Origin of the sequence: Winogradskyella psychrotolerans (assembly GCF_018860545.1) — a bacterium.
Classification (GTDB): Bacteria; Bacteroidota; Bacteroidia; order Flavobacteriales; family Flavobacteriaceae; genus Winogradskyella; species Winogradskyella psychrotolerans_A.
Genome location: NZ_JAHKPN010000052.1, coordinates 115,343 through 230,685 on the forward strand (window position 1 = coordinate 115,343; position 115,343 = coordinate 230,685).

Annotated in this window: 70 protein-coding genes and 5 tRNA genes (2 of these 75 running past the window's edge); 18 read left to right on the top strand and 57 right to left on the bottom strand. The window is 35.1% G+C overall.

Features of this window, described 5'->3' with window-relative positions; translation table 11 throughout:
• Positions 1-736: the 3' portion of a THUMP-like domain-containing protein gene (locus tag KO515_RS16550; RefSeq protein ID WP_215937447.1), read on the top strand. The gene continues 446 nt to the left of window position 1, outside the view; 736 of the gene's 1,182 nt are visible here — the last part of the coding sequence; the start codon falls outside the window, past its left edge; its stop codon occupies positions 734-736.
• 40 nt (positions 737-776) lie between these two features.
• On the opposite strand, the gene KO515_RS16555 is transcribed toward KO515_RS16550, so the two are convergent.
• Entirely contained in the window at positions 777-1,370 is a 594-nt protein-coding gene (locus tag KO515_RS16555) for a hypothetical protein (RefSeq protein ID WP_215937448.1), read from the bottom strand.
• A gap of 223 nt (positions 1,371-1,593) precedes the next feature.
• On the opposite strand from KO515_RS16555, the gene KO515_RS16560 reads away from it, so the two are divergent.
• From KO515_RS16560 to KO515_RS16580, 5 genes are all read left to right on the top strand, one after another.
• Positions 1,594-1,682 (top strand) — tRNA-Ser (locus KO515_RS16560).
• A gap of 53 nt (positions 1,683-1,735) precedes the next feature.
• Positions 1,736-1,810: transfer RNA gene (locus KO515_RS16565), tRNA-Pro, on the top strand.
• Positions 1,811-1,843: 33 nt separating this feature from the next.
• Positions 1,844-1,917, top strand: a tRNA-Arg gene (locus KO515_RS16570).
• A gap of 187 nt (positions 1,918-2,104) precedes the next feature.
• Positions 2,105-2,177, top strand: a tRNA-Gly gene (locus tag KO515_RS16575).
• A gap of 57 nt (positions 2,178-2,234) precedes the next feature.
• Positions 2,235-2,316: transfer RNA gene (locus tag KO515_RS16580), tRNA-Tyr, on the top strand.
• A gap of 364 nt (positions 2,317-2,680) precedes the next feature.
• Here KO515_RS16580 and KO515_RS16585 read toward each other — a convergent pair.
• The 50 genes from KO515_RS16585 to KO515_RS16830 all read right to left on the bottom strand — a co-directional run bounded on the left by KO515_RS16585 (position 2,681) and on the right by KO515_RS16830 (position 88,916).
• A complete protein-coding gene (locus KO515_RS16585; protein WP_215937449.1) occupies positions 2,681-3,982 on the bottom strand; it encodes a DUF6786 family protein in 1,302 nt (433 codons plus the stop codon).
• Between the two features lie 40 nt (positions 3,983-4,022).
• Positions 4,023-6,344 carry an alpha/beta hydrolase fold domain-containing protein gene (locus KO515_RS16590; RefSeq protein WP_215937450.1) on the bottom strand — a complete coding sequence of 774 codons (2,322 nt, stop codon included), beginning with the start codon at positions 6,342-6,344 and terminating at the stop codon, positions 4,023-4,025.
• 132 nt (positions 6,345-6,476) lie between these two features.
• Positions 6,477-8,036, bottom strand: a complete 1,560-nt coding sequence (locus KO515_RS16595) for a sulfatase family protein (RefSeq protein WP_215937451.1) — start codon at positions 8,034-8,036, stop codon at positions 6,477-6,479.
• A gap of 164 nt (positions 8,037-8,200) precedes the next feature.
• On the bottom strand, positions 8,201-9,799 hold the full coding sequence (locus KO515_RS16600; RefSeq protein WP_215937452.1) for a sulfatase: 1,599 nt from the start codon (positions 9,797-9,799) through the stop codon (positions 8,201-8,203).
• 4 nt (positions 9,800-9,803) lie between these two features.
• On the bottom strand, positions 9,804-11,699 hold the full coding sequence (locus KO515_RS16605; protein WP_215937453.1) for a glycoside hydrolase family 97 protein: 1,896 nt from the start codon (positions 11,697-11,699) through the stop codon (positions 9,804-9,806).
• Between the two features lie 217 nt (positions 11,700-11,916).
• Positions 11,917-13,350: a sulfatase family protein gene (locus KO515_RS16610; RefSeq protein WP_215937454.1), complete on the bottom strand. Its 1,434-nt coding sequence runs from the start codon at positions 13,348-13,350 to the stop codon at positions 11,917-11,919.
• Between the two features lie 14 nt (positions 13,351-13,364).
• Positions 13,365-14,486, bottom strand: coding sequence for a formylglycine-generating enzyme family protein (locus KO515_RS16615; protein WP_215937455.1), 1,122 nt, complete (start codon positions 14,484-14,486; stop codon positions 13,365-13,367).
• Between the two features lie 242 nt (positions 14,487-14,728).
• Positions 14,729-16,906, bottom strand: coding sequence for a right-handed parallel beta-helix repeat-containing protein (locus KO515_RS16620; RefSeq protein ID WP_215937456.1), 2,178 nt, complete (start codon positions 16,904-16,906; stop codon positions 14,729-14,731).
• 74 nt (positions 16,907-16,980) lie between these two features.
• Positions 16,981-18,375 carry a carbohydrate-binding protein gene (locus tag KO515_RS16625; protein ID WP_215937457.1) on the bottom strand — a complete coding sequence of 465 codons (1,395 nt, stop codon included), beginning with the start codon at positions 18,373-18,375 and terminating at the stop codon, positions 16,981-16,983.
• A 33-nt stretch (positions 18,376-18,408) separates the two neighbouring features.
• Complete coding sequence (locus KO515_RS16630) at positions 18,409-20,034, bottom strand: glycoside hydrolase family 172 protein (RefSeq protein ID WP_215937458.1); 1,626 nt, start codon at positions 20,032-20,034, stop codon at positions 18,409-18,411.
• Between the two features lie 12 nt (positions 20,035-20,046).
• The gene (locus KO515_RS16635) at positions 20,047-21,663 is read right to left on the bottom strand and encodes a sulfatase family protein (protein ID WP_215937459.1); all 1,617 of its coding nucleotides are present in this window, start codon (positions 21,661-21,663) and stop codon (positions 20,047-20,049) included.
• Positions 21,664-21,896: 233 nt separating this feature from the next.
• Entirely contained in the window at positions 21,897-23,315 is a 1,419-nt protein-coding gene (locus KO515_RS16640; protein ID WP_215937460.1) for a BspA family leucine-rich repeat surface protein, read from the bottom strand.
• A 44-nt stretch (positions 23,316-23,359) separates the two neighbouring features.
• Entirely contained in the window at positions 23,360-26,503 is a 3,144-nt protein-coding gene (locus tag KO515_RS16645; RefSeq protein ID WP_215937461.1) for a TonB-dependent receptor, read from the bottom strand.
• Between the two features lie 24 nt (positions 26,504-26,527).
• A complete protein-coding gene (locus tag KO515_RS16650) occupies positions 26,528-28,072 on the bottom strand; it encodes a sulfatase family protein (protein ID WP_215937462.1) in 1,545 nt (514 codons plus the stop codon).
• Entirely contained in the window at positions 28,056-28,925 is an 870-nt protein-coding gene (locus KO515_RS16655; RefSeq protein ID WP_215937463.1) for an SGNH/GDSL hydrolase family protein, read from the bottom strand. Before KO515_RS16655 ends, KO515_RS16650 begins: the two co-directional genes overlap by 17 nt.
• 4 nt (positions 28,926-28,929) lie before the next feature.
• Positions 28,930-30,411: an alpha-L-fucosidase gene (locus KO515_RS16660; protein WP_215937464.1), complete on the bottom strand. Its 1,482-nt coding sequence runs from the start codon at positions 30,409-30,411 to the stop codon at positions 28,930-28,932.
• Between the two features lie 56 nt (positions 30,412-30,467).
• The gene (locus tag KO515_RS16665) at positions 30,468-31,919 is read right to left on the bottom strand and encodes a sulfatase family protein (RefSeq protein WP_215937465.1); all 1,452 of its coding nucleotides are present in this window, start codon (positions 31,917-31,919) and stop codon (positions 30,468-30,470) included.
• On the bottom strand, positions 31,916-34,363 hold the full coding sequence (locus tag KO515_RS16670; protein ID WP_215937466.1) for a T9SS type A sorting domain-containing protein: 2,448 nt from the start codon (positions 34,361-34,363) through the stop codon (positions 31,916-31,918). Before KO515_RS16670 ends, KO515_RS16665 begins: the two co-directional genes overlap by 4 nt.
• Before the next feature lie 26 nt (positions 34,364-34,389).
• Entirely contained in the window at positions 34,390-36,804 is a 2,415-nt protein-coding gene (locus tag KO515_RS16675) for a T9SS type A sorting domain-containing protein (protein WP_215937467.1), read from the bottom strand.
• A gap of 43 nt (positions 36,805-36,847) precedes the next feature.
• Positions 36,848-37,783 carry a T9SS type A sorting domain-containing protein gene (locus KO515_RS16680; protein ID WP_215937468.1) on the bottom strand — a complete coding sequence of 312 codons (936 nt, stop codon included), beginning with the start codon at positions 37,781-37,783 and terminating at the stop codon, positions 36,848-36,850.
• Positions 37,784-37,819: 36 nt separating this feature from the next.
• Positions 37,820-38,950, bottom strand: a complete 1,131-nt coding sequence (locus KO515_RS16685) for an alpha/beta hydrolase fold domain-containing protein (protein ID WP_215937469.1) — start codon at positions 38,948-38,950, stop codon at positions 37,820-37,822.
• Positions 38,951-38,995: 45 nt separating this feature from the next.
• Positions 38,996-39,346 carry a hypothetical protein gene (locus KO515_RS16690; RefSeq protein WP_215937470.1) on the bottom strand — a complete coding sequence of 117 codons (351 nt, stop codon included), beginning with the start codon at positions 39,344-39,346 and terminating at the stop codon, positions 38,996-38,998.
• Between the two features lie 10 nt (positions 39,347-39,356).
• Complete coding sequence (locus tag KO515_RS16695; protein ID WP_215937471.1) at positions 39,357-41,174, bottom strand: arylsulfatase; 1,818 nt, start codon at positions 41,172-41,174, stop codon at positions 39,357-39,359.
• A gap of 39 nt (positions 41,175-41,213) precedes the next feature.
• Positions 41,214-43,007, bottom strand: a complete 1,794-nt coding sequence (locus tag KO515_RS16700; RefSeq protein ID WP_215937472.1) for an alpha-L-fucosidase — start codon at positions 43,005-43,007, stop codon at positions 41,214-41,216.
• 449 nt (positions 43,008-43,456) lie between these two features.
• Positions 43,457-45,616, bottom strand: coding sequence for a right-handed parallel beta-helix repeat-containing protein (locus KO515_RS16705; RefSeq protein ID WP_215937473.1), 2,160 nt, complete (start codon positions 45,614-45,616; stop codon positions 43,457-43,459).
• A gap of 171 nt (positions 45,617-45,787) precedes the next feature.
• Positions 45,788-46,963: a putative glycoside hydrolase gene (locus KO515_RS16710; protein WP_215937474.1), complete on the bottom strand. Its 1,176-nt coding sequence runs from the start codon at positions 46,961-46,963 to the stop codon at positions 45,788-45,790.
• Between the two features lie 4 nt (positions 46,964-46,967).
• Positions 46,968-48,611, bottom strand: a complete 1,644-nt coding sequence (locus KO515_RS16715) for a family 43 glycosylhydrolase (RefSeq protein ID WP_215937475.1) — start codon at positions 48,609-48,611, stop codon at positions 46,968-46,970.
• Between the two features lie 32 nt (positions 48,612-48,643).
• Complete coding sequence (locus KO515_RS16720; RefSeq protein ID WP_215937476.1) at positions 48,644-49,498, bottom strand: hypothetical protein; 855 nt, start codon at positions 49,496-49,498, stop codon at positions 48,644-48,646.
• On the bottom strand, positions 49,495-51,816 hold the full coding sequence (locus KO515_RS16725; protein WP_215937477.1) for a PDZ domain-containing protein: 2,322 nt from the start codon (positions 51,814-51,816) through the stop codon (positions 49,495-49,497). The genes KO515_RS16720 and KO515_RS16725 overlap by 4 nt, the downstream gene beginning before the upstream one ends.
• Before the next feature lie 65 nt (positions 51,817-51,881).
• Positions 51,882-53,372, bottom strand: a complete 1,491-nt coding sequence (locus KO515_RS16730) for a sulfatase-like hydrolase/transferase (protein ID WP_215937478.1) — start codon at positions 53,370-53,372, stop codon at positions 51,882-51,884.
• Positions 53,373-53,404: 32 nt separating this feature from the next.
• Positions 53,405-55,243 carry an alpha-L-fucosidase gene (locus KO515_RS16735; RefSeq protein WP_215937479.1) on the bottom strand — a complete coding sequence of 613 codons (1,839 nt, stop codon included), beginning with the start codon at positions 55,241-55,243 and terminating at the stop codon, positions 53,405-53,407.
• 10 nt (positions 55,244-55,253) lie between these two features.
• Positions 55,254-56,513: an alpha/beta hydrolase family protein gene (locus tag KO515_RS16740; RefSeq protein WP_215937480.1), complete on the bottom strand. Its 1,260-nt coding sequence runs from the start codon at positions 56,511-56,513 to the stop codon at positions 55,254-55,256.
• 115 nt (positions 56,514-56,628) lie between these two features.
• Positions 56,629-58,386: an arylsulfatase gene (locus KO515_RS16745; protein WP_354668285.1), complete on the bottom strand. Its 1,758-nt coding sequence runs from the start codon at positions 58,384-58,386 to the stop codon at positions 56,629-56,631.
• A 172-nt stretch (positions 58,387-58,558) separates the two neighbouring features.
• The gene (locus KO515_RS16750; RefSeq protein WP_215937482.1) at positions 58,559-60,043 is read right to left on the bottom strand and encodes an arylsulfatase; all 1,485 of its coding nucleotides are present in this window, start codon (positions 60,041-60,043) and stop codon (positions 58,559-58,561) included.
• A 19-nt stretch (positions 60,044-60,062) separates the two neighbouring features.
• Positions 60,063-62,327, bottom strand: coding sequence for a right-handed parallel beta-helix repeat-containing protein (locus KO515_RS16755; RefSeq protein ID WP_215937483.1), 2,265 nt, complete (start codon positions 62,325-62,327; stop codon positions 60,063-60,065).
• 14 nt (positions 62,328-62,341) lie between these two features.
• Complete coding sequence (locus KO515_RS16760) at positions 62,342-63,457, bottom strand: alpha-L-fucosidase (RefSeq protein ID WP_215937484.1); 1,116 nt, start codon at positions 63,455-63,457, stop codon at positions 62,342-62,344.
• A gap of 14 nt (positions 63,458-63,471) precedes the next feature.
• On the bottom strand, positions 63,472-66,114 hold the full coding sequence (locus KO515_RS16765; protein WP_215937485.1) for a glycoside hydrolase family 95 protein: 2,643 nt from the start codon (positions 66,112-66,114) through the stop codon (positions 63,472-63,474).
• 65 nt (positions 66,115-66,179) lie between these two features.
• Positions 66,180-67,742: an alpha-L-fucosidase gene (locus tag KO515_RS16770; RefSeq protein WP_215937486.1), complete on the bottom strand. Its 1,563-nt coding sequence runs from the start codon at positions 67,740-67,742 to the stop codon at positions 66,180-66,182.
• 39 nt (positions 67,743-67,781) lie between these two features.
• The gene (locus tag KO515_RS16775) at positions 67,782-68,813 is read right to left on the bottom strand and encodes a glycoside hydrolase family protein (RefSeq protein WP_215937487.1); all 1,032 of its coding nucleotides are present in this window, start codon (positions 68,811-68,813) and stop codon (positions 67,782-67,784) included.
• A 410-nt stretch (positions 68,814-69,223) separates the two neighbouring features.
• Positions 69,224-71,083, bottom strand: coding sequence for an alpha-L-fucosidase (locus KO515_RS16780; RefSeq protein ID WP_215937488.1), 1,860 nt, complete (start codon positions 71,081-71,083; stop codon positions 69,224-69,226).
• Positions 71,080-72,876 carry an arylsulfatase gene (locus KO515_RS16785; RefSeq protein ID WP_215937489.1) on the bottom strand — a complete coding sequence of 599 codons (1,797 nt, stop codon included), beginning with the start codon at positions 72,874-72,876 and terminating at the stop codon, positions 71,080-71,082. Before KO515_RS16785 ends, KO515_RS16780 begins: the two co-directional genes overlap by 4 nt.
• A 201-nt stretch (positions 72,877-73,077) precedes the next feature.
• Positions 73,078-74,637 carry a RagB/SusD family nutrient uptake outer membrane protein gene (locus tag KO515_RS16790; RefSeq protein ID WP_215937490.1) on the bottom strand — a complete coding sequence of 520 codons (1,560 nt, stop codon included), beginning with the start codon at positions 74,635-74,637 and terminating at the stop codon, positions 73,078-73,080.
• A 29-nt stretch (positions 74,638-74,666) separates the two neighbouring features.
• Positions 74,667-77,639, bottom strand: a complete 2,973-nt coding sequence (locus KO515_RS16795) for a SusC/RagA family TonB-linked outer membrane protein (RefSeq protein WP_215937491.1) — start codon at positions 77,637-77,639, stop codon at positions 74,667-74,669.
• Positions 77,640-77,893: 254 nt separating this feature from the next.
• A complete protein-coding gene (locus KO515_RS16800; protein ID WP_215937492.1) occupies positions 77,894-82,024 on the bottom strand; it encodes a hybrid sensor histidine kinase/response regulator transcription factor in 4,131 nt (1,376 codons plus the stop codon).
• 134 nt (positions 82,025-82,158) lie between these two features.
• Positions 82,159-82,746: a LutC/YkgG family protein gene (locus KO515_RS16805; RefSeq protein ID WP_215937493.1), complete on the bottom strand. Its 588-nt coding sequence runs from the start codon at positions 82,744-82,746 to the stop codon at positions 82,159-82,161.
• Positions 82,739-84,106, bottom strand: coding sequence for a lactate utilization protein B (locus KO515_RS16810; protein WP_215937494.1), 1,368 nt, complete (start codon positions 84,104-84,106; stop codon positions 82,739-82,741). Before KO515_RS16810 ends, KO515_RS16805 begins: the two co-directional genes overlap by 8 nt.
• A 15-nt stretch (positions 84,107-84,121) precedes the next feature.
• Positions 84,122-84,859 carry a (Fe-S)-binding protein gene (locus KO515_RS16815; protein WP_215937495.1) on the bottom strand — a complete coding sequence of 246 codons (738 nt, stop codon included), beginning with the start codon at positions 84,857-84,859 and terminating at the stop codon, positions 84,122-84,124.
• A gap of 75 nt (positions 84,860-84,934) precedes the next feature.
• Positions 84,935-86,236 (bottom strand): L-fucose:H+ symporter permease, encoded by a 1,302-nt coding sequence (gene fucP / locus KO515_RS16820; protein ID WP_215937496.1) that lies wholly within the window; start codon positions 86,234-86,236, stop codon positions 84,935-84,937.
• Between the two features lie 117 nt (positions 86,237-86,353).
• Positions 86,354-87,793, bottom strand: coding sequence for an aldehyde dehydrogenase (aldA, locus tag KO515_RS16825; protein WP_215937497.1), 1,440 nt, complete (start codon positions 87,791-87,793; stop codon positions 86,354-86,356).
• 217 nt (positions 87,794-88,010) lie between these two features.
• Entirely contained in the window at positions 88,011-88,916 is a 906-nt protein-coding gene (locus KO515_RS16830; RefSeq protein WP_215937498.1) for a helix-turn-helix domain-containing protein, read from the bottom strand.
• 158 nt (positions 88,917-89,074) lie between these two features.
• On the opposite strand from KO515_RS16830, the gene rhaD reads away from it, so the two are divergent.
• The 5 genes from rhaD (at position 89,075) to KO515_RS16855 (ending at position 95,136) form a co-directional block, all read left to right on the top strand.
• Positions 89,075-89,869 (top strand): rhamnulose-1-phosphate aldolase, encoded by a 795-nt coding sequence (gene rhaD, locus KO515_RS16835; RefSeq protein ID WP_215937499.1) that lies wholly within the window; start codon positions 89,075-89,077, stop codon positions 89,867-89,869.
• Between the two features lie 18 nt (positions 89,870-89,887).
• The gene (locus tag KO515_RS16840; protein ID WP_215937500.1) at positions 89,888-91,675 is read left to right on the top strand and encodes an L-fucose isomerase; all 1,788 of its coding nucleotides are present in this window, start codon (positions 89,888-89,890) and stop codon (positions 91,673-91,675) included.
• A 214-nt stretch (positions 91,676-91,889) separates the two neighbouring features.
• Positions 91,890-93,209 (top strand): FGGY family carbohydrate kinase, encoded by a 1,320-nt coding sequence (locus KO515_RS16845; protein ID WP_215937501.1) that lies wholly within the window; start codon positions 91,890-91,892, stop codon positions 93,207-93,209.
• Between the two features lie 16 nt (positions 93,210-93,225).
• A complete protein-coding gene (gene fbp, locus KO515_RS16850; RefSeq protein ID WP_215937502.1) occupies positions 93,226-94,221 on the top strand; it encodes a class 1 fructose-bisphosphatase in 996 nt (331 codons plus the stop codon).
• A 291-nt stretch (positions 94,222-94,512) separates the two neighbouring features.
• Positions 94,513-95,136 (top strand): lysine transporter LysE, encoded by a 624-nt coding sequence (locus KO515_RS16855; protein ID WP_215937503.1) that lies wholly within the window; start codon positions 94,513-94,515, stop codon positions 95,134-95,136.
• A 118-nt stretch (positions 95,137-95,254) separates the two neighbouring features.
• Here the strand turns inward: KO515_RS16855 and KO515_RS16860 are convergent, their stop codons facing one another.
• Positions 95,255-97,306: an HD family phosphohydrolase gene (locus KO515_RS16860; protein WP_215937504.1), complete on the bottom strand. Its 2,052-nt coding sequence runs from the start codon at positions 97,304-97,306 to the stop codon at positions 95,255-95,257.
• Positions 97,307-97,511: 205 nt separating this feature from the next.
• Between KO515_RS16860 and KO515_RS16865 the strand changes: the two genes are divergently transcribed.
• Positions 97,512-98,690, top strand: a complete 1,179-nt coding sequence (locus KO515_RS16865; RefSeq protein WP_215937505.1) for an acetyl-CoA C-acyltransferase — start codon at positions 97,512-97,514, stop codon at positions 98,688-98,690.
• A gap of 9 nt (positions 98,691-98,699) precedes the next feature.
• On the top strand, positions 98,700-99,449 hold the full coding sequence (locus KO515_RS16870) for a C40 family peptidase (RefSeq protein WP_215937506.1): 750 nt from the start codon (positions 98,700-98,702) through the stop codon (positions 99,447-99,449).
• A 49-nt stretch (positions 99,450-99,498) separates the two neighbouring features.
• Here the strand turns inward: KO515_RS16870 and KO515_RS16875 are convergent, their stop codons facing one another.
• Positions 99,499-100,785 (bottom strand): tetratricopeptide repeat protein, encoded by a 1,287-nt coding sequence (locus KO515_RS16875; protein ID WP_215937507.1) that lies wholly within the window; start codon positions 100,783-100,785, stop codon positions 99,499-99,501.
• Positions 100,786-100,811: 26 nt separating this feature from the next.
• Positions 100,812-103,355 (bottom strand): DNA gyrase subunit A, encoded by a 2,544-nt coding sequence (gene gyrA, locus KO515_RS16880; protein ID WP_215937508.1) that lies wholly within the window; start codon positions 103,353-103,355, stop codon positions 100,812-100,814.
• 262 nt (positions 103,356-103,617) lie between these two features.
• Here gyrA and KO515_RS16885 point away from each other — a divergent pair, with 262 nt between their 5' ends.
• The gene (locus KO515_RS16885; RefSeq protein ID WP_215937509.1) at positions 103,618-106,167 is read left to right on the top strand and encodes an ATP-dependent Clp protease ATP-binding subunit; all 2,550 of its coding nucleotides are present in this window, start codon (positions 103,618-103,620) and stop codon (positions 106,165-106,167) included.
• A gap of 79 nt (positions 106,168-106,246) precedes the next feature.
• Positions 106,247-106,618: a hypothetical protein gene (locus KO515_RS16890; RefSeq protein WP_215937510.1), complete on the top strand. Its 372-nt coding sequence runs from the start codon at positions 106,247-106,249 to the stop codon at positions 106,616-106,618.
• Between the two features lie 64 nt (positions 106,619-106,682).
• On the opposite strand, the gene KO515_RS16895 is transcribed toward KO515_RS16890, so the two are convergent.
• A complete protein-coding gene (locus tag KO515_RS16895) occupies positions 106,683-107,171 on the bottom strand; it encodes a hypothetical protein (RefSeq protein ID WP_215937511.1) in 489 nt (162 codons plus the stop codon).
• 46 nt (positions 107,172-107,217) lie between these two features.
• Positions 107,218-108,747: a histidine ammonia-lyase gene (gene hutH / locus KO515_RS16900; protein ID WP_215937512.1), complete on the bottom strand. Its 1,530-nt coding sequence runs from the start codon at positions 108,745-108,747 to the stop codon at positions 107,218-107,220.
• 243 nt (positions 108,748-108,990) lie between these two features.
• Here hutH and KO515_RS16905 point away from each other — a divergent pair, with 243 nt between their 5' ends.
• Positions 108,991-110,028: a TlpA family protein disulfide reductase gene (locus tag KO515_RS16905; protein ID WP_215937513.1), complete on the top strand. Its 1,038-nt coding sequence runs from the start codon at positions 108,991-108,993 to the stop codon at positions 110,026-110,028.
• Positions 110,029-110,097: 69 nt separating this feature from the next.
• Here KO515_RS16905 and KO515_RS16910 read toward each other — a convergent pair whose 3' ends face one another.
• Positions 110,098-111,648 carry an NAD(P)H-hydrate dehydratase gene (locus KO515_RS16910; RefSeq protein WP_215937514.1) on the bottom strand — a complete coding sequence of 517 codons (1,551 nt, stop codon included), beginning with the start codon at positions 111,646-111,648 and terminating at the stop codon, positions 110,098-110,100.
• A 385-nt stretch (positions 111,649-112,033) separates the two neighbouring features.
• Between KO515_RS16910 and thrA the strand changes: the two genes are divergently transcribed.
• Both thrA and KO515_RS16920 read left to right on the top strand, forming a co-directional pair.
• The gene (thrA, locus tag KO515_RS16915; RefSeq protein WP_215937515.1) at positions 112,034-114,508 is read left to right on the top strand and encodes a bifunctional aspartate kinase/homoserine dehydrogenase I; all 2,475 of its coding nucleotides are present in this window, start codon (positions 112,034-112,036) and stop codon (positions 114,506-114,508) included.
• 2 nt (positions 114,509-114,510) lie between these two features.
• Positions 114,511-115,343 carry the 5' portion of a homoserine kinase gene (locus KO515_RS16920; RefSeq protein ID WP_215937516.1) on the top strand. It continues 91 nt past the right edge of the window, so only the first 833 of its 924 coding nucleotides appear in the window; its start codon is at positions 114,511-114,513; its stop codon lies off the right edge, out of view.

The following is a 115,343-nucleotide window of genomic DNA, read 5'->3' on the forward strand; positions in this document are numbered from 1 at the left end:
AAAACGCATTGATGAACCCTTCGATTGGATTTATGTGGATCCTTCGCGTCGTGATGACTCAAAGCAAAAGGTGTTTTTACTTTCTGATTGTGAACCCAACATAAAAACGCATCACGATTTATTTCTAAAATATGCCGAAAATGTGATGATTAAAACCTCTCCGTTATTAGATATAACGGCGACACTATTAGACATAGCAAATGTTAAAGAAATTTATGTGGTTGCTGTAAATAATGAAGTGAAGGAATTACTTTGGATTTTGGAACGGAATTTTGAAGGAGACGTGAACATTAAAACAGTAAACCTACAAAAATCGAACACGCAACGTTTTAATTTTAAGTTCAATGACGAACCAGAAGCTAGTGTAACATTTAGTGAACCACTCACCTATTTATACGAGCCTAATGCAGCAGTTTTAAAATCAGGAAGTTTTAACTCGGTGAGTTCGCTTTTAAAGATCTCTAAATTACATAAACATTCGCATTTATATACCTCAGAGAACCTAATCGATTTTCCAGGAAGGAGATTCAAAATTGAAAAGATTATCTCTTTCAATAAAAAGGCCTTTTCAAAAGAACGAATTGTAAAAGCCAACGTAACGACACGGAATTTTCCATTATCCGTTAATGCTATTCGTAAAAAATTGAAAGTTAAGGATGGTGGAAACAATTATTTATTCTTCACTACAAGCCATAATGATTCTAAAATTATCATCATTTGCTCAAAAGTAGTCTAGGTCTATTTTTATGCTTCGATAATTTATACTTGTATACAAATTACAGAAATCCTTTCTGAACAACAACCATATCGTTTCCCCAAAGTTTTACTAAGTATGAAATATCGATAGGAAAGAATGACGAAGAACCATCAGTGTTGTACTTTACAGGACATTCAATTTTGCTATCGTCAATAATTTCACATGTATTTTTACCATTATCAGAAATGTAAATATTACCCGAATCGATTTTATCATAGACTTTTTTTAAATCTATAATCGCATATTTTAAAAATTTAGAGGTTTTACTAATATCCTTTTTCGAGCAATCTAAAATGCCGTAAGTAAAATAGTGTGCCTTCATTTTAAAATATTCAGATTCTTGTCGGTCTTCATGTTTATTCTCATCACGTCTATAACGAATTGTAAAATCTGTAAAAGCTTTGTATTTTTCTTCTCTAAACCGTTCTTGTACGGTATTTACGGCATCCTTATTTCTAAAAACGTAATCGATACCCACAGTCATATCAATATATTTTGCAAAACTTTTTTTCAGCCTCACCTCTTCCCAACTGATTTGTCTATAAATATTAGGTACAGCGATATGTTTATGTACATAATCTGTAAACGCTCTATCATTTTTATATTTAGACATTTTACAATTTGGAATTTACTGTTCCACTTCTCATTTAAAAAAACATAAAATTCATCAAAGAATTAACGTGGCAATTTTTATATCCCTCTGATAAATATACACTTAAATATATGATAAAATTATTCCTATAAATTTTATAAAAAAACTTAAATAAATTGTTGCGTTCTTTAAAATGTTGCGTTACATTTGCATCCGCAATTAAGAGAATGTTCTTTTATATATTGGAGAGGTGCCTGAGTGGCCGAAAGGAGCGGTTTGCTAAATCGTCGTCGGTGGAAACACTGACCCAGGGTTCGAATCCCTGTCTCTCCGCAATTTTTACTGCAGCTTATGCGATTCTGTAAGTAATATAAGATAATCATTTTCGGGGTGTAGCGTAGCCCGGTTATCGCGCCACGTTTGGGACGTGGAGGCCGCAGGTTCGAATCCTGCCACCCCGACTTTTATTGAATTTTTAGAGTTTTACTCTAAATGGTCGCATAGCTCAGCTGGATAGAGCACCTGCCTTCTAAGCAGGCGGTCCTAGGTTCGAATCCTAGTGCGATCACAAAAAGCCTTAACATTTATGTTGAGGCTTTTTTGTGTTTAATTATATATTATACAACACCTATTATAACTTTAAATCTATAGATAATTTCTACGTTCAATCTACGGTAAATTTTATAGCCTAAAAAAAAGAAAAATTAAGGCATTTTTAAAAAATATTTATATATTCGCGACCGCTTACCAAAAATGCGAGAGTAGCTCAGTTGGTAGAGCGTCAGCCTTCCAAGCTGAATGTCGCCGGTTCGAACCCGGTCTCTCGCTCTAAAGACATCCTCTGTTGAGTGGTCTTTTTAGTTTGAAATATTGAATTAAAGCATTGGGGAGATACTCAAGCGGCCAACGAGGGCAGACTGTAAATCTGCTGACTACGTCTTCGCAGGTTCGAATCCTGCTCTCCCCACAAATGATTTTTAAATGCAGCTTTACAAAAACTCACTTTTGTAAAATCATTGGGATTGAGTCATCACCAATCTAGAATACTCAGCGATACGAAGTAATCTAAAATAAACCTAACTGATTCTAAATATTGAAATACCATTATTAAAGCAATTTAATTACAAAATGTACGAGTCGCTCAGTTGGTAAAGCGTCAGCCTTCCAATTAGGCGGTCCTAGGTTCGAATCCTAGTGCGATCACAAAAAGCCTTACTAGAAATAGTGAGGCTATTTTGTGTTTTAGAACTATGTGTTTTCTATTACATTTTATATTCTCAATCGAAAAATATATTTTATATCAATATCCAAATTACAGTGGTTTTCTCTACTTAGTAAAAAGCCGTTTTTATAGCTTCTACAGACACGCCAAACAAAGCTTCAATAACAGGATTTAAACTATCCTCATCGCCTTCCATATGACAGGTTAATTGTATATGCGTTGCGCTTTCTCCTGAATTTAGAGCTAAAGCTGGTGACGATGTTTCCAATTCATAAAAAGGGCCTAATGGTTTTGCTCCTGATTCAGGTTCTCCATCGTTATAAGCATTTATGACATCCCCTTCAAATGGTTTATCTTGAATTTCCCACATGGAATTGACGTAATCCATTGCATTTTCAGGCTTGTTATATTTTACTATAGTTAAGATGCCATTTTCAGAATCATAAGAACCTGCAATATTTTTAGCACGCATAGGCGACAATCCTATTTTACTACGATACTGACCATCTCCACTAAAATAAATTACCTGATCTTTAACCACTAATCGGTCTGATGGCACTTTACCAAAATAAGCATCATTTACCACCTCACCTAAGTCAGCTACTTCACCTTGTACATAAGGAATTATAATCGTCGTATATGGCGAATGATTGTACATCCCTAACATCCACATAGAAAGTAAACCGGTTTCTTTTTTCCAATCGGTTTCTCCTAAATTGGTCATGATATTGGTCGTTTTATAAGCAACGGATTTAATCGTTTCTGCTAAGGTGTCTAAGCCCAGTTCTTTTTGAAGGTTTTGTTTTGAAAGAATAGCTACTTCACGTTGAATGCCCATATTAAATGTGAAACCCGAATAATTGGTTAATGCCGCTTCCTTTGTAAATACAACTTTATTTGAAGTCTTACTTTTTACATCAAATGGTTCTAAGTCTATCAACTTTGGTGTGTACCAATCGTCTAAAGTAAATTCGGTTCCTTTTTTGAAGAAAATAGAATATTGTCCACCTTCTGGCCCTAACCAAAAACGTTCTTCACCTCCAAAAACGTTGATATGTTCTAAGGTGTCTTTAGATTTGAATAATTCTTTATTTATCCAACCGTAACTTCTGCCTTTGGCACCAAAAGCACTACTAGTCATCACGCGACCTTGCAATGCTGCTGCAATAGCTACTTTTGAGTTGTTAGTTTCGTCCTTAAGTTCTATGACGTCTATATAATCTTTCATAAACATAACGTCGTCTGCATAAGTGGATATGTTCTTATTTATAGCAGTCGTATCAAGTGAATCGGTAGTGTTATTGTCTTTTTCCATTTCAGATTTCTTTTTTGAATTACAGGATATAGTTAATAAAATAAAGCATACAATTATTGTAACGCTTCCTAATAAATGTGGTTGTTTTAGTTTCATGTTCTGCTCTTTTTCATCTTAATTGTCTTTATTACTTAAATCAATCTTCAGAATCCGTTCTATAGGGATAAGCTGGTAAATCTGTACCATTTACTAAATTCACTTTTGGTTTTCCTGAAAAGGCGTAACGTATGTATAGCGGTTTTTTTATTTCATTAGAATGTAAAACTACAGTCTGTCCTTTAATTTTTGCTTTGGCAGGTTTCCATTGCATAGTGTCGTCTGCAATCCAAAATCCTGTAGGTGATTTACCGTCTGTAGTTTTTAATCCTTCCGCATGATCATAACTTACTATCAATTTTCGATTACGTACTTCAACATTTTTCATTACCGGACCTTCTGCAACGATAGCTTCTCCTAAGGTTTCTTTAGCGGCTTCAAGTGCTAAACGTTTTCCAATAGGACGTTTGTCTTTTGGGTGAATATTTTTTAAATCCCCCAAATCAATGGTATTGATGACATTTGTATGTGGAAGTTGCAATACTTTGAGTTGTGATTCTCGTATCCAAGCCCAAGATTCTTCTGTTGGGTCTTGTGCATCTATAATAGGCTTTTTTTCAGTTCCTTTTCCATAACCAGGCAGCATAACGACCATAAAATGCATATCACCTTTATACCATTCTTTACGATAGCGTTTTATCCAAGCACTCATAATATCGCCATACTCTTTCATACCAGCTACTCTATGAAACCAATTGGCTTCTGTAACTTCAGGCACACCAGACATATATCTGGCATTACGCTCACCCTGATACCAAACCAATCCTCTGACGGCAAAAGGTGCCAAAGGTTTCATCATGGCGTTGTACAAAATATTAGGTTGTCTTCTTATAAAAACATCTTCTGCCTTTGTCCGCTTATCATGTTTTTCTACTATCGATTTAATACGGTTTTGAGTCACTGTATCTTTATCAAAATCACGCATTATGGTTTTAAAATAATCGAATTCTTCAGTCATATCTCGTGGCATCCATGCCTCAATGGAAGAACTTCCCCAAGACGAATGAATAATACCGATAGGCACATTAATCATATCTTCCAAATAGTAGGCAAAGGCAAAAGCAACAGCGCTTACAGGTGTTTCTTTTGACCACGTCCCTTCAACCTCATCCTTTTCTGTTAATGAAACCGTCCTAGTGACTTCAAAACGTCGTATGTTTTTTGCTTTATCTACTAAAGCCTGAATATCTGGAACCGCCTTAACATTCATTTGCATATTCGACTGGCCTGAACAAATCCAAACTTCGCCCACTAAAACATCAGAAATAACAAGGTCTTTTTTCCCACTTACAATTAAATCGCTGCCTGTTTTTGCAGTTTTTAAGGTATCTAATTGAATTTTCCATTTACCGAATACATCTGCGGTTGTCGTCTTTTGTTGTCCAGCAAATGAAACTGAAACTTCCTGACCAGCATCAGCCGTTCCCCAAATGGGCACTTGCATATCACGTTGTAACACCATGTGATTACCAAAAACAGGTGATAATTTTACTTCTGAATTCATAAACCTAGCTTTTAAAAACGCATAGCTTTTCTCCATTAATTCGGTATAGACGATTTTATCAGCTTTTTCACCACGGAAAAATGAGCCATTAAAAAAGCCATGCCCTTTTCCTTCATAAGATTCTAACTGGCAAACATTTACTGCTTCATTCATTAATACATGGAAACGTTCGGCATTTTCATAAGGCACTGTTTTATCCGCTTTTCCGTGAAAAATCAACGTAGGAACAACACCTTTATTAATATGATGATTGGGTGAAATATCCGTTTTATGGTCCTCACCTACTTTCTCCATTCCATAGCCTTTTTCAGTTGTATCGAGAACTGGATTATACAGTATCATTGCATTCGGTTTAGAACTGACGGACAAATCCTCTCCTGCTTCTTCATAACCTTCAATAACACCTGTACACAACGCAATATGTCCGCCTGCAGAACCACCTGAAGCCACTATTTGATTAGGGTTAATTCCTAATTCTTTAGCATGTTGACGTACCCATCTAATTGCCGATTTTGCATCAGTCACTGCATCAAAAGGTGTTGTGCCATGCTTTTTATTAACTCTATATTCTGCTGAAATGGCAACAATTCCCTTTTGAGCAAAAAAACGAGATTGCTCATAAAACTGTTTAGCTGTGCCACTTGACCAACCACCACCAAAGAAAAATACGATAACTGGAACTTTATCTGTGACTTGATATTCTTTTGGATTGAAAATATGAAGCGACAATGCTGTATTATCCACAGTTTTGTACACTAAAGAAGTATCTGGTGTTATTGTATTTTTAACTACAACGGATTCTGCATGAGTTATCATAGTTGAAACCAATAGAACTAATGTAGTAAGTAATAATTTCATGTTTTTTAATTATATGTTTATCTTAAGTAAGTTGTGTTTAATTCTCTAAATAAGGAATTTTAATATTTTTAAGTTTTTGTAATTAATTACAATACCAATTATACACATCGAACTTGACAATTATGACGCTTACTAATTTAGTATCGCTTCAATTTGCGTCCAACCTTCCATGCCTTCATTTTGCTGAATGGCTCCAGGCGTACTTCTACCATCCAAAATTATTTTTTTAAGAGCTGCTTTTAGTTCCGCAGCTATCTCTGGATGTTCATCGATTAGGTTTTTAGTTTCGCCTATATCGTCTTTCAAATTGTATAATTGCATGGCTGGCAACTCTAATTTTTCTGCTCGTATACTCCTTAATGATGGATAACTCCAACCACCAGAACCTTCACATAAATTTAATTTCCATTCGCCTTTTCTTATTGCAAAAGCGCCATCAATAGAATGATGAACCGTATATTCCCTAATATCCGAACCGTTTTCATTATTAAAGAGTGGAAACATACTATAACTATCCTCGGCTTCGGTATCCTTAATTTTATATCCTGCTATTTCGGCACAGGTAGCAAAAAAATCTGTTGTACAAATTGTTTTATCTGAACTTAAATTTTTCAACGCCTTTCTTGGCCATTCTACCACAAATGGCACACGATGACCACCTTCATAGATATCAGCTTTCGCACCACGAAACACATAACTAGGATTATGTTTTACATTAGCAAGCTCGTCAAAATTAGCTCTTGGTGAACACCCATTATCACTTGTAAAAACCAAAAGTGTATTTTCTGAAATACCTTGTTTTTTAAGAACTTCTCTAATTTGACCCACGACATCATCAACCTGCATCACAAAATCCCCATACATATTGGTATTACTTCTGCCCATAAATTCCGTAGTTGGTAAAATTGGCGTGTGTGGTGCTGGCAAAGGGAAGTATAAAAAGAAAGGGGTTTCTTTTTTGGAATTTTCAGTAATATAATCAACAGCTTTATCTGTTAAGTCTTGCAATACAGTTGCATGAACAAAATCATCAGAGGTCAATCCTTCTCTCCAAAAGCCTTTTCTATCGCGTGAAATTGTAGTTTTGGTAGGCACCATTGTCGGCATATCATTTTCAACATACACATAAGGTGGCATATCCAACGAGCCACAAAAACCATAAGAATAATCAAATCCGTGGGTTGATGGTCCGTTTTTAATTGGTGCACTAAAGTCTATTTCGGCTTTTGCTTTGTAACTATCAAGGTTCATTTCTTCGTTCTCATTTGTAATTTTCCAATCCCAACCCAAATGCCATTTTCCAACATAAGCCGTGTTATATCCTTGACTCTTTAACATATCTGCAATGGTTGTACGATCTTGTTTTATTAGCGACGTTGACGTACCACTTAAAACACCATTTTTTAATGAGGTTCGCCAATTGTACCTTCCTGTTAAAATACCATAGCGTGTAGGTGTACAAACCGCTGATGATGTATGCGCATCGGTAAATTTAATCCCGTTAGACGCCATTTCATCAATATTTGGTGTTGGAATTTTTCCTTCCGGATTAAAAGCCTGTACATCTCCATAGCCTAAATCATCAGCTAAGATGTATATAATGTTTGGGTTTTGATTTGCTCTATCTTTTTTTGATTGGCCTGTCATTAAAAAAGGTAACAGTAGAAATGCCACTAATATTTTTTTCTTCATCGGTTTTGTTTTTTAATATTTATAATTTAGAACATCGTGAAATTTGAATCGAATATTTAAAAATCAACAATGATTATGATTTAAAATCCAATTGTTTCAGACCTGTCAGGTTTTGAAAACCTTACAGGTCTTAATCTCATGATATTTTTATTTTCATTTCAGCTTCAATCATCTTTAATTTCGCTTCCCCACCAATCTTTATTGGGTTGATAATCTGGGCTTAACATTTGTTTTCTTTTAGCTTCCAATTTAGGCATCAGCTTCGTTGTATTGTTTTTTAAACGCTGATTCCATGCGGATTCATCCCAATCAGGATCTAATTCTGCGTATTCGGTATTCATAGACTCTAGCCAACTCATAAGTTCCTCTTTTAGGTCTTGGGTCTTTTCAGCGTTTTTATCTGCTAGATTATTGGTTTCGCCTAAATCAGCATTCAAATCATATAATTCTTGATGACTGTCCTCCCAGTAATGAATAAGTTTCCAGTTCTCTTTTCTTATTATGGAAACAGGTTCACCACCTTGATTTCCGTAGTGTGGATAATGCCAAAACAAAGGGCGTTCATCAATTTTATCGCCGTTTAAAAGTGGTTTCAAACTCACTCCATCTGTATGTTCTTGAGGTCTTAGCGGGATTTCGGCTAAATCTAAAAGCGTTGGAAATAAATCGGCACCAGATACTAGTACCTCAATCTCAGCACCATTTTGTTGTATCTCTGGCACATAAATAAAATAAGGAACACGTAAACCGCCTTCCCATTGATAGCCTTTTCCACCTCGAAGCGACAATTGATTGGTAGAATAATTATCGCCAGAAGTTACGCCTCCATTATCTGAGGTAAACACTACAATGGTATTTTTGTCTAGTCCAGTATCTTTAAGGGTTTGCATCACACTTCCTATGGCTTCGTCAACCTGCTCAACTAAACCTGCATACACTGGATTATCTTGGTGTTTTCTTGCTGGTAATACACGTTCCATCTCAAAACCATTTTCAGCAATACCCATTTGTTCTGCTTTATCCCTATATTTTTTCCATTTGTCTTTTAAAGTTTGAATTGGTGCATGCACCGCATAAAAAGACAAGTATGCTAAAAAGGTGGTATCTTTGTTTTCTTCAATAAAATTAGATGTTTCTTTAGCCAACTTCATGGACAGTGATATCCCTTTTTCGGCTTCATGATCTTCCATCATCGGATTGTTAAATGGCGAAAAATAACCTCCTTTACCAGGTCCACCTTTTTCATAGCCACCCATGTTGATATCAAAACCATGATTGGTTGGTAACGAATGTTCTTTTTCACCACCTAAATGCCATTTTCCTGCAAAAAAAGTTCTGTATCCATTCTCTTTAAAAACCTCTGGTAAGGTTACATCACTGGTATCTAAATGATGTTTATACTCTGGTGGCAATAATTTGGTATGTCTATTTTTCTTTTTCCAAGCTTGTCCAGATGGTGCGCCATCAAACTGCGTGATGCCATGCCTTGCCGTAAATTGTCCATTTAATAAACTTGCTCTCGATGGACTACATACCGCACATGTGGCATAACCGTTTGTAAAAATAGTTCCTGAAGTGGCCAATGCATCAATGTTAGGTGTTTCATAATATTTACTTCCCATCACACTTAAGTCTGCATAACCCAAATCGTCCACAACGACAAAAAGGATGTTTGGTTTTGTTGTCTGTGTTATATTGGTTGCGGAGTCGTTGGTTTTACAAGCCCCTAAAACGATTAAAAATATGAGGATACTTTTTTTCATTATTTTACATTTTATCAGGTCTTATCCACATACAATGGCCACCACCTTCAACCATTTTAGCGTATACTACATCACCTTTTGTTGCCGTTGCTGTTCGTACTTTGTAAGCTTCAGGATTTGTTTTACTATTTGTGCTTTCAGCATCTTCGTAATAGGTGATTTTGTAGGTTTTATTATCTTTTAAAAAGTCTAAAGCGATATCTAAAGTCCCTCCTTCAGCATGAACGGAACCAATAAACCACGCTTCCCCATATCTTCTCGCTGTAGAAACATATGCATCCATTTTGGCATGCAATACTTTACTCTCATCCCATTTTCCAGCAGGCATTTGTTTTATAAATTCAAATATATCTGATTTTGCTGCATAAGCTTCAGGTGCATCTGGAAGACAGACCAAGCCACTAAATACAATTAATGTTCTTGCCGCTTCTGCTGTTACTGTTGTAAGTAATGAATTTAATTTTTTAGGCCCTTTTGCGCGTTTACCTGCATTGACACCTGATATATCAAAAATACCATTATTCATATCTAGAGGTCCTTGGATACCATTTATTAGTGCCATTCTTATAAAAGTTTTTGGCGTAAATGCACGTTTGGAATCTTGCTGGGCATGGCAAAATTCTTTAGTAATTGCGTTTGGAAACGTTCTAGAGATTCCTGTAAAAGGCACAGGACGATCATGAAAATCAATGAGTAAATGACTCTTAGCACTTAAGCGAATGGCATGTCTTGTAAATTCTACATTGTCGCGCATAAAACCATATTTTACACCCTTCGCATGTAAAGACTTAAAATAAGGGAACAAAGCTTCATCTCCATAATCTCCTTTTTTTCTATCATAATACAAGAGTAGTGATACTCCTTTTTCGTTGGCGTACGTCGAAATTTTGTCGAAATCTAATTGTTTTGAGATTTCAAGATGACCTTGTTCAACGTCTGTATACCAACCAGCATCAATCATAACATATTCTATATCATTTTCTGAAGCAAAATCTATAAAACGCAAATAGCTATCCGTATTTATACCATAGTTAAACCCATCTTCTGCTTTGAATCCATGTACTCTCCAGTCCCAAAGTGTTTTCCCTGGTTTTATCCAAGACGGATTTTCAATTTGATTAGGAGCTGCAACATTTAAAGGCACTGTATTGGTTAATAAATCTCCAATTTTATCTTCTATAAGAATTAATCTCCACGGTGTAATTAAGCTATTATCATTTGAATGAAATTCATTATCAGAAATTAGTGTATTCCTTTTCTTATCGAATTTAAAATCAATCACATTAAATCCCGGAGCACTTACCAAATCGGATTCTAGAAGTGATAAAAATTTATGCTGGTCACTTTCTACAATTATTGGCATATTGAATTCCTGTATTAAGGAATCCTTCATTTTTAAATCTTCTATAACTATAGGCCCAACAGGTTCGCGCTCACCAGCTGGAGAATATAAACTACTTGTATCTTCCAGATCATATTCTATAAAAAAGGAAGGTTGAGTACCTTCTGAAATTTCACTAGCTTTAAATCGAAAAGCAACGCCTTTATTGTAAATTCTTACTAAAAGTGTTACTGGAATACCTTCGTAGTTTAGAGATACATCCAATTCATTATAATGGTTTTCAATTTCACTGAACTGTCCCCAAACCGGATTCCAAATTGCATTGACTTGGTTTATTTTAGTATTTAGAATCTCAACTTTTGATCCTTGTAGAACTGAAATTTCAGAATTTGAAACTAATATAATTTCATTATCATAAAGATTGTACGTTAATTGATTTTGTGCATCGTTTAAAACAATTTTAACTTCACCATCAGGAGATGTGATTTCTAATTGATGTGATTTTGTACAATTACAAAAAGTTAGAATAAAAATTACTAAAACGACTATATTTTTCATTCTGAAAAGAGATTAAAAGTTTCAAAAACTGCTGATAAATTTTTCTCGTACTAATCAACAATGAAGCTAATTTAGATAACCTCTCTTATTTAAACTTCTAATTTTTAACCCATTTAATGTACAATTCAATCAATTGATTGTGCTTTTTCTCTTTTAACATAATTACTTAAGTCTCAAAACCGGTACTTATTAGCTTATGAGTTAATAGCCGTACCTATTATTTAGTTTGCCTTTCTTTTGAAAACAGCTTTTCATTAGGACTTTTAGGCAATTCAATTTGCCATTGCTGTATTTCTTTTAGTAATCGTTTTGCTACACCTGAATTGGCCTCTTTTAGATCATTTTTTTCACTTATATCTAGTGTAATATCATACAATTCATAATAACTCAAATCGTTGTTTGCAACCAATTTCCAATTTTGGTCAACAACCGCATAAGACACCCAATGGTTTGGTGTATTTGTCTTTGCAGGCCAACGCGATTCATATTTCCAAAAAAGCGGTTTTGTTCGTAAGGGATACGTTTTTCCTTGAAGGGTTGACACTTGGCTAATTCCATCTGGATTAAAAGCTTTAGGTAAATTCACATTCGCTATTTCACAAAACGTTGGTAATAGATCTACTGCCGACATTAAAGAGGTATCATCAATAACTCCTGCTTTAATTTTACCTGGCCAACGAGCAATAAATGGCACTCCTATTCCACCTTCAAATAGTGATGCTTTATACCCTTTTCTTCCTCCTGTTATGCCTTTTGATGCACTTGTATCATAACCAGCTCCAGTGGCAGAATCATATTTAAGTTTTAATTCCTTCACTTCAACGGCAGCTCTTGCAGGTCCATTATCTGAACTAAATATTACAAGTGTGTTATCGGTTATTTCTAAGCGATCAAGAGCATCTAATAACTCACCAATGCGATCATCTGCATGAGATATTATAGCTGCATAAATATTATCATCTTCTGCTAATTCTGGAAAACGCTGTTGGTATTTTGGAATGACATGATGCGGTGTATGCGGTTCATGTATCCATAAATTAATAAAAAATGGTTTGTTTGCTTTATTAGATTTTTCGATAAAAGCAATTGTATTGTTAACGTCTTCATGAACTGGCATTTGTGTTCCCGAACAGTTAAATGCTCCATATTCATCGTAACCATATTCACCAGGTGAAGGAGAATCTGCAATCATATTATTTGAAAGATGCCATTTTCCAAAATGTGCGGTAGCATAACCACTTTCTTGTAATAATCTTGGTAATACTATGGCATCTTGGTCTAACCAATCTGGCATGTTACGTCGCGCATTATCTTCTACCCATGCAAAGTGACCATCAATGTTATGTCTCGCCGGAAATTGCCCTGTCATCACTGCTACTCTACTTGGAGAACACACACCACTAGCTACAGTAAATCGTTGAAAATCGGTACCTTCATGTACCAAACGATCTATATTTGGTGTTTTAATATAAGGATGACCATGTGCACTTAAATCTCCCCAACCCCAATCATCGGCAAAAATAAATACAATATTAGGTCTGGTTTCTTCTACTGTTTTCTGGTCATTAGAATTTACATTTGTGCCATTTTTACACCCATAAATACATACAAGAACAATAAAGCTTAGAGTTATTAATTTTAAAATTCGCATTGTACTATTTTTTATTATTTCTCTAACATCTTAGGAGTGGCAACAGTTCTAAATCCTAAATGTTCTAAAGACGAATCTCTACTGGTTCCCATTCTAGCCGAAATTCTATAACTCGCACAATAAGAATCGCTGCACAAAAAAGACCCTCCTTTAGTTATTTTCTCTTGCACATATGGGTTATTGGGATTATAGGCTTTGGCCGCTCCTTTTGGATTCACAGCAGGCTGTTTTGAAGATGCTAATTCACTGTAATAATTAATATTATACCAATCAGCAGTCCATTCCCAAACATTGCCTGCCATATCGAACAATCCATAACCATTTGCTGGATATGATTTTACAGGTGCTCGCAATTCGTAACCATCCTCTTTGGAGTTATTAAGTGGAAACTCCCCCTCCCAACTATTCGCCATTTTAGAAAGTTGAGACCGATCATCTCCCCAAAAATAAATGGTATTTTCTTTACCACCTTTTGCAGCATATTCCCATTCAGCTTCAGTTGGTAGTCGTCTATTTGCCCATTCGCAATAGGCCACGGCATCTTCATGAGATACCTGAACTACTGGATAATTTTCCTTTCCTTCAATACTACTCCCTTTTCCGTTAGGCTGTTTCCAAGTCGCACCAATTGACCAATGCCACCATTGTGAAAAATCATATAAATTTGGAACGGAAGATTTCGTTTTCTTAAACGTCATGGAACCTGCTTGCAAAATAGAATCGTGAGGTTTTGGCGTGCCTTCAGGCACTTGTTTTTTCATCTCTTCCCAATCCACATCTTTTTCAGCGGTTGTTACATACCCTGTAGCCTTTACAAATTCAGCAAACTGCGCATTAGTAACTTCTGTGATATCCATGAAAAACCCATCGACTTTCACGTTATGACTCGGCTTTTCATGTTGCATAGCCATGTTATCTTGAGCAACAGCACCTTGTGTAAATGTGCCGCCTGGTATCCAAACCATACCTTTGGGAATTGAGTCTGGAACTTTTTCAGCGACCTGAGTCTCTTCACTTTCAACAATTTTTACAGGTGTGCCTGTAAGTTCTGTACTTTCCACTTTAGTTTCGTTCTTACATGAAACGCTAATTAAAAAGGCTACTATGACTTGAAAAAAAATGACTTTTGAATTCATTAAAATGAAATTATATGATGTAAAAAAATTATAAAAAGGAGTGTAATTTACTAAAAGATTTATTCAATTTAACTTTAAAGATTTAATCTTCTAAAATAATTTGATTTGCTTTTCAAACAAAAAAACTACACCGAAAAACCAATTCAACTAAATAGCTTTGGCTTGAATTAAACCCTATAAAACCAGAACTATCGCTAATCAAATTGAAGTATTATTACTAAAATATAGAATTATTTTTATGGCTACTCTTCGCGTAATCCCACTTTAGATAAATCGAGAGGTACAATCCCCATGTCTAATGCTGGTGAACCTGGTTTTAATCTAAAATCACCATTTTCAGGATCTACAAACATTGGATCTACAGCTTTACTATGTAAATCCACACCATCTGTTTGATTCTTTTTAAGGAGTTCTACCCCTTTATTAGGATCTGGTTTACAGAAATAAATATTGTAATCCGTATCTGCATCCATAGCTCGTGCCAATGCCCGTCCTCTCCGATCTTCAGAACTACCTGCTTTACCAGGAGGCAACTCATCAATAAACGTATCTGATGCTGATAAGGAATAAAAAATGTTTTTCTTAATTGAGCCACCTGTCAGTGGTCCTTCTCTTACCGATAAATAATAACCTCTTGGTGGTGCAATAATATTATATACCACATTATTTTCCACTTTATTATCTAATTTAGTGAGGATGCCTTGTGAGGTCGCATTATAAATCAGGTTTTCTGAAATCAGTGTCCCTGTTTGTCCACCATCTGTTCTAATTGCGGCTTGCATTATCATATCGGCAACCATATCATGTATATAGTTACGTCGAATGATATTGCCTTTTCCAGCACCACGAATATAAATAGCATTACCATCTCCAAGTCGTTGCATACCGTGATGTATTTCGTTTAGCTCTACGATATTATCATGCGTATGCAAGTAAGGCAAAACGTCTTCCAATGTCACATCTTTAGAAAATTCTGGTAGTTCATTACTACGTAGCGTTCTCATCAGTTCGCGTCCATTGCCTTTCTTGGCAAAGAAATGGGTCATAAAACCCGAAAGAATAATAGCTGTATAATCTAAATGGTGTATAAGATTATTGGCGATATGATTTTCACCACTCTGCCAAACTAAAATTCCAGGTGAATGCCAATAAATTTCACCTACATGATGAATATTATTATTGTAAACTGTATTCTTTTTGTTCACATCTTTGGTTCCTGGTCCATAACCTGCAAGCAAAATGCCTCCACCTCCCATGTGTTCAATATGGTTACTTGAAATGGTATTATTCATGCCATGTAAATCCACACGAATCGCACCACTTCCACTATGTAAAAAATGATTTTGTTCGATAACGCAATTTTCGGTTCCTCTAAATCTCACCAAGGCATTACCTTTATCAAACATATCCCAATCGTGTTGGAAACCTGCGTCATCTGGAGTTAGGGTATAACGTTCACCGTGTTTAAAAGTTAGACCTTTAAAATGAAGATTACGAACAGGAATATCCTTTGCCTTCTTTTCATTTATTTTTCCTTCTACACGGATAAATTCTATAAGTTGTGGGGCATATACTGTAGACTCATTACGTGGCCACAGATATACCTTACCTTCTTTGGTGTTTAAAACCCATTCGCCAGGTTCATCTAATGCCTCAATCACATTTTCTACCCAAGCATTCTCTGTGTCCTTTAAAAAATGAAGCACATTCATAGCATAGGTCGCATCGATTGTGGTGTTTACTGTTTGCTTTTTGGCATTATACGATTCAACAGGCAGCATATTGGTGATCCAAGCATGGTGCGGTCTTACTTTTATTTCAGCATCATCCATATTTTTGTAATCATGAAATACACCATCAGGAAAATGAAGTCTATTTCTCCCATTAGTTTTTTCTTCAGTAATAAAACCTTTTGATTGAGCTCTTGGTAGCATGCCTTCTTCATCGTAAAGTGTCAAAAATTTATCTGAAACATCAGCGACCATAATATTGCCTTTCGCTGCATCAGGTAATCCAGGAATTTCAGTGGTTACTTTTTCCCAACCATTAATTTGTTTCCCAGAACTAAATACTGGTTTTTCCCCAGGATACCCAGCATATGTAATAGTATTTGTTCCTTCACCTGAATCTTCTAAACCAAATACAATCGTTTTGTTGAGTTGATATACTCCATCACGAATAAGCACGACAATATCTTTTGATTTGCCTTTTTTCAAATCACGAACGGCATTTTTGGCTTGTTCCAAAGTTGCAAAAGGCCCATCGGTACCTTCCGCATTTGGACTATCTAAAGTCCCAGACCATTTATCAGAGCCTTTTACGGACACATAAAAATCTGCATTAGTCTCCGTTGGGTTTTGAGCCATACAACTAGCATATCCAATAATCAATGACAGTGCTATTATTAATTGTTTTTTCATTTTTCAATATTTTTTTTTAATCAATTAGTTTTTTGAATAATTCTAAAAGAATATATTCATGTATAAAAATTATATTACCTCTTCTTTCTTGTTGTTGGTATCCATTCAAACCAATTGAGATTAAATAGATTTTTAGCTTCGCCTTCGTAACATAGATAAAGTTTATGTTTTCCTCGGATGCCATTTATTGTTGTTGAAATAGTTTTATAGTTATCCCATCCACCTGTCGCAGCTATAGGTATTGTACCAACAATTGTGCCTTTAGGATCATTTAAGCGCAGAACAATACGACCTCCATCTTTTGGAGTTGCTACGCTTACCCGAAAAGGAAATGAATCAGCGCTATTACCAAAATCGATATCAGAATAGCTTGTCCAATCTCCATTAGAAATCTCTCCAAGTCCTTGACTCTTTTTACCATCTTTCTGGTCTTCTATTTTAATTCCTGACTGTTCTGTAAAGTCTTGAGCGTTATGCCGAATACTTCCATCTTCATTAGGCAGTATGTCTTTTGCAACTGTCTTTTTTCTTTTACGAGGAGGATAATTGGGTTTATTTATTTCCACACTTTCATCAAGGGTGTAAACAATGGGTTCTATGGTGCCATCTTCACGAAAATTCATTTTATCGAAACAAACCGAACGTTTATAACGACTACCATGGTTAACATCTCCACGATGGTAAAATAAATACCATTGGTCATTAAACTCGATTGCTGATGTGTGGTTTGGAGATTCAGGGGAATTCGGTGCTAAGTCACCTTTGAAATCAGCATACTCTGGTAATGGCGAATCTGCCATCCAATATTTAGTGACACCTCCAACTCGTGCACTGAAATAATAAAGCCCTTCACGCTTAAAAACATGGACTGCTTCATTGACCTTTTCTTCGCTTAAACGAATCCAAGGACCGTCTAATTCCACCATATTATCTTTTAGTTTGGCTCCCATAATATGCGAACCTTGCTCTCCCAAATCTACCCAATGATCATTGCCATAAATATAAGCTTGCCCATCGTCATCGACGAAGACAGTTGGGTCAAAAATTGTCGTAAACTCATTGGTTACCGCAGATTCCCATGGTCCTGTAGGAGTACGACTTTTTGCTACGCCAACATAAGTAATATCACTTGGAAAGTACCAATAATACGAGCCATCTTTATAAGCCGCATCTGGCGCATTCATATTAGATTGCGCGTATTCAAATCCCTTGTCTAATTGAGGATCAAGCGAAACCCCATGATTAATCCAGGTTTTCATATCGGACGACTCAAGAATTACGTAATCTTTCATCGATTCATAATCAACGGCATCGGGTTGATCATGGGAACAATAGACATAAACCTTACCATTGAAAACCTCAGCTGCAGGATCGCATACATAAAGAAAATTAGCATCAGATTCTCTAAGTACAGGGTTTTGTGAAAAACCCAAATTCCAGATCATTAAAAAAAGCAAGAATGGTTTCATGTTTTTATTTTTAACCTTTTAATTCACAAACGCTTAATGCGTAACTAATACGCCTTTTGGATCAGGAGTGCGATTTGATATCGTTTTACCATCACCATACCAATAAACGCCTACACCATAAGCCATTTCACAATCATTCCAACTCCAAACTTCCATATCGAGTTGAAGCGAACTTCCAAATGGCATAACATCTAAGGCACGCGTACGAGTTTCTGTACTATATCCTTTGGTATTTCGTTCACCTATATTTGTTTTTCTATTTAATTTATTATACTTATGACTATATGGTTGTGCATGAAAAGGATGTTCGTAAAAATCAGTACTCATGCCTCCCCAAGAATAGCCATAATAATCTTCTGTACCTGTACCAAAAATAGAAGGAAAGTCTTCACCGTCTACCCATATTTTTTCATCTCCTTCTCCCCACCATTTTTCTACGGGATTCATAATAGTTAAAGCGTCTCCTACATAGACACCTCGTCCCTTTAGAGTTACATAATTCCAATCCGAAAAAGGACGAGTTGGAACAGGGTTTTGACCTCGCCACGCCGCATTAAAATACAAACTATTCTTATCCCACTTCCAATATCCAATAACGGTGTTTAGCTCAACATCAATAGATTGATGACTTAAGTTAAGTACCGATACTTTAGCAGATTTTTCATAAGGCATTACCCAACGACTAGACATGGTGCCATCCTCGGAAACCGTTCTATACCATCCTTGAAATGGATTTAAACCAATTCCTGAACCAAAAAAATATCCTATAGGGCACCAAACAGTTTCTTTCCCATCAAACTCAATTTTAAGAATCACAGAACGTGTTATTAATGAATCTTTGTAGCTTCCTAGTTTCAAAGAAAGTGCCCGAAGTGCTGCATTGCCTTTAAGCAATACAATAGATTTTTCTTCTTTAGGCTTCAATGTTTGCGTTAAGTTAACTTTTTCACCCTCTGTTGGTATTTTTGGTTTTTTTAAAGCTTGGCAGACTTGTTTTATTTGGTTTTCGGCTTTATGGAAATCTTCCATTGTAAACGTTTTTACTTTTGTTCCTTTTGAATATTCTCTATATGTAAATTGATAAAAAAATGGACGTTCAGTCACTGTAATTTTACAACTTTTTGCATACGGAATTGGAAAGAATGAAACCGCTGATCGCAAAGATTTATGAGCCAATGGAAAAGGTATTAAACCTGTTCCATTAAATAAATTTAGCATATTCCCTTCTAGTGTTGGTTCTTTAGCTCCATCTAAATAAATCTTAATAATACTATTCGTTTCAATTCTTTTAGTAGACCTAATAGGCATCCAAGTGCGCACAATTGCACCAGCTGATTGGTGATCCATTAGAACCCATTCTTTTTGGCCATTATTTTCTTCAATTCTAATAAAATTATGGTCTATATCATTATTGTTTAAATCCTTATTAGTAAACCAGCCAATAGAATCATTAGGACTTACTGATGCCCGATTATAACTACTTTCTTGTTTTAAACGAAAATCTTTTTGAGGAAAACTTGCTATAACATCTCTATCAATCATTTCATTTAAGAGTGATGTCATGGTAATTTCCTTTTCTTTGGTATTATATGATGATAGTATAACCATCAGTAATATTACGTTTGAAAAGAAAACTATTTTTAGCAAATATTTTTTCATGATTTGTAATATTTAATTTTGAGTATTATTAGCAAAAGCAGCTTGCACCCAAGGAATATCGATTTTATCATTCTTTTGTAATTCACCAGGAGTACTTCTTCCATCATTAATTTGTTTAATTAATAATTGTTTTAATTCCTCAACTTTCTCTGGATATTTTTCTGCTAAATTCACATGTTCTCCAACATCTGTTTTTAAATTATATAATATATTTTCTGGCAGGCCTTTTAACTTTTTTAAAGGTTTTCCCATAGCATTTAAGCCTGAACTTGGAGATACTATTAATTTCCAATCTCCTTTTCTTATGGCAAAAACACCTTCCTTACTGTGATGAATGGTTGCCTCTCTATTATAGCCTTCTTCTTGAAGTAATAAAGGCAACATCGTATAACTATCTTCAGCTTCATTATCTTTTAAATCATAATCAACAATATCTGCACAAGTAGCCATAAAATCTGTGGTACATATCGTTGCGTCTGAAATACTATTGGGCTGAATTTTTTCTGGCCATTTAATAATAAAAGGCACACGATGACCACCTTCTAAGTAACTTCCTTTGTTTCCACTATATATATAACTTGGATTGTGTCCTTTGGCTTTTAATACTCCATAATTTGCATTAGCAGCACAGCCATTATCACTTGTAAAAATTATAATTGTATTGTCTTCTTCCCCACTTTCTTTAACCGCTTTAAATATCTTTCCCATTAAATCGTCAATCATTAAAACAAAATCTGCATACGGATTTATGTTACTTTTTCCTTTCCATGGAGCAATAGGTAAAATAGGATTGTGTGGAGCCGGTAATGGTAAGTAAATAAAGTAAGGCTTGTCGTCTTTTGCGTTCTCTTGGATGTAAGAAACTGTTTTATCTACAAAGACAGGTAATACTTGGTCGTGTTTAAAATCATCAGAAATAGGTCCTTTTATCCAATAAGCGTATTTATTCTCATTTCTTTTTTGTTCAGATATACCAATTGGCCCCATGACCACTTTATCATTCTCTACATAAACAAAAGGAGGCATATTTAACGATGCTGATAATAAATAAGAATAATCAAAACCTAAGTCCAAAGCTCCCTTTTTCAGCGGCTTAGAATAATCTAATTGTTCAATAGGGTATTTGTCTTTAATACCGGAGTAGTATTCTAATTCTTGACTACTATCTTTTAGCGCCCAATTTAACCCTAAATGCCATTTCCCAATATTTGCAGTTTTATATCCATTTTGCTGTAATAAATCTGCTACGGTAAGTCGGTCGTCTTTTATAAGCATAGGTGATGTTCCCCATGTCACAAATTGTTTTAATGGTGTTCTCCAATTATATCGACCAGTTAAAATCCCGTATCTAGTTGGCGTACAAACAGATGACGAAGTGTGTGCATCTGTAAACCGCATGCCTTGCGCAGCTAACTGGTCTAAATGTGGAGTGTTAATTTTACCATTTTCGTTATAAACACTTAAATCTCCTATTCCTAAATCATCGGCTAGTATGTAGATGATATTAGGCTGCTTGTTTTCAGTAGACTTAGATTGAGCCAATCCATCAAACATGAAAATACTTATCAATAAAAAAGTGGCTATGTTTCTTAATTGACCACTCCTATTTTGTACTGAATATCTAAACATATTTACAATGGATTAATAATTTGTATTTGAAGTCACTAGTTTAAAACCAATCACTGTTTTTCCTAGTAAGGATTTTTGGTAGCGTAATAATAAGGGCATCATTATTATGTGTCCAATTTATTTTTTTGTTTTTAATTACATACGTATTAAAAAGTTTTATAACTATAATAAAGTAACATTCTCAGTGTAAATAACGCTGAGGATGTTACTTTTTAGATTATAAATAGGAACCATTAAAAACCGAAACACCCTAATACAGGTAATTGATCTTCAGTTAATGCTGAATTTAGATCAAAATCAGAACAATCACTAACAAGACTCGTATCCCAACCTGATAAATCTTGACTGAAATTTGTAGCACCACTGAACATAGATGCCATACTTGAAGCAGAAGAAACGGTCCAACTCGAAATATCTTGATTAAATGTTGTTGCCTGAAAGAAACATTGGGCAAAACCAGTAACATTAGACACATCCCAACCGCTTATATCTCCATCAAAAACAGTTGCTTGTCTAAACATTTGCCCCATACTAGTAACACTAGAAACATCCCAACTACTTATATCACCATTAAAAGCCTCTGCTCTTCTAAACATTTGTCCCATATTCTCAACATTAGAAACATCCCAATTATTAAGATCTTGATTAAAAACTTGGGTATTAAAAAACATCCTATACAGCGTAGTCACTGAAGAAACATCCCATGTACTAATATCACCATTAAAAGCAAAACAATTTCTAAACGTTGAATGCATCGAGGTCACTTGAGAAACATTCCAACCACTTAAGTCGCCATTAAAAGATTGTGCGTTATAAAACATTAAGTCCATATTGGTTGTACTTCCAATTAAAGGATTATCTGTTGCGGTAAACTCTACTAAATTATTACAACCTAAAAATACTCCTTGTTGACTTCCAAAGTACATATAACCCCATTTTTGCACATCCACAAATTTAGTGGCACTAGCTGAATTTTGGTCAAAATTAAACCCTTTAATCAAGCCTTTGATAGTAACGGTTTTTAAACCAGCATCTGCATACGTATGAATTGCATCTGGATCATCAAATGATGTTACTGCAACATCATCTGCTGGATCTCCCGTATTCTCCCAATTTACTGTAAAATTATAGTCTGTATCATCACCAGCATATAATGGTAATTCAATGGTATCTCCTGCTTCAACTTGCCATGAAGTTATAAATTCAGAATCAGAGGTATCGATAATAATATCTACAAAAAAAGTACCTTCTTTAGCGATATCTTCAAGATATGCTATATAATTTACAGTAATTCGGTCGTAGTTAGCAGCATCAAAAGCATTAATATTATTTATAGTAATAACACCAGTACTACTTATATCCACAGCATTGTCTACAGATTGGTCTATAAGTTCAAATGTAAATCCATCTTGACTTGCTTCTTCTATAGTTGGGTCTACTAGGTTTTCTTCCGCGAGTAAATCAAACACGCCTTCTTCTAGTTCATCAGTAGCAATTCTTCTTATAACACCTATATGATCTCCTTGTGTAGCTATTCCTGTTTGTGTGTAAATAGCATCACTATCAAGAATAATTGAATTTGTTGTAGGTATTTCAAGCTCGCAAGCCGTTAAACCTAAGCAAAAAAGCGAAAATATTATTTTTTTAAGCATGTCTATATATGTTTAATTCGTAAATAAATTTCTATTTAATTTTTTTATAATCTAAATGTTACGCCCAATGTATATGCAGGTTGTACTGCAAAATAGGACGATAAATTCTCTGGGTCGTTATCTACATATCTTCTAGTATCTTCACCTGTTAAATTAGTAACACTTGCATTTAGATTTATATGCTTACTAATATTATATTGAGCACTTAATCCAAATATTGCTTGTCCATTTGTATAATGCGTCTGATCTTGACCTATTAAACCTAGACCTGCAAGGCGGCTTAAATAATTACTTCTATACGACCCTGTAGCCCTAAAAGTAAATCCATATTTTTCGTAATATAAAATGGCTTTAGCACTATATTTTGATGTGCCTGGTAGACCTAGATCATAATCTATTCCATCTGCTGATACGAATTTACTTTCTGTATAGGTAAAGTTTGAAGAGAAACCGAAACCACTAGCAAAACCTGGTAAAAAAGTAAAATGTTGATTAAATCCAACTTCAAACCCATATACCTGTGCATTGGATACATTATTTACCGGTTGTCTGATATCAAACAAGCTATCTTCTAAACCTGGAGGTAAGTTAATACCTATTTCTTCTATGCCAGGAAATGGTTGCTGATACCTCCATATTACACCTGCATAATTTCTAATATCTCTATAAAACCCACCTAGTGTAAAAATGCCTCCATTTTTACTATAATAACTTAGAGAGTTATTAAAGGACCAAGCAGTTCTAGGGACTAAATCGGCGTTTCCTGATATAATGGTGTTAAAATACTCATTGGGTGCATAGCTTTCAGATTCTGGGTTGAAGACTTCTGAATCTGGGTCTATAAATCTAATTGTATTATTAGGTAATAAATTTCTAACTCTCGGTCGTGTTAATTTTTTACTAGCAGTTATTCGATATTTTAATCTTTTAGTTAGATCTATTGTCCCATTAAAACTAGGTAAGAAGTTTAACGTGGAATTATCTGTAACAAGGTATTGAGAAAAACCAGTATCCTCTGTTTCCGTATCATCTACAGGGTCGTAATAGGTAATTGTTGAAAATCCTGATGATGCATTATTATATTTAATAATTGATCCCGAAAATCTAAAAACAGCTTTACAACCAAAAATCTCTGTATTCAACCTTAAATTTAAATACGCTTTAAGATTACCTTCTTTAATCTGATACGATCTACTTGGATTAAATCCAACGCTATCCTCGTCTCCTGGAATTTGTGAAAGCGGTTTATCAAAATTAAAAATTTCACCTCCATCATAAGACGCAAATTCTGGACCTGCATTCCATAGTGCTAAACCCGAACTCGCTAGCCAGTTATCTAAACCAGTACCTCCTTCTAAGAGCGTTACATCTGTTAAATTACCTTGAGAAATAAAATCTGCATAAACGTCTAATTGTTGAGCAGTAAGTCCAACAGTACCATCTTCTTTTACGTAAGTATTTGTGTTTATCGTAAATCGTCTAGACTCAGTATTACTATAATCATAACTTAAACCTGCAGATAGTCTAATTTTTTTACTTAATACATAATCTGCATCTATTTTAGCCTGATATTTATAGCCTAAATTTTTGGTTACATTATAACCTATGTTTGGTGCAGCTCCAGTTAAGACATTACTATCATATATATTAGGAAATCCATAAGAAAATTTTTCTCCGGTTAAATCTAAAAATAAATCTTCAGGATGAAATTCTTCGAAATCCTGATTATATACTATAGTTCCACTATTTATAGTTTCTCCAACAAAATTAATACTAGAATAAGATACATCACCTGATAAGAATAATTTTTTATTTGGTCTATATTTAATGTTTAAACCACCTAAGCCACTTTTTGTAGTATTCCTAATTTGAGTTGTTCTACTTCTTATAGAATAACCAGCATCTGTAGCTCCTGCTACGTCAAAATATGATAACTGTCCTCCATTAAACGCAATGGCATCTGGTGCCCATAATACGTGGTTCGTAACATCAGCATTATTAGTGGTAGTATATAGACCACTGTATATGGTTTGTAAAACATCCCTTTGAGAATCAGCTATAAGATTAGTGAATGTATAATCCAACATTATGTCTAATTTCTTATTGGGTTTATATTGAATTCCAAGTGATGTTGCAGTTCTTGTATTTATTCTTTTATTAATAGTATTACTATTTGTACCTGGCCCATAATATATACTATCAGTATCAGCAGTAAAAACATCAATCCCTTCATCATACACGCCATTTTCATTTGAATCAATTGTAATACCTCTAAGCTGGTAATTTCCTAAAGAAGCTGAATTCTGAACCCTTATTTCTTCTGATTTTAAAAACGTACCAAATGCTCCAATTTTATCAGTAATTTTACCTCCAAATGCCATTGAAGCTCTACTTCCTAATTCTGGTTTTTGCCCATTGGCTGTAGTTCTAGAAGATACCACTCCAAAATATTTTTTTCCTCCTTTGTAACGCATATCTAAAGGTTTAATCGTAGTAAAGTTTACATTGCCTCCAATACCACCAGTACTTCCTGCATCGCCAGTTTTACTAATAGTAGCACCACTAATAATTTCTGTTGGTAAAACATCTAAATTAAACTGTCTTAAATCACTATACCCATCAGTTCCTGCGGAAAGTGGAGACCTTCCATTAATGGTTACCTCTACAAATTCTGGTCCTAAACCTTGTACAGAAATTCTATCACCAGTAGTTCCATCTACATTTCTTTCGATTTGAACTCCAGCAACTCGCTCTAAAGCATCTGCAGTATTATTATCTGAAAAACTACCGATATCTTCTGAAGTAATCGATTCAATGATATCATCGGAGTTTCTTTTATCTTTAATAGATTTTAATTGAGAGGCTCTTAATCCTATTGTAAGAACAACTTCATCTAATGCTTCACTTGATTGTTTCAAAACCACATTAATAGTGTCTGATTCTGAGACAGTAACATCTTTTGACTCTGTTCCCAAATATGAAAATGATATAACGTCACCTGTTGCTGCTTTAATTGTGAAATTTCCATCAAAATCGGCAACCGCACCTTTGCTTTTTGCTTTAATAATCAAGGTAGCACCAATTAATGGTTTACCTGTATCATCAGTTACGGTACCGGTTATTACCCTTTCTTGAGAAAAGGCAGATATCGATATCATAATTATAAAAGATATTATAATTTGTTTCATAATTGTTGGTTTTATAGAGTTAGTTTATTTAGTCAGTTTTCTTTTAAAAGTAGATGTATACTCGGCATAGCCATTGTATTTTACACCTTCGTTTTGCCAATGGTTAAGTTGATTATCATATAACTTCCTTAATTTTTCTAGTTGTGGCTTATAGCTATCTTTATGCGCAATATTTTCCAATTCAAAAGGGTCATTGACAATATCAAATAATTCTTCGGTTGGTTTAATTCCCTGTTTTTCATCTTCATAATACCAGTACACATATTTATACTGGTCGTCCATAACGGTTAGACAGTGTGTCGCTTTTGGTCCCCAAACTTGAACAATTGGAAGTGATTCCCTTACTTGAGTCTTCGAGTTTTCTAAAACAGGTCGTAAGCTTTTACCGTCATAATGAGCAGGAATCTCTACTCCTGCAAAATCGAGAATGGTTGCTGTGATATCCACGTTACCTGATAATGAAGCAGTTTTAACTCCTATCTTAATTTTATCGTTGCGAGGATCAACAATAATCAGTGGTGTTCTCGCTCCTTCCTCATAAGGCAACACTTTAGAACCTAAGCCATGGGAACCATTGAAATACCCATTATCAGAAGAAAACACAATAATAGTATTGTCATCTATTTTTAATCGTTTCAATTCTTCTAAAACCATTCCTATGGAATAATCAACACCATAAATTAATTGGTGATATTTACGTAAAGCTTCTTGATACGTTTCTTCTTTATCATAACCCCATTCTTCAAATCTTGGGTATTGTCTTCCCATTCTCGATTGTTCTGCCAAATGCTTTCCTGCTTCACGACCATAATTGGGTAGTTTGTCAAAAACGGCATCTTTATAGATATCATCAAACATTGGGTCTGGCTCCACAGGTCTATGTGGTGCTTTAAAATAGACACTCATACAAAATGGCGCGTTACTTTCTATAGATTCATTTATAAAATCTATAGTTGCCGCTCCATAGGCACGTGTACTATGAGGGTATTCCTCTGCATATTGTGCCATAGATTTATTTTCTATGGTTTTGTAAGAGGTTTGGTGTGGACTTCCTGCCCAGAAATCAAAATCTTTTTTAGCTACTTCACCTTCTTTTTTCCAACCGCCATTAGTATCGGAAACTGAAAATCCAAACTTACCTGCAAAACCAACTTTATAGCCTGCATCTCGAAGAAGAACTGGATAAGACGTTGACCATTGCTTAGTTCCTAATGAACCATGATCGAAATTACAACCGGTTTTATATTCGTAAAGTCCTGTCATGACATTAGCTCTACTTGCCATACAAATCGCTGTCGTATTGTAATGGCGTTGAAACAAGACTCCGTTCTCCGCTAAGCCATCAATATTTGGCGTATTTACAACATTGTTTCCATAACTTTTATGAGAATCATAAGATTGATCGTCTGTAAAAAAGAAAATAATATTTGGCTTTTTCTCTTCTGTTGGTGTTGCTACTTCTGCTTTTACTTTTTGTCCTTGGCATGATTGCAGCGCAAGAAGACCAAGCATTAAGGATACTCCTAGAATAAATTTATATTCCAATTTTATATTATTTTTTAGTCTCATATTCTTTAAATTTCGCAGTGATCACATCTGTTGAAGGACATTCTATAGGTGTTATATCAATAGCCTTAGCAATCTTATTGGCTACTTCAATCCCTTGTAATCTTGAACCTTCTGCTTTATAATGCACATCTCCTGGTTTATTGGCAAATTCCTTTAAAACAGGAATAGAAAATGTATATAAATCGTTCACTATAATTTCAGGGTACGCGCTCATGACCTTCAAGGCTACAGCATTGTATTTAACAGCATCACCTGCAACTCTTCCTGGTTCACCTTCTGGAACTAGTGTTGTTGTTGCAAAAATTAATTTTGTGTTTGGATAGGTGTTTTTTAAATACTGAACGATAGCTCTAAGATTCTTTTCATACAGGTCTAAAGTTGATACTTGTGTCCCTTTTTTTTTATTTAATTTCTTATTATGTAAATACTTTAAATCGTGTAAGCCCACATTAAAATGAATCACATCCCAGTCAAAATTCCAGCCGCCTTTTAAATACGGTTGAAACATGGTAGTTTTTAAGGTTTCGACATTCGAAATAAACTCATTACTAGACTGTCCATTTTTATGTATGCGATACACACAAGCTTGTCCTTTTAAAGATGCTCTTACATATTCTGTATACCCGATAGAAATAGAATCTCCATAAATAAAAACCTTTGGCAAATTAGCTACTGGTTCTATATACCTAAACTGATATCTTGTTTTATTAAATCGCCCTAAGCTGTTCCATGCTTTTTTACAAACATCACAACCAGTGGTTAGCACCTGACTAACTAGCCGTGTTGGTAACAACGATGCCAAGCCAAAAGCCGAAAGCATTTTAAGAGATTGTCTTCTACTAATTCTTGTCATAGGGTTACTTTAAAGAAATTTTAAGGGCATAGCCATTTTTATCTATTTGCTGACCATTTAAGTCAACCTCTAAACCTTCATCTGTTTGTTTCCATTCCACAGCCGAATTTTCACCTAAGAGTTCTACAGCCTTAATTTCGAAATCGTTTTCGTTTTTAAAACTTTTAATTAAGATCTTGTTTTCAGGATATTGAAAAGCTATAGCATAGATGTTGTTTTCTTTTTGGGTAAACCAAAAATCTTGTGATGTAAACTCAGCAACAAAACCGTGCTTTTCTCTATCTCCTGTACCATCCATGTTTAATTTAGTTGGTCCTTCATGTGTTACGTCCCACTTACGAGTATTGTAAATGGCTTCTCCGTTTACGTTTAACCACTCACCAACAGTTAATAAATTATCTATAGATTGTTGAGGCACTTCGCCTGAAGCTTTTGGTCCAATATTCAACATATAATTACCACCTTTGCTCACAATTTCTGTTAACCAAAAAAGTAATTCTTTAGGAGATTTCCAATCGTTATCATAAGACTTATAACCCCAAGAATTGTTAGTCGTCCCAACAGTTTGCCAAGGCTTCGTAATAGCTAAGTGGTCATTAGGAATTTTATTATCACCAGGAATATCAAAATCACCTAAATCATTCCCTACTCTAGAATTCACTAACATATTTGGTTGTAAATCGTAAGCTATCTTGTAAAATTTATGGCTTTGCTCTGGTGTTACATAATGCGGATAATCGTACCATAAGGTTGTCATATTTGGGAATTTTGTTAAGATTTCCTCTACCTGTGGATACGCTTTATTATTTAAATACTCCGTAAACGTATTTGGACTTGGATCCCACGTATTGACACCAGCTTTACGTTTAACTCTAGCATGCTCTTCGCCTCCAGACGCTAAATATTCTGAAAGCCCACAGTCATTAGCATCCATCCAATCGATATTATGAGAATAATACAAACCAAAATCGATATCATATTTTTGACACGCATCATATAATTCTTGCACAATATCTTTCGGATATGGGCTTGCGTCTGTGATATCATACTCGCTTACTTTAGAATCGTACATGGCAAAACCATCATGATGCTTAGAGGTAATCACCAAATATTTCATACCAGCATCTTTAGCTAATTTCGCCACAGCATCCGCATCAAAATCGGTGGGATTAAATTGTGGTGCCAATTCAGCATATTCATCTCTAGGAATTTGGGCACCAAACTGTATCCATTCGGCGACTCTAGGACCTCTTAATTCTTCCATTTTTTTACCATTCCAAATGCCTCCAGGAATGGAATACAAACCCCAATGAATAAACATGCCGTATTTAGCATCATTAAAAGCTTCCTTAGATTCCTCTTTTGATGCCGTCATTTGCTCATAAGTCAGCGGAAGTGTTTCCTCGGCAACTTTGGTTTCTTTTTGTTTACATGATATAAACCCAAAAGCTATTGCAAGTATTCCTATTCTGATGCTTTGTGTCATGATACTATTAGTTATTTAGTTTTTTTTAAATTCGTTAGAGTAGAGTCTGATATAACTTAATTTTTTTTCTTTGCTTTCTTGTTTTTCTTATCTGATTTAGCGGCTTTATTTCTTACCACAGACAAACTCGATGCTTTTGGTTCTGTAGGTAAAGATGCTTTCCAATCATGAACCATCTTTAATAATTCATTAGCTTTTTCAGGATTTTTTTCTGCAAGATTGTTCTCTTCTTTCCAATCGTCTTTAATATTGAACAATTCATATTTATCGCCTGATACATCAACAACCAATTTATAATCTCCATCCTGAACTCCCAAAGTTGGCCATGTATAATCTTTACTTGTGCCACCTCTCCATTCCCAAAAAATAGGCTTGGTTCTTTCTAAGCCTTTGCCTTTGAAAGCTGACATCATGCTTTCTCCATCTGGTTGAAAATCGTTTGGTATTTCTATGCCTGCTGCTTCAAAAAACGTTGGTAATAAATCTACGGCTGTTACTGCCGATGTTTTATCTTCTACACCTGCTGGTATAACTTTTGGCCATTTGGCGACAAATGGTACTCTAATTCCACCAGAAAACAAAGATCTTTTTTGTCCTTTAAGTCCACCTGTTTCACCAACAGAATAATATTTCCCAAGTCCTTCTACTCCGTTTTCTACATCGCCTTTATGCAGTTTTTCTTTTTCAGAACCTTCCCATTCTGGACCATTATCTGTAGAAAAAACCACTAATGTATTTTCATCGAGATCGAGCTCTTCTAATAATTTCATAATTCTACCAACAGCCTCATCTCCTTCAGCAATAATAGAAGCATATACTTGTTTCTGTTCATCTAGATTACCAAACTGATCCATAAATCGTTCTTGAGGATAATGGGCTGTATGTGCTTCATGTAACCATAGATTGATAAAAAACGGTTCGTTTTTATGTTTTTTAATAAAATCTTCAGCATAATCTACACCAATAGATCCTCCTTTTGGAATATTTATAGTTTTAGAGCCATTAAAAGTCGCATACTCATCGTATCCATAGTCCGATTCAATTGGCGCATCCTTCGCACTCCAACCCAAATGCCATTTACCAAAATGCCCCGTTACATAACCTGCTTTTTGAAAATATTTAGGAAAAGACATGCCGTTAGGATCCATCCAGTCTGGCATACCTCTTTTTTTATGTGCTTTCCAACCTTGAAAATGTTGATGAATGCTTTGTCTCGCCGGAAATTGACCAGTCATTACTGCAACTCTACTAGGAGAACACACAGGACTATTTACCGTAAAGTCAGCAAAGTCCATTCCTTCACTTATCATTTTGTCAATATGTGGTGTTTCTATCCAAGTACTTCCATGCGCACTTATATCACCATAACCCCAATCATCGGCAAATATAAAAATGATATTGGGTTGCTTTGTAGCATCCTGTTTTGCTTCTTGTGCCTTCGAAGGACCGCAACTCACAGCTAATAGGAAGCACAGAAGTATATTTAGCTTTGTTATTTTTGTTGTCATATTTTTATTAGTTTTTTAGTATATATATTAGCTTCTTTAGTATGAATTTTTATTATGTAAATACCTTTACTTAATTCTGAAATATCTACAGCTCTTGTATTTGTTATCTTTTTTTGGACTAATTTGCCTTGTAAATTAAAAATCTCTACATAATCTGAATCTAGAGATATAGTAAATTTATTTTTTGTTGGATTAGGAAAAATTGCTACAGAATCGAGTGACTCATCAAAGTTATTAATTCCTAAAGTTGACGGGAAGTTAACCAGTGAAATCTGTACCGTTATGCCATCTACAGCCCACTTATCATTTGACGCTGACGATCCATTTTTTATTGTAAAACTTTCTATGTTGTTGTTGACTGCTGCGAGGTTTAAATTAACAATTTTTCTCGCTTCACTATTAAATCTACCTAAACCAAAATCAATTGACCCATCTGCAGAAAAGGTAAACCGATCTCCAACACTATGAGCGTTCACAATAGTTATAGATTTAAAAGTATTTATCTCTAAATTTTCTGAAGATATACCACTTGAACTAACAATATTTTCAATTGTTGCATTACTAATTGTTGCAGACCATTGCTCTTCCCCATCGAAAATTCTATCATTTGTTGCTTCATTAGAACCATCACTACTGATACCCCAACTTTTTGCTGTTGAATTACCAGAGTTATCACTAGTACCAGAAACAATTACCGCGTTTGGATAGGTTGTAAAATCACCATTTGGTTCAACTGTAATAGTGACTTCAAATGTTGTATCGTATCCTGGAACCGACCCTGAACCTGACATTGTTACTGCTCCTGAACTATACGTTGTATTTTCCAGAGCTTGAATTTCTACATCCATTACAATGGGCTCAGGTATAAACTCTTCGAAAACAACTAATTCAATAGATCTCGACGTGTCGCCTGAAGCATCATTAGCTGATAATTCAAAATTATATGTAGTATCTACTGCTTCTATCGGTGTACCACTTAAAATCCATATACCAGGTTCAGATTCTTCAATAGTTAACCACGAAGGAAAGCCACCTGAAACCTCAAGCGATATAATGTCATCACCTTCTGGATCCCATACATCAATACCTTCTGTTATACTATGTGAATATGGGATGTTAGTATAAGCAGGTGGTAAAATAGTATATTGTCTAGACCAATTTGGTGCACCAGGCGACTGAAATTCTTTTAGATAAGCATCCGCAAGGTCATATTGATGTAATGCTGATGGTTGAATAATTAATTCAGGTGCGTTAGATAAGTTATTCCGAATTAAGGCCGTTCCCCAAGTTATTGAACCTCCGTTGATAGTAGCTGTATTTGTCCATTCTACAAATTGTTCATCTGTTAAGCAAGGTGTTGTACCAGCATTCCAAGACGTCGTACTCCATTTAGGAAAAAAGCGACCGACCACATTATCATTCCATGCTATATTATCTGTTGTATCAAAAGGAAGTCCGTTGGTGCTTTCCAATACTTCACACATGTAAAAATTTCTATCATACAAACTTTGGGTTTCTACCATATTACCAGCTCCTCCAAAGGGATGACCAAAGGTAAAATCATCAAAAAGCGTTGGTGTCGTATATGGATTTTGAGCAGTCCCAACACTATTATTAAATGATATAGCCGCATTCGGATTTCCTGAGTGACAGGCATCAGCAAAAGCTTGATAAAGACGTTGACTTACTACCTCTCCAGATGCTGGATCATCACCGCACTCATCTTCCATAATATTATCTGCAGCATCAAATGACCATGCATCTATTAAATCTCCATAACGCATAGCATATTCTTTAAGAATAAATTCAGCATAACAGAACATATATGGTCGTCTATCATTTATGCCATCTGTATGATATGGTTGACTATTAATAAAGGCCTGAGCCGCTTCATTAGTATTACACCAATCCATCCATCGATTAGAAAAATCAGGATAATCATTAGGAATGTTAGTTACATCTCGTGCTAATAAATTGTATGAATTCACATATACTACAGTTTTTAATCCTGCAGCTTTTATCTGCTTAAGCCACCTTAAAAATGGATCATCTGCTGCCTCTCTAGGGACAACTAAATTAAACGGAGTATCGTCGGGATTTCTATCATTTTGCCATAAACTTTCCAATAGTTGATGCGGAGCGCTATGAGATGGAGATTGAATATTTGATTCTGTTAAATGAATTTGTACATAATCAAGTGTTCTTAAACTGCTCAACCCATCAAGATACGGTTTAATAGAGACTCCTTCTATTGAACCATTAGCAAAGTTTTCAGGTTTCCAATTTACGCCCCAACTCCCTAAAATCCAATCAGCTCTATGGCCTTGATTAGGATCTGGAATTTGAGCATTAATACCATTAATTGTAAGACATAAAAAAACAAGACACACTAAGCTAATGATATTATTAGCCTTTCTATCTTTTATTTGATGATTATATAACATTAATATTTCTTCAGTATCGATTTTTATTAATTCTGCTTAATGAATTTGTTGGTTAATACATCACCATCTCTATTGATGCCTCTTAAAAAATAAATTCCTGGTATTAAATTAGATATAGCTATGCTTTCTTTTGTGTCTTGAAACGATTTTACAATTCTACCTGACATATCTATAATTTCGGCCGAATAAAGCGGTACATTAAATGTAATTCTATCATTCGCTGGATTAGGAAACAATCTGAAAGATTCGGTGCTATTTATGTCTGGATTTTCAATCGACAACGTACTTTCATCAAAAAGTACAGTAACAGTTATACCTTCAACAGACCATTTATCGTTAGTAGCGGCTGATCCATTTTTAATTGTAAAACTTTCTATTTGCGAGTCCGCAGCTGCTATTACTAAATCTACAACCTTAACAGCCTCATTATTAAACCGTCCAAGTTCAAAATCAGCCGATCCATCTGCCGAAAACGTAAATCGATCTCCAACGCTCTGAGCATTTACAATGGTAATAGACTTAAAGGTTTCTATGGTGATATCATCGGAGGTTAAGCCACTTGTACCTGTAATATTACCTATAGTTGCATTATTTATTGTTGCTGAAAATTGTTGATCGCCAGCAAATATTCTATCATTAGATGCATCATTAGTACCATCATTACTTATTCCCCAACTTTTTGAGCTAGAATTGCCAACGTTGTCACTTGTACCCGAAACTATTACAGCATCAGGATACGTTGAAAAATCACCATTTGGTGTTACTGTAATATCAATTTCAAACGTTGTATCATATCCAGGAATTGAACCCATTCCCGTCATTGTTACAGCTCCAGATGCATACGTGGTATTTTCCGTGGCTTGTATTTGAACATCAATTATAGTTGGTTCTGGCACATATTCCTCAAAAACAGACAATTTAACCGTTCTATTTGTTCCTCCAGAAGCATCGCTTACTCTCAATTCAAATTCATAATCTGTATCTGTTGTTTCAGTAGGTACTCCCGTTAATGTCCATACTCCTGGCGATGTTTCTGTAATAGTTAACCAAGATGGGAAAGCGTTTTGAGCAATAAGTGATGTAATTGAATCACCTTCTGGATCCCAAAAATCAAATCCCTCTGTTAAGGTATGTAAATACGGTATTCCTGTATAAGCTAGTGGTAAAATAGTATATTGTCTTGACCAGTTTGGTGCACCTGGATATTGGAATTCCTTTAATTGAATATCTGTGAGTGCTAACTGATTAAGTGCATAAGGTTGCAATGTAAGAATTGGTGAATTTTCTAAATTTGTTCTCTCTAAAGGAGTTCCCCAAGTTATAGCACCTCCACCCATAAGACCTCTAGTCGTCCATTCTACAAATTGCTCATCCGTTAAACAAGGTGTATTACCTGCGTTCCAAGATGTTGCACTTTGTTTTGGAAAGAAATGAGAAATGACATTGTCGTTCCAAGATCTTGTATCGTCCGTAAAAGCATTTCCGTTGTAATCCTCCATCCATTCAATGATACCAAAATTATAAGTATATAATATATCTGGCACCACCATGTTACCAGCACCACCAAAAGGGTGTCCAAAGGTATAATCATCGAAATAGGTTGCCGTTGTAAAAGGGTTGCCTTGGTTATCACCCACACTATTATTAAATGAAATAGCTGCGTTTGGATTTCCTGCACGACAAGCTTCTGCAAAGGCTTGATAAATTTTCTGATCATTTAAAGCTTCTGAGGCTGGATCATCACCACACTCATCTTCCATAATATTATCGGCCGAATCAAAACACCAAGCATCAATTAAATCACCATATCGCATGGCATACTCTTTTAGAATAAACTCGGCATAACAAAACATATATTTTCGTCTGCCATCACCATCGTGATAAGATTCACTATTAATAAAAGTTTGAGCTTCTGGATTTGTATCGCACCAGTCCATCCAGCGATCAGATACATCTGGATAATCTTCTTGAACTTCATCAGGAAATCTTGCTAGTAAATTATAAGAATTTACATAGATTTCAGTTCGTAATCCTGCCGCTCGCAGTGCTTTAAGCCAACTTAAAAGAGGATCATCCACAGCTTCGCGTGGCACTGCTAAATTAATTGGATTACCATCTGTACCAGTATCACCTTCCCATAAACTTTCGATTATAGGGTGTGGACCTACATGTATAGGAGAAAAAATATTTGGACTCGTTAACGGAATTTGAACATAATCAACAGTTCTAAGATCGTTTATCTGAGTTATAAAATCATCTATTCTAACACCTTCTATATTACCATTAAAATTTCGCTCAGGTAGCCATAGCAAGCCCAAAGCACCTCTCATCCAATCGGCTCTTAAACCTTGCTCTGGATCTGGCACTTGTGCTTTCAGACTATTGATAGTAATAACTAAAACCATCACAATAGAAAACGCAAATTTTAAATTTATTTTCATAATAAAAAGAAGGTGTATACTATAGATAAAAAAAACTAAAGATTTACTTTACAATCAATTTACTAGTTGCAACGTTACCAGCTTCAGATTCTAATTTAACAATGTATATTCCTGTACTCATTCCTGAAACTTCTAAAGCATCGGAAGAACCAAATGTCTTAACTGTTTTACCAGTCATATCAATTATTTTCAAAGTTTTGAATGCTTTGTTTACTGAAAATGTATTTTCTACTACTGTAGGGAAAATAGAGAACGTGTTATCTAATTCATTATCATCTACAGATAAAGCCTCTGTAGTAAATGTATATGCTATGTTAGTTCCTATAATTTGCCACGTATTTTGAAAATTTGCTGGTGCAGTTAATGTAATAGCACTAACATTATCAGTGTCTCCAACGGTAAACGGATCACCTGCTGCATTCATAAATTCAACACCAAATTCAAAAGTAGTGGTAGTGGTAGCTAATGTCCCTAATTCAAAAGTACCAGCATTTGTACCATCTACAGTGACACTTGGATTATCAGCATCACCTTGAGCGCCTCTAATAGTAATTGCATCGAAATGTAAATTTGAAATAGCGTCAACAGTATAACCTGTTCCATTATCATTAAAATCTACAACACTTATACCGTCTATTGTTGCAGACTCATCCTCGTCACCTTCAAAGAGCGTTATTGTGTTATCAACATCAGCACTATCACCAACGCCCCATCTCCTATTAGCTCCTGTTGTACCAACATGTGTTGCAGTTCCACCTGGAGTCACTGTCATTTGGATTTTAAAAGTTGTGCCTTCGTGTGTAAGTTCTTCCGTCACCATAACAGCTGGACCATCTGGATAAGTAGTAATTGAAGCATCAGATCTAATATTTGAAGTATAATCTGTTGCAACTTGTGCTGTAGCAAATGAAGATCCTAAAGCAATAGCTACAATCGCTAAAGCATTTTTAATTCCTGTAATTGTGTAATTTGTTTTCATAATAGAGAGTTTATTTATTTAGTTTATTAAAAATTGTTATTTGTATTTTAACATAAAGTCAACTGTTTTGTTTGTGATTTGTTCTAAAGTGGGGTCAATGTCTCCTCCTGCTTTTCGCCAATTATGTCCTGCATTTTTCACAATAAACATATCGACCTTTGCTCCTATACTATCCGCATGCTTTTTCATGTGATAGGCATGAGCAACAGGTATAGTGGTATCATTATCTGCAGCCATCATGAATAACGGAGGACTGTTTTTTGATAAATAAAAAATCGGACTCATTTCTTTATACATTGCTTCTATTTTAGAAGGATTAGATTCTTTTTTTGTAATTCTAGAACTGAATCGGTCTGGATTTTTTGTTGTATCATCCGTTTTAAAAAGCGCTTTTATCGTAAAATCTGATGGCCCATACCAAGAAATCCCAGCGATAACTTTATATGGATTTCCAAAGAGCGCTTTATCTCCTTTAAATTTTGCTGGATCGGCAAGCGTTATCATTTGCGCAATATGGCCACCAGCAGAATCTCCCATGACGTAAACCTGATCTGCATCTAATTGTAAGTCCTCACTGTTTTTAGAGAGATAACGCAATGCATCCATAGCATCAATAACACAATCGCGCATAAGCACTGATTTATGTCTTGTAAGACGATAGTTGATTGAAACAACTGCAAAACCTTGTTCTACAAATTCTAAAAACGACTCTTCCATGGGCTGTTTAACAATATTTTCCTTACTGCCGTTAAACCAACCTCCTCCATGCGTATATAGCATAATGGGATATTTTTTATCTGCTGTTTTTTCACTTGGATAATAAATATCTAAGTATAAACCTTCTTCTTTTGTCGTTTTATACTTTAAGTTTAGATTGATATCACCTTTTGTTTTTAGATGAGGAATTTCAAAGTTTGAAAACTCTTCTAGCGTCAATTCTTTATTATTATCGGTATCGTGCTTTCTTATAAGCTTCCAAATCTGATTGATTTCTTTGACCTCCAACACGCCATTATTATTGCTATCTAATTTAGAAAATTCACTCTCGGCATTAACTTTAGAATATTGATTTTCTACTTGTGCCGAAAGCGCACTAAACAATAGACAGCTAAAGACCAGCATTATAAATACTTGGTTACTTTTTGTATGAAAAAATTGAATACTCATTTTTGTTGAAATAAAAATTGTAAAACCGAAATCAGTTATCCACTCTTAGTTGCACTTCTTTTTAGTGGCTTTTTCAAAAATCATGATCTCCTTTTTAGGCTTACCAGCTAAATCAGCAAAACTTTTAAAATAAGTTTGATTAATAACTTTTGATTCCGTTTTAGCTTCTTCTTTTGTAATTTCTGATTTTCTAGCTTTTTTCTTAACATCTCCCCTTTTCTCCAATCTTTCTGTTAAAAGATCATTTAATTTAGCGATGTTCTCTTCGGATAATTCAAAAGTTGCAGCGGCAGCTTCTAAATAGCACGTATTATCATTCCCTTTAGCTTTTTTCTTTTGTGCCGTTGCTGAAAATGTTATTAATACAACGGCAACTAGTGTGATGATTTTCTTCATTTTATTATGTTTAATTATTATTCTTTTTTACATCGACGTAAAACGCATTAGTTAATTCACCATTTTCCATTTCAAACCAAGCTAATAGCTCTGTTTTTCCTTGTTCTACATCCAATTCGATATCAGCAGATGGTGATGTATTATCAACATCTATGGCAACTTCTTTATCTCCTATTTTTACGAAAGCTTTTTTGAACTTCATCGCTTTTCCTCGAATTCTTCCATCTGTTGTATCTGTTGATGGAATTTCATCTAAAATTTCTGCCCCTAAAGACATGCCACTTTCTGAAGGCCAACGTCTTAATTTGAAGGTGTAGTTCCCAGGTTTCACAAAATTGACAAAGAAGGACGCTGGTTTCATTGGGTTACCTGCTCTTATCATTCGTTGATTCCATGGTGGGTAATAATCTACGGTTCTCGCATCATGACAAGTAATTACTTCTTCTTCATCCACACCCAAATCGATTGTAGAATATTCAACTTCTTTAATCACACTTTCCCACCATGACTCATAAAAAGCATTCATATCTGCTACTCTTTCAGGATGTTGGTCTGCTATATTATTTTTTTGCCCAGGATCGTTGGTTAAGTTGTATAATTCATCACCATTAATTAATCTCCAATCTCCATCCATTACACAACTATTCTTTCCTTTTTCTGGCCATGCGATTCGTTGCGTATCTGTTACCAAATATCTATCGTCGATAGGTGCTTCTTCTGTTAAATAGGCACTAATATCTATTCCATCCATCACCTTATCTGAAGTATAAGGTATGTTAGCTAACGTCGTTAAGGTTGGAAGCATATCTACATGAGCCGTTAAATCGGATAGTGATTTTCCTGTATTTAACTTCCCGTTAGGCCATCTTATAATAAATGGAACACGGTGACCACCTTCGTATTCACTGGCTTTTGTTCCTCTCATATCGGCATTAAATCCGTGTATTTCGCCTGTTTTTTCATCGACTTTATAGCCATTTGACGTGCCATTATCTGTGGTAAAAATGACAATAGTATTATCTGCTATTTCTAATTCGTCTAACCTTTTCAATAGTCTAGTAAAATTGTCGTCAATATTAGTGATCATACCGTAAAAACGCTTTTGAGTTTCAATTAAACTCTCTTCGTCTTTATACATGTCGTAATAGGCTTGAGGCACGTTGAATGGAGAGTGTGGTGCGTTTAAACTCAAATAGCATAAAAACGGATTGTCTTTTTTCGCTTCAACAAACTTTATAGCTTCGTCGAACCAAACATCTGTACAATACCCTTCTGTTTTTTCTGGCTCTCCATTCCTTAAGTAAGTGCCATCAAAATAATCGTTGTTCCAATAATCTGGTGTTTGACCGATACCGCCTCCACCATGATAGAATGCCTCTTCAAAACCTCTGTCATTTGGTGTAAATGGATGATTATCTCCTAAATGCCATTTTCCAAACATTCCTGTTTTATAACCATTATTTTTAAAAACATCAGCTATTGTTACTTCTTCTCTATTTAACATTGACGCTCCCATAATAGTATGCCACACACCATTTCGGTTACAGTTTCTTCCTGTAAGCAAACCTGCTCTAGTTGGAGCACAAGTCGTCCCAACATGATAATTAGTAAGACTCACAGACTCGGTTGCAAACTGATCTATAGTTGGTGTTTTAATAATTGTATTGCCATTATGAGCTACATCTCCATACCCTTGGTCATCTGTTATTACAATAATAACATTTGGTTGCTTTGCAGTTGTCTCTACTTCCTCTTTAGTTTTAGATTTGCAAGAAATCAAAACAGAAAACAATGCAATCAGTCCGATATATTTATTCATTTTTGTCATTCGTGTTAGTCTTAGCTTATGATATAGGGTTATATTTTTTTATTGAATTGGTTTGATGATAATTGATTTTAAACTCGAGGTTTCTGCATCTCCTCTTACCAATGATACAGTTACTTTATGTTTTCCTGTAGTTTTAAATTCTATGATTCCCATTGGATAAGCAACATATTTTTCAGTGGCTGCTTGTTCATTTTGAACCACGATACCTTCATCCGTTGTTGTCTTCCATACTAAACGACCTTCGCCTTTATAGTTTAAATCTAAATAGTAATAACCAGGCTCTAATACATTTACCTCCAATTCAACCGTGCCGTTTTTTTTCCAATTAGAGACTTGAGTGGTTTTTACCCATTCCCCAAATTTTTCCATCCAACGAATTGATTTCTTCTCTGCATCTGAAACTTTAGCAAAATCCGTTAAAATCGTTGCTTTAATATTTGGATAAACACCATGGGTATGATTTGCTTTTGGTGCAGATTTTAATTTTACTTCAATCACAGCCACTGGTGCATCTGGTTTTTTATATGGAACTTCAAAAATGGTCCAATCGTTTTTCGTAGTATATTTTAAATTTACAGTCTTCTTCCCGCCAAGGATATGCGCAGAAGCTATGTCACTTTGTAAACCTGGCAAATACAACTTACCATCTTGTGGCCAATCAAAAACTGAAAGAAACAATGAATTTCCTTGTGTTGTGACATCTCCCCATGGCAATGCGTGTCCCCAAGGAGAACTACCTGCATCATAAACCACTTGTGGATATTTCTTTATCCATTTACCAGCTTCTTCTAAAAACTTAGCCCCAATTTCTGGAACAACACCATCTCCATTAGGTCCTACATTAAACATGTATGTACCACCTCTACCTACAGTTGAGATTAATCGATGTAATATTTCCTTCGGGCTTTTAAAATTGTTATCGTACCATGCAAATGACCACGAATCATTATTAGTATCAACACTTTCCCATAAAATATCTAAATTCTCAGGCGGCACTTCCATGTCACCATGCGTTACATAATCACCTAATCCATGACCAACTCGACTGCTCATCATGGCATTGGGTTGTAATTCTCTAACCATATTGGCTAATTCTAATACATACTCTTTTGGCATTCCTCCAGGTGTATCAAACCATACAAAATCAATATCTCCATAGTTCGTACAAATCTCCCTTACTTGGGGTTTACATTTGTTATAAAAATAATCTGTAAAGGATGCCTCAGTGCCATCAGCATTGGTTGTTGGGCCGTTAGCACCTCCAGGCGCTGTCCAGTCTTGATAATGTGAATAATAAAATCCAAACCCTAATCCTAATTCTTTACAAGCCGCAGACAATTCTTTCATTGGGTCGCGCCCAAAAGGTGTAGCGTCTACAATATCGAAATCACTTGCTTTAGTATCAAACATCGCGAAACCTTCATGATGCTTACTGGTAATGACAATGTATTTCATACCTGCATCTTTAGCTAGCTGTGCAATGGCTTTAGCATCAAATTGTGCTGGATTAAATTCTTTTGCCACTTTCATATAATCTTCAGGTGGAACATTAGCTACCTTAGGATTCATAAGCCACTCTCCAATACCGTAATATGTTTTACCATCCCACTTTCCTGCTAAATCAGAATATAAACCCCAATGAATAAACATGCCAAAGTTGCTTTCGTCAAACAACTTACCTTTCCCTTCTCTAATATTCGCATCTAAAGTCTCAGCATCTCCCCACATATCCTCCATGCTTTCTTGATTTTTTTCTGGAGCTTGCGCAAATCCCCAAAAAGTGCATAGCAGAAATGCTACAACGGGCAAAATATGATTTCTTTTCTTATACATCTAAGTGGTCTTTAAAACAAATTAGGTATCAGCTTATGAAATGGTTTGAACATGATCACAATTCCATTTGTCAACATCTAATAATCTGAAAACGAAAATTTAGTTAGTTTTAATTTTCTTTCGATTGGTCAATTACAAATATGCAACCACAGCGCACAAAAGGACTTGCTCGCGTCATGCTTTTTTATTGCTGATATCAACCAAGTTGATTTGAGCAACATAGATCCCCTATATTTAAAGGGATTAGTAGTTTTAGTTTACTCAAATCAACTCTAAATTACACTTTAAATCCTTAATTTTTAAGCCATTTATTTAGCACAATGAGAAAAACCCGACAGTTATTTTGCCTATTTCCCACAATTTTTGATCGAAATTACGAATTTCACAAGTTAAATAAGTGTTATTTTTAAGTGACAAGTTTGTTAAATTTAAAGGTAGTTTGATATAAATCAATCTTTAATCCTTAGACCAATCTCAGAAATATCTATAGGAAGAATACCTAATTTAAGTGCTGGTGAATTTGGTTTGAATCTAAAATCTCCATTATCTATATCAACAAATAATGGATCTGTTGCCAAACTATGATGATCTGAATTATCTTTTTCTTGAAGATCTTTTAATGTTTTTTCTGCTATTGCGTTGTCCGATTTACAGAAATATATATTAAAATCTGAATCTACATCTTTCATAGTAGCACGTACACGCCCACGGCTATCTTCACCGAATAGGCCTTTTCCTGGTGACGGTTGTGCAATAAATGTGCTCTTATCTGAAATCGAGTAGAAAATATTGTGTTTATTAGTAGCCCCTTGCATAGGCCCTTCTACGATTTTCATATACACAAGTCGTGGTTCAAAGATATCAGCAATGATATTATTTTCGAATCGGTTGTTCAATTTCAGAATCATGCCTTGTGAGGTACATTTATAAATGATGTTTTCGGAAATTAACACATCCATTTGGCCACCGTCGGTACGAATACCACTTTGTTTTCCGGTTTCTGCTACGAGATGATGTATATAATTGCGACGAATAATATTTCCTGCACCAGCTGCTCTTATATAAATACCGTTGCCATCACCCAATTTTTTCATGACATGGTGGATTTCATTGTTTTCTATGATGTTATTTTTACTATGCCAATAAGGACGCACATCATCTGGTGTTAGTTCAGACACCTTTGGTAAATTCTCTATTTCATGCCAACGAATCGCTCTACCTTGTTCACGTCTATTTGATTTTTTGAAAAATCTAATAACACAACCTGAGACAATTAAGCCACAATAGTTGGTATCATGTATTAAATTATTCGCCACGCGATTATCACCACTATTCCAAAGAAAAATACCAGGTGATTGCCAGTAGATTTCGCCTAAATGGTGAATATTATTATTGTAAACGGTATTCTTTTTATTGACATCTTTTGTTCCAGGACCATAACCACACAGTAGGATTCCTCCACCTCCCATGTATTCAATATGGTTGTTAGAAATAGTATTGTTAATGCCATGTAAATCTACTCGGATAGCACCACTTCCACTATATAAAAAATGACAGTTTTCAATACTACTATTTTCTACTCCACGAAAACGGACTAGCGCATTATCCTTATCGAGCATGTCCCAATCGTGTTGTAAACCAGCATCGTCTTTGGTTAACGTATAACGTTCGCCATGTTTAAAAGTCAATCCACGAAAATGAAGATTTTTTACAGGAATATCTGTTGGTCCTTTTACGTCTATTTTTCCTTCTACTTTTATAAATTCAATCAATGTTGGTGCCACGACTTTAGAATCGTTACGAGGCCAGAGATACACTTTTCCTTCTTTAGTATTCAACACCCATTCGCCTTGCTCATCAAGTTCTTCTATTACATTCTCTACCCAACAGCCTTTTTTCGTCATGGCATAAGTGGCATCAATTGCTGTATGCGCCACTCCTTTTTTTTCATCGACCGAAGCAAGCGGTAACATATTGACGATCCAGTCTCTTGTAGGCCTTACTAATATTTCTACATCTTCAATATTCGACCAGTTTTTCAACGTTCCGTTTGGAAAATAGAGTTTATTTTTTTTACTTCCTTCTAAAGGCATAAAACGTTCCGATCGTGCACGTGGCAATAAACCTTCGTCATCATATAAGGTTAAAAATTTATGAGACACATCGGCAACCATAATATTTCCAACAGCTGCTTTAGGCAAACCTGGAATATCGTCAGTTACTTTTTTCCAACCATTAATCTCTTGGCCTGAGCTAAATATGGGTGTTTCGCCTGGATATGCTTCATAAGTAATAGAGAGGTTATCTTCTCCTGAATCTTTCAAACCAAAAACCACAGTCTCTTTAAGTGGGTAAACGCCTTCTCTTATAAAAACCGTAATGTCATCTGATTTCTTTTTTTTCAATTTTCGTACGGCATCACGCGCACGTTCTAAGGTGGCGAAAGGACCATCTGTTCCTTCTAAATTTGGAGTTTCTAATGTACCAGACCAATCGTCTGATCCTTGAGTCGACACATAAAAATCTGCATTGTTTTGTGCGCTCATATCTGAACTATTGCATGCAAAGCTGATGATAAGCGTTAGCAATAAAATAAATTGTCGTTTCATAGTTTTTCTTTAGTTGTTTTTAGTTACGTTCAAATAAAAAATTAAGTATTAGTTTACTTTAATAGTTTTAAGGATTTTATTACAGTTTCTCAGTTAGTTACTATTTAGTCTAGCTTCTTGACTCTAACAGCGCAGCAGTCTTTCGTCTTTTATAACCTTGTTTAGATTAAATTAATGCCAAGTAATCTTAGCCTTTCTGTTTTCTGTATCTACCCAAACGCTGGCATGTTCAAACTCGCGAGTGAACTCCCAGCCTTCGGGTGTTGTTCTTTTATAAGCTCCTTTTGGTGCTCCTAATGGTTTTTGTAATTCTGGATAGTTTACCAAAGATCCCGTAGCTAAGGTCCATCCCCAACTATACATAAAATACGAATAAGGTTGCGCACCAATTAAGTAGCAAGCAAGCGAAAATTCTACTTGCTTTTGAGAAAATTTTGGCATCTCACCTCTTGGTTTTAAATTGCCACGACCTGCTCCTTCAACACCCAAACGAAATACAGATATCTTTCCGTTTTGGGCATTTTTCAGCATATCCTGCCATTCGCTTAACAAATTCTCTTTTTTCGATCTTACCGTAGCATAATTCTCAAACATCACAGCATCACAAACAGGATATACATATTTTGCATCTTCGTTATTGGCATTATTACCTAATAAGATTTTGTCTGCACCCATTCTGTCTTTGAGTGCCGCCATCATCTCTCCCATGGCTATTGCAATCTCTTCTTTCTTCTCGCTACGAAATCTACTATTGCCGTGCATTTGGTCAATGAACACACCATCGCAGCTTGACTCTTTTACTCCTTTAACAACAGTATCGACCCACCATTCACGGAAATCAGGATTTAAGAGATCAAAACAGAACGCACCATAATGCTCGTACAGCTTACCCGTTTCTGGATTGGTTAATAGAAATTTTTTCAGTTCAGGATGATCTTCAATTTTTTCTTTGGTGAAGTTCTTACTGTAAGACGTATACGGCCAAGCATATGCGGAATTGAAATAAAACAAGACTTTGGCATCTGGCTTCACTTCTTTAAATGCTGCGGACTCATGTTTGGCACCCAATTCTGCAGCACCTAGCTCTACTTTTCCATGTGACTTTTCAATGCATAAGAAATCTGTCCGTGCCGCAATAAAATCTACCTCTTCTGGCTTTAACAAGCGTTGCTTATGCTGAAACATATAATACATAGGTGTGGTATCCCAACTAAATTTCGGAAAGAAATCCTTTGGTGTAAAGGTGGTACCGTCACTTATCACAAAAGATTGATTTTTACTTCCGTTGTCTTGAGCGTGCAGTACGCTTACAGTTATAAGTAATATAAATAGAAATGTTTTTTTCATAATTTTATTTTTTTGATGTCACTTTTAGCACGACGTTATCCCAATTTGCAGTTCCTTGGAAATCTTTAGAAACCAAACAGCGTAACTCTACTTTTGATAAGCTACCACTATTAAATTCATGTTTAAATTCCACCCATTCATCAGCCTTTTTAGTCGTATCTAACTCAAACTTGCAGGTATCATCAAAGCTACCATTGGTATCAAAAATTACTTTTCCTTTAGTACCAGCTTCTACTTTGAGTTTTACACTGAGTTCGTAGTTGGTATTTGGGATCAGTTCTATATTTTGTGTCATTGGTTGCACATCTCCATTTCCTTCGTATTGCATTGCGTAAAACCCTTTTGTAGTGTTGTCTATAGTTCTTTTAAATAATTGTGACGAACGACGACTTAACCAATGTTTGATTTGCTCTTGTGTAGCCAATTCAAAAGAGGCGTTTTTAACAAGATTGTCATCTTTATATTCTGAAACTTTTATTGATGATATAATATCATTGCAGCCAATGGGGTTCAAATCAATTCTATTTTCTTGAAAAACCCATGATTTTCCAGTGAAATTATCGTTTTCAAAACCTTCAACTTTAAAGCCTTTAGGTATTTCAATTGATGAAATTTGATTTGGATGAATGCCTAGTTTTTCTAAATCCTTTTGATTATAATTTCCAACGGACAATGTGCTCATCATGCCATTAAAATTAATGTCTTTATGAAAGGTTGGCAATGCAACACCTAAAGTTTGTTTTACCATTTGAATGGTGCCATCTTCATTAAAATAAATAGGATCAAAACAAATAGAACGGTTGGGACCTATACCACCAGACAAGTTTCCGTTGTGATAAAACAAGTACCATTGATCTTTGTATTCCACTACAGAACCATGCGTTGTAATCACATTTGTACTACCTAAAAAGACTTCGTTATTTTCCCATGGTCCTAACGGATTTTTACTCATGGCATAGCGCATTTTGTTAAATTTTGGAAAATCATCAGGATAAATCATGTAATACATATCATTACGTTTGAACACAAAAGGGCCTTCCCGAAGACCATCGAGACCTGTTTGTAAGGTAAGTTCTCCATCAAGTTCCATCATGTTTTCTTTGAGCTTTACTCCGTAACATTGGTTATGTCCTGCTATGTATAGATAGGCCTGACCATCATCATCTATAAATACACAAGGATCAATATAAGCTTCCAATCCTTCAATATAACCTTGCTCTTTAAAATCTGAAGCCGGTTTGCTGCTAGTTGCTACGCCAATCTTCCATGTTTTTCTAAAATCGGTTCCAGTTGGATGCGGAAAATAATAGTAATAAGTACCATCTTTATATACGCAATCTGGTGCCCACATAAAACCGCCTTCTTCCCGTCCCCATTCAACTTGACTTGAATGAAGAATTTCGCCATGATCTTTCCAAGTAATCATATCATCAGTAGAGAAAACATGATAACCATCCATGGTTTTATAACCTCTAGGCGGCGTATTGTCTGTGGAAGGATATACGTACAAACGACCATCTTCCCATACATGTGCTGATGGATCTGCGGTAAACATGTGGCTTACAATTGGATTAGAACGCCTGTTCTGTGCATACATTTGAAGTATTGTAGAGAAAGCCAAAATGGCTATAAAACTATTTTTTTTCATTTTAATTTATTTAAAAACTGCTTATTATCTATCTATTGTTTATTTGTAACGTATTTCTTCCAAAAAGAATCGATATCATTTGCTTCGGTGCCAAGATTGAATATGTTCCAATTTTCTACACAATCGGAAAAATCAACTCCTCCAGCTGCAATCCATTTATTGGTCCATGTCGATTCCCACGCGTCACAAACTTCATCCGCTAGAGACCAAATTTCCCGTGCCACTTTATTTGGGTTGTCAGTTGATTTCGCCAACGCTAACCATTTTGTATCATAAGAACGATAACCTGGTGTTTCATTGTCGCTGGTATTACCATCATCTATTTTTTTATAAATTGTATTTTGTTTTAACCATTCTAATTCTGATGGTGTAGTGTTTTTTTCATTGTACTTACTGTGTTGCACTATAACTACATTGTTTTGCACAGTAGATAAATTCATACCTCCTGCAATCGCTGCTTGCAACACATCGTAGGTGAAATTGGATTGCCCTGCTTCTTGAATAAATAGTTTACCTCCATTATTTAAAACCGGTAATATTTTATCTTTTGCTCTAACAACAGATGCATTCCAATTATTATGGGCGTTTGTCCAGTTTTCATTTTCCGAACCAAACAGTTTATTAAAATAATCAGGGACGCTACTTGTAATAAATATGTGATTTTGATCTCCGTAAGCGCCAGCTACCGCATAATATTTTACATCTTCAAAATCTTCATGTTTTAGCATACATGCCAAAGCAGCAGCTGCCATTATATCATCTTCATCTGGTTTAAGGTCGAAATTTGCTAGTAACAAGTCCTTATTTTTATTAAACTCTTGGGCTGACGTGTTGTTGATTCCTAGTATTGATAATAGTAGATATAATATGATATATTTCAATTTCATAATATCGTTTTTATTTCTATTTCTTTCTGTTCTCTTACCACTTTTAAAATGACTTCGGACGTTCTATTTTTTTTAATAAATCGAAAAAACTGTTTCAGATTAACTGTTTTTTGCCCGTTTACTGCTAAAATTAAATCGCCTTCTAACAGTCCGGCATTCGCTGCTTTAGAGTTTTTAGGCACTTTTGTTAAAGCAATACCTCCATCTTCTTTAGAAACTCCATAAGCCGAAAACTCCATTCCTGATAAACCACTAACAGTAGCTCCTAACCATGTCTGTTTTGCCCCTTTTTTTGCTGCCCGTTTATTCTTAAGATCTTCTGAAACGCCTAAGACCGGTATTATTGGTGTTCTTGCTATGGCTTTTAATTCTGGTTTTTTAACACCAAACTGATCCATAGGAAAGTTCTTAAATCCAATATCAAAGGCTGGTGAGCCTTCTTTTACTCTAAAATCTCCATTGGCAGGATCTATAAATTGTGGATCGGCTACAATTGAGTTTTTATCCCATCCAAATTCTTGTGTTAATTCTGAATCAAAAATGAGATTCCGATCAACTAGCTTGCCTGGATTCTTTGCCGTTGGTACTTTTACACCTTGATACACAAACATGAAAATATTTGAAAACACTTCATCTCCACTATTTTCATACCACACATGGGGATGAAAAGTATTATTCACTGTAATATTATTCCAAGCACGTCTTCTATACCCTTCACGAAGTTTTAAACCTCCTGATAACATTAGATTATTATAAATATCGTAGTTGGTAGAACCATCATCTAAATCGATATCCCAACCATGATCACAACGCCAACGACTGTTTCTAATTACTGTTGTTTTTATAGCATCGGCAAATGGTAATTCTGGGTATTTGCTTAAATCTGAATTTTTTAGTCGCCAAAAGCGATCTCGTCCCCAAGAATTAAACGACCCATGATCGTGCGTTTCTAATACGGTATTAAACACATCACAGCGCTCAATGAGATGGCCACCGAAAGCACCATCACCAATATTAATTCCTGAACGCGCACAATCGTAAATAGAACAGTCTCTAACTGTTATGTCCATAGCCATAGTAATTTGTACTCCTGCAGGCTGACGTTCTACGGTTCCTATATTGTGAATTAAACAATCTTCAACTATTCCTAAAGCCGGATAATTTTCGGTTTTAGGTCCAGGTGTTTTATCTACAGTTAGCATATCATTTTTCTCACCATACTCAAACAACGGATCGCGCAAGGCATTTGGATCTCCTACAAAACAAACACCACTGGCTCCTGTATGATGAATGTAGCAGCCTTTGACTAAGGTATTTCTATTGTAAGTGTTTACAAAAATGGCATTTCCACCTACTTGATCGAATTCGCAATCTAATATTTGAATGTCTTCTGTCCCTGTTAACATAACAGCGCCTCCTCTAAAGATAGTCCAATCTGAACGTACCATAGGTTCTTTGGTTTCCATAAATGTTCTTGCTGCGTGTTTTACAACAAAGCCTTGTAAAGCAATATGTTTTACAGGATTCTCTATAGAACCTTGAAAATCTATTAATTGTTGTAATCGAACGACTTCAATGGTTGCTTTATTTAAATCTGTAGCTTCTTCAGGCTTGTAGTATAATGTTTGTGTATGTTCATCATGAAACCATTCTCCAATAGCATCCAATTCTTCAAATATATTTTCAACCATCCGGTATTGTGGGTGCATTCCCATTTGCCTGTTGTTTTGCCAACCGCCTTCGTAAGTTACGTCTCCATCTTTGTTTTTACCAGTTATGATATAATGGTAGCCGCCCCATTCCTTAGAATGCATAGCATGAATATAGCCCCCTTTGGGATTACTCCATGTGGCTGCGCGTTCTTTAGAAAACGCATCGGCCGCATAGCCTTGATAAGCATCCGTTTTTTTACTCGCATCATAATTAGGATATCTTGCCATACGTTGATTTAATCCGTTTACAAAAACCTGATCGATTTTGACGCCTTTCGGCGTTTTTGCTTGAAATATCCCATCACGATACGGTTTCCATTCTAAATTGAGTTTCGTCCCGCCACTTAGTACGGCACCTCCTTCATTTTGCGCACGATACACAATAGGAAACTTTTCCGTACCTGAATCTTCTGGTTTAAAAATGATAGTTTCATCTAAATAATAAACTCCATCAGCAAAAAAGATAGTAACCGCCTCTTTCCCTGCATAGGTTCTTGCCATTTGTTGCGCAGCGGCAAATGTTGCTAAAGGCTTTTTTATAGTTCCTTTGTTTTTATCTGATCCATTAGGACTTACATAAATGTCCAAAGCATAGGATGTAGACATGAAGCATCCTATTAAGAGATGAAAAAAAATTATTAGCCAATTTTTAATTTGTTGAGACATACTTGTTATAGTTTTTGAATTTTTTGATATGTTTTATTAGTTTCTTCCCTCAGTCTTTCTAGTTCTTTAGCATACTTTTTATCATATACTAAATTATTCATCTCATTTGGATCATTTTTTAAGTCATATAGTTCTTCAATGACAGGGGTATGTTCATAATAAATGATGTATTTAAATTTTTCATTCCTAATCCCTCTAGACCTATATGATTTATTGGCTTTAATTATATCTTGATTTGCTATTTCAAAATCTTCGTATTTTCTTTTGGAATGTAAATCTGTAATAAATAAACTTTCAGAGTATACTGATTTCTGCCAATCTTCCCTGTTCTGAGTTTGATTTAATATCCCCTTAAAACTTTTTCCTTGCATCTTTTCAGGAGTTTCTAAACCCGCAAAAGATAGTAGCGTTGGAGCGATGTCAACAGAAGATATAAATGCCTTTTCTCGATATCCACTTTCTTCTTTCCTTTTGCGACCATCAAAAACTATCAAAGGAGCTTTTATTGATTCCTCATAAAGAATTGCTTTATCATATAATCCTTGTGAACCATGAAACCGTCCGTTATCGCTTGTATAAATAATTATAGTATTATCCAGCACTCCCATATCTTCTAATTTCTTTACCAATCTTCCTACTTGTTGATCTACAGTATAACCTTGTGTAGCAAACCGTCTGACTAATTTTTGGTATAATTCTGGAGTTGATGTTCGTTTCTTGTGAAGTGGGACACCTCTCCAATGGTCTAGCAATTCAGGCAGTTTTGTGTTTTTCCCTTCTACCCAATTTTCTGGCACACTAAAAATTTGATTCTCAAATTCCTTAATATGAGGCGGATACATATCAATATCTTTGTCATTCTTCACTGCATAAAAACTAACAGACAAGCAAAATGGTTTATCCTTAGGCTGCGTATCTAAAAAATGTAACATAGCATCGCCTGTTTTTAAGGTTCTTTCATTAAGAGGTCTATCTTCATTGTAAATTTTCTTTAACGTCTCATCCTCTGGCCACATTTTAAAAGCTCCTCTAAAATGCACACCTCTGCCTGTAAAAAAATCAAAGTATTCTCCCAGATGTTCTTGTAAATCATAGTCAGAAACTCCTCCTTCTGCATGGTAGGCTTTGTCTGTAACAGGAAAGCCAAACTTTCCTACAAATCCTGTACGGTATCCTGCTTGTTTTAATTGAGCTGGATAGGTATCTCTAAAATCAGACTTTGAAAAAGTAAGGTTGTTTGGATAAGAAAAGCCCACTCTGTGATTAGACAAATAACGACCAGACATTATGGTAGCTCTACTAGGCATACAAATGGCAACTGGATAGTAAGCTCTGTCAAAAACAACTCCTTCTTCTGCTAATTTATCTATGTTATCCGTTTTAAACTCTGGTCTACCATAACATCCAAAATTATCCCAACGCTGGTCATCCGTCATCAAGAAAATAATATTTGGTTGTTGGGCGTAACCAACAAAATCAAATAGTATGCAGAACACTAATACAAGCTTTTTCATTTTAAAACGATTTATTAATTATCAATCGGTAATAGTTGCACATTTATAATATTTGGTGTCTCATTAGAAAAATCGGAAGTAACTTCCAAAGTCAATGTTTGCATACCGACTTTATTAATTTCAATAGTTCCCAAAGTGGAGACAACACTTTTCATTTCTGTTGCCATTCTTTCATTATTCCATCGGTCGTTTTCTTCTAGTTTATTTTCTACGGATTGTCCGGCAACCGTAACGCGCATTTTGCCATCTGCTTTCCATTGATGTTCTTCTGTTACACTACTTAATACAAGTACTTTGAATTTGCCTGTTTTCATTACTCTAAAATCCCAACGTAATGCTTGACCTTCTTTCTCTAGACCGACCGTCATGCCACGTGTGGGCATAATGCCTTTTCCCTTTTTCATTACCGTGAATATCCTTTGGTCTAATGGGCGTTGCGGTTTGTTGGGTACAAATTCTTCATCATGAATGGTAGAGCGAAATGCATCTAAAATGACCGAACCATCTTGTTGCTGTAAAAATGTTTGATCCATCTTTGCTACTCCTTTAATTTTTAAAGCAATTACAGACACATAAGGATCTGGTGCTGACTTTGGCACTTTAATGGAAATGATATTGACACCAGCGGCAGCATTAAACTCAGAAGTGTGCGTAAGTGTAACTCCACTTGCTAAAAGTGACGCTTTTTCAATACTGTTATTGAGTCCGTATAACCTAAAAACACCATCTTTTGACCAATCTACCACATTTAAATATAATGTTGTTTCGTTCTTTTCAGTTCGCTGTGTGATGGATCCCCAATTCAATTCATAAGGATACGGACCTACTGTTGTGCCGTAAATAGCTTCTCCATTTTTTTGAAGCCATTCGCCCATAATTTTAAGTCGTGATTGTGATTCCTCTGGAATAACACCTTTACTATCTGGACCAACATTCAGTAGATAATTACCGCCATTACCTGCAATATCAATCAATTTCGCAAGCATGGTTTTAGCCGATTTCCAATTGTCATCTCCTTTTTTAAAATGCCAATTATCGTTCATAGTTTGCGCAGATTCAAAATCCACACCAATATTTCCTGAAGGCGTCATATTATCTCCCATGGATAGATAATTCACATACTCTAAAGTATCATCATCACCTAAACGACTATTAGAAATGGCACCGTAAGAATTGAGTAAATCGACCATTTCTTGTTGTCCTAACAAACGTTTTTTATTTGGGTTACGGAAACCAGCAGAGCCATCAAACCAAAATAATTTAGGTTGATAGTTTTCGCATAGTTCTTTTATTTGACCGTACATATAATCCATGTATTTGGTAATATCAGCATCTGGATTAGGGTTAAAATGAAAGCCTCGACGATTACTATAAGTCGCATCATATTCTGAATGATGCCAATCTGCAATAGAGTAATAAAACCCTAATTCAATATTTTCTTCTTTACAAGCTTCAGCTAATTCCCCTACGATATCTCTTTTAAATGGTGTGGCATCCATAACATCCCAATCGGTTAATTTAGAATCCCATTTACAGAAACCATCGTGATGCTTGGTGGTGAACACAATATATTTCATACCAGCATCTTTAGCGATACGCACCCATTCTTTGGCATCAAAATCAACAGGATTGAATTCTCTTACAGACTTTTCATAGCGTTCTGTTTTGTTGAGCCCTTCTTCTAAAAAGTCTTCTGATGTAGATGCTCCAAAATGAATGAACATGCCAAATCTTGCATCCCGAAACCAGCCCATTAAGTCTTCATCTGATGATTTATCTTTTGTTTGGGCTAACAACAAGCTTCCTGAAAACAATAAGGCAGCTGATAAAATAAATACTATTCCTTTTTTCATTATTTATATTTTACAATTGAACCAATTTTGATGATATGATTAATCCTCTTTCATCCTTTAAATTCACATAATACGTTTTTATCTCTTTAGGAAGTTTAGCCTTAACCGTATGTTTTTTAGCATTAATTGTAGCCGCCATTTTTTGCCAATCATTTGGTTGCGGATGTTTTGCATCTTTAGGTATTTTTCTATAGGTTAATTCTTCATTGAGATAATATACCGTGGCTTCGGTCAATGGTACTTCCGAAATATATTTTATTTTGATTTTTCTACCTATTGGTTGCTTTATTATTTGTCCTAAAGGAAATCCTTTCCCTTTCAGCATATAATCTGCAAAAGCATAAATCTCTGGCACTTCATTAGGTTTCCATCCTGGTGGATGGCCGTGTCTCATACTTGGATGAACACTCATAAAAGCATGATCTTCTGTAACCTCAAACGAATGCGATGTAATATTCAAAGAAAAATGAGCGTCACTATCACCATTTACCCAAAGGGTAGGTACAGAACCAACTGTAAACTGATGCGCTGGATCCCAGAATTTTTTCTTCTCTTCTAATTCAGGATTATTTCCTGAGTATTCCCCAAAATGACCTTTTGATTCATACAGAAATCCTGCCCCATAAACTGGTATAGCACATTTTAACCGATCGTCTATACCTGATACCAAACTACTTAATACACCTCCCCAAGAAATTCCTGTTATTCCGATAGCATTCGCATCTATTTCTGGCATGTCTTCCAAAAGAGAATGCGCCAATAGAATATCTGAAACGGCATGATACATCCATTGTTCTTTTAATGGTAATTCAATATCATCAAATCGGCCAACGCGTTGCGGACCACTATACTCATGTGTAAATTTTCCGCTTCCTGTTTCATCTGGTCTATATCCTTCCAAACTCATTGCAATGGCGGCATAACCTTTGTCATTCCAAATTTTTACCCATTCGTGAAATGCCCTACCACCACCTCCGTGAACCAAAATCATTGCAGGTACCGGTTGATCACTCTTAGGAATTCCTAAAAATGCAAAAGCTCGTGTTGGTTTTCCTTTATAGTCTAAAGTTTTATAGAACAAGGCTTTTATATCTCCCTGATCTTTTGACGGTTCCCAGAATATTTCAGGTACCTCAAAAACTTTAGACTCCAATATCGTGTATAAAGGTGCTTCCTTATTTTGTCCAAAAAAAGTGGTACAAAACAAGAGCCATATTATTCCGAATATTGACTTTAGATGAATCGATTTTAAAATGATATGAGTTGACATTTATTCCGTTATATTTATATCATTATTATGCTTTAATTTTACTTTTAGTGAACAGCTGAACCAATAAGGGGCGTTATTTTTTTCAGTTGTATTTTTATAACTTAAATTATTCACATTAAATTTCTTCTACTTCAGTAAAATAAGCACCACCTACGTCTCCCTCGCTATTATAAAGATACGTTGTGAGCTTTATTTCGCCCTTAGGAAGTAGTATTTCAAAAACAACACCTTTACTCCCAGACTCTACCATTGATTCCATTTCTAATCCAGCAATTTCAATTTTTGCACGTACCGCTTTTACAACCTTATCAGCTTCAACTGGAAACTGCCTAAGTATGATTCTATATGTTCCTGCTTTTTTTACATTTAGCATCCAGGGCCCTGTAACTTTTGGGAGTTTATTGATAGAACCAAAATTCCAAGGCGGATTGCCACTAGCCATATACCAATCTTGTGAACACAATACCACTTTCTTTTCTGCTGGATTCCCAATATCAATTGAGACAGGAGTCATACGAGGTGAAACGGACTCCCAAAAGGGTGGATATAACTCACGTAGTTCGGCTACAATCGTAGGGTTTTCTGTAGCAACATCCTTTGCCTGTGCTAAATCTGTCTTTATATTGTAAAGTTCTTTACCATTAATAAGTCGCCAATCGTCTTTAATTACACAAGAATCATCCCATGGTTTTGGATCCGTTTTAAAATACGCCCCTCCTTGAAATTGAACGATTAAGTGTTCACGATTTGAAGAAGCCTTAGGGTTTTCTAATGAGGTTTTAAAAGAAAGTCCATCTGGATGATGTGCCTCTGGAACAGGAATGTTACATAAATCTGCCAATGTTGGCAGTACATCAATATGAGCCGTTAAAGCATTTATATCACGTCCACCTTGTATATTTCCATCAGGCCAATAAATAAAAAATGGCACGCGATGCCCTCCTTCATAAATTGAAGATTTTTTTCCGCGCATTCCTGCATTATAACCTTGAATTGATTCACTATCAAGTCCTTTAAATTTACCACCTTTAGCTGTTCCATTATCCGACATAAATATAAGAATCGTGTTATCCGCAATCCCCATGGTTTCAAGATGCTCACGAAGCAATCCAAGATTATAATCAAAATTGGCAATCATTCCATAGAATTCTGGTCCCTTCGCCCAATTTGCTTTACCCTGATAAGGATCACTCCATTTTGAATCGACGAAATAGGGCCCATGTGGTGCATTTGTGGCCAAATAAAGAAAAAAAGGTGCTGTTTTATTTTCATCTATGAAGCGTTTGGCTTCGTCAAACCACACATCAGTACAGTATCCCGTAAACTTTTCGAATGTTCCATTTCGTTCATAAGTATCATCAAAATAATCATTCCCCCAATAATCAGAAGCTTGTCCAACTCCACCACTGCGATGCCATACCACATCTTGAAATCCTCTATCTTGTGGACGATGAAGTGCGTTATCTCCAAGATGCCATTTACCAACCATTCCTGTTTTGTATCCGTTTTCGGAAAACACATTGGCAATGGTCTGCTCATCAGTATGCAACATGGTTCTACCAGAACTGGTACGATATGCTCCCGTTCGTGCTGGATAACGTCCTGTCATTAAGGCTGCACGTGTTGGTGTACAAAAAGGACTGACATGAAAATTAGTCAATCGAATAGATTCACTATATAACTGATCTAAATTCGGTGTTTCCAAAACTGAATTTCCATGACAACTAAGGTCTCCATAACCTTGATCATCCGTCATAATTAATATCACGTTTGGTTTACTGCTTTTTAGGGCTTTGCTTTGAGCTATAACCGAGCTCTGTATTATTGTTGCAAATCCTATTAGAAAGCTCCAAAATCTTAACATAGTTGTCATTTTATTTATTAATTCATTTTCACTCTCCCAACACGTCTTTTGTTGGCTTTTTAGTACATTGTAAAAATATGAGGCCCCTTTTAATATTCTTCTGATATGGACGCTGCAAAATGAATGAACATCCCAATCCTCAATATCTAAACCAGTACTTTAATTCTTCACATGCTTTGAACTATTCATTCGTATTTTCTGGCGACCAATGAGGAATTCCAGATTCTTTTAATTGTTTGTAATAGCGTTTTGCAAGTGGCTGATCTTCTGGTTGCACTTTTGGTAAGCCTTCATTGACCATTAATGGTTTTGTGTTTTCCCACCATTGGTTATAAGCTTCTCGTAATTGCGCAATAACTTCGGGATGGTTTTCAGACACGTCCTTTTTTTCCGACGGATCATTAGGAATATTATACAATTGTGTATTATTTATAAAACGCCACTGCGGTGTTCTAACCGCTGATTTTTGGTATTTTGCTTCTTCGCGTTTACCTTCTGTCCAACGACCACAATGAATGAATAATTCTCTGTCATCCCAATCCGCATTTAGATTTTCTAATAGTGGCACTAATGATTTACCGCTTAAATCTTGCATTTGTTCTGGTAGTTTAACTCCTGCAATCTCGCTGAAGGTTTGATATAAATCGATATGTGATGCGAGTTGATTAATATCAACTCCTGTTCCTAATTTCCCTTTCCAATACCAAAAAGCAGGGACATGTGTACCGCCTTCATAAGGCGAATTTTTACCACCTTTTAAGTTGGCATTAAAATGTGTTATTTTTTCTCCGTTAAGACTTCCTTTTAAATGGGTTGCACCATTGTCTGTCATAAAAATAACCAGCGTGTTTTCTAAAGCATTCCACGCTTCTAATTTTTGCATCATTTTGCCAAAATTGTCATCGATGTTTTCAATCATGCCGTAACGTCCTGCTGTTCCTTTATCATAACCTAAGTCTAAAAAGCGCTTTTTATATTGTTCTGGAGCCACTAATGGTGCATGTGGTGCATTTAAGGCCACATAAGCGAAATAGGGTTGATCAGCATCATTCTTCTCTTTAATCCAAGCTAGTGCTGCATCAAAAAACACATCGGTACAAAACCCTTCAGTTTGTACAATGGTATCATTATGAAGTAAAATATTATCGAAATACAAGTTGTCTTCATTTGGTGGAAAATCGCCAAATCGGGTTTGACCAATACCACCTGCTCCATGCATTAACACTTCACTAAAACCTCGGTTTGTTGGTAGATATTCTTCTTCATCTCCCAAATGCCATTTTCCAAAAAGACCGGTTTCATAGCCTGCTGACTGCAACGCTTGCGGCATAGTGTAAACATCCAATGCCATACGTTCGCGTTGTAAAATGGTGTGTGTTACTCCGACTTCAAACGGACGATTTCCACTCATTAAGGCAGCTCTTGTTGGTGCGCACGTTGGACTGACTTGAAAATCGGTAAATCGTGTAGATTTCTCGTAAAATTCGTCTATATGTGGTGTTTTTAGGACTTTATTTCCCATACACGCTAAGTCTCCCATTCCTTGGTCATCCGTCATGACCAAGATGATATTTGGTTTAGTGTTTTTAAGTGCATTGTTCTGAGCTACTATTGAGCATGTTACTACCAATAACATTACGACTAAAAGGCTTGATTTATTTTTCATTATTCTTATTATTATCTCGTTATTTAATTAATCCCATTTTTGAAACATCTAAAGGTTCAATACCCAATTCTAACGCTGGACTTCCTTCCTTAAAGCCAAAATTTTCTCCAGCCACATCAATAAACATAGGCTCGGCAAAACGACTTGATTCTTCTTTTCCTGCGGCACGCATTCTTTTAAAATGTGCCTCCATAAAATTTGGATTTGTTGGATGGTAATATAAGTTGGAATCCATTTCGGTCTGCATTAAATTAGGAAGGTTAGTCGTTTGGTCCTTCCGTGGTCGTTCAGCATAGGCATTGCCTCCATCTGGATGTGACACGATGATATTACGATGCACTTTTGAACCTGTTACAGGTACCCATTCAAAACTGATATAGCCTAACTTTGGAGCAACCCTTGGGGCAATTATAAAATTATTTATAATATCGTTAGTGCCTTTGGATGCAATTCCTGCAGCAAAAGCGTAATTGTTATAAAGGACATTTCCTTGTATTAGCGTTTCGTGTTGGTCGTCATCACAACGAATAGGTGCTGGCATAGAATGTTCTAAATTATCATGCAAATAATTATATCTTATGATATTTCCGGTACCTGCACCAGATACATAAATGCAATTACCATCCGATAGTAATTGTACGGCATGGGTTATTTCATTGTACTCCACAATATTATGACGCGAGTGGTTATACTTTTCTCGGACTTTCCAGTTCTCATAAGTTTCTTCTGTATCCGCTATGACGTCTTGTGGAATTTCATTGCGTCTAACCGTTCTTCCTCCTTCACCATTTAATTTTCGGTCGGGTTCTACACGGTTCGTAATAAGTATGCCGGCATAACCACTATGATGGATATAATTATTTGCTATGCGATTATGACCACTTTGCCATGCCCAAATTCCAGGCGAATGCCATGTTATTTCACTAAAATGATGAATCTCGTTATTTATAATTTCGTTATGATGATTAACATCTTTTGTTCCTGGACCATAACCAGCAAGGATGATGCCAGCTTCCCCAAGATGGGCGAATTCAGAGTCTTCCACTTTATTTCGTTGTGCATGTAAATCGAAGCGCACACCTGAACCACCTGAATTTACAAACTTGCATTTGGTGACTTGGCAATTTTCAGCCCCTCGAAAGCGCAGCATCGCTGTTGGGCTGTCAAACATGTCCCAATCGTGTTGCATGCCCCAACCCAATTGCTGTTCGTCGTTTGTCCATGCCCTTCTGTCGGCATGGGAGAAGGTAATTCCTGAGAATGAAATTCCTTTTACAGCTTGGTCTTTAGCACCATCATAATCAATAGCCCCTTCCACGCGAACAAGTTCACTAGTGGTTGGTGCCAAAATACCTTGGGGTGAGCCGTCGGCAGCTGGATGTTTTGGCCACAGGTAAATTTTTCGTGTTTTGGAATTTATAACCCATTCACCAGGTTCATCTAAGGCTTCAAGTGTATTTTCAATCCAAGCAGAATTGCCGTCTTTAGTATGCACCCAATGTGCCAATTCGCCCATTGCGTATGTTGCGGAAACCTTGGTTTTTGCCACTCTATTCACTTCATCAACCGATGCTAATGGAAGCATATTTATCATCCAAGCACGACTCGGTCTAATATTCAGCTCAACATCTTCAAGATTATCCCAATTTTTTAATTTCCCTTCCGGAAAATGAACCGTTTTTTTATCGCCCATTTTCGTTGGCACAAAGCCTTCTGCTCGTGCACGGTTTAGACGTCCTTCTTCATCGTAAAGTGTATAAAATTTCGTGAGACCTTCAGGAATATTTGCCACCCAAACTTTTCCTTTGGATTTTTCTGGAATATCGAGTAATTCGTCAGAGGCTAATTCCCATTTTTCAACAGGAACTCCCGAGCTTATTATTGGCGTTTCTTCTTGATACGCCGAAAACGTTAGATGGGCAAGAGGAAATTTAGTAGCGTCTGTTGCCTCTGAAACAGAGGTTTCACCGGAAGTCGTCCAACCGTCTTCTATTCCCAATACTAATGTCTCGCTGAGTAGGTGCCTTCCATCTCTAAGATAAATAGTAGCTGGTGCCGCGTTACCATTTTTTCGTAACTCTCGGACAGCTTCCACTGCTTTTGGTATGGTTGCAAAGGGTTCTGAAAGTGTGCCGACAGCCTTATCATTTCCTTCTACAGAAACGTATAGTTCTATATGTTCTTCATTTTTTTTAGTGTTGTTTGAATCACATGCGGAAAAAGCAATCCATGAAAAGAGTAACAAAACTCCATAATATTTAAGTCTGATGTTGTTAGTTCGCATAACTTAGTTTTATTTTAATTCCTTAAACGTTTTCCAACTTCTTCCAATGTTGTAATATCATCCGGAAACACAGAGCCATCAGGTAAAGGTCCAATATTGAGCAATAAATTCGCTTTCATATTTTTCGTCTCCTGAAGCATTTCCATGACGTCGTTTGGTGTTTTATGTCCAACATCATTATCGCGATCATAACCCCAAGCATAAGGTTGCATGGTGTCACAAATTTCCAAAGGCACATCAGATTCGCCAGTAAAATTACGTTCTGGTGCTTTAAAATCCTCGGTACCTAGCACTCCTTGTTTGTAGGACACCAAAACTTGAGGTTGCAAGGCATGAATGTGGTCATACAATTCTTGAATTTTCAACTCATCTATTTTGTCCAGACGTGAATTTGGTACCGCCCTTCCATCTAACCAAATTCCTGCAATAGGTCCATAATTGGTCAGCAATTCGGTCATTTGATTTTTCATGTATTCCACATAAAGCTGTAAATCATGTTCCTCTCCATATTTATAGGATTCCTCACGCGGGTCATAATCGGGTTTTGGATTTCCACCCCATTCCTCTCTGCTTGGGGAATGCGGATGTTTCCAATCGCGTCCATGGGAATAATAAAAAAACAGCCCCAACCCCTTTTTTTGGCATTGTTCTGCCAATTCCGCTACCAAATCGCGTTTTGCTGCGCTGTTTGTACTTTTAAAATCGGTATATTCTGAATCGAAAAGACAAAACCCATCGTGATGTCTGGTGGTAATGTTGATGTATTTCATTCCAGCATCTACTGCTAAATCTGTGATTAAATCGGCATCAAAATTTTCAGCCGTGAATTTATCTGCAAGTTTTGCGTATTCATCGGGTCTAATTTTAGCTCGAAGTTGAACCCATTCTGCAGGTTTCGAATGCACATCTCCCCAATATCCTTCAGTTAAACTAAATAAACCGTAGTGGATAAACATACCGAATTCAGCTTCTGTAAACCATTGTAGAGCTGCTGCTCTTGGATTTTCGGCATAACTTTTCTCGTAGCCTTGGAGGTACGTAGGAACTTGAGGACTTTCGTTGCAACATGTAAGACTAATACATAATAATAAGCCAATAAGGATTGCAATGTGATTTTTAATTTTCTTCATGTCTTATATTTTCTTTAAGGCTTTAGCCAAATTACCGTTATACCCTTATCGCTTTCTCTTCCATCATCACGTACTGCTGTAACTTTAAAGGTTATTTGATTGAACTGTTTTACGTTTTCCGATTTATAAACATAATTGGCTCCCACCATTTCCGAGACCACCAACTCATAATCTGGTGCGTTTCCTACGGCACGATATACGTTATAAGATTTCGCATCTTTGCTCGTTTCCCACGAAAGCTTGATTTCGTTTTCGTTAGGGTTTGACTGAATTTTTAAATTTGAAGGTGCACTTACAGGAACATATTCTGGAATGGCAGTAATCACATAAGTCTGCCCCTTTAATGTTTGCATACTGATTTGGTCATTCCCTTTGGTATTAAATTCAACTTTCTGACCATCCGAAGTTTTAATACTGGCTTTTGAGACATTGGGATACCTCAACTTCAACATGCCTCCTGATTTGGACAAGACTTCAAATGTATCAGCCTGACCATCGGACCACTTGGCGGAAACTTCAAAATTTCCTCTTGCTAATAAACCTCTGTAACTACCATCTGACCATACTTTCGGCAACGCTGTTAAGGGTGCTATGACATAATCTTGACTCTGCATAAGCATCTCGGCAACACCCGCTGTGGCTCCATAATTAGCATCGGCTTGAAATAATGGATCACCGCGATGATCGTTGAACAAATTATGCATATAGTTTTCACTCAATAATTCCTTGTAATATGAATACGCCTCTTCCCCATCGTGAACTCTTGCCCACATGGCTATGCGTTCGGCGCGTGCCCAACCTATATTGGTTTTGTGGGAACGTTTTATTAAACTCACTTTAGCAGCATCGCGCCATGCTGGTGTTTTATCATTAATCAATTGCCCAGGATATAATCCTAATAACATTGAGGTATGGCGATGGTTAGGATCTCCAATGTCGTCAAAGTATTCCTCTTGACGAAACTCTTTAATTTGTCCTGACTTCCCAATTTGAATAGGATCTAGTAACGGTAATTGTGACTCAAAAATTGATAATCGCGCATCGGAACGTCCCAAAATCTCAGCCGTCTTTAAGGTGTTGTGATGATTTTCATAAAACATTTGCTGATCGAAAGTTGTACCAACCGTATTTCGTAACTTTTGTTCTGGGCTTGAAGATGGCTCGGCCAACAAAACGCCGTCCACATTTTTTACAAATCGGGATACAAAATTGGCCTGATCGTAAAGTATTGGATATATCTCTTCTGCTAACAACGTCTTATCTTGTGTAAAATCGAAATAGTCCCAAAACAGTAGGGAAATCCAAGACCCTGTTCCGAAACCAGCAACAGGCGACTTTCCAGGAACCCTATATGGATTACTCCAAAATGGGCCTGACCAACCATTATCTCCATTAGGATCGAGTTCTGATTCGTTATATTCTTTGAGGTATTGTGTAGCATAGTCTCGTTGACGAGGTTCAAAAGCCTTAAAATAGTTGGCGTAAGACTCAAATAATTCAGACAAATTGGTAGAGAATACCGGTGCATAAGCCATCTGTAAATTGGTATCGTGTAAGTATTGAGACGACCATGGTGGTCTTTCATAAACGTTCCAAATGCCTTGAAGATGTGGTGGTAATGTCCCTTTTCTGGAAGAGCAAATTAACATGTAACGTCCAAACTGGAAGGCGAGCTCTTCAAAATATAAACTCGAAGGTCCTTCTGGATAAGAATCAACCATTTCGTTGGTCGGAATCGTTGGTACCTCAGCTCCAAGGTTGAAATTTACACGGTCAAAAAGTTCCTTATAGTCAGCCTGATGGTTTGCCAATAATTCCTCATAAGACTTTGCTGCCGCATTTTCCAAATAGTTGGAAACCTTGTTGTGAGGATCGGGAAATCCTTCTAACTTTTTAGAAGGATCTTCAGTCAAAAAAACTTGTGGGTCGAACTGATAATTGGTACCGACCGCTATTAGAATTACGGCACTATCCGCATCTGAAACATTGATGGTACCATTTTTATTGGTTTTCATCTTACCACCTTTAGGAATCACCTTAAACTGTCCTTCAAATTTTATTTTGAAGTGATTCATAATTCCAGAAAGGGTAATTACATCTTCTTTTGCCGAAACCGAACCGGATTTTCCTTCGCCTATAAATGGGATTGTAGGACGTAAGGCAAATGATAATTTACCTTTTTTCGATGCAGACAAGCGGATGGCCATAACCTTATCTGGATAACTTGTGAAATACTCCCTAGAATACTGCACCCCATCCTGCTCATATTCTACAAACGAGACTCCTTCGTTTAGGTTTAATTCTCGTATATAACCTGTGGTCTTTTTGTGATTAAAATCAATATAAACCTCAGCAAAGTTATTAAGTCCTCTTCGTCGAAGTCCACGATCCCCGTCAGTATCGTATAGGCTGTTCTCTGTAATCTGAATGCGTTCTTTTTCTATGCCTCCAAATAGGTTAACTCCCATATAGCCATTTCCCATTGGAATTGAACTATTAATCCAACCTTTATTACTATCTGCGGCAGGCTCATTGTACCAAAGACTTAATGTTTTTGAAGGTTTACCTGAATTGACAGACGCTTCTTGAGCAGTAGTTTTGCATCCTGAGAAAAAGACAAGGCACAATAGTAAAAGCAAAGCATTTGATTTTATCATTTTTGTAAGTTTTATAACTAAATTATTCAATTGGTTGTTTTATTAATTTTCAGATCATCGTAAGTTCAATATCCTTTTACAGCTTTTCTTACCTGTTTCATAATTTCAATACATTCCGGATTAAAAAACGGGTGGTCGGTTGTGACATCTGGTGTCATGGCCAAATTGATTGTAATGGGCATATTGGCTTTATCTGCTGCTTTAAAGATTTCTATGTATTTCTTAGCCGAAAATTTAGGCTTTTGGGTAAATTTCCCATTGCCTGTTCGGCTAGACCAACCGTCCATATACAACCAACTTGCTGGATATTGACCTTCCAATTGCCCTCCTTCTTCAAACAAAAATGCAGGTAAAATTTCGGGTACACGTCCAGATCCATCAGACACGACCAAATCGCTAAACGGTGATAAGTTTGGAAATAAATTTTGACTAAAACCTATTGGCGCATTTGGGTTACCTGCTTTTATAGCTTTCGCCAATTTTTCCCAAGGTGGATCTAACTGATACATTTTCCAACCACCATCATCTATATAACCTGCAGTCGTTGCTAAATCTTCTCCATATCGAAGACTTACTTCTCGTAAATGTGCTTCTAAAAAATTGAAATAACCTGTTGGGTCTGGCGTTTTTCCATTACCATAAGTGTTGCCATACAAATCCTCCATACCACTATTGGGATTGTAATACAGCATCAAACGAATATTATGTTTTGCCAAACCATCAATGAGTTCCCTGATTAAATCCCGTTCAGAAGTAAAACCAGGTTTTAAGGCATCTATCGTTTTGCTTGGGCCTGGCCAGTGCTGTGTACCATGGGCACAAGTAAACGTGACCCAAGATGCACCGGTTTCCACCACTTTTTCAACAAAGGCCTCTACATTGAAAGCATTGACTAATTTCTGATATTGTTCTCCAAGTTTTGGTCCGCCGTTAAATGGCACTGAACCTGAAGAGAAATGCACAAATAACCCGTATTTTCCATCGACCATCCATTGTACATCCGCTTTCATTTCCTCGGCACGCTCTTTTATCGCTACAAGCGCTTCTTGACGTACCAATTCAATAGACCAAAAAGCAAAAGGATTGGGTTTTATGTTGGCATTCGCTTGGATTTCTGCATTAACAGCTTTCTGTTTTTCCTTTCCAAAGGTTACCAGACGAAAACTGATGGTATTCCCCCCCTTTTTAAGCTTTAAGCGTTGTTTTAAATACTGTCTTTGAACTATGGGTCTTGTATCCCAATTTTTGACATTCGCTTTTTCAATTATAGTAGACCCTTCGGAAGTCACTTCAAAAGTTGATTTTGAAAGAATGTCGTTGCTCCCTGTATATAAAAGTGCCACGGTATATTCTGCTTCGTAAGGGGCTTCGACCTCCCAAGTCATTACATCATCTTTAGTCAGAAATCCACGAATAAAAGCGTTGTTAACCACTGTAGGTGTTGGACGTTCAAGATGATTAAGATTCCCCGTTAATTTCGCTCTAAACCCCATAATTGTGGTAATATCATCTGGTCTGAGTTGCCAAGTTGTCGGCGCCCAATAAGGATGCGTCACATTTTCTTGAGCACTTGTTACTTCAGGAATAAAAGCTAAAACAATCATTACTATAATGATACTATTTTTCATTTCGATATACATTTGAATTGGTTCATACGTTTTAAACACCTATTTCCAATTTTCAATTTTTAGAATATAACCAGCTGTTGGGTCTTCATCATGACAAGCCAAAAATAGATATTCCGGTGCTCCGTTTTTCCATAAAATATTAGGACGCTCGCTCCTTGCTAATTCTTGATTAAAATAATAATGGTTGGTCTGGTAACCAATTTCGGGTCTTTCCCAATTGATGCCATCATTCGATTTATAGATGAGTCCGGGTCGCTTACCACCAAGTTGCTTTTTATCAAGTGATTTTGGATGCCCTTCTAAGGCACTCTTAACATCCATACGATCTTCAACAATCAAATAATACATTCCTTTGTAATAAAAAGCGTAAGGATCTTCGATATCTATACCCAAATCGGCATAAGATATGAGAGGGTTTTTTTTGTAATTTTCATAAGGCCCTTCAATATGGGCACTTATAGCCATAGAAATTTCGCGATACTGTTGAGGGCTGTTCTTATCTGTGACCGATTTATAATAAATTCTATATTTTCCATCTTCATCTACCAAAAACGTAGGATTAGACGCGTGAATAATAGATGCTCCATCCATAACACCAGAAGCTTTAATTATTGGATTGTATTTACTTTCTACCCATGGTTCATCTAAAGATTTTGTTGTTGCGATACCAATCTGTTGTTCGATTCTTGGTGTTGTTCTTTCCTTAATTAGATATACCATAACATAGCGGTCTCCAACTTTGGATACTTGTGGGTTATGATATGTGACAGACTTACTTGAAAACGTAGTGTCAATAAAAGTATAAGGACCTTCTGGTTGATCTGCGGTAAAATGCACTATTTTACTGTCTTTTATCCAACGACCACTATTAGGAATGGTAGACATAAACACATGCAATTTCTCATTTTCATCATAAATGGGAGCCATTCCCCAGTTCCACCACCCCTCTTCTGCAGGAAGAATAAATTTTTCAGGAACGAGCGATTTACTAAAGGAAGATTCTTTAATTGTTAAATCTTGCTTACATGAAAATAGCATTAGTATGGTGACTGAAAATATTATTTTATGCATGTTTTTGTTTACTTATTATTTTACATTATTGTCCAGTAAAAGACTTAAGACCGCTGCGCTTCTAGAATCAAGAACATAGACTAAACTCTAACTAGCTGAGAAATAGAATGAAAATCATTTTATCTTTTTTTCAATTCATTTCCACATATCAAGGTGTCATATTTTCAAAACTCTTGAAAACTAGACAATACTGATACTTAATGTGAACTCAACATATTTTAAGTCAGTTCGATGTCATATATTTTGATTTTCAACTTAAAACCCAATATTCTTGGTATTTGTTACCATCTCTACAAAAGTGGTTTCGACTGCGCTCAACCAGTCAGTCGTGGCCAAAATATTGATGTTTGGTTATTTATATCTTTAGTTAAATTGATTCACATCATTTTATTTTTTTTTAATCTACCAAATTAATTTTGAGTTGGAACCAACTCTAATCCCTTAAATTTATAGCTTCCTTTTGTTGCTTTTGAAGCCGGTATTTTAGGATACACCGTTAATTTATGTACTCCTGCGTCATCAATTGTTATACTGCCTTCTTGTTGCTTTTTAGTCAATTCGCCGATCTCACCTTTCGCATTTAGATCTAACGAGTCATTGGCGGTTTTCAGAGTATAAATAAAACCATCATTTCCAGAATCTTCACTTATGACTTTAAATGTTCCGGGTTGTTTCACGTTTACTGTCCAGATTAAACCTTGTTTTGTGTTTTCTCCCCAACGGTGTGTGACTTGTTCTTCATAATCATAACTAATTCGTCTTATGGCGAATTCAGATTTTGAAACTGGTAATTTTATCGTTCCGTCATCTTCTTGTTGAAGGGTTTCATCAATAACTTTGGCTTCTTCGTCTTCTATTTTGAGAACCACGACAGTTACCCTTGGTTGTTTTAGTTCATTGGGAATTGTAACCGTAAGTTTTTCATTTTCCTGATTAAACTTTAAAGCTGTTTTTGAGGTATCTGCTAAGACATAAGCCTTATTCACTTTTGATAAGATTCCTGTGAGCTGCACTTGATTGTCTTCGATATCTTTCAAATGTAAATACACTTTTCCGGGTTTACTTGTGATGGCATAAGGAGGAAAGGTCAAAGGACTCGGGTCTGCACCGTAAATAGCTTCCCCATTTACTTTCAGCCATTCTCCAATGGCACTGATACTATTTACCTGTGATTCTGGAATGGTTCCGTCTGGTCGTGGTGCCACATTTAAAAGATACACACCGCCATTTCCGATGATTCTACAAAGACTATAAATAAAATCTGAATAATCTTCGGAACGATCTAGTTCTGCACCACGCGATGTATAACCCCATCCATGTTTTGTTACCGACTCATGGGTTTGCCATGGCACTTTTAAATCTGAAAGCCAAGTTGCTTTACTCACGCTTGGTGTTGTACCGTTATCAATGGATACATCAAAATGTCCGTAACCATTTCCTAGTCGTGCATTGACCAATGCGCCTGGTTGATTTTCCTTCACCGTATCCATCATCAATTGACTTTGTTGGTCGGTAATTTGGAAAGGTGTATCGAACCAAACCATAAAAATATCGTCATAATTGGTTGTCAATTCCTTTATTTGCATCACAGCCTTTTCTTGGAAATAGGCATCAAATTCGTCGGCTGGTTTTATAACACTTCCAAAATCCCAATCATTACCAGCTCCACCTTTTTCATGCCAGTCTTGATCTTGCGAATAATAAAAGCCCAACTTCATGTCTCTATCTTTACATTCCTCGGCTAGCTCTTTTAAAATATCACGGTTAAATCCTGCAAAATCATGTAAGTTATAAGGGTGCTTGGATTTATACATGGCGAATCCATCGTGATGTTTGGCTGTAAGGACAATAAATTTCATCCCTGCATTTTCAGCGATATCCACCCATTCTTTTGCATTAAATTTTTCAGGCTTAAATTTACCGGCTGCTTCTTTTTCATAATCGGCTACAGGAATAAAGCTCCGTCTCATAATCCATTCTGCCGCCCCTTTTTTGCCGTTCCATTCCCCTGCGAGTTGCGCGTAAGGTCCGAAATGAACAAATAATCCAAACTTATCTTCATACAACTGCTTCATATTTTCCCTGATTTCGGGTGTGTATTCAGACATTTTTGTTTTTCCGAAGTCAACGTCTCCTAATGTTTCGGTAACAAAATCTACTGATGAATTTTCTATCTCTTTATTTGTTTTTTCTTTACAACTGAGATGGAAAAGGCATAAGGCCGCAATCACTACTAATTTGTATCTAGGATATATTTTCTTTTTGATCATAATTTTTCTATATATATGTAATAAGCCGGATATATTCTTCCGTCTTTATCTATTAATTGTGCCTCCAAGTCATATTTACCAGCTGGTATAGTATTGGTAAAAGTCACTTCTTCTTGGCCTTGCTCTATCTTGAGTTCTTTTTCCAAGTTGGCAACGTATACATAGGCTTTTTCAAAGTCAGACTTTTCACTACCACTCATCACTTTATCGAGTTCAATTCTTTTTTCTTGAGCTGGGAACGTTGCGTTTATGGCCAATCCACTTTCCCTAGGAAATCTGCGAAGCGAAATTGCATATTCACCATCTTCAACAAACTCTATTTTAAATCGCCCGTTAGCCTGGACAGCCTTGGATGCTCCATCTTGATGCCATGAGCCATTATGTTTACCCGTTAACATATCGTGTGCAGAAATGCGACTTGGATTTTCATTTGGCGATCCTACTTTTATATAAGCATATCTTTCATTTGGATTTTCTGCCATAATGGATTGCCACCATTTCTCATAACCTTTGGCTAAACGTGCTACCTCTTTTGGATGTTTCTCTATGATGTTATTTGTTTGGCCGCGATCTGTTCTCATATCGTACAATTCTTTACCATTTATTAATCGCCAATTGTCGTCCATAACGGTATAAGTTCTATACTTTATTAAGTTTTGAAGTCTTTGCGTATCCATGTATAAAATGCGATTTTCCCATGTTGGGTTATCCTCATAGAGCAATGGTTTTAGACTTTTTCCATCAAGTGGTTTAGCAGACTCATATTCTATTCCGAATAAGTCCACAAAGGTTGGTAACAAATCATAATGGGCTACCAAATTATCGATATCCTTTCCACCAGTAAGTTGTCCATTTGGCCAACGAATGAAAAACGGCACACGGTGTCCACCATCGTAAACACTTCCTTTGCCACCTTTTAGACCTGCATCGAATACTCTGTGTCCTCCTGCTGTGCCATTATCCGTAGTGAAAATGACAATGGTATTATCGGTTAAATTCAATGCATCTAGTTTATCTTCCAATAATTTAAAATTGTCATCTATGTTAGTGATCATTCCATAAAATCGTTGCAATCGCTCTGGAATTTTTTCATGGTCTTTATAAATATTTAGATATTCTTCGGGAAGATTCAGTGGTCCATGAGGAGCATTGGTGGCGATATAGCAAAAAAATGGCTTATCCTTATTATCCTCAATGAAATTTATAGCTTCTGAAAAGAATACATCGGTACAATAGCCGTTGTATTTTTCCAATTGGCCATTATGCCAATACGTATCATCGAAATAATCGTTGTGCCAATAATCGGGTCCTTGAGAAATGCCGCCTCCGCCATGTCTTACGACTTCATCAAAACCTTTATCTTCAGGACGGAATGGGTAATTATCACCTAAATGCCATTTACCAAACATGCCATTTGTATAACCATGTTGTGCAAATATTTGTGGTAATATAATTTCATCCTCAAAAAGAAGTGAACGCCCTGTTATAGTATGATACGTATTAACACGGTTGGTATGTCTACCTGTCATTAATGATCCTCTACTTGGAGCACATGTGGTGGACACATGGTAATTGGTAAGGCGTACCGCATCACTATAAAATTTATCAATGTTTGGAGTTTTGACATAAGGATTTCCAATACAGGAAAGGTCTCCCATACCTTGATCATCAGTTATGACCAATATGATATTTGGTTTACTGTTTTTAGGTGATTTATTTTGTGCTAATACAGCAATTGGCAATAACAATAAGAGCACGGTCAGAACTGTTAAGGCCTTGAGTGGATTTTTCATATTGTAAATCTTAATAATTATTTCCTTGTCCATAATACATTGGACAGCACAAAGAAATTTTATATGATGAGTTTGTATTCAAAAAATCAAACTCAAAATATATTGATAAATAGTATGGGTAAACACACTCATTTATACGTGTTCTACGTGTTTACCCATTCATAACTATTGTATTATCAATTTTTAAAAATTTAAAATGACTTATTCCCACAATGGATTTTGTGTTAAAGCTCCTCCGATATCTTGACTTCTTTGAATATCGCTAAGTGGTATAGGAAGAACTTGAAATTTCCCAATAGGACCACTCGAAATATTATTTGCTTCATCTTGGGCATAACCTATTGCTACTGAATAAGCACCTGCTGCAGTTTCAGCCGCTGGCATTGCTTGAACCGTAGATTCTAAAATTCCCCAACGTATGAGATCAACTTTACGTCCCCAATACCCTTCAGAAAGCAACTCCCAGGCACGTTCGTTACGAATGTCCTCAATTGTTAAAGTGGTTAAATCAGGTAGATTAGCTCTTTGTCTTACTTTATTAATTGCTGCAAGTGCCCCTGCTGAAGACCCTCCTGTCATAAACTCTGCTTCTGCAAGCAACAAATAAGCATCTGATAATACAAATAATCGTATTGGTTGACTGGATTGGTTATTCGGATCTGGAGTTTGCATTAAGGGATCGCTAACTGGAATACTTGCACGCATCATCTTAGGAATATAAACCCAGTTAAATGTTGCCGTAGTACCATCCTCTAACACATGACTATCCCATACATTATAAAGTTTTCTTATATCATTATCATTGTAAGTATTAGCAAAACTTTTTCTTACCGTCATAGAAGCCGCCCTAGAAAAAACATCGGTCTCGTTCATAGCTTGTTGCGTAAGTGTATTTTCAGAGTTGTTATTATAGTGAAACTGATTGTGATCACGACCACGAATATCATTGCTAGTTCCTGTAATCAAGTATTGTCTTCCAAAGATAATCTCTGGGTGTAGTTCATTACCTTCACGATACATATCTGCATAAGGTCCTAAATCTGGCCCATGAGGTGAATTTGTGGTTACCTCTATAAGTTCTGTACGCGCTTCTTGCCATTCTTCTAGCCAGATATGACAATACGCCTTCAACATTCTTACAGCCCATAATGTCGGTCTTCCTTCACTTTCATCCCATCTACCTGTTGGTAAATATCCAGATGAAATAGCGCTATCCAAATCATCAATCATTTCGGAAATAATGACATTTCCATCTGTTTTTCCTAATAATTGAACTTCTTCAATAACTAGCTCGTTTCTCCAATAAGGCACATCTCCATAAGTCGTAACAAGAAATAAGTATTTATTCGCTCTGTAGAAAAGTGCCTGAGCGGATGCTCGTCCTTTAACCTCATCAGATAACGAAGATCTTTCTAAACCTGCCAGAACTAAATTCGCATTTTTAATATCAACATAGGCTGCTGACCATGGATTTAATACTGGAGAAGCATCCACTGAAGTTTCGTACACAGCTGGAAGCCAACCTGCTGCAATAGGCACTCTTCCAGCGACACCTACATCAGTACCAATATGTGCATGTATGCCTGGAGAAGTAATACCATTTTGTAGTCCATTGAGTGCTAAATTAGCTTCATCTTCATTTTGAAAAAATGTATCTGGTGTTAATAGACCTTTAGCATCTTCATCTAAAAAGTCATCACAGCCAACAGTAACCAAAAGCACTGCAGTTAAAATTGAGAGAATTATATATTTTGATTTCATTTTTTGTGTTTTAAATAATTAAACATGAATTATAAGGTAATATCGAGTCCTAAAACCATCGATCTATTTTGCGGATAACCAATGCGGTCAAAACCTCTTAAAGCGCTGCTATAAGTAGCGGTACTACTAGATGAAGTATTAACATCAGGATCAAAACCAAGGTAATCTTTAGATTTGATTAAAAATAAGTTGGTACCTGTAAAATAAACGCGCAGCTTATCTAAACCTTTAATTAAATCATTAGGCAATGTATATCCTAATTGTAAAGTTCCAAGTCTAAAATAGCTAGCATCCTGCACATACATGCTACTAGAAACATTCCAAGAAGCGCTTCCTGCTCTTGGGTAAAGCGCATTATCTTGATTCGTATAAGACCACATATTATCTCGAACCTCAGAAAATGAGTTAAGTTGTGTTTCACTCGCCAAAAACATCTCTTCGTTATAATTTTCGTTTCCTACACTGAATGGGAAAAACGCCATCAAATCAAAGTTCTTGTATCTAAAATTAGTTTGAATACCTCCGTAAAAATCAGGATTTGCATCTCCTATAACTGTTTTATCATACACAGGATCATAAACGCCATCTGGCACTCCATCTGGTCCGCTTATGTCTGCATAAATTGCATCACCAGTATCTGGATCTACACCTTCATACACTGCACCCCAAAACGTCCCTACAGGTTCTCCAACAATTAATCGGCTACTGGTATCATTTGCTGGTGCCGCTAAACTACTCGTTTCTAAAAATGAATTATCACCTAATTCAATTACTTCATTCTTATAAGTTGAAACATTTAAAGTTGTTGACCATCTAAAATCGTTCGTATCAACAATAACACCGGTTAAGGTTAAATCAAAACCTTTATTTTTAAGAGAACCTGCGTTCTCTAATGTAGCGTCGTTACCTGTAAAAGAAGGTAATCCTTTATATAGTAATAAATCCTCTGTTTTTTTAGAGTAAAAATCTAACTCTGCTGAAAATCTTGCATTAAACATAGAAACCTCAAGACCTAAATCGAATTGTGTTGTTGTTTCCCATCCAAGATTTGGATTAGCTATATTACCTTGGATGACACCAGGAACAATAACTCCATCAATAACTGTCGCTGTATTTAAAGTTTGAAACGTTGATAATGTACTAAATGGATCTACTCCTTGATTTCCTGTAACACCATAACTCGCTCTAATTTTAAGATTATTTATGGATTCTATATTTTGAATAAATGGTTCTTCAGAAACTTTCCAAGCCACTGCCATAGATGGAAAGTTTTTATACCTGTTGTTGACTCCAAGTCTAGACGACCCATCTCTTCTTATACTTGCCGTAAAAAGATACTTGTCTTTAAAGGCATAATTAACTCTACCTAAAAAACCTATAAGATGTGCTTCAGAATAATTTGAATTTACAATAACATTATCAGCAAGCTCAATTGAATTTACTCCTACTCCATCACTTGGTATATCATTAGCTGTAATAACTACAGTTTCTCTATTTTGGGTCTGAACTGTAAAACCAGCCAAAGCACTAATGGAATGTTCGCCAAACGTATGATTATAATTTATTGTATTTTCATTTAGCAGTTCTACATCGTTAAAACGCGTAATTCCTGCTTGACCAAGAAGCCCTTGGCGAATACTAGAAGGATTAGTAGATGGTACAAACTGATGCCTCTTACTATAAATGAAATCTCCACCAAATGTTGATTTTAGCGTAAAGTCACCTAAAGACGCCTGAATATAAGTATTAATTAAAGCTCTATCCTTAAAGGTATCATCTTGATTTAACTCGGCATTAGCTAATAAATGATCAGTCTCATTACTTACACCAAAATTACCCATGGTATAGTTCCCTTCACTGTCATATACAGGCTTTAATGGATCTTCTCGTATCAAATTACGAAAACCACCTATATCATCATTATCTGTTTCAGTTCTTGACAGCGAAAGATTTATTCCCGTCTTAAATACTTTTGACAATTTAGTATCAACATTAGTACGTAAACTATACCTTTTAAAGCCAGACCCTATTACGATACCCTCTTGATTAAGATATCCAGCAGATAAGTAAAATTGCGAGTTTTCTGAACCACCACTCACTGATAATTGATTGTCCGTTATTAAAGCAGTGCGCGTTAACACATCTTGCCAATTTGTTTCCTCTCCGGGAAGGTTATCCAAATCAAAAGGTAAATCTATTTGATCCTCATCTGTTCCATTAATAAAATTTGCAAACTCACGACCAGTTTGAACATCTATTTGTTCGGGCAACGTTTGAAGACCTGCTGACGTCTTAAAATTAACGGTTAGCTTACCTGCCTTACCTTTTTTAGTTGTTACTAAGATAACACCGTTTGTTCCTCTAGCTCCATAAATAGCTGTTGATGATGCATCCTTTAATATTTGAATCGATTCAATATCATTAGGATTTAAAGTTGAAATATCTCCAGCTCCAACAAATCCATCAATTACATACAGTGGTTCATTTCCTCCAGTGATTGAATTACCTCCACGAATGATTATAGATGCTGAACTACCAGGAGTTCCATTAGAAGATGTAACCTGAACACCTGTTGCCCTTCCTTGAAGCGCATTGTCCAAACTTGCCGTTGGAGCTGCATAAGCATCTTCAGCTTTAACTGAAGAAACGGCACCTGTTAAATCTTTTTTCTTAACCGTACCATAACCAATAATAACAACTTCATCTAAAGATTCTGAATCTTCTTGTAAAGTTATACTAAGGTTTTCAATTCCCACAACCGATACATCTTGGGTCGTAAAGCCAACATAGGAAACTTGTAAAATGGAATTCTCACTCGCAACAGTAATTGTAAAGTTACCATCGAAATCGGATTGCGTCCCATTACTCGTTCCTTTTTCAAGCACACTTGCGCCAGGAAGAGGCATACCCGTGTTATCTTTTATGGTACCACTTATTGTCTTATTTTGAGAAAAGACAATAAAGGATACCATAAAAACAATAGTTGTTAAAATTTGTTTCATAATAGATTTTGTTTTTGTTGTTAGTTTATTCAGTTTTATTCGAAATGTAACTAAAATTCTATACGTAATTTTATCCTTGAATCCTTAGAAAAAATCGATAGTTTTTTAGCTTAGAGATGGACAAATTACACAAATCGTAAACAAAGGGTATGCTCAAATCGTTCTATTTGACTGCATGATTTGAGCAAGACTAAAAATCAGCTAAACCACTAAAAAATAAATAATTAGATCGGCGTAATTTTAAAAAAGCCAGTTTATTTTGTGAATTCTGAAGGTGACACACCGTGTATTTTTTTGAAAGTTGAAGAGAAGTAAGACTTTGACTCTATACCTATCTCAAACATGATGTCTGCGGCCGTTAAATTTTTATTTGCTTTTAATAATTCTGCCGCTTTTTGCAAGCGGAAATTTCTAAGATATACATTGGGAGCTTGTCCTGTAAGTTCTTTCAATTTTCTATAAAAATGAGACGTACTCATGCCAATATCTGTAGCTAATTCTTCGACTCCAAATGCTGAATTTGCCATGTTCTTTTCTATAGAAATATTAATTTTTTCTAAAAACTTTTTATCTCTAGTAGAGGTTATTAAAGCATCTTTAGGGATGGAGCTATTTCTTGAAAAATGGGCAAATATGCGTTGCTTATTTTCGATGAGTGTTTTTACCCTAACTTCTAAATATTTAATTGAGAATGGCTTCACAATATAATCATCAGCACCTAATTCTAAGCCCTTAATTTCCTTGATATCATCACCCATTGCTGTTAATAGTATCACTGGAATATGACAAAATTCGATACTCGATTTTATCTTTTCGCAAAGTTCATACCCATTTAACTTAGGCATCATTACATCACTAATCACCAATTGTGGTGGATTTTCCTGTATTTTTCCCAATCCTTCCTCACCATCTGCTGCTACTAAAACATTATACTTACTTTTAAAAGATTCATATAAAAATGCGCGGACGTCTTGTTCGTCATCAATTACTAAAATTGTAGGACGTAGTATATCTAAGGTTTCATCTTGATTACTTTCTAATTCTGCTGGCAACCAATCTGTAACGAGTTTTTGGTATTTATTTAATTCATCTTCCTCTAAATAATCTCCTTTATCCACCACCGGAAGTTCAATTCTAAAGGCTGTTTTTTTATCGACTTCACTGGTCACTTCAATGGACCCCTGCATCAATTCAATTAATGATTTACACAGTGCCAACCCAATGCCGGTACCACTCCAATCGTCTTTTTCATCTACAGCACGATAATAGCGATCAAAAACTCTATCGATTTTATCGGATGGAATGCCTTCACTTGTATTTGTAACTTGGATATATAAACGTTCACTTTCATTATCCTGAATAAATCCTGCTTCAATATTTACTTCTCTATTTAAATTGGAATATTTTACAGCATTTGAAAATAAGTTTAAAAGCACACGTTCCGTTTTATTGATGTCCAACGAAATAAGTTTGTTTGGCTCATCAATCTTATAGTAAAAATTAAGAAGTGTTTTTTGAGAATATTCTTCAAAAGCTTCCATTAATGGATAAATAAAATTACCTAATGTAATTTTTGAATAGTTTAATTCTAAATGACCTGCTTCAGCCTTTCTATAGGATATAAGCTGGTCGATTAGTCGCTGAAGTCTTGAAATATTATTTTGAATAATAGAAAAATACTTTTGATTTCCTTTATCTATATTTTGTTCGGCAATTTTTTCTAAAGGCCCAATAATCAATGATAATGGTGTTTTAAAATCGTGAGAAATATTGGTAAAAAAACGCAATTTCGCTTGATTCATATCTCGAACTCTTTCTTTGTCTAATTGTTCGAACTTTAATTTTTGATTTAATTTTTCAACTTTCACTTGGTACTTAAATACTCCATAAGTAATCAATATTGTCAAAATTATCCATAGTGCGATACTCCACCAACGGCCGTACCATGGTGCTAAAACTACAATTGTAAAACTTTTTGTATTTGCTGTCCACACACCATCTCCATTAGCTCCCTTGTATAAAAAATTATAAGTTCCAGGACTTAAATTTGTATAGGTTGCCGTTGTTTTACCAGCATCAATTTCAATCCAATCGGTATTAACCCCTTCTAGTTTATAAGCTAATTTATTTTTATTGGGCGTGGCACTATGTTGCACAATAATATCGAGAGACAAATTCCTGCTATTATTATCTATAACCAGTTCTTTGGTATCAGCAATAGAACGCTCTAAAATCACTTTGTTGTTAATTTCTTTTCCAACAACGATAGGTTGATTATTTATTTTTAGTCTAGAGATTAATATTTTTGGGGTAATTTCATTTTTATAGATTTGACTAGGATTAAAAACCGTTAAACCTCCAACTCCCCCCATTAACATGGTGCCATTTCGAGTCTTCAAATAAGCCGATTGCCGAAAATTATTACTTAAAATACCATTATTAACGTCAAAAAAATCGAAGGTTTCATTTACAGGGTTAAAACGACCAATTCCCATATCCGTACTTAGCCATAATTGCTCATTGTCGTCTTCTAAGATTCCATAAATGGCTTCATCACGAAGGCCATCCTTTTTATGATATCCTTTAATTTCAACAGGTTCACCAAGCGTATTTAATTTAACCTTCATTAATCCTCCACCAAAAGTGCCCAGCCAAATATCTTTATTTAAGCTTTTGTGCATTGAAAAAACACGGTTATTACTTAATTTTAAATCATTATTATCAGGCTGTGTTGATATGTGATTTTTTATCAGCCATTCATCATCATTATGAGCGACACGGTAAACTCCGTTAATTGTTGCAAACCAAAAATTACCAAAATCATCCTTTAGGTATTCATTGATTTGATTATTAATTCCTATATCAAATAGCGGTTGTCCTGCCTCTATTGGTTTGTTATTTAAAATTGCTTCCCATGGATTATTGAGCATTACAATTTCAGAGCCACCGAGAATCACTTGGTCGTCATTCATTTGTTCAATAAGTCGATAAAATATAGGACTAACGAGTTTGTCTTTTATTCTAACTTGTATAGATTTGAGAATATCATTTTCTTCATCGTACAAATAAAGTCCTTCATTAGTACTAATCCACCAATAGCCTTTGTCGTCTTGATAAAGTCTTAAAACCCAGTGGTCCTTCAACTTATTCAGTTGGTTTTCGAGACGATTAAACTGGATTTGATTTACTGTCTTAATATTTAATTTTTCATGGGTATGACTTATGGTACTTTCGAAAAAAGATAACCAAATTTTCCCATCGTCAGCTTCCGTTATATCCGTGATTAAGTTACTCGATATGGATTTGTTATTATAAGGGTTATGCGAATAATTCTGAAAAGGTTTTTGGTTTTTATCAAATTTATTCAGTCCGCCTTGAGCTGTTCCAATCCACAAAACACCAAAAGCATCTTCATAAAAACAGTTAATTCTATTACTTGTTAAACCATTATTATATTTTGACTCAAACTTAAAGGATACAAATTCCGATTTGTCAGCATCATAGTAAACGACGCCATTTTTCCGTGTACCAATCCATAATTTTTTATCGTCATCTAGGTATAGCGATAAAATATCGTATTGCAATTCAGGATGCTCCTGATCTGGAGTAAAATTTGAGCCGACAGTAATTAAACGACTGTTTTCGTGAAACGTTTGATAAAGTCCTGAATTTGTTCCAATCCACAATGAATTATCAACCTTTATAATTTTTTTTATATTATCAATGTTTTCGTCTAGCTCTAGCTCTAAAACACCAATAGTGTAGTTTGCCTTTGCGTTGAAATCTACTTTATAAATTTTATTATTGGTGGCTACCAACAATTCTGAATCTGAGTAAAATTCGAAATCCTTTATGGTGTTTTCGCATAATACTTTTTCCAAATTAATTTCTGTGATTTTTTTAACTTTTTCTAAGTTTTTATCCCCTGAACTATAGACTTCAATCTTTTTTGTACCTCCAACGAACACTCGATTTTTAGAATCTTCTTTGATACACATCACTCTTTTTGAGGATTTTTCTATGGGCAAAAATTGTTCTTTATTTGTTAAATAAATATTTAACCCCTCTCTTGTAGCAATCCAAACTCGACCTTTAGTATCACTTAAAAGATGAGATACAAAATTATCGGCCAATGATTGTTCTTTTTCATGATCGTGATAATAATGGTCAAAAGAATAGCCATCATAACGCACCAATCCATTTGGAGTACCAATCCACAAATAGCCCTCAGAATCAGAAATTAGTGCCGTAACCGTATTTTGATTAAATCCCTGTTCGCTATTAAAAGACTCTATTCTTTGATTACTAGATTGAACATTTTTAATTTGGGCATCACTAAAACTCATTGCTAAAAACGCGAAGAGATATATTAATTTTACTTTCATTAGTGAGTGGTCAATTAAAAAATAATAGCATAGTTAAAAAAGTGGTTTTAATATTCAAATCTAACTCCACTTTTTTCAGTCCTTAAATCAAATTTAGTGAAATTCTAATATGATGTAAAGGCTTTGAATTAGTTTTACTGAACAAATACAGACAAACTCAATGCACCATGTGCACCGATTACTAAAGACTGTTCGATGTCTGCTGTTTTAGAGGGTCCAGATATAAACACTCCAAAATCATTATGGGTATTCCCTAATTTCTGATAAGCCTGATGTAAGAAAGGAACAATAGTTTCTTTCTTTATAACCAAAACCAAATGTTTACTGATGAAAGGTAACACTCGCATAGGAATTTGATGATCAGGTATCCAAATTGCACCATTTTCGGCAACACCCAAATCACCTCTTAAAACCAATACATCTAGATTCTCTAAATCGTGAGGCTTTTCAAGTTTGTTTAAATCTACTGTATTAAAGCTTTCAGTTCCTTCAAGTGTTGAAAAATTAACCTTAGTATCAGGAAACATGGTATTAATTTGAGCAATAACATCTTTATCTGATGTAGCGTTCAATACATTTCCACCTGCAGTTTCCACCTTTAAAATAAATTCTTCAGATAACACTTTTGCATCCTTAAAAACTTCTAAATCTATATTAGGCAACGCAATAGCTTCAGGCTTGTTCTCCTTTGCTTTAGACAATATATGTTCTCTACTACTCATTCTTTTGTCGTTTTTTATACCAATCGTCAAAACTCTCTTTTGGCCCTAAAGGCAAATCTCTTTCTTTACCCCAAACGTTTGGTTTAGAATTAATCATTGACTTTGGTAAGTTTCTTAAAGACCACCGTGCTACTTTACCAACCTTTTCAAATTTTGTTGGTTTTGCAAAGATGTTACCCATCATTTTCATGGATGTCTTTTTAACAAAAGGCTGTTGGGTGTCTTTAGTAATAATTTGTCTCCATTTATATAACTGCGAATGTATATCAATCTTAACTGGGCAAACATCAGAACAAGATCCACATAAGGTTGAAGCAAATGGCAGTGTACTATGCTTTTTTAAATCTTTTCCTGGCGACAGAATAGAACCAATTGGTCCTGGAATGGTGGCGTCATAACTATGTCCACCACTACGTCGGTAAATTGGACAGGTATTCATACAAGCTCCACATCTAATACAATGCAATGACGCTCTAAAATCGGGTCTGCTTAACTGCTCCGTCCTGCCATTGTCAACAATGACTATATGCATTTTAGCACCTTCTCTAGGTTTTTTAAAATGCGATGAATACGTGGTAATATGTTGTCCGGTTGCACTTCTTCCTAATAATCTTAAAAAGACACCTAGATGCTCTTGTTTCGGAATTATTTTTTCAATCCCCATACAAGCGATATGTACAGGAGCTAAATGAGCTCCCATATCTGCATTTCCTTCATTGGTGCAAACTACGATACCACCTGTATCTGCCACAGCAAAATTTACACCTGTAATTGCTGCATCGGCATGAATAAATTTTTCTCTTAAGTGTTTACGGGCTTCACCTGTTAAATATTGAGGGTCTCCATCACAAGGCTTAGTACCTAAATGCTCTTGAAACAATACATCAACTTCTTCTTTTTTCTTATGAATGGCAGGCAACACTATATGGCTAGGTGGCTCTTTTGCTAACTGCACAATACGCTCCCCTAAATCGGTATCAATAACCTCAATATCATCAGCCTCTAAGTATGGATTTAGATGACATTCTTCGGTTAGCATCGATTTACTTTTTACAACTTTTTTAGCGTTGTGCTCTTTTAAAATGCCGTGCACAATCCTATTGTGTTCATCACCATCTTTTGCCCAATGCACTTGAACTCCATTTTTTAGTGCATTTTCCTCAAACTGCGTTAAATAAGTGTCTAAATTAGAAAGTGTGTGTGCTTTAATACCATGACCTAAATTTCGTAATTCTTCCCAACCTGTTACAGTATGGGCCGCAATATCTCTCTTATGACGTACAAACCATAAAGCTTTATCGTGCCAATTGACCTTTTTCTCATCCTTATTAAATATACTTGCTGCTTTTGAATGCGTCATTTCTTCCTGTTTAAATTAGATGGTACTATTTAATATTTCGGCAATATGTAACACTTTCAAAGGCTGTTTATTCCGAGTAATTAAGCCTTCTAAATGCATTAAACAAGATGTGTCTGTTGCCGTGATAACTTCTGCTCCACTATCTAAATGATCTTGAATTCTATCTTTCCCCATTTTTACAGAGATTGCTTCTTCAGTTACAGCAAATGTGCCTCCAAATCCGCAACATTCGTCTTTTCTAGTTAATGTTACTAGTTCGACTCCCGAAACTTCTTGTAACAATTCATCAATATAAGAATACTCCGTACCTACATTTTCTGAGCAAGACCCTAATCGCAAACCTCGTAATCCATGACAACTTTTATGAACACCTACTTTATGTGGAAAACTTGCTCCAATATGCTTTATTTTTAAGATATTAACTATAAAATCACAAAGCTCATAGGTTTTGTTACGAACATTAACCACATCATCTGTTTGCTCAATAATATTGTAATGTTTTTTTACATGATAAGCACAACTTCCTGAAGGCGTCACTATGTAATCAAAGTCTTTAAAATTTTCAACAAAGTTTTGACAAGCGCCAACAGACTCATTTTCATATCCTGAATTTGCCATGGGCTGACCGCAACATGTTTGTCCATAAGGATAGCCTACGTCTACATTAAGCTTTTCTAAAAGCTCCAAAGTTGCTATTCCAACTTGTGGATATAACTGATTGATATAACAAGGAATAAATAATCCTACTTTCATTTTTAATGATTTAATTCAATGTATAACACGACATACATTTTGAGAACTTCGAATCTCAATTTTTCTCACTTTCTATTAATCGGCATGTACTTTTAGTGTTCTATAGCCATAAAAGGCAATAAAACAAAAGCAAATAAAAGGCAATATAAACGAAGCATTTACAGCTGCAAAGGATCCTACAGTTCCCATATCAATAATAGAACCTTGTAAGATTGGCATTAAAGCACCACCAACAATGGCCATCACCAATCCTGCGGCACCAAGTGTAGAATCTTCTTCACTTAAACCGTTAAGTGCAATACCATAAATGGTAGGAAACATTAATGACATAAAAGCTGACGTTGCGACTAGCAAATACAGTCCCATCATACCTTCTATCATTATAACACCAAATGTTGTTGCCATAGCACAAAGCGCAAAAATCATCAGTAACTTTTTAGCATTTACATATTTCATTAAAAAGGTACTGATAAATCTACTTGATAAAAAGATCGTCATTGCTACAATATTATAGTTTTGAGCCGTGGCTTTTGAAATACCTAAATTATCAGCGTATTGAATGATAAATGTCCAACACATAATCTGTGCTGCCACATAAAACAATTGTGCTAAAACACCTTCTCTATATTTTCCATTAGCAAATAATCTCTTAAAAGAATCCGCTGCAGAACCCTGTTCGTCATTTTTAGCACGCTTTGGCATTTTAGTTGCTGCAATTACGATAAGCATAATAATAACAACAACACCTAAAATCACATAAGGGTTTCTAATAATAGCTAAATCGTTAGTTCTAATAACGGCTTTTTGTGCTTCATCTAACGTGGTGAAAATTAACTCTCCCATTTCGTTTCGTTTATCCGAATCCAATGCCGTAAGAATGAATTTAGAAGCAACAAACATTCCAAAAAGCGATCCTATTGGATTAAAGGCTTGTGCCAAATTTAAACGTTGTGTTGCCGTACGTTCATCTCCCATTGATAAAATATAGGGATTTGCCGTTGTTTCTAAAAATGCCAATCCAAATGTTAAAATATAAAGTGACCCTAAAAAGAATCCAAAAACTTCAAATTGCGCTGCTGGATAAAATAATAAGGCTCCAAAAGCATATAACGAAAGTCCTAATAAAATTCCTTTTTTATAACTATATTTTCTGACAAATAGCGCTGCAGGAATTGCCATTGTTGCATAACCTCCATAAAATGCGAATTGTACTAGAGCCGCTTTGGCTGTAGAAATTTCCATTACGGTACCAAATGCGGCAACCATAGGATTTGTAATATCATTTGCAAAACCCCATAATGCAAATAAAGAGGTGATTAAAATAAATGGAATTAATACATCTTTGGAGACTACTGGTACTTTTTCTGTGGTTTTCATGTTTTAGCTTTAGTGAGTAAATACATCTTTTTAGAGAAAAAGCATACTATAGTTTAAATGAATCTCACTTATTATAGTATGCTTTACTACTAAACAATAATTTTAATATCGTGACGACTATTGGTATTGCGTGTATATCACTTTAGTTTGTAAGTACTCTTCCATACCATGTTTACCATCCGCTCCACCTAATCCAGATTTTTTCCAACCTGCATGGAATCCTTGAATGGCTTCAAAATGCTCTCTGTTCACATAAGTTTCTCCATACTCTAATTGATCGCAAGCATGCATGACTTTATTAATATTTTCTGAAAAGATAGATGATGTTAATCCGTATTCACTATCATTTGCAAGTGCTATCGCTTCATCTAATGTATTAAACTTCATTACTGGTAATACAGGCCCAAAAACTTCTTCTTGTATGATCTGCATATCTTGAGTCACGTTTGTCAATAACGTTGGTTGGTAGAAATACCCCTTATCAAAATTCGCTGCACGACCTCCACCTACAACAACTTCAGCTCCTTCTTTTTTAGCATATTCCACCATTTCAGCAACTTTATCGTATTGCGCTTTAGAAACAAGACTACTCATGTCTGGATTGTTATCAGAGAATGCATCTTCAACTTTTACTTCGCTCATTTTCTTAGTCACCTTAGACATGAACTCATCATATATTGAATCTTCAACATAAACGCGTTCTGCACAGTTACAAACTTGACCACTGTAAATTATTCTAGAGGATACTACGGCGTTTACCGCTAGGTCTAGGTTAGCATCAGCACATACAATTGCAGGTGCTTTACCACCTAATTCCAATGATACTTTAGTTATGTTTTGAGACGCAGCCTCCATAACTTTCTGACCAGCAAACACACTTCCTGTTAAGCTAATAATACCTGTAATCGGACTTGTTGTTAATGCATTTCCAACAATAGGCCCTGAACCACAAACGACATTTAAAACTCCTGCAGGAAGATCTATTTTTTCAATTAACTTAATGAATTCCATTATAGTATTAGGAGCCACACAACTCGGCTTAATAACACAGGTATTACCTGTTACCAATGAAGGAGCAATTTTACGAGCGGCTACAAAAAATGGAAAGTTCCATGGGCAAATACCCACTGCTACACCTATAGGTGCTTTGTGTAAATAAATATGTTCTTTCTTACGATCACTTTGGATGATTTCACCTTCAATACGTCTTGCCCAACCTGCATTATAACTAAAATACTCTGCAGTAACGTCAATCTCAACTTGTGCCAATCCAATAACCTTGGCTTGCTCTTTAGCTAAAGTCTCTGCTAAAAACACACGATTCTCACGAATTACATCAGCCATTTTATGCAAATACCCAGCTCTTTCAACAGCAGTAAGTGATTTCCAACCATGTTGCGCAGCTTTAGCTGCTTCTAATGCGTCATTTGCATCCGCGATTGAACCTTGTGGTATTAAAGACAAAACTTCTTCGGTACATGGGTTTAAAACTTCTGTAGTTTCTGTTGAAGTTGATTTCACAAATTTACCATTGATGTATTGATCAAATTGTTTCATAATTAGTATTTTAAGATTATTGTTTAGTTTATTACTTTAAAAAAAAGACTGTTCCTTTTTAAAGTATAATTATAGTTTCTGAACAAGAGAAAACCGTTCACATACAAAATTGATAAATAAAACAGGAATAATATTTATCTATAATATTCCACTTTATGTATAATTTAAACATTACTAAATTTCATATAACAATCAAAAACTATAATCCTAAAAACAATTAGGATGTATATCTACCCGATTTATAAAGGGCAGGAGAAATACCGGTTATTGATTTAAAGACCCTTGAAAAATGATAACGATCTGAAAACCCCAATTTAAAAGCTATGTTTTCAATAGTATCGTTTGTATAGTCAAAAATCTCACAAGCTTTGGCTATTTTTCGGTTTTGAATAAATTTGTGTAACGTAATATTCATTTCATCCTTAAACAAACGCGCGAAAGAATTTGGTGCCATATTAACTATAGCCGCCAGCTCAGGATTACTTAATTTTTCTTCAATATGAGCTTCAATAAAACGGTGAGCTGTTAATACGCGATCATCAATAATGATTGTTTTCCACAATTCCGGACCAATATTAGATATCGCTTCTTTAACAAAAGACTGCAACCTCATATTAAAGGTGAGCTTAAAATCATGGTTTTCAATCTTTAGTCTTTCTGTTAAATATACTAAGCGCTCTTTAAGATGATCCGTTAATTCAATTTTAAAAATACCAGGAGATACGTTATCGAAAGGTGCACCTAAATTAAAATGGGTAAAAAAATGTAACAAGTATTTTTTCTCATAGTAGGCTTCATTATGGCTTTCGGATAAGTTTTTTCCTGAAACATGTATACCAGAATCAAATTTAGAATTTTTTAAATAGCGCGTAGAAAATGATGTAAAAGGTGAAATAATATATAGATAATTTGACTCCATCGTATAGACTGTTTCCTGAAGTGTTAATTGTCCTCCTCCATTTTTATTCCAATAAATACGCCAAAACGGATACACCATATCGTGGCAATCCCACAGACCCAAATACCAATATCTGCAGCACAAGAGTTTTAAATTAACATCTATAAAATTTTGTTTTTTATTAGATGGGTCTCCTAAATCAATCTTATTTATAACTTTTCCCATAGAAACTAATGACCATAACTTTAAAAAACTACCACAACACCTCTTAATAAGAAATGATGCATGTTTAAATTATACACAAATATACAGATTTTAAATATTTTTATTTCTACTGTGCATTATAACTTTACACTTCAAGAATAATTAAAAAATATCTTTTTATGAATGATATAAAACTTCCTGTTGAAGTACAAAAAGAACTCGATAAAATCTCAACAGTTGCAGGCTATTTATGGCAACGTGAATGGGCAGAAAGAAATGCCGGAAATATTTCTATGAATTTAACCTCTTTTTTTAATAAAGAAGATTTAAAAGATATAGGAGAAGAAAAACCTTTTGATTTTCCAAAAGGAGCAGCTGGATTTGTGCTTTTTATAACGGGTACTGGTTGTTATTTAAGAGATTTAGTAGATAAGATAGAAAATGTCTCTTGTATTCTTTTAATCAACGATGATGCCACAGGTTATTCTATTGTTTGGGGAGGAAAGCGTGAAAATTTCGGACCAACGTGTGAGCTAATTTCACACGCTAGTATCCATTTATTTAACAGCATTCACCATCCTGAAAACTTAGCCGTTGTTCACACGCATCCTTTGGAGTTAATTTGCATGAGTCATCATGAGTTATTCGATAATGAAGAAGAATTAAACAGACAAATCTGGATGATGTGTCCAGAGGTTAAAGTATTTGTTCCAAAAGGAATTCACTGTACTCCTTATGCACTTTCAAGTACTGCTGCTTTGGCAGAAGTTACAATGGAAGCATTTAAAACGCGAAATGTATCACTTTGGGAAAAACACGGAGCAACTGCAACAGCACCAGATGTAATGCAAGCATGGGACTTTTTAGATGTTGCAAATAAAGGAGCTAAGATGTTAATGATGTGTTGGGCTGCCGGATTTAAACCTGCTGGTCTTTCAAACGAACAATTAACAGAATTAGAGCAATTTACATAAAATATTAAACGCATTATTATGAATAGATTAATAGGTAGATTACCCAAAATAGGAATCCGTCCCGTAATTGACGGACGCGAGCTCGGTGTAAGAGAATCTTTAGAGGTTCAGTGTATGGACATGGCAAAAGCTGCCGCAAAACTTATTGAAAGCAACTTACGTTTTCCTAGTGGAGAACAAGTAGAATGTGTTATTGCAGATACCACTATTGGTGGTGTGGCAGATGCTGCTGCTTGTGCTGATAAATTTAAAAGAGAAGGTGTTGAAGTATCATTAACAGTAACGCCTTGCTGGTGTTATGGAACCGAAGTTATGGATACAGACCCTTTAATGCCAAAAGCTGTTTGGGGATTTAACGGAACCGAAAGACCAGGAGCTGTATATTTAGCAGCGGCTTTAGCGGGGTATTCTCAAAAAGGCTTACCTGCGTTCGGCATTTACGGTAGAGAAGTTCAAGATACAGGAGATACCAGTATTCCTAAAGATGTTGAAGAAAAATTATTACGTTTTTCTAAAGCGGCTTTAGCTGTAGCACAAATGAAAGGTAAATCATATTTATCAATTGGTTACAGTTCTATGGGAATTGCAGGCTCTATGGTTGATGTTAATTTCTTACAAGATTATTTCGGTGTTCGTGCTGAATTTGTAGAATCTATTGAGTTATTACGCAGAATGGATGAAGGTATCTATGATAAAGACGAATACAAAAAAGCATTAGCTTGGACCAAAGCAAATTGTGAAGAAGGTAAAGACTGGAACAGTCCTGAAGCTCAAAAATCAGCCGAAGTCAAAGAAAAGGAATGGGAAAAAGTCGTTAAAATGACACTTATTTGCCGTGATCTAATGATTGGAAATCCTAAACTAAAAGACATGGGCTTTGGTGAAGAATCTAAAGGCCGTAACGCTATAATGGGAGGTTTCCAAGGGCAACGTCAATGGACCGACTACCAACCAAATGCCGATTTTACAGAATCTATTCTTAATTCTTCTTTTGATTGGAATGGTATACGTCAAGCCTATGTATTCGCTACAGAAAATGACTGTTTAAATGCCGTTTCTATGTTATTTGGACATTTATTAACTAATACAGCACAAATATTCTCAGATGTAAGAACATATTGGAGTCCAGAATCTGTAGAACGTGTTACAGGAAAAAAATTAACAGGTATTGCTAAAGATGGTATTATTCACTTAATCAATTCTGGTTCTACGACATTAGACGCTACAGCTCAACAATCGGATGCTGATGGAAACCCAACAATGAAACCTTTTTGGGATATTACGGAAGACGAAGCACAAAAATGTTTAGACAACACCAAATGGCCTGCTGCCATTGGTGAGTACTTTAGAGGTGGAGGATTTTCTTCACAATTTAAAACTAAAGGGACAATGCCATTAACCATGTGTAGAATAAATTTAGTAAAAGGTATTGGCCCAGTGTTACAAATAGTTGAAGGCTGGAGTGTAGAGTTACCTGAAGATATCCATACGGTTTTAGACGAAAGAACAAACCCAACATGGCCAACCACTTGGTTTGTACCAAGAGTAACAGGCGAAGGCTTCTTTAAAGACGCGTATACTGTAATGGCAAAATGGGGAGCAAACCATGGCGCTATTTCTGTGGGACACATTGGAGCAGATTTAATTTCATTGGCTGCTTTATTAAGAATCCCTGTGAATATGCATAATGTTGCTGAAGACGATGTATTCCGCCCAAGCGCATGGTCTGCCTTTGGAGAAAACCTAGAGTCTGCAGATTATAAAGCTTGTGCTACTTACGGGCCACTTTATGGATTCAAATCCTAAAAGAAGAATAGATTATTTGAGTTAGTCTATATTACACTATTAAATTCTCTTAATAGTTAGCTTAAGTTTTCCCTTTATTTATACCTATAATTAAAGGGAACTCTTTTTCTTTTGAACTCAAATAATTAACACATATAGTAAAATCACTTATTACATAATTGCTATAATTTGAGCTATTCAAATTTTAATAATTATAATACAAAACACTAAACTCATGAAAAAGGTCATAGCCGTTTTTGATATGGGCAAAACAAATAAAAAACTATTTTTATTTGATAAAGATTTTAACGTCGTTTATAAAAATTCTGTTCGGTTTGAAGAATGTGTGGACGATGACAATGACCCATGTGATGACATTGAAGCCATAGAAAATTGGATACAAGGCGAAATAAAAGCTATCCAAGAACAAAAAGAGTTTAACATAAAAGCCATTAATTTTTCTACTCATGGTGCCACTTTGGTATATTTAGATAAAGACGGAAAACGTATCACTCCACTTTACAATTATTTAAAACCTTTGGATCTTGATTTTACACCATTTTATGAAGCAAATGGTGGCATTGAAGAGTTTTCAAGAAAAACAGCATCTCCGGCTTATGGGATGTTGAATTCAGGGTTACAAATGTATTGGTTAAAACAAGAAAAACCACATTACTGGAAACAAGTAGAAACCATTTTACATTACCCACAGTATTTGAGTTATATATTTTCGAATAAAATTACGGCGGACTTCACCTCATTAGGTGCGCATACTGCTATTTGGGATTTTGATGCCATGCAATATCACGATTGGTTGGCAAAAGAAGGTATAACACTACCAGAACCAAAACCTGGGAAAAATGCGGCTTTAGCCACTGTTAATGGACAAGAAATTGCTATTGGAAAAGGCTTACATGACAGCTCTTCTTCAATAATTCCTTTATTAGAAGAACATGAGAATTCAAACAACGAATTTATATTATTATCCACTGGTACCTGGATTATTTGTATGAATCCATTTAGCAAAGAAACACTTACTACAGATCAGTTAAAAAATGACTGTTTGTGTTTTATGACACCAGACAAGAAGCAAATAAAATCATCTATGCAGTTTTTAGGTCGAGTGCACGAAGTTAATGCCATTGCTTTAAGTGAACACTTCGGTGTTGAAAAAAATCACTATTTAGAATTAAAACTGAATAAACCATTATGTTCAGAAATTTTAGGGAACAACGAACACTTGTTTTTCCCAAATGACATCGCAGAAGATTTTGTGGGAGATTTATCACAAGTTAAAAAGTTTGATAATTACGAAAGTGCATACTATCAACTGATCTTTGAAATTTCAAAACGTGTACATGAAGGCATCAATCGTATTTTAGATAAAGAAAATAACCTTAAAGACGTCTACATTTCAGGTGGTTTTAATAAAAACGACATTTTTGTAGAATACCTTAACCAATTGATGCCAGAACAAAAGATTCAATTTCCAAAAGGTGAAAATGCTAGCGCATTAGGTGCAGCCTTATTGATGAAGGATTATTTAAAGTCTTAAAAACAACACATAAATTATGGAAAAGCTGACCACATTAGGAGAATTTATTATTGAAAATCAATCCTCATTCCCCTATTCTACAGGTGAGTTATCCAAATTATTAAATGGGTTACGATTAGCCGGAAAAATGGTGAATCATGAAGTTAATAAAGCAGGATTAGTTGATATTATTGGTGGTGTAGGCGACGTTAATGTACAAGGAGAAAACCAGCAAAAATTAGATGTTTTTGCAAATGATAAATTTATTCAAGCCATCAAAAATAGAGATATTGCCTGTGGCATCGTATCCGAAGAGCTTGAAGATTTTATTGCATTACCCGGAAGTGACGCCTCTAATAATGGTAAATATGTTGTTTTAATGGATCCTTTGGATGGGTCTTCAAACATTGATGTCAATGTATCAGTAGGTACTATTTTTTCGATTTACCGAAGGCTGACACCAAAAGGCACTCCCGTAGAACTTAAGGATTTTTTACAACCAGGTTCAGCCCAAGTTGCTGCGGGTTATATTGTTTATGGCACATCAACCATGCTAGTTTATACCACAGGAAACGGTGTAAATGGTTTTACTATAAATCCTGCCACTGGCTCTTATTACTTATCCCACGCTAACATTCAAATACCGGAAACAGGAAGTATATATTCAGTTAATCTGGGTAATTACGTGCACTTCCCTGAAGGCGTCAAAAATTATATTAAATATTGTCAAAAAGATGAAAATGATCGTCCTTACAGCTTAAGATATATAGGATCTATGGTCTCTGATTTTCATCGTAATATGTTAAAAGGTGGCATTTACATGTATCCTTTTGATGCTAAAAATAAAAATGGAAAACTAAGGTTGCTTTACGAAGCTAACCCTATTGCTTTTTTGACAGAACAAGCTGGAGGAAAAGCTACAGACGGTTCTAAGCGTATTATGGATATCGTTCCTTCTGAAATCCACCAACGCATTCCGTTCTTTTGTGGAAGCGTAAAAATGGTTGAAAAATTGGAATCGTTTTTTGAATAATTCTATTATTTACCTCACATGTTATTGCGCATTTCTGTAAAAAATACATTTTATTATATTTCAAAACTTTACTCATATTTGTGGATAGGTACACCATATTAGAGTTTGAAATTCCAATACCAATGTAATAACTACAGTTTCATTCAGCTAAAAATAATAGATTATAACGTCTATACTCCACGGCATCGATTATTTTAGAGAATATTGAACGTTTTACGTTTTGAGCTAATCTAATACTTGATAGAAATAGCAATAAGTCCTATTTAATTGTTTATTGCTACAAAAAATTAAATGAATTTCTTCACATGTCTCCTATTAGGCTTTCTTGTAGCTACTTCGGGTAGTATTGTTCCTAGCTATTTAAATCTTACTGTAGTTAAGTACAGTCTCGTCAGTGGCAAAAATTCTGCCCTTTATCTCATTGGCGGTTTTGCAACAGTTTTATTTTTTCAAGCAAATATTGGAGCCTACTTTTCAAACGTTTTAATGAAAAATTCAGAATACATTACGCTTATACAAAAAGTAGGTACAGTGATATTGGTACTATTATCTCTTAATTTTTTTAGATTACATTTCAAATTAATAAATAAAACAAAGAAAATTTTAATTAAGAAGTCAAAAGCGTATTTCAGTGGTATAGGTTTATCTCTATTAAATACTATTGCTATTCCATTTTACTTCACATCAATTTCATTATTGATAAGTTTAGATTATTTTGAATATACGCTTTTGAATAGTTTGTATTTTTCTATTGGCTCTACATTAGGTTCATTTTCACTGTATGCCTTATATGCTATTATTGCGACTAGAATAGAACATAAGCTCACAGTCATAGCCAATAAAATGAATCTCATTTTAGGCTGTCTAACAGCTATAGTCGCGATTGGTAATATGGTGTATTTGTATACAAAATAACCTATATACCATATTATAGATGCTTATAAATGAATAAATACACAATCGTGAAACTTAAATATATAGTTTAAGCCCCAATATTCTCAGTACGATTGCCAACTAATAACTTACGGTCATTTTACTCCGGATACTCAATTCTTAAATGATAAATATTAGCCAACTTGAACTTCAGTACTTTTTTAAGCGATTGAATTTCTTTAAATGTAATATCAGAATTTAAAAACTGACCACTTTCCATTTGCTTGTTTATGATGTTTTCTACAAAATCATTAATCTTAGTACTTGTCGGTTCTTTTAAACTCTTAGAAGCGGCTTCCACGCTATCACACATCATAAGAATAGCGGTTTCTTTGCTAAATGGTGTTGGGCCAGGATATGTAAAATCCTTAATGTCAACATTTTCATTTGCCGCCTTTTCTTTCATATAAAAATAATACACCAAACTTGTACCATGATGTGTTCTTATAAAATCTATGACACGATCTGGTAAATTATATTTTTTAGCGATTTCAATGCCATTTATGACATGGTCTATAATAACTTTCGCACTTTCTTTATTAGATAACTCATCGTGTGGATTAATACCTGTACTCTGATTCTCTGTAAAATACGTAGGATTATTCATCTTACCAATATCATGATATAAGGCTCCTACCCTAACTAACATAGCATTAGCACCAATTTCGTTAGCTGATGCTTCAGCTAAATTGGCTACATTTAACGAATGATGAAAGGTTCCTGGTGCTCGGTTTGATAGTTCTTTCAATAATTTAGTGTTAGTATCTGAAAGTTCTAAAAGTGATACATCCGAAACTAATCCAAAGATTTTTTCATAAATATATATCAAAGGCTGCACAAAAAGTGTAGCTAAACCACAGAGCACAAACATGCCAAAAACCTCAATTTTCAGTCCTGTTAATTGTCCTTCATGAATTACGAAAAACGCAAAATAGGCTATGATATATATAAATGTAATTTGACCAACTGATATAAAAATATTAGCACGCTTATATAACTCTGAAACTGTTAATATCGTTACCATACCCGCAATAATCTGAAGAAACATGTATTCATAACTATTAGGCACTACAAAACCTAAAAGTAATACCGTTAATACATGTGTAAACAACCCTAGTCTGGCATCAAAAAAAGCTTTTAAAACTAATGGTAAAATACATAATGGTACGACATAAATATATTGAGAGTTAAAGTTGATAACCAATGTACTCAACAATACCATTAGCGCTATATTAAAAAATATAAACGTAACTTTTGTATTATTTAAAAAGACCTCTTTTCTATATTTACTTAGAAATAATAATAGCATTAAAAGCGCTAAAGCCACCAATAACGTATAGGCTATAAGCACCAAATTATAATTCGCCGAATTCCATACTTGCGATTCATATTCAGATTTTAATGAGCTTAAAATATCATATTGTGCCTCTTCAATTACTTGTCCTTTTGAGATAATAAGCTGGTCTTTTTCAACTCTGCCTCTTGTTAAAGAAATTCGGGACAACTCCTCTTCTAAAGCTTTTTCAGTTAAGCTTGCATTAAGCTTAATATTTGGTTTTATGATATCAAAAAAAAGAGATACCATACGTTTTTTGACATCTACAGGTAAGGAGTTACCCAAATCTGACTCTAACCGTTGACGCAAATTACTTAGCTCAAATAAACTTCCGTACTGAATTTCCTTTTCAACTTTATTATCAGTTACAAGCTTTACAGGCCTATCCTCGTCATAATTATAATCCGAATCTAATATGCCAGAATTGTATAGACTATTGACGATTGATTTTCCTTTTTTATACAGATCAGAATTTTCAATAGTAAAATTGCTAGAGTCCTTAAATACTTGATTAAATCGGCTTAGATAATCAGATAGGACTTCACCTTTAACCGCTCTATTTATTTGAAAATAAACAAGACTCCTACTCTTAATTTCATTTTTTTCAGAATCAAGTTCAGCTTTTGATTTTTTAATAGCAAAATTAAAGGGAGCATATAGGTTTTCCGATTGCCAAGGTTTTCCTTTTTCAAACGAATATCTAAACTTTCCCGTTTTAGGAAATAGATATACTATAAATAATGTTGTTACAATAAACAACAAAATCTTATAGACTAACGCGTGATTCTTATACCATTTATTGTAGAATACATTCATGTGTTTAAACTCATCGTTTTTTTATCGGTCATAGGGAACATCCATAAAATTATACCTTTATGAGATTAAATTTTAATTGCTGATGTTTCATATACAATCAAATGTAATAAATATTAGAATTTTAGAAGTCTAATATCATTAATACATTCTCAAATCTCTTAAAAAATGTTTAATTTCGCATCAAATAACATCAAACATATTTACAATGAATAAGGACGTCGTTATCGTTTCAGCAGTAAGAACACCAATAGGAAGTTTTTTAGGAGGCTTATCTACAGTGCCTGCACCACGTTTAGGTGCAACAGCTATTAAAGGAGCTTTAGATAAAATCAACTTAAAACCAGAATTGGTAAATGAAGTTATTATGGGTAATGTTGTGCAAGCTGGCACAGGTCAAGCACCTGCAAGGCAAGCGGCCATTTATGCTGGTTTACCTAATACAATTCCTTGTACAACAATAAATAAAGTTTGTGCTTCTGGAATGAAAGCTGTAATGCAAGCAGCACAAGCGATACAATTAGGAGATGCAGATATTGTTGTGGCTGGTGGAATGGAAAATATGAGTTTAATTCCTCATTATTTTAATGCACGTACAGGTACAAAATTTGGACCTGGAACTCTTGTAGATGGTATGCAGAAAGATGGATTAGTTGATGCTTATGACAATAATGCCATGGGAGTTTGTGCAGATACTTGTGCTACTGAATATGAATTCTCTAGAGAAGATCAAGATGCTTTTGCTGTTCAATCTTATGAACGTTCTAAAGCGGCTTGGGATGCTGGTAAATTTAGCGAAGAGGTGATTTCTGTTGAAGTGCCTCAACGTCGTGGAGAACCTGTTATTGTCGATAGAGATGAAGAATACTCGAATGTGAGAATGGATAAAATTCCAGCTTTACGCCCTGCTTTTACTAAAGAGGGAACAGTAACCGCTGCAAATGCATCTACAATTAACGATGGAGCCGCTGCGTTGGTTTTAATGAGTAGAGAAAAAGCTGTAGAATTAGGCTTAAAACCTTTAGCTACTATAAAAGGGTATGCAGATGCTGCTCATGAACCAGAATGGTTTACCACAGCTCCTGCAAAAGCCTTACCTAAAGCGTTAGCAAAGGCAAATGTTGATATAAAAGATGTCGACTTTTTTGAATTTAACGAAGCCTTTTCTGTTGTTGGTTTAGCAAATATGAAAATATTAGGATTAGAAGATAGCGTGGTAAATGTAAACGGAGGAGCCGTTTCATTAGGACATCCCTTAGGTTGCTCTGGAGCTAGAATTTTAGTTACATTAATCAACGTGTTGCATCAAAACAACGCTAAACTGGGAGCAGCTGCTATTTGTAATGGTGGTGGTGGTGCATCAGCAGTTGTAATAGAACGCGCTTAATTAAACCCTATGCAATACGGCATTTGCAATCTTGGCATTGTACCTATACGATTAGAACCTAGCGATACCAGTGAAATGGTAACGCAAGCATTGTATGGTGATTATTTTAAAGTGCTTGAGCAACGCAAAAAGTGGAGCCGCATTCGTTTTGCTTTTGATAAGTATGAAGGCTGGATTGATAATAAACAATATCTTGAGATTGAAGAATCTAGTTATTCGCATTTAAATTCATCTGATATCAATTTATCTAAAGATTTAATTGAATTTGTAGCGGATGCGTCTAACAATTTATATCCAATACCAGTTGGATCTGATTTAAATGGCTTAAACATACTTCAACATCATTTTGATGGCACTTCATTAACTTCAAAAAGTGAGAAAGCACATATTATAACCTCCGCATTTTTGTTTTTAAATACCCCGTATTTATGGGGCGGAAAAACACCTTTTGGAATTGACTGTTCAGGATTTACACAAATGGTATACAAAATTAATGGTTATAAACTATTAAGAGATGCCTCAGAACAAGCTACACAAGGGGAAGCCTTGAGTTTTATTGAAGAAAGTGAACCTGGTGATTTAGCCTTTTTTGATAATGCAGAAGGTCATATTACGCATGTTGGTATTATAATGAAAGATAACTATATTATTCATGCTCATGGTAAGGTAAGAATTGATCGTTTGGACCACAGTGGTATTTATAATATTGATAAGAACATACACACTCACAAATTAAGAGTGATAAAAAAAATTATATAAAAAAAAGCGACTTTAAAAAAGTCGCTTTTTTTTATCCTTAATAGTAAAATTAATTACCACTAGCAGAAGCTTGCATAGCTTCAAGTTTAGCTTTCATAGCTTTAAACTTATCGGTTTCACCTAAAGCACTGTATATGTTCATTAAAGTTCTTGCAGCATCAACATTTGTACTCTTCAACTCCAAAGCTTTCTCTAAATAAGGAATCGCATTCTTATAAACTTGAGTACGTTGCTCTTTTAATTCATCATACTTAATATTATCAGCTTTACTCGTTCCTAAACCATTCATTTCTTCAACGATTTTAGCTTCACCATCCAATATTACAACCGCTATATTTGTATAAGCATCTACATAATTAGGATTAATAGCAACAGCTTTCTCATAATATCCAATCGCTGCTTCAGAGTTTCCTCCTTCTGCTGCTAACACCCCTAAGTTATATTGTAACTCAGCATTATTAGGATCCTTTTCAGTCGCTTCTTCCATTAAAGCTTTAAACTTCTCTCTGTTACCCATTTTAAGATAAACATTAGCCTCTGATAATAATAATCCGATATCATCAGGATTTTCTGCTCTTGCATCAGCCATAGCACCTAAAGCTTTTTCATTATCACCTTGAGAAACATATATTAAAGCGATGTTTTTTACTATCTCTGCTGTCTTAGATTCACTTCTTTCATCTTTTGGAGACTTATGTAATTTAGCCTTTACCGAAAAATCTCTTGATGCTTTATCTGAAAAGGCTTCTTCTACACCTGTTTCAACATTTGTAGCATAATAATTCATCTGTGATCCATTATAACCTAAATTTTTCAATTCAAGGTAATACTCTAAAGCCGCATCATAATCTGGCTCTGTAACTGCAGATGACGCTGCGTAATATAAGTATAATGTATCTTTTGGAGACATTTTATATACTTTCTCAAAACGTTTTGCGGCAGCTTTATAATTTTTATTCGTAAAAGCCTCATTAGCTTTAGTTAAAAAAGAATTAACCATGCTTGTAGTCATTTCATTAGCCTCTTGGGTATATTTTAATTTTCCCATTTTAGATTCTAAATCTTTCAAGTTATTTAAGCTTGTTATAGCGTCGTCAATATTTGCATCTGTTCCAGCTCCGTTAGCATACAATGCTTTTGCTTTTAACAAATAAAATTTAGCTTTAGACTTGTCGTCCATATTACTAATTAAGGCTTCTGCCTCAGCTGCTGCTGATTTCGCATCAGCAAAATTTGAATTCTTAAGCGCTTTATCAATTGCTTTTATCTCATTCTTTTGTGCAAAAGACAATGAGGTAATTGCTGTAACTAGCACTATTGTCAGTAATTTTTTCATTTTGTATTAAATCGTTTTGTTATTAATTATTCGTTTTCTGTATCATTATTATCAATTGCCGTGCCATCTTCAATAGCATCTTCATTATCAAGTACTTCAGCATCTACGTCTATAATATTTTCTTCATCTTCATCTTTCATTACTTTAGCAACCGCAGCAATAGAATCGTTTCCTTTTAAGTTTATAAGCTTAACACCTTGCGTTGCTCTACCCATAACACGTAAATCGGCTACAGCCATTCTTATCGCTATTCCAGATTTATTAATAATCATTAAATCATCCTCATCTGTTACATTCTTAATAGACACTAGATTACCTGTTTTCTCTGTAATAGAAATAGTTTTTACACCTTTTCCACCTCTATTGGTAATTCTGTAATCTTCTAAACTTGAACGTTTTCCATAACCATTTTCAGAAACCACTAAAATATTACTCTCCATATCATCTACAGCGATCATTCCGATAACTTCATCTGTCTTTTCATCTTGAAGTCTAATACCACGTACACCTGAAGCATTTCTACCCATCGGTCTCGTTTTAGCTTCTTCAAAACGAATCGCTTTACCAGATTTTAAGGCTAACATTACTTGGCTTTCACCAGTGGTTAACTTCGCTTCTAATAAAACATCGTCCTCCTTAATAGTAATCGCATTAATTCCGTTAGATCTTGGTCTAGAATATTGCTCTAAAGACGTTTTCTTAACCTGACCTTGCTTAGTAGCCATAATCACATAATGATTATTAATGTACTCTTCATCTTTTAAATCTTGAGTACAAATAAAAGCCATCACTTTATCATCTTGCTCAATATTTATTAAATTCTGAATCGCTCTACCTTTAGACGTTTTTGCACCTTCTGGAATTTCGTAAACGCGCATCCAGAAACATTTTCCTTTTTGGGTAAAGAATAACATGTATTGGTGGTTAGTCCCAACAAATAAATGTTCTAAGAAATCTTCATTACGTGTTGTTGATGCCTTTTGTCCAACTCCTCCTCTATGCTGAGTCTTATATTCTGAAAGTAATGTTCTCTTGATATACCCAGCATGAGAAATGGTAATAACAACTTGAGCATCAGGTATCATATCTTCAATACTCAAATCTCCACCAGCGTATTCTATGATTGAACGACGCTCATCACCATATTTATCTCTAACAACTTCAAGCTCAGATTTAATGATATCCATACGACGCTCTTTCTTGTCTAAGATATCTTTAAGATCAATAATTGTTTTCATGATGTCATCATATTCAGAACGTAATTTATCTTGTTCTAAACCGGTTAACTGACGCAAACGCATCTCTACAATCGCTTTGGCCTGAATTTCTGACAGTTTAAATCGCTCAATTAAATTATTACGAGCTTCATCTGCATTAGACGAGGCACGAATAATTTTAATGACTTCATCAATATTATCGGAAGCAATGATTAATCCTTCTAAGATATGTGCACGTTCTTCAGCCTTACGCAATTCATAAGTAGTACGTCTTACAACAACATCATGTCTATGCTCTACGAAATAATGAATTAATTCTTTTAAATTTAGCAATTGTGGACGGCCATTTACAAGTGCAATATTATTAACACTAAAAGATGTTTGTAAAGCCGTATACTTAAATAATTTATTCAAGACAATATTAGGTATTGCATCACGCTTTAAAACGTAAACAATACGCATACCATTTCTATCAGACTCATCTCTAATAGTAGAAATACCTTCTAATTTTTTATCGTTAATTAAGTCGGCAGTTTTCTTAATCATATCTGCTTTGTTAACCTGATAAGGAATCTCGGTAACAATAACACACTCTCTACCTTGTACTTCTTCAATTATCGCTTTTGCACGCATAACAATACGCCCACGACCTGTATGAAAAGCTTCTTTAACACCATCGTAACCATAAATAGTTCCTCCTGTTGGAAAATCTGGTGCTTTTATATGTTGAATTAATTCATCAATCTCAATATCATTATTATCGATATAGGCAATTGTACCATCAACAACTTCCGTTAAGTTATGCGGTGGCATATTTGTTGCCATACCTACAGCAATACCTGATGCACCATTGACTAAAAGGCCTGGTATACGCGTTGGAAGTACTGTTGGTTCTTGAAGCGTATCATCAAAATTTAATTTATGATCTACAGTTTCTTTATCAATATCCGCTAACATATCTTCAGATATCTTGCGCATTCTTGCTTCAGTATAACGCATTGCTGCCGGACTATCACCATCTACAGAACCAAAGTTACCCTGTCCATCAACCAACATATAACGCAAACTCCATTCTTGAGCCATACGTACCATTGTATCATAAACTGAGGTATCTCCGTGTGGGTGATACTTACCTAAAACTTCACCAACTATTCTCGCTGATTTCTTATGTGCCGAATTTGCTCTAATTCCAAGTTCGTGCATACCGTAAAGTACACGTCTATGAACGGGTTTTAAACCATCTCTTACATCTGGTAACGCACGTGACACAATGACCGACATTGAATAATCAATGTAAGCCGATTTCATTTCATCTTCAATGTTAATTGGAATGAGTTTTTCTCCTTCTGCCATATATAAATTTAATTAGTTTTTTCCTGAATTTTCGTAACGCGCTAAGATAACCAAAATCCTACTGTTTATATAGAAAATCTAATCGATTTTTGGTATTTTTTATTAACAATATTGAATATCTTTTTCGTTAATAAGTATCTGCATATTTCCTTTGATTTAAAACACTTTTTTAGTCTCTTCGTTTATAACATATAATTAAGGTACAGTTTTTGCCTTATACTCAATATGTTTTTATTATTTTTAAAGCAGAAAGGAATATAGTATGGATGATAATTTTTCCCCAAGAGTTAAAGATGTTATTGCTTATAGCAAAGAAGAAGCCTTGCGATTAGGTCATGATTTTATCGGAACAGAGCATTTAATGCTCGGTCTTTTAAGAGATGGTAATGGTAAAGCGATAGATATATTAAGTGCGTTAGATGTAGATTTAAATCACCTAAGGCGCAAAGTAGAGATATTAAGTCCGGCTAACCCTAATATAACAACGACATCGAACGAAAAAAAGAACTTACACCTCACAAGGCAGGCAGAACGTGCTCTAAAAACGACATTTTTAGAAGCTAAATTGTTTCAGAGCACCTCAATTAATACAGCACATTTACTATTGTGTATCTTAAGAAATGAAAATGACCCTACAACTAAGCTTTTAAATAAGCTTAAAGTAGATTATGATAACGTTAAAGAAGAATTTAAATCTATGATTACTAGCGAAGATGATTATTTAGACACTCCAAAAGCAGAATCGTTTTCTGATGATGATATCAATGAAGAGGAAGATGCTAAACAGAATCCATTTGGTGGACAAACAAGCAAAACGAATAAAAAATCAAAAACTCCTGTTTTAGATAATTTTGGAAGAGACTTAACTGTTCTTGCAGAAGAGGGCAAATTAGACCCAGTTGTAGGAAGAGAAAAAGAAATACAGCGTGTATCTCAAATTTTAAGTCGAAGAAAGAAAAACAACCCTTTATTAATCGGTGAACCTGGTGTTGGTAAATCTGCCATTGCAGAAGGTCTTGCCTTGCGCATTGTAAAACGTAAAGTATCTCGTACCTTATTTAATAAGCGTGTAGTCACTTTAGATCTTGCAAGTTTAGTTGCAGGCACCAAATACAGAGGTCAGTTTGAAGAACGTATGAAAGCTGTTATGAACGAGTTAGAAAAGAATGATGACATTATTCTTTTTATAGATGAAATTCATACCATTGTCGGAGCTGGTGGAGCCACAGGAAGTTTAGATGCTTCTAACATGTTTAAACCTGCTTTAGCAAGAGGAGAGATACAATGTATTGGCGCTACAACTTTAGACGAGTATAGACAATATATTGAAAAGGATGGTGCATTAGAACGTCGTTTTCAAAAAGTCATTGTTGAACCTACGTCTATCGAAGAAACGATTGAAATCCTTAATAATATTAAAGGAAAATACGAAGAGCATCATAATGTTAATTATACGGATGAAGCCATTGAAGCGTGTGTAAAATTAACGGGACGTTATATGACAGAACGTTTTTTACCAGATAAAGCGATTGACGCTTTAGATGAAGCTGGTTCACGTGTTCATATCACAAATATTGATGTCCCAAAACAAATTCTTGAGTTAGAGAAGAAACTCGAAGAAGTTAAAGAAACTAAGAATAGTGTCGTTAAAAAGCAGAAATATGAAGAAGCTGCAAAGCTTAGAGATGATGAAAAACGATTAGAAAAAGAACTGGCTACTGCTCAAGAAAAATGGGAAGAAGAGACAAAACAGCATCGTGAAATTGTTACTGAAGATAATGTTGCTGATGTCGTGTCAATGATGACCGGAATTCCTGTGAATAAAATTGCGCAAAAAGAGATTACCAAGTTGTCACAATTACCTGAATTAATCAAAGGGAAAGTTATAGGTCAAGACCAAGCAGTTGCGAAAGTCGTAAAAGCGATTCAACGTAATAGAGCTGGACTTAAAGATCCTAATAAGCCAATTGGGTCGTTTATATTTTTAGGACAAACAGGTGTTGGTAAAACTCAGTTAGCAAAAGTGCTAGCGCGAGAGTTATTTGACAGTGACGATTCGTTAGTACGAATTGATATGAGTGAATACATGGAGAAATTTGCGATTTCTCGTTTAATTGGAGCACCTCCTGGATATGTAGGCTATGAAGAAGGCGGACAGCTAACTGAAAAAATCAGACGTAAACCTTATGCTGTTGTACTTTTAGATGAAATTGAAAAAGCGCATCCAGATGTCTTTAATATGTTATTACAAGTTTTAGATGATGGCTATTTAACAGATAGTCTAGGTCGTAAAATTGATTTTAGAAATACAATTATTATTATGACGTCTAACATTGGGGCCAGAAAACTGAAAGATTTTGGTAGCGGAGTTGGTTTTGGAACATCTGCCGCCATAGCTCAAGAATCTGATCACGCTAAAGCAGTGATTGAAAACGCTCTTAAAAAAGCGTTTGCACCAGAGTTTTTAAATAGAATAGATGATGTTATCGTGTTCAATGCCTTAGAAAAAGAAGATATCAGTAAAATTATTGATATCGAAATGGAGAAACTTATTCTAAGAATAAAAGATTTAGGCTATGAACTTAATTTAACCGATAAGGCTAAAGGCTATATTGCAGAAAAAGGTTTTGACAAACAATATGGAGCACGACCTCTTAATAGAGCTATTCAAAAATATGTTGAAGATGCGCTTGCTGAAGAAATTATTAATTCTAAAATTCACGAAGGAGATACCATCTCAATGGATTTAGATGAAAAAAATGATACTCTAAGTATTCAAATTAAATCATCAAGCAAGACAACAGAATCATAATTGCTAATTAAATATTATAGAAACTCCTTCTTTATGAAGGAGTTTTTTTTTATCTTATAGTTCTAATCAATCTATAATCATGACCGAAATCCTAACATTCGATTTTTGTGATATTGCGATTCACAATCATTATGTCATTGTAGTTATAAATGAAGGAATTACAGTGACTCCAAAACATAATTCTGCACTGATAAAAATTACAGAAACTTATTTTTTAAATAAACCCTTTGTATACATTTCACATCGATGCAATTCCTATGCTATAAATCCAGAAATTTATTACGAAACTGCCAAAATTGAAACCTTAGTGGGTTTGGCTGTAGTTTCTAGTAATTATCAAGCAAAAATTAATGCTCAGATAGAAAAAATGTTCTTTACTAAACCCTTCGAAATTTTTACTGAAATTGATGATGCCGTGGCTTGGGCTAAGGATTTAGTCGCGGAACAATAAATCGATACCAGACATTTAGATATAGCACAACTACTATTTTAAATCATGACTAATACTTAAAAAATTAGTCAAAAGGATCACTATACGTATGGTTGATGGAACCTTCTGTAATAACAACCTCATTACCACCGATTATGGCACTACCTGAAAATGTAGCGCTAAAACACGTGTTTTTATTCACGGTGACATTACTTATCAATTCTGACTGAACAAAATCACCTTCCGCAGAACTTCCATTCTGAACACGTAAATAATTAAATTCTTCGATGATATCTGTGCCTGTTTTCTTATATGGAAGTTTTAAAGTAACAGCATAAGTGTCTTGTTGCGGAGTATAAAAGCCACTAGCTAAATTCAAACTTAAGGTATGTCCTGAACCGTCGTTATCCAAATCGATTCCTCTTCCTAAAATTTGAAAATCCATTACTTCTCCATTAATTGTCATTGTTGCATTTTCAGTTTGAGGACAAGACACCGCATCATCATCATTTGAACAAGAATTCAAAATGATGAAACTGATAAAGGTTATTAAACCATATTTAATTGATTTCATTTATAGCTATTGCTTTAAGTTATGATAATGAAATTTAATTATAAACTTACTTTAAATTATAAGAATTCAAAAATAATTCTTCAATTTCAATATCTACATCCTTTAAAAATTGAATAGAAGCCTCTATAGATTCATGCAATACTTCGTCAACCCTAATAAAAGGTACCACTTTTCTGTATTGCTCTAAAAATGACTCTAATAATGGTGACGTTTTTAAAGGTCTTCTAAATTCTATAGCTTGTGATGCATTCATCAACTCAATAGCAATAACGCGTTCTACATTTTTAACCAAAGTATAAGCTTGTGTTGCGGCATTGGCTCCCATACTAACATGATCTTCTTGGCCATTACTAGACACAATACTATCTATACTTGCCGGAGATGCCATTTGTTTGTTTGCACTTACTATACTAGCGGCTGTATATTGTGGAATCATAAAACCAGAATTTAACCCTGGGTTATCAACTAGAAACGCAGGCAATCCTCTTAAACCAGAGACTAATTGAAACACACGTCGTTCTGATATGTTTCCAATTTCAGCCATGGCAATCTTTAAATAATCTAAGGCTAAAGCTAAAGGTTGACCGTGAAAATTTCCACCAGAAATAATTAAATCTTCTTCGTGAAAAATATTAGGATTATCTGTCACCGAGTTAATTTCTGTCAAAATCACTTTTTCAACAAAGTCTAAAGTATCTTTTGTTGCACCATGAACCTGAGGAATACATCTAAAAGAATAGGGATCTTGAACATGCTCTTTTTCGCGAGCAATAAGCTCACTTCCTTTTAAAAACTCATTAAATCGCCTTGCTACTTTACGTTGCCCAGGATGCGGTCTTACAGCATGCACTAAATCGTGAAACGGATCTAAACGACCATCAAAAGCATCTAACGAAATACTAGCAATAATATCTGCTAAGTATGATGTTTTGTGCGACATTAACAATAAATAAACACCATAAGCACTCATAAATTGCGTACCATTTAGTAAGGCCAAACCTTCTTTGGCTTCAAGTGTAATGGGGTCCCAATTAAATTCTTCTAAAAGTGTGGCTGCCTCGTATTCTTTATTATTGTGCACTACTTTTCCTTTTCCTAAAAGTGGTAATGCCAAATGCGCTAAAGGCGCCAAATCACCAGAAGCTCCTAAAGACCCTTGAGTAAAAACAAATGGAAAAATATCATTATTAAAAAACTCAATCAGACGTTCTACAGTGGCCAATTGCACTCCACTATGACCATAACTTAGCGATTGTATTTTTAAGAGTAACATCACTTTTACAATCGGTTCTGGAACACGATCTCCAGTGCCACAAGCATGAGACATCACCAAGTTTTCTTGCAATTGACTTAAATCAACATCAGAAATTTTCACATTATAAAGGGAACCAAAACCCGTATTAATACCATACATAGGTTTTTTTTCATTAGCCAGTTTTTCGTCTAAATAGGTTTTACATTTCTTAATTTTATTAGCCGATGCTTCTGATAGTTTTAATTTCTTGTTTTGGTAAAAAATATTGTAAATCGTAACAATATCTAAAGCATCAGATGAAATGATATGATAGTTATCCATGAAGTTTATTTTAACGGTCTTTAAAATTGAGAATTATTTTGGGTTTTACCATACAATAATTGATATTTCATTTATTTCTAATCAAATTATTTTTTTGCTTAGAATTAATCGCTAAACAACGATTTAATCTAGTCCATAGGATGTTGATTTTTGGTCTTATCCATCTTCTAAAATTTTATAAAAATTTTAAAATAGGCCTTACATATAATGTTTATTTTTGCTTTCAAATAAATAAAACGAGTTATGAAACGATTACTATTACCTTGTATTGCTGTAACGTTATTTGCATGTAAAGGAGAGCCTAAAGATTACGTTACACTTTCTGGAAAAATTGCAAATCCTGATGAGAGTAAAACCTTAAAAATTTTCAATAGAAGAAATTATGAAAAAGCCATTACCCTAAATGACGATGGTACGTTTAAGGATACTTTAAAACTTGAAGCGGGTGATTACAATTTTCAACACGGAAAAGAATACGGTCAGATTTACTTAGAAAATGACAACGAAACATCGTTTGAAACGGATTACAATTCGTTTATAGATTCTATGGTCTTTAAAGGAGATGCCTCTGATTTAAATAACTTTTCGGTTCAATCATTTTTAATTTCTAAAACTTATTTCACAGAACAGTTAGTAGGTATAAGTGATATGGAAAAAGTAAATGAAGCCATTACAAATTATAAGTCTGCTTACGATGATTTAAAGAATAAATATTCAGAAGTAGATTCTTCTCATATTGCTATAATGGATAGAAACATTAATATGTCTGTAGAGCAAATCACTAAATTTATGGAGCGTAAAATAGCTACTCTTAGCGCGTTTCCAAAAGGGTCGCCTTCTCCTGTTTTTGAGAACTACGAAAATTATGCTGGCGGCACAACATCGCTTTCGGACTTGAAAGGTAAATATGTTTACATCGATTTATGGGCAACTTGGTGCGGTCCTTGTATAAAGGAAATCCCTTCGCTTAAAAAAGTTGAAAAACAATATGAAGGTAAAAACATAGAGTTTGTAAGTATTTCTTTAGATGAAGGTCGTAGTTATAAAGGAGATGCTGAGGAAGCTTATAAAGGTTGGAAAAAAATGATTAATGAAAAAGAATTAGGTGGTATGCAATTAATTGCTGACAATGGTTTTGAGTCTCAGTTTATACGAGACTATAAAGTTAATGGGATTCCAAGATTTATATTAATAGATCCTGATGGAAATATTGTGAGCTCTGATGCTCCAAGACCATCTACTTCGGCCTTAGTAGAATTATTTAACGAGTTGAACATTTAATTGTCCAACTTATTATTAAAAAGCCTGTTTAAATCATTTAAACAGGCTTTTTTAATTTCTATACTAAGCTTACTTTTTTTGATTTTCTTCTTGTGGCTGCTCTGGTTGTTTGAACAAATCGATATAAGCCTCACCAATCGTTTCAATAATATGACTGGCAATTAAGCTTTGATATCCATAATCTTCCAAGGAAATATCAGCAGATTTACCATGTAAATAGACTCCAAAAATAGTTGCTGCTAAAGGTGCATAACCTTGAGCTATTAATCCCGAAATCATTCCAGTTAACACATCGCCACTTCCTGCCGTTGCCATACCTGGATTTCCTGTGGTATTTATATATAGCTTATTTTTATTCACGGTAGTTGAATGTGCGCCTTTTATTAAAACAATGACATTATACATTTGAGAAAATGCTTTTACCTTTTCTAATTTTTCAAAATCATCGGACCACTTCCCTATTAAACGTTCTAATTCTTTTGGGTGCGGTGTTAATACGGTTTGCTCAGGCAACAATTTTAAAAGGGCTTTCTTTTTTGACAAAATATTTAAGCCGTCTGCATCAATAACTAAAGGCACTTTATTTTTCTTTAAAAAAACTTCTAAAGCTTTTACGGTTTCATCAGATGTACCGAGTCCTACTCCTACACCAATCACAGTTGGTTGTATATCAAAATTAACACTAGAAATATGTGTATCACTCTCATCTGTAATCACCATAACTTCTGGTACTGCAGTTTGCAAACTATGATATCCACATTTAGGAATATAAGCTGTAACCAATCCTGCTCCAGCTCCTAAAGCGGCTCTACTTGACAAATTAACAGATCCAATTTTTCCATAGCTTCCACCTAAAATCATCACATGGCCATAGTCGCCTTTATGCCCAAATTTTTGTCGTGGTTTATACAATGGCAATACTTCATGTTTAGAAATCAATTCAACTTCTGTTTCGGTTTGCATCAAATAATCACGATCAATCCCTATATCTAAAACTTCCCATTGTACCGTATATTTTGCTGTTTCCGGTAAAAAGAACACCAATTTTGGAGATTGAAAACTCAACGTATACCCTGCATGCACCACAGCATCTTCATCTTCTACTGTTTTATCTGAATATAATCCGGATGGCATATCTATAGACAAGGTAAATGCTTTAGACGCTTTAAATTTTTGAAATAAGGCTTTTACCCAATCATTTGGAGGTCTATTTAAGCCAATACCAAAAATAGCATCAACTATAATATCATCAACACCAATTTCTATTTCAGTAAAATCTTCTTTACAGCTCAACATCGTTGGCCATTTTTTACTCACATTTTTAATACGATCATAGTTGATTAAAAAATCTTTTGAGCGTTTATCACTACAATTCACAATATAAGTTACCACATTATAGCCATGTGTAATTAAATGCCTTGCTAAAACAAGTCCATCACCACCATTATTACCAATACCACAAAACACATGAATTGGGACTTGCGCTCCTTGCATGCGTGTATGCATCCAGTTAAAAATCTGAATTCCTGCACGTTCCATTAAATCTGTAGAGGAAATATTTTGGCGTTCTGTGGTTAACTTATCGCCTTCGTAAATTTGTTCTTTTGAAAATAATTTCATGTAATACTATCTATTGTTTATCATAGAGATTTGGCACGCTTATAATATGATATTCCACTCGTCTGGAATATTTTAATAAGAATGTCTATCCTATTGCGTTAAAAGCTTTTGTAAATAACAAGATTTGTTTCATTTTTAATAATTAGAAGCTGTATTTTTAACAAATCCTTAAAAAGAAACGAATTGTTTTTTTATTGTTATAAAAATAATACATTTGAAATGTAATGAAGAAAAAAATTAACATATCAACAATTTCTATTTCACAGTCTATGTGTATGTCTATGTTTTTTATTTCAACGATTATTACCCTTTGGGGTAATTTATAATATGCTCTCCGTCCCTTATTGTCTATACAGACATTTTATTCTCTTAAAATATATTTAATATGAAAGTTCTCAAATTTGGAGGAACATCAGTAGGTTCAGCCGAAAACATAAATAAAGTTATATCAATTTTAGACCAACAATCTAAAACTACTAATATTGCTGTTGTAGTATCTGCTGTTGGTGGTATTACAGATAAATTATTAGACGCAGGAAACTTAGCTTGCGATAAAAATTTAGACTATAAAGAAAGATATGATACCATATGGTCTATACATAATTCTGTTATTGAAGGTTTATTTTTAAATCCGGATAACGATAAATCATTACAAAAACAGCAGGATGATTTATATGATTTAATGACCGAAAAATTAGGTGATCTTAAAAATCTCTTAGATGGTATTTATCTCATCAATGAATTGTCTCCAAAAACAAAAGATAAATTATTAAGTTTCGGTGAAAAACTATCCTCAACTATAATTTATCATACTTTAAAATCTAGAGCCATAGATGCGGCTTTAAAAAATTCGCAAGAATTGATTGTTACAGATTCAAACTTTAATAATGCTATTGTAAATTTTGATATTACAAACGGTAATATCCAATCGTTTTTTAATTCAAATGAAAACGCTATTGTATTGTTACCTGGATTTGTTTCAAAATCTATCAATAACGAAATTACAACGCTTGGCCGTGGTGGTTCCGATTACACGGCTGCCATTATCGCAGCAGCCATGGATGCTAATGAATTACAAATATGGACAGACGTAAGCGGTATGTTTACAACCAACCCAAAATTAGTAAAGCAAGCCTCTCCTATTGTAGAATTATCCTATCAAGAAGCTGTTGAATTATCGCATTTTGGTGCCAAAGTTTTGTATCCACCAACGGTAATGCCAGTACTTAAAAAGAAAATTCCTATCGTGATTAAAAACACATTAGATCCAGATGCTGTTGGTACCACAATTAGTCAGAATGTAACGCTAAATGAAAATTCTCCTGTAAAAGGCATCAGTAATATTGATAACATCGCGTTACTTACCTTACAAGGTAACGGTATGGTAGGTGTTCCTGGATTTAGTAAGCGTTTATTTGAAACGCTTGCTCAAGAGAAAATCAATATTATTTTAATCACGCAATCATCCTCTGAGCATACCATTTGTTTCGGTATTTCAGATCTTGATGCACAACGTGCTAAGACCGTGATTGATACCGTATTTGAATATGAAATTGCCCTTCAAAAAATTGATCCTATTGTTGTAGAAACTGATTTATCTATCATCGCAGTCATTGGTGATAAAATGAAAAATCATCAAGGTATTAGCGGTAAAATGTTTAGTACGCTTGGAAAAAACAACGTAAATATTAGAGCTATTGCACAAGGTGCTTCGGAACGTAATATTTCCGCTGTGATTCATAAAAACGATGTAAAAAAAGCATTAAATAGTTTACATGAGCAGTTTTTTGAAATTAAAACCAAACAAATTAATTTATTTATTACAGGAGTTGGTAATGTTGGAGAACGTCTTATTGAGCAAATCAAGCAACAAAAAACGTATTTAAAAGAGAACTTCAAAATCAACTTAAGAATTGCTGGTTTATCCAATTCTAGAACCATGGTTGTTAATGATGAAGGTATTAACTTAAAACACTGGAAACAAGAATTAGAAAATGGAGAAAAGTCAAGTTTAGATGGCTTTTTTGAACATGCTAAAAGCTTAAATTTAAGGAATTCTGTGTTTGTAGATATTACAGCTAACGAAGCCGTTTCTAATATTTATGGCAAATATTTGAAACAAAGTATTTCTGTGGTTGCTTGTAATAAAATTGCGTGTTCTGGAAATATTGAATATTACAATGAATTAAAAGTTTTATCGCGACAATACAATGCATCATTTTTATTTGAAACTAATGTAGGAGCAGGTTTACCTGTATTAGATACGCTTAGTAATTTAATAACTTCTGGAGATAAAGTGAATACGATACAAGCCGTTTTATCAGGAAGTCTAAACTTTATTTTTAATAATTTTAATGCGGAAACGACGTTTCATGATATTGTAAAACAAGCGCAAGAAGAAGGGTATACAGAACCTGACCCTAGAATTGATTTAAGTGGAATAGACGTGGCTAGAAAAGTATTAATTTTAGCGAGAGAAAGTGGTCATGCTATTGAATTGTCACAACTTGAAAGTGATAATTTCTTAACTGATAATGCTTCTAACTCTGATAGTGTAGATGATTTTTTCAAAACATTGATTGAAGATGAAGCCTACTATCAAGGGCTTTTCAAATCTGCGCAAGACAATAATTGTCAGCTAAAATTTGTCGCTGAATTTAACGATGGCAAAGCTAAAGTTGGACTTCAGGAAATACCAGAAGGGCATCCATTTTATAATCTAAAAGGAAAAGACAATATCGTTATGTTTTATACACAACGTTACCCTGAACAACCACTAATCATTAAAGGTGCTGGTGCTGGTGCAGATGTTACAGCTTCTGGGTTATTTGCAGATATCATAAGAATCGCTAATAATTAGATATGAGTAACGAAATCAAAATATTTTCACCTGCAACGGTAGCTAATGTGGCTTGTGGATTTGACGTTCTAGGTTTTTGTTTAGATACTATTGGTGACGACATGGTTATCAGAAAAACAGAAGAAAAAGGTATAAAAATCACGAAAATTGAAGGTTACGATCTACCGTTTGAAGCTGAAAATAATGTGGCTGGCGTTTCGGCTTTAGCGATGTATAACGCTTTAAAACCCGATTGTGGTTTTGAAATAGAAATATATAAAAAGATTAAACCAGGAAGTGGAATTGGTAGCAGTTCTGCAAGTGCAGCAGGAAGTGTATTTGGAATGAACGCTTTATTAGGTTACCCGTTAAATAAAACAGAATTAACCAATTTTGCCATGAAAGGTGAAGCTTTAGCCAGTAAATGCGAACATGCCGATAATTTAGCGCCAGCTATTTTTGGTGGATTTACATTAGTTAAAAGCGCCAGTCCATTGCAAATTTTAGAGTTACCTACTCCACCCGATTTATTTGCAACCCTAATTCACCCACAGATTGAAATTAAAACGTCTGAATCTAGAGCGATTTTACCAAAAGAAATTCCTTTGAGTAATGCTATTGCCCAATGGGCAAATGTTGGCAGTTTGGTGCATGCTTTACATACATCGGATTACGATCTAATTAAAGATGCCTTGCACGATGTGGTGATTGAACCCTATAGAAAGCAACTAATTCCACATTTTGATGCCGTTAAAACTGCAGCATTACAAGCGGGAGCTTTGGGTTGTGCTATTTCGGGTTCTGGACCTTCAATTTTTATGTTGAGTAAAAGTGAAGAGACAGCTAAAGATGTTGA

Bases quoted from the DNA above. Each gene is read 5' to 3' on its own strand.
- KO515_RS16555 (WP_215937448.1), bottom strand. From the start codon at position 1,370: ATGTCTAAATATAAAAATGATAGAGCGTTTACAGATTATGTACATAAA.
- KO515_RS16585 (WP_215937449.1), bottom strand. From the start codon at position 3,982: ATGAAACTAAAACAACCACATTTATTAGGAAGCGTTACAATAATTGTA.
- KO515_RS16590 (WP_215937450.1), bottom strand. From the start codon at position 6,344: ATGAAATTATTACTTACTACATTAGTTCTATTGGTTTCAACTATGATA.
- KO515_RS16595 (WP_215937451.1), bottom strand. From the start codon at position 8,036: ATGAAGAAAAAAATATTAGTGGCATTTCTACTGTTACCTTTTTTAATG.
- KO515_RS16600 (WP_215937452.1), bottom strand. From the start codon at position 9,799: ATGAAAAAAAGTATCCTCATATTTTTAATCGTTTTAGGGGCTTGTAAA.
- KO515_RS16605 (WP_215937453.1), bottom strand. From the start codon at position 11,699: ATGAAAAATATAGTCGTTTTAGTAATTTTTATTCTAACTTTTTGTAAT.
- KO515_RS16610 (WP_215937454.1), bottom strand. From the start codon at position 13,350: ATGCGAATTTTAAAATTAATAACTCTAAGCTTTATTGTTCTTGTATGT.
- KO515_RS16615 (WP_215937455.1), bottom strand. From the start codon at position 14,486: ATGAATTCAAAAGTCATTTTTTTTCAAGTCATAGTAGCCTTTTTAATT.
- KO515_RS16620 (WP_215937456.1), bottom strand. From the start codon at position 16,906: ATGAAAAAACAATTAATAATAGCACTGTCATTGATTATTGGATATGCT.
- KO515_RS16625 (WP_215937457.1), bottom strand. From the start codon at position 18,375: ATGAAACCATTCTTGCTTTTTTTAATGATCTGGAATTTGGGTTTTTCA.
- KO515_RS16630 (WP_215937458.1), bottom strand. From the start codon at position 20,034: ATGAAAAAATATTTGCTAAAAATAGTTTTCTTTTCAAACGTAATATTA.
- KO515_RS16635 (WP_215937459.1), bottom strand. From the start codon at position 21,663: ATGTTTAGATATTCAGTACAAAATAGGAGTGGTCAATTAAGAAACATA.
- KO515_RS16640 (WP_215937460.1), bottom strand. From the start codon at position 23,315: ATGCTTAAAAAAATAATATTTTCGCTTTTTTGCTTAGGTTTAACGGCT.
- KO515_RS16645 (WP_215937461.1), bottom strand. From the start codon at position 26,503: ATGAAACAAATTATAATATCTTTTATAATTATGATATCGATATCTGCC.
- KO515_RS16650 (WP_215937462.1), bottom strand. From the start codon at position 28,072: ATGAGACTAAAAAATAATATAAAATTGGAATATAAATTTATTCTAGGA.
- KO515_RS16655 (WP_215937463.1), bottom strand. From the start codon at position 28,925: ATGACAAGAATTAGTAGAAGACAATCTCTTAAAATGCTTTCGGCTTTT.
- KO515_RS16660 (WP_215937464.1), bottom strand. From the start codon at position 30,411: ATGACACAAAGCATCAGAATAGGAATACTTGCAATAGCTTTTGGGTTT.
- KO515_RS16665 (WP_215937465.1), bottom strand. From the start codon at position 31,919: ATGACAACAAAAATAACAAAGCTAAATATACTTCTGTGCTTCCTATTA.
- KO515_RS16670 (WP_215937466.1), bottom strand. From the start codon at position 34,363: ATGTTATATAATCATCAAATAAAAGATAGAAAGGCTAATAATATCATT.
- KO515_RS16675 (WP_215937467.1), bottom strand. From the start codon at position 36,804: ATGAAAATAAATTTAAAATTTGCGTTTTCTATTGTGATGGTTTTAGTT.
- KO515_RS16680 (WP_215937468.1), bottom strand. From the start codon at position 37,783: ATGAAAACAAATTACACAATTACAGGAATTAAAAATGCTTTAGCGATT.
- KO515_RS16685 (WP_215937469.1), bottom strand. From the start codon at position 38,950: ATGAGTATTCAATTTTTTCATACAAAAAGTAACCAAGTATTTATAATG.
- KO515_RS16690 (WP_215937470.1), bottom strand. From the start codon at position 39,346: ATGAAGAAAATCATCACACTAGTTGCCGTTGTATTAATAACATTTTCA.
- KO515_RS16695 (WP_215937471.1), bottom strand. From the start codon at position 41,174: ATGACAAAAATGAATAAATATATCGGACTGATTGCATTGTTTTCTGTT.
- KO515_RS16700 (WP_215937472.1), bottom strand. From the start codon at position 43,007: ATGTATAAGAAAAGAAATCATATTTTGCCCGTTGTAGCATTTCTGCTA.
- KO515_RS16705 (WP_215937473.1), bottom strand. From the start codon at position 45,616: ATGAAACGACAATTTATTTTATTGCTAACGCTTATCATCAGCTTTGCA.
- KO515_RS16710 (WP_215937474.1), bottom strand. From the start codon at position 46,963: ATGAAAAAAACATTTCTATTTATATTACTTATAACTGTAAGCGTACTG.
- KO515_RS16715 (WP_215937475.1), bottom strand. From the start codon at position 48,611: ATGAAAAAAAATAGTTTTATAGCCATTTTGGCTTTCTCTACAATACTT.
- KO515_RS16720 (WP_215937476.1), bottom strand. From the start codon at position 49,498: ATGAAATTGAAATATATCATATTATATCTACTATTATCAATACTAGGA.
- KO515_RS16725 (WP_215937477.1), bottom strand. From the start codon at position 51,816: ATGTCTACATCCTATGCTTTGGACATTTATGTAAGTCCTAATGGATCA.
- KO515_RS16735 (WP_215937479.1), bottom strand. From the start codon at position 55,243: ATGAAAAAAGGAATAGTATTTATTTTATCAGCTGCCTTATTGTTTTCA.
- KO515_RS16740 (WP_215937480.1), bottom strand. From the start codon at position 56,513: ATGTCAACTCATATCATTTTAAAATCGATTCATCTAAAGTCAATATTC.
- KO515_RS16745 (WP_354668285.1), bottom strand. From the start codon at position 58,386: ATGACAACTATGTTAAGATTTTGGAGCTTTCTAATAGGATTTGCAACA.
- KO515_RS16750 (WP_215937482.1), bottom strand. From the start codon at position 60,043: ATGAAAAATAAATCAAGCCTTTTAGTCGTAATGTTATTGGTAGTAACA.
- KO515_RS16755 (WP_215937483.1), bottom strand. From the start codon at position 62,327: ATGCGAACTAACAACATCAGACTTAAATATTATGGAGTTTTGTTACTC.
- KO515_RS16760 (WP_215937484.1), bottom strand. From the start codon at position 63,457: ATGAAGAAAATTAAAAATCACATTGCAATCCTTATTGGCTTATTATTA.
- KO515_RS16765 (WP_215937485.1), bottom strand. From the start codon at position 66,114: ATGATAAAATCAAATGCTTTGCTTTTACTATTGTGCCTTGTCTTTTTC.
- KO515_RS16770 (WP_215937486.1), bottom strand. From the start codon at position 67,742: ATGAAAAATAGTATCATTATAGTAATGATTGTTTTAGCTTTTATTCCT.
- KO515_RS16775 (WP_215937487.1), bottom strand. From the start codon at position 68,813: ATGCATAAAATAATATTTTCAGTCACCATACTAATGCTATTTTCATGT.
- KO515_RS16780 (WP_215937488.1), bottom strand. From the start codon at position 71,083: ATGATCAAAAAGAAAATATATCCTAGATACAAATTAGTAGTGATTGCG.
- KO515_RS16785 (WP_215937489.1), bottom strand. From the start codon at position 72,876: ATGAAAAATCCACTCAAGGCCTTAACAGTTCTGACCGTGCTCTTATTG.
- KO515_RS16790 (WP_215937490.1), bottom strand. From the start codon at position 74,637: ATGAAATCAAAATATATAATTCTCTCAATTTTAACTGCAGTGCTTTTG.
- KO515_RS16795 (WP_215937491.1), bottom strand. From the start codon at position 77,639: ATGAAACAAATTTTAACAACTATTGTTTTTATGGTATCCTTTATTGTC.
- KO515_RS16800 (WP_215937492.1), bottom strand. From the start codon at position 82,024: ATGAAAGTAAAATTAATATATCTCTTCGCGTTTTTAGCAATGAGTTTT.
- KO515_RS16805 (WP_215937493.1), bottom strand. From the start codon at position 82,746: ATGAGTAGTAGAGAACATATATTGTCTAAAGCAAAGGAGAACAAGCCT.
- KO515_RS16810 (WP_215937494.1), bottom strand. From the start codon at position 84,106: ATGACGCATTCAAAAGCAGCAAGTATATTTAATAAGGATGAGAAAAAG.
- KO515_RS16815 (WP_215937495.1), bottom strand. From the start codon at position 84,859: ATGAAAGTAGGATTATTTATTCCTTGTTATATCAATCAGTTATATCCA.
- fucP (WP_215937496.1), bottom strand. From the start codon at position 86,236: ATGAAAACCACAGAAAAAGTACCAGTAGTCTCCAAAGATGTATTAATT.
- aldA (WP_215937497.1), bottom strand. From the start codon at position 87,793: ATGAAACAATTTGATCAATACATCAATGGTAAATTTGTGAAATCAACT.
- KO515_RS16830 (WP_215937498.1), bottom strand. From the start codon at position 88,916: ATGGGAAAAGTTATAAATAAGATTGATTTAGGAGACCCATCTAATAAA.
- rhaD (WP_215937499.1), top strand. From the start codon at position 89,075: ATGAATGATATAAAACTTCCTGTTGAAGTACAAAAAGAACTCGATAAA.
- KO515_RS16840 (WP_215937500.1), top strand. From the start codon at position 89,888: ATGAATAGATTAATAGGTAGATTACCCAAAATAGGAATCCGTCCCGTA.
- KO515_RS16845 (WP_215937501.1), top strand. From the start codon at position 91,890: ATGAAAAAGGTCATAGCCGTTTTTGATATGGGCAAAACAAATAAAAAA.
- fbp (WP_215937502.1), top strand. From the start codon at position 93,226: ATGGAAAAGCTGACCACATTAGGAGAATTTATTATTGAAAATCAATCC.
- KO515_RS16855 (WP_215937503.1), top strand. From the start codon at position 94,513: ATGAATTTCTTCACATGTCTCCTATTAGGCTTTCTTGTAGCTACTTCG.
- KO515_RS16860 (WP_215937504.1), bottom strand. From the start codon at position 97,306: ATGAATGTATTCTACAATAAATGGTATAAGAATCACGCGTTAGTCTAT.
- KO515_RS16865 (WP_215937505.1), top strand. From the start codon at position 97,512: ATGAATAAGGACGTCGTTATCGTTTCAGCAGTAAGAACACCAATAGGA.
- KO515_RS16870 (WP_215937506.1), top strand. From the start codon at position 98,700: ATGCAATACGGCATTTGCAATCTTGGCATTGTACCTATACGATTAGAA.
- KO515_RS16875 (WP_215937507.1), bottom strand. From the start codon at position 100,785: ATGAAAAAATTACTGACAATAGTGCTAGTTACAGCAATTACCTCATTG.
- gyrA (WP_215937508.1), bottom strand. From the start codon at position 103,355: ATGGCAGAAGGAGAAAAACTCATTCCAATTAACATTGAAGATGAAATG.
- KO515_RS16885 (WP_215937509.1), top strand. From the start codon at position 103,618: ATGGATGATAATTTTTCCCCAAGAGTTAAAGATGTTATTGCTTATAGC.
- KO515_RS16890 (WP_215937510.1), top strand. From the start codon at position 106,247: ATGACCGAAATCCTAACATTCGATTTTTGTGATATTGCGATTCACAAT.
- KO515_RS16895 (WP_215937511.1), bottom strand. From the start codon at position 107,171: ATGAAATCAATTAAATATGGTTTAATAACCTTTATCAGTTTCATCATT.
- hutH (WP_215937512.1), bottom strand. From the start codon at position 108,747: ATGGATAACTATCATATCATTTCATCTGATGCTTTAGATATTGTTACG.
- KO515_RS16905 (WP_215937513.1), top strand. From the start codon at position 108,991: ATGAAACGATTACTATTACCTTGTATTGCTGTAACGTTATTTGCATGT.
- KO515_RS16910 (WP_215937514.1), bottom strand. From the start codon at position 111,648: ATGAAATTATTTTCAAAAGAACAAATTTACGAAGGCGATAAGTTAACC.
- thrA (WP_215937515.1), top strand. From the start codon at position 112,034: ATGAAAGTTCTCAAATTTGGAGGAACATCAGTAGGTTCAGCCGAAAAC.